Source organism: Bacillus sp. TH17 (assembly GCF_016651125.1).
Lineage (GTDB): Bacteria > Bacillota > Bacilli > Bacillales > Bacillaceae_G > Bacillus_A > Bacillus_A mycoides.
The window spans coordinates 2,422,198-2,537,540 of the sequence record NZ_JAEKEN010000001.1; the positions used below are offsets into that span (position 1 = coordinate 2,422,198).

Here is a 115,343-nt window from a genome sequence, read left to right on the forward strand (position 1 = left end):
AAAATGAATATAATTAATATTCAAAAATTTAATCATACATGCGGTCTACGTCTATATAACTTTCGTAATCGACTAATATGAGCTTGATGGTACCGATTATGATCGGCTATATGCCATATTCCCCACCTTATAGTCGCATTTTCTCCCTTTTCATAAAAAACTTCTCGTGTTAAATCATTTTCTGTTAGTTTCATACATTCCTCATAAAACATATGTTGCACAGCTTCATAATCTTGCATTAATTCTTGTAATTTGTACTTTCTTAAACTAGGCAATTCTCCCATTTCATTCAACATTGGTCCATATTTATTTTCAAGTGCAGGCGGAACTCCCTCTCCTTTTAAACGGTACACCCAGTGTAAATCGACTACTGCTAAATGCTGTAGTAGCTGTCCAATGTTATTTTCAGACCCTTTATAGGATAGTTCGTTCTTTTCAATACCTTCGACTAACCTTTGCAATCGTTTAAATGTATCAGTAACCATTGCATACAAAATTGCCACGTTGGGGTTCATATCTTTTTCTAAATGGAGATCTTTCATGATAATATCCTTCCTTTAAAGAAACAACACCATATTTTCATCATCACTATACACACCATTCACCTTTATAGCTCTTTTTTCAATTCCATACGTTTTAAAGCCCATTGATTCATACAATTTTTTTGCTGGTTCGTTTGTAGATACAACACCTAATGTCAATTGCTCTAGTTTTATATCTCGCGCTCTTTGAATGGCATTTGTTATTAACTCACGTGCCAATCCGTTCCGCCTGTTTTGTGCATCTACATACATCGCAACGATATGACCTTTATGTTTATACGCCTCTCTCTCTTCTGTTAGTAAAGTGACAACTCCAACTAAATGATTTTCTTCATTAAATGCACCAAATGTACAACTAGTAGTAGCTGTTAAATTACTTTCCACTCTCTTAATAGGATTTTCCTGGCGAATCGCCTCTTCATAAGTTGTTACAAATGCCTCTGGATTTACTTGTAAAGCTTGTAAACGTAAGTCCCAATATTTTTCCGCATCTTCTTTCGTAAGTAATCGAATCATATTTATCCTGCCCCTTTAAGTTAACATAATATTTTTATAAGCTACTATTTAAAGATTGGTATTCTTCTCTTAACATACTATAGCGATAACGATGAATGAACTTCCCTTTACGTAACCGATCATTTCTCATTATTCCTTCACAAACAAATCCTGCTTTTTCATAACTCTTTCTAGCTTGTAAATTATCTTCGTCTACTCGTAGCCAAATTTTTTCTAATTCGAATACAGAAAAGCCACTTTGTAACATACTGTATAGTGCTGCCATTCCATATCCTTTACCCCAATATTCTTTATTTCCAATGGCAATCCCTAGTTCAGCATTTTTATTTGTTTGATCAAAGTTTTTTAGGTCTATCCATCCAATGTGTATACCTTCCTTTGTAACGATAGCTCGTTGTTCATAACCATTCTTTCGACTTATGCATGCTTCAATCCATCTTCTCGTATCTTCACGAGTGAACGGTGGATATTGATCTGGTACAACTAAATGTTTTGTTACTTCTGTATCTAATGACCATTGATATCGATCTTCTACATCGTCTTGTGTCAATTCTCTTAATTGAACGAATGGTACATTCATTTTGCTATCCCCTTTTCATTTCCCTATAGAAAATCCTTCGAACATTCTTCCTCCATACTGCTCTAACGTATTTTCTATAAAACTAATTAATTCATTTTTCTTCTCTGTTTTATAAAAATGATCAAAAGCCGCTACAAAATGTTCTGCATATCGCTCGTCATACCTTCTTAACACTCTAATAAACCATTTTGAATTTCCAAGCCATTGACCATTTACCCTTAAAACATATTCATGTACTAAATCAGCTAATAAATTGGCGATGAACAATTCTTCTTCTCTCTTTGTTGCACCAATGAAGTCATCCAAAGTATCCGTAATAAAATAACGCTTCTGCTTCATCGTTTCTTCTGTCCATTTTTTTGGTCCTTTATTTAATAAATCATTCGCTTCTCTTTTAAGTATCTCTACAATTTCATCTTTTCCTTTTAGCACAATCCCTTCTGAAACTAATTGAGGTAATGAAGGTCTCCCGCGCTCACAATCACTTTTAAAAAAGGTTTTATACGTTTCAAAATTATGTACGAATACTTCAACAGGCCAGCCATTACTATAGAAAGATTCTCTATAACAAGATGACAAACTTTGGTCAAATATTACAATATCAAGGTCAGATGTTTTTGTAGCCTCTCCTCTAGCAACACTTCCCCCTAGTAAAGCAACATCACAATTCGAAAATTGTGATGTAATTATGCTTTGTGCCGCTTCCATTGGTTTCATAACCGTTCCCCTTTTCTTATTTCACTTTCTTTTTTTCAGCTCTTTCTCTCGCTTTTTTTATATACGGTTCTGCGTCTGGTGTTTTGCATGACGTTGCACCATGATCAACTTCTACTTTTCCAATTTCACGTGCAATTTCAATTGCTTGTTGCTCTAAAGCTTCATTTCGAATCCCTATCGCGATTAAAGCACTATTCATCGCTTCTTTTTTTCTATTTTTTTCATTATGTATATTTGCTTTAATTTCTTCTAGATACGGAGTGAAGAATTCATCATGTAACGTTTTATTTTTAATCGCTATATTTGCTAATAAAGACCAACCTGCTCTTCCAATCCATTCATCATCAGACTTCGTCCATTCTTCCATTCTTTCTATCGCGATTGGTGACGTACATATAGCTGTCATAAGAACGTCCATTAAACAATAGTAATCAACATCCTGAACCCATCTATTTAGTTGTTCTGACGTTAGTTTCTTCGGATCTAAAATCATCGTTGCTAAAGTCATCGCATCCATATTTTTTGTTTCCCATAATGAAATTGCTAAATCATGATCTTTTTTTATCTTCTTTTTTAACAATTTTAAATTTGCAAAACTAACTCCAAATAACGGCTCTTTCGCTCCGTGGTTTTTATACGTCTTACGAGTTTGTTCTGTCCCATACTCTTTTAGTTGCTGCATTACTTCTTCAAGTAACATATGCCCACCTCTTTTATGTTTTATGTTCACTTCATATATGTATGTACGATATATTCTACATTATTTTTTGGTTTTCCTATATTTATTTTTTAAATACGGTATGTGAAATTTTTATTGATTTTCTTTAAAACAACAAACATCCTCTTCCTTATTTTTCACACGGTTGTTCATTCACACTCTGTATACAATACTCCACAAGCGCATTCAACGGATTTATTATGTTCCTTCCTATTATATTTTCTACCCTTGTAGTAGCGTCTACCATAGATAATTGTGCAACTGAAAGCATTTCGCTTCTATCTTTCATAATTTCATATAAATATTTTTCTAATTTAACATCATGCTCTTCTTTACGCCCTTGCATAATTAACTCAAATATCCCTTCTATCACTTCTACTTTTACTTGTATGGATTTATTATTCTGCTGAGCGTATAGTCTTAAACGTTCCATCGTTCCTGAAACAGTACGGTTATTTGTAAATAGTATTGTCTGTGGCTCTTCAACCTGACAAATCATTTCAAAGAATGGCTCATCAATTTTCAATATAGGTATGTCTATTTTGAAATTCTCATCTAATAACGTGATATAATCTGTACAAGTTATTAAAAGTGTATCAACATCACTTTCAGCTATATACTTTATAATATCTTTTAAATTATTTCGTGCTTGTTCTCGTTCTATTTTTAGTCTGTGTGATAAGATTGGATCTACAAAATGGAGTATTTCTATTTCAAAAAATTGCAACGCTCGGTCAATGTATTCAATATTTGAATGATGAGCATGTAAACAAGCTAATTTTTTCATACTTATCCTCCCTTTCTAAAATAAAAAACGTGAATGAACCATTTTACATGCAGTTTCATACATTCAATTCTTGTTTCATTTTTTCAAACCTGCAAAACAGTGAAATCTTACATACTTTTTAACAAACTTTTTTGCGCTTGTAAAAAAGTTTTTTTGCATTTCCCCCTCTAAAATTGCTAATATAGTAGAGTAGAACTTTTATAGAGAGTAGGAAAATTATGCACAATGGAATTCGGATGACAACTTTAGTGAAAAGGGCTCTGTTGATTTGCGTCGGGGTATTATTTACATACGAAGCTGCTTACGGATCAACACATATCGCTCTAGCAAGTACAGAGGATGAAGCGAAATCTGTTCAACTTGTAAGTGAAATTCAAACGTCCCTTGCTCCGAAAGAAGCTCCAAAGCACTATAACGGGCAAGTTAGAAAAGTCGCTTACTTAACATTTGACGATGGTCCTGGAAAATACACAGCTGAGCTTTTAGATATGTTAAAAAGTGAAAATGCAAAAGCAACATTTTTCCTAATTGGTTCAAACGTGAAAGCTTTCCCTGATCTTGTAAAACGTGAAAATACTGAAGGCCACTACGTTGGGATGCACAGTATGACTCATAACTACAAGAAGCTTTACACAGAAGGTCATTACGTTGATGAAATGAAAGAAGACCAAGGCTTAATCGCTGGCGTTCTAGGAAAATCACCAGTATTAACTCGTCCAGCTTACGGCTCAATGCCAGGATTAAATGAAGCCCTTCGCAACAAAGTTGTAGAAAATGGTTTAAAAGTTTGGGACTGGACAATTGATTCATTAGACTGGAAATACAACAAAATGCCAGTAGACGCTGCATCTGCTAAAATCGTAGAAAACGTTCTACATGGTGCTACAAACCCAACAGAAGTTATTCTAATGCACGATATTCATCCACAATCAGTTAAAGCAGTACCTGGAATTATTAAAGGGCTGAAAGAAAGAGGATATGAATTAGAAGCCTATAATGAGAACGAACACTTCCCATTAAACTTCTGGCATGATAATCGTATGTAATAAAAAGACTTGATTCCCTCTTGTAGGTTATCAAGTCTTTTTTTATCGTTTTGGGAATTTCCTTTGTTGCTCTTCAATAGAACGAATAATATTCTCCCTATCCTCTTGAGTTATACCGATAGAAAATTCGTATTCTTCTTCCTTACACCATGTGGGGTTAAGTTCCAGCGATAAGCGAATAACAATGTTAAACTCGCCTGCTTTTCCCCCCATAAATTCAAACGCTAAATTTGGTTCTATGAAATCTAGTTCGTTATATGTAGGGTTTGGTAAAGATTCAAACCATTTTATCATGTACTGTAAATCGTATGTTTGTAAAAAAGGATCCATCGTTTCAAAAACTTTATTTTCTTCTGATAGTTTCGCTTTTACTCTTAACCAATTTCTATCACACTCGTCTTTTGCATCTGCATATTGGTAATTTACAACCTCTAAATGTAATGATATTTTTTCATTTTGAAAATTCATGCATATCCCCCTTCTATCTCTGGATCTTTTGTTTTATAAATTTTTATTAATCCCGATACTTTAAATTATACTAGGTTATTTTAATCTTTTTTTAATACGGATAAATTGTTTGCATTTATTACCCTTTATACATAAAATAAATTTGATTTGCGATATAATCTGAACTAAAGTGAAGTCCATTCCTTATCCACCACATGATAATACCTACCAATGAAGCTGTTTTAATATCAACCGCAACATAATCATCAGGCAAATCCTTTTTCGTATTCTCTCTTCTCGTTTCTATTAACTCTTTTAAAAATAAAAATAGTTGCTCCTCAAATTGATTCATTTTAAATAATATAAATAAATAATTTCGATGGATATATAAATAATCAAGTAATTGTGTTAGCTTTTGTTTTTCTGATAAATCTTTTGCATGTATTAAATCAGCTATTTTATTTGAAAGTTCATTTGAAATCTCATTCGTGATTTGGTCTAGTAAATCTTGAATATCTTGATAATGTAAGTAAAAGGTTGTTCGGTTTAATCCTGCTTTTGTTGCGACTTTCTGAACCGTTAAACTTGAAATACTAGGATTCTCACATAGGAGAGAAAAAACAGCATTTTTAAACATTTCTCTTGAACGAACTGTACGAGGATCTTCTTTTTTAGGTGTAGACATTTTGAAACTCCTTTATAGATTTTCTCTTTACTTACTCGACAGTGCATACCTTCTATGTCGAGTAGTGAACATTTTCAACAAAACTGTTCATGGTCAAAGAAAATTTATTTTGTTACCATTAATTTTATCGACACAATGTCGATAAATCAAGACAACAATGAAGGAGTTTACCAATGCAAAAGGAAATATCAGAAAGAAATAAAAAAATTATATTAATTGTGCTCATTTCCGGTTGTTTTTTATCAACATTAAATCAGACGCTATTAAATGTAGCGATGAGTAATTTAATGGAAGTATTTGATGTTACAGCTGCAACCGTACAATGGCTATCAACAGGCTTTATGCTCATAAATGGCGTTCTAGTGCCAATTACTGCATTTTTAATGAAACGATTTACAACAAGGCAGCTGTTTATTAGCTCGATGCTCTCTTTGTTTATCGGGACTGTTCTTTGTGCATGCGCCATGAATTTTGGTATTTTGTTAACAGGAAGAATGATTCAAGCAGTTGGAGCAGGAATTATTATGCCACTAATGATGACAGTTATTTTATATTTATACCCTAGTGAAAAACGTGGAAGTATTATGGGAACCCTCGGTTTCGCCATAATTTTTGCGCCAGCCATCGCTCCAACATTATCTGGCTTTATTATTGAATATGTATCATGGAGATGGTTATTTATTGGATTCGCTCCATTTGTATTAATCGTTATTATTCTCGCGCTAAAATATTTAATGAATGTTGCTGAGACAACAAAAGCAAAATTAGATATCGTAAGTGTCATTTTATCAACGATTGGCTTTGGTTGTATTATATTCGGATTTAGTAGTGCAGGAAGTAAAGGATGGGATCATCCAGTTGTTATTACTACAATTATCATCGGAATAATTGTTACAACTCTATTCTGTTTACGTCAAATAAAGTCTAGCGATCCACTATTAAATTTATCCGTATTTAAGTATAAAATTTTCACTCTTACATCAGTCATTAACGTACTCATTACGATGATTATGTATGCTGATTTAATTCTTTTACCGATTTACTTGCAAAACGGACGAGGTTTTACTGCTTTTGAATCAGGTTTACTTCTATTACCTGGAGCTGTAATTAATGCATTCTTATCACCTATCACGGGTAAAATGTTTGATAAATATGGGGCAAAACCACTCTTTATTATAGGTTTAATATGTATCATTATATCGATGTGGGGTGTAATTGATTTGACCGAATCCACCACTTATATGTATTTAATGGTTCGTACCATTATTCTACGCATTGGACTAAGTTTCATTTCGATGCCTTTAAATACAGCAGGTTTAAACGCTTTACCAAGAGAACTGGGTTCACATGGTTCCGCAGTGAATAATACCGTACGTCAATTAGCAGGTGCTATAGGAACAGCAGTCATTATCACTGTATATACAATTCAATCCACTTCACATACTTCACAGTTATCTAGTGAGAACGGAAGCATATCAACTATGCAAGTAACGAAATTAGCTTCTATCTTCAGCTCAAGTGATGCCTACGTATTTATGTTAGTCTTATCCTTTGTAGCTTTGATTATTGCATGTTTTATGCCTAAAAAAGTAGCACTCCAAAAATCCGAAAGTAAATCTTAAAACAAAAAATCCTACTCGTTTTCTATACGAGTAGGATTTTTTATTATTTATTTCGTTTCCCCGTCTTCAGTCGTCTTCACCTTCGTTTTATCTTTATCACGATTGTTATAGTTATATTTAGAAGGTTCTACCGGTGTAAATCCTTCTGGTGTGTAGAATCGCAATAAGTCACCGTTAACAACTTGGTCGGAGTATTTTAGTGATTTTTGAACCATTTGCTCATTTTGTTTTATTTCATCTGTAAATTCTACAGGTTTCCCAGTCGCTGTATCATAGTATTTGCCGTTAAGCGCAGTAACTGTTGGGCTTACGTAGTTACCGTTACGGAACGGAACGACTTGTTTATGCTCTGGTGATAATAAATCTGATCCGAATTGGACATAATTTTTCGTATCTGTACCTAGTAAGTGTAATAACGTTGGAAGAACGTCAATTTCTCCGCCGTATTGATGTTGTACGCCGCCTTCCATTCCTGGTACGCGAATGATTAATGGTACACGTTGTAATTGAGCATTTTCAAATGCGTTCATTTCTTTACCCATTATTTGAGACATTGCTGCACTATGATTATCTGAAATACCGTAATGATCACCGTACATAACGATAATTGAGTTATCGTATAGACCAGATTGTTTCAAGTAATCAATGAATCCTTTTACAGATTCATCTAAATAGCGTGCTGTTTGGAAGTACGTATCTACTGATGAATCACCTGTTTTAGCTGGTTCAATCGTTGCTTCCGCTTTATCAATCGGATAAGGGAAATGGTTCGATAACGTAATGAACTTCGTATAGAACGGTTGTTTCAACGTTTGTAATAACGGAATTGATTCATTAAAGAACGGTTTATCTTTTAAGCCATAGTTTACTACATCTTTTTCATTCATATCGTAGTATGACGCATCAAAGAATTTATTAAAACCAAATGATTTATAAACTTCATCACGGTTCCAGAATGTTTTGTAGTTACCGTGGAACACTGCTGATGTGTATCCTTGTTGTCCTAAAATAGCCGGTGCTGATTGATACGTGTTATGAGCTTTATTTGTAAAAACAGATCCTTGTGGTAATCCAAACATTGAGTTCTCTAACATGAACTCCGCATCAGATGTTTTCCCCTGTCCTGTTTGATGGAAGAAGTTATCAAAGTATAACGTATTCGCATCTTTTGTAAATGAGTTTAAGAATGGTGTAACCTCTTGACCATTTAGCTTGTAGTTTAGTAAAAAGTTTTGGAATGACTCTAAATGAATATAAATTACGTTCATTCCTTTTCCTTTACCGAAATACTCAGGGTTTGGACTTGCATAAGTTGATGAAAGATAGTTTCTAACTTCTGTCATATTATCTCCATCCGCTAATGCTCGTTCTGTTGATGCTTTCGCACTTTGAATACCATCATAAATCGTAAAGTTGTACGCCCCTAAATATTTCACGATATAATTGCGGTCAAATGTTCTTGTTAACAATTCAGGACGGTCAGATTCTGCCAGACCTAAGTTAACGCTAAATAATAAAATACCTGCTACAAATACTAGAGATAATTTATGCTTCGCAACACGGATTGGTTTAGGATTTACAAATTTCGTTGCGACTAAAACAATTAAAATGATTGTATCTAAGAAATATAGTGGATCATATAAGTGTAGCAATGCAAAAATACTACCACCTAAATCTCCAAAGTTATTCGATTGTGTTAATGTCGGGAACGTAATAAAGTCGCTGAAAAAGCGATAATATACTACGTTTGCGTATAAAAGTATAGACATTAGCAAATTAATAATAATTAACCAAATGTAAGCTCGTTTCCCTTTTGCGAATAATGCGAGCCCTAAAAATAGAACTGCTGAGCTTAACGGGTTGAAAAACAGTAAGAACTTTTGGATTGTGTTCGATATCCCTAAATTAAATTCTGTCACATATGCGGCATATGTTTTTAACCAAAGTAAAATAACAGCAAATACGAAAAATCCAAAATGATTACTTAATACTCGTTTACTCTTCAATAAAAATTGTTGCATCTCTCCACCTCTTTTGATCATCCAAGGCTTATTTTATATAAGTCTGTCTCTCTATTCAATTTTTCTTCTTCAAATAGATTTTATTTGTTTAACTATATGAAGAATATTAGTAATTATAATTTGTAGCTTTTATTTATTCAACTATTTCTTTTTAAACATTTTGACCTTGGTTTCTATTTAACAAAACACATTTGTAACATTTCCTGTTTTCTCCCAAGGCTCATCCACTAATTATGACTCCACAAACTATAATCCTTTATTTCCTCATTTGCAAACTAACCTATCTCCAATTTTGGTACATTCATGTAAACTACCCAATTTCATAAAATAAAAAATGTAGTTTGGGCAATTTGCTCAAACTACACTTTTTCGACTACCGTTTATCATCCTTTGTAGCTATCCCCTCTTCTTTTAACCAATTCTTTCAGTCCCATGAATATTACATTCCAACCATGATCAGAGCCATCCTGACACCCCTTTAAAGCTTTTTCAACATCATATTTTGTCCAATCTTCTTCATGAGCAACGATTATATTTTGTGAAAATATCATTTTAAATCCTTGTTGTTTCTCTTTTATTTCAACTGTGATTTTATCTAATAATTCACTAAACTGCGGCGTTTTTAATATAAATACTAATTTTTTTAGGACGATTCATTTCGATATATTCCCCAATTACTCCATAATCTTTTCCGCCACGATGATCAATAGTTTCCCAACTCCCTCCTACTTCAGGAGTATTTCCCGTTACTTTATCCGTCCCTTCCAATGTAAAAAACCATTTCTTCATCATTTCAGGGTTTATCCACGTTTCAAAAATTTCTTACCATCGCTAATGTTATTTTTGAATAATTATTCATTTTAATCCTCCCCCCCACTTTATATTAAAACGAATATTTGTTTACTTAAAAAACCCCCGCTCTCATAAAAGAAAGCGAGGGTTTTAATCATTTATTATTGACCTTTGTACATTGCATCAACTTGTTTTTGAAGTTCTTGACTTTCTAAGAACTCATCATACGTTGCTACCTTATCAACTACACCGTTTGGCGTTACTTCGATAATACGGTTTGCAATTGTTTGTACGAACTGATGGTCATGAGAAGTGAATAGTAATGTTCCTTTAAATGTGATTAAACCGTTGTTTAATGCTGTAATAGACTCAAGGTCTAAATGGTTCGTCGGATCATCAAGTGTTAATACGTTTGCACCGCTTAACATCATTTTAGATAACATACAACGAACTTTTTCTCCTCCAGATAAAACAGAAACATTTTTCTTAACTTCTTCACCAGAGAATAGCATACGGCCTAAGAAACCACGTAAGAAACTTTCTGACTCATCTTGTGGAGAGAACTGACGTAACCAATCAATTAAAGTGTAATCACTGTTCTCGAAGTACTCAGAGTTATCTCTTGGGAAATGAGCTTGAGATGTTGTTACACCCCATTTGAATGAACCGCTATCTGGCTCCATTTCACCCATAAGAATTTTAAATAATGTTGTCATCGCAATATCGTTACGTCCGATAAATGCAACTTTATCACCTTTATTTAAAGTGAAGTTCACATTATCTAATACTTTTTCTCCGTCGATTGTTTTAGAAATACCTTCAACCGTTAATAAGTCATTTCCTACTTCACGCTCTGGTGTGAAACCAACGAACGGATAACGACGTGATGACGGTCTAATATCATCTAATGTAATTTTATCTAATAATTTTTTACGAGAAGTTGCTTGCTTCGCTTTAGATGCGTTTGAGCTAAAGCGCGCAATAAAGTTTTGTAACTCTTTTACTTTCTCTTCTTTTTTCTTGTTAGAATCTTGCGTTAGTTTTAATGCTAATTGGCTTGACTCATACCAGAAGTCATAGTTACCAACGTATAATTGAATTTTACCGAAATCAAGATCAGCCATGTGCGTACATACTTTATTTAAGAAGTGACGGTCATGGGATACAACGATAACTGTATTATCAAAGTTCATTAAGAAGTTTTCTAACCATTGAATCGCTTTTAAGTCCAAATGGTTGGTAGGCTCATCTAGTAATAGAATGTCAGGTTGACCGAATAAAGCTTGAGCAAGTAATACTTTTACTTTCTCTGCCCCTGTTAATTCAGACATCTTTTTATCATGAATATCTTCGCCGATACCTAATCCTTTTAGAAGGATTGCAGCTTCTGACTCAGCTTCCCAACCGTTTAGCTCAGCGAACTCACCTTCAAGTTCTGCAGCACGCATGCCATCTTCATCACTAAAGTCTTCTTTCATGTAAATTGCATTTTTCTCTTGCATTACTTTATAAAGACGTGTGTGACCCATCATTACTGTTTCTAGTGCAGGGAACTCTTCATATTCGAAGTGATTCTGTTTTAATACTGCTAGACGCTCACCTGGCGTAATATGTATGTCACCTGTTGATTGGTCAATTTCTCCAGATAAAATCTTTAGAAATGTTGATTTACCAGCACCGTTTGCTCCAATTAAACCGTAGCAATTACCTGGCGTGAATTTTATGTTAACATCTTCAAATAATTTGCGATCTGCGAAACGCAAACTAACGTTACTTACTGTAATCATTTGTGTCCTCCTACTAATACCGCTTATTTCAGCGTTTTCTCACCGATTGTCTTAAAAAATCGCATATTACGACTCAATTATTGTAGACTATAGCTATTATATAGTAGAAGCTGGATGAATAGCAACGGTTGATTAGCTTTCTACAACGAAATCGAATAGTTTTTATCCATTCCCCTAGCTATTTTTTGTATATCATCGACCTCTTTCTAATATCCCTATTCGCTTCTCATTCTGTAATACATTGAATCATTTTTTCATTTCATATTTTATATACAAAAACCTGTAGAGAAAACATTCCCTACAGGTTTTTCTTATTTCGTATTTATTATTTTCTCTTTATAACTCTTCAATTTACTCGTCAATCCTATTAAAGCAGGTAACAATATCGGCATTACAATTAAAGCTAATAGTAAAAGAGCAACGCCAACAACGGATGCTACTTGTATAAGTGTCAATACTCCTGAAGGAATTAACGCTGCAAATGTCCCTCCTAAAATAAGTGCCGCTGATAATACGACTCCTCCTATGTGACGAGATGCATTTACAATTTTCGTTACTGAATTCCCTTCTAGCTCATTGTATCGCATCATAACGAAGATGCTATAATCCACTCCTAAAGCGACAATCATAATGAAGCTAAAGAATGGAACATTCCAGCTTAATGACTCTACGTTTAATACATGTGCACTAATTTGTTCACTTATACCAAGTGATGCAAAGTACGCTAAAATTAACGACCCAATAATAAAGATTGAGTTTAAGAATGAGCGTGTAATCACGATTAATACAAGCGAAATCCCTAATAACATAATCGTAGCAGTACGTAGGAAATCTTGCCCGGTTACTTCTTTTAAATCAACGTTTCTAGCTGTTGTCCCACCAATTGCTTTTTTCGCACCATTTAGTTCTGTTCCCTTTAACGTACCATCTATCGTTTTATTAATTTCTTGAATGATAGGCATCGCTTCTTTTGAATACGGGTTTACGTCTAAAATAATTGTCATTTTAGCAATCTTTCTATTATGTGACATGTACGTATTCAATGCTTTTTGGAAATCTTCTCCTTCTAAAACTTCTTTCGGAATATAAAATTTCTCAGAGCTTTTCGACTCATTTAGCTCTCCTAAATATTTTTGAGCGTCACCTAGACCGTTACTTACTTTTCCTAAACCCTCTGTACTTTTAGATAAACCTGATTGCAATTGCCCCATCTTTTCTTGTAAATCTTTCAGTCCAGTTAATAACTGTCCTTGCCCATCGTTTATTTTCGTTAATCCAGATTGTAAGTCAGCCGATTTGTTCGCAATTTGTTTTGAACCTGTAGCCCCTTCGCTCAATCCTTTGTTCAGCTCAGCAGCCCCTTTTTGTAACTTGGTAACTCCATTGTTCATTTCTTTTAAACCGTTATCTACTTTCAGTAACGATTGATTCGCTTCTTTAAATGAATTCATCGCTGCTTTATGCTGCACCGCCAATTGATTTAATTCTTTTGAAAGTCCAGTTAATTGTTTTTGAGCTTCTTTAGCAATTCCTAATGTTTGCTGCACATTAGGGTCATTTGCTAATTCTGGTTTTGTTTGAATGAAATTGGTCATTAATGTTTCAATTTGTTCGTATCCTTTCTTCGCACCATCAATCGCTTGCGAAATATTTCCGAAGTATTGCTCGTAAGAACTTAAACCTTTTTCTAGCTGTGCATAGCCAGCATGAAGCTGTGAAGTTGCATTGGATAGCACATTAACATTTTCGTTTAATGAAGCTAATCCACTCTCAATTTGTTGCGCGCCTTGCACTCCATCATTTATACCATTCGATAATTGATTTAAGGCCGTTCCTAATGCTGATACTCCATTTTTAGCCTCGTTCGTTCCATCAATTAACTTTTGAACATTTGCAAGACTATTTGAGTCATTACTACCCATTTTATCTTTCGCATCAGTTAATCCTTCATTAATTTCTTTTATGCCACCATTTGCATCGCCTAAGCCTGTATTCAATTCTCCGGCTTGTTTATTTATATATAATTCTTTAATCTTATCTCCAGTTGGACGCGTCGGTGAATATACTTCTGAGACTCCTTTAACTTTCGAGATTTTATCAGTAAGTTCATCTAAAGTTTGTAAAGAAGTCGCCTCATCTAACTTTTTATCCGATTGAATGACTAACGTACTTGGTGAAGAAAAACCAGGCGGAAAATGCTCTTCTATTACGTTAATCCCCATTTTTGATTCATATTTATTATCCACTTCAAATAAATCATTGTAATTAAGCGTGTTAGAATATTTTAATACGAATGGAATCGATATCACGAATACGATAATTAAAGCGATAAATGGTCTTGCTACTGAATTTTTTGCAAAGAATCCCCATAAGCGACTATCCTCATGACCTTTAAATGTTTTAACTGGATAAAACATTCCTTTTCCTAAAAGCACCATGAAAAATGGATTTAAAGTAGTTAATACGAGTAGTAGTACTGCGACACCAATTGCTACCGCTGAAGTAGATTGATATAATTTAAAACTCGCTAAAGCAAGAGATGCAAAGCCAATTAGTACTGCTATCCCGCTATATAAAACGGTTTTACCTGCCGATTTAAACGTTTCTTTCGTAGCCAAAAATGCATTTTCTTGTTTACTTAATTCTTCTTTAAATCTCGTATATAATAAAATGTTATAGTCTGTTCCTACTCCAAACAGGACGACAACTACAAACACTTGCGTAAAGTTTGAAAACGGAAAATTAAATTGATCAACAAGATGGGCAATAATCCCCATTGAAATTAAATACGAAACACCAACTGTAAGAAGAGAAATAATCGGAACAACTGGTGAACGGAATACAATGATTAATACTACAAGAATGAAAATGATCGAAATAACTTCTGTCTTTTTCACGCCCTCTTGAGAGGATGTAAGAAAATCACCCGCTATTAAATCACTTCCTGTTAAGTACGTTGTAACTCCTTTCGTTTGTACTTTTTCATGAAGATTATTTACAATTTTTGGTATTTTACCATGTTTTTTATCTACCGATATTTGCGTTAAAATAGTCGTATTATCTTTAGAAACTAATTGTTTCTCCAGTTCTTTATTATCTAAATGTGAAACGACTTCCTTAATTCCTAATTGCTCTTTTTCATTTTGCAGGGCATTGATCGTTTTCGTTATTTCCTCTTTTTGCTCATTTGTTAAAGCCTTCTTACTTCCACTATTAAAAACAGCTATAATTTCATACTTTTCAGCCCCTTCTTTATCCATCTCCTTTATCATCTTGTCAGCAATACTGCTTTGTTCTGTATTAGGAATCGTGATTTGCCCTTTTTCCTTCACTAACTGATCCATATTAGGCATCGTTACGATCATTGCAATAGTAATAACTATCCATAATAGAAAAGATAAACTTCTCCAACTTTTTAGCTTGCTCATTTGAATCATCTCCTGTTATTAGAGTTTCATGGTGCATAGAGAATGAATATTCATTCCCTGTTTTTGAAAACATCATTTCGGAATGAACGTTCATTCCCATTATCCTATTAAATTATTTTTCAATTCTATTAAATCACTCCCTGCGGAATGAATATTCATTCCTTTAATTGTACAGATATATCATCTCCTGTAATCGTTTTTTATATTTATTTAGGAATGAATGTTCATTCCTGTCCTTATAAAGCTATAGAATCAAATGATTCTAATAGCATTCCAAGAGCTCTCTTCCAATTCTTTTACTAATTCTTTTGAGTATTCTAACTGCCCTGTCGCCATTACTTTTATTAATTTTTCAAGCGGTTGATATACAATAATAATTAAAGCAATTATAGGCAATGGACGAAGAAAACCTTTTTCGATTCCATCTTCAATAATATTCATAAAGAAGCCTATAAAATCGTCAAATATTTTCTTACTCTGTTCATCAAGAAAATAACTATCACAGTGCGAATTTGTAAAAAGAAAAGCATCCACATTGTTTCTCGCAAATTCAAATAAACGGTTATACGTATGACTAAACTGTTCTCGAATATTTGCTTCAACAGGAAAATCAGTTTTTATTGTTTCAGATAGCTGTAGCATGCTTTTTGAAAATAATGAGTTAACGAGTGCCTCTTTATTTTCAAAATAGCGATAAATAGTACCAGCGCCGACATTTGCTTTTTCAGCGATCATCGGAATTGTCGTACCATCGTAACCACGCTCTGCGAAAAGTTTTATAGCAGCATCAAAAATATCCTCTTGCTTATTTTTAGCCATTTTTCTCACCTCAATTTTCAGGAATGAAAATTCATTCCGTTTATAATTATAAATTACATGGATTAAAAGTCAAGTGTGTAAATACGCTATTGAAACATTTATAAAATAACACACTCAATTAAGATATTAATACATTTTTTGCGTTATCCCATCAAAAAATTTCTTCGTATCATCATGACTTAAAACCCTCAATACATCTTGTATCTTAAAAAATTGAACTTGACTTATTTCATTATCTTTTGGATGTAAATCTATTCTGTCACCTATATATTCTACATAAAACATAGTAGTTTCTTGCTCTTCATATCCAATTTTCATTTTGAATTCTTCAGGAAAGCCAAAGCAAATTTTATCTTCAAATTGTTTTATAACTTTAAACTTTGTAGATCCAGTTTCTTCTTCCAGCTCTCTCAAAATAGCACTCTCTAAATCATTATCTGTATGTTTCACTCCACCTTTAGGAAAATCCCATTCCCCCTTTGACATAGCATATTCTCCATCTATGTCGCTAATTTTCACCTTATGTACCAATAAAAATTCACTGTGTTGGAATACGACCGCACCTACGGCTTGCCTAATCATTTTACTTTTCCTCCTAAAACAATGATTTCACTCTATTAAATAGAAAAGTACTATAATAAAAAGTTTATCATTATAGTACTTTGTTACTCATACATAGCACATGACATTAATTAAAAGAAATCATAAATAAACGGCTTACGCACCGGCACTACATTCTCAAATGCACGTATCTCCTCTTCGCTACCGCTTATTAAGTCTATTTCATTTAATTCTAGCGGTCGCTTGTAACCAAACATAATAGTAGATAACGCATTAATATCGATTTGAATTCCATTTTCTTTTGCTGTTTCTTCTTTAACGATTGTTATTTCATTATTTTTAAGTTGAACCGTTACGTTATTCCACGGTGCAAATGAATCTGTAATATGTAAAATTACTTCTTGCTCTTCGTTGTTCCAGTTCCATTCATATTGTTTGAAAAACTGTTCTACATCTACAATTCTTCCCATGAAATATGGAGTTACTTCTGCTTTTACTCGTGGTTCTTGTAATGTGTAAAGAAGTGGTTCTGTCTCACTTAGTATCATTTCTAGATCTTTAATCATAGAATCATGTTGGCAGATGAAGTTCCAAAGACCAATTCTTGCTTCATTATGTAATGGGACAAATTCTTCTACTTTCATTTTAGAATTCTCTATTTTGTATAAAATGTAACCAGCCGCCGTTTTATTTTCATCGTAGTAAACTGCCAATGTTAAATCATGATACACCGCTTGTAGCCACCATTTACGTCCGCGAACTAACATACCAGAAAATCGTTCTGCAAATGTTTCATATAGATTCTCTACTTCTTCTGGATGATTATCTTTACTAAAACGTTTCACTGTACCATTCACTTGTTTTTTAATTATTAAATCGCTCTTTGTCATCTGACATACGATTCGATTCGCACAAAGTTCCCAGCCGTATTTACGATAAAATGAAACGGCAAATGGATGTAACATCGATACACTATATCCATCTCTTTTCATAGTTTGCAGTGAATGCTGAAGTAACTCTTTTACATATCCACTTCTTCTATATTCCGGATACGTCGCTACCCCCGCAACGCCGCCCATTTTAAACTTTTCTTTTCCTATGTAAATATGAAAAGGAATTAAGTGCAACTTTGCAGCTAACTCTTCTCCTTCCATAATACCGTATATTTGATGGCTTTCCTTCATTCTTGCAATTTTCTGCTCTATCCATTCTTCATTTGCTTTATATTGAAAAGCATATTCTGATAAACGTAATGCTTCTCTAAACTTATCTTCTTTTAATTGTATAACGTTCATATATTTCTCCTCCATTCCTCGTTTGAATTATATCATAATTCAAACTATTATAGTTCGGTAAGTGAAATTACGAGGATGTTTCAACAAAAGATGTCGATTTAGAAACAATCTAACATAAAGGCTCTTTTCAACTGCTTTCTATTGGCGGCATAAGAATATTAAACGCCTTGCGTTCTCTTGGGTTTGCGAAACTAAGAGGTACCATTGTAAGTGATGAAACTTATGACAACGGCAACATTACGGGCATAAAAAAAACCAGTTGATTGAGAGAAACTGGTTCAATAAAGGTTTTATATTGGATATTCATTCAACCAAATTAATGCTTGTTCATAATCATCGAAAAATTTTACGGATTCTTTTGTATTGGATTGTTGTAAATAATTCATTATCTCCCCTTCTTCAAGGAGAAACGCAATTGCCTTACTGTGATTCAAAATGGTTTCATTGAAGAACTTATCTTTCCATGCTTTTTGAACAGAAAAATGATCTGGCGTGTATCCTTTTCTATCGACCAACAATTTGTATTTCCGACCCTCGGAAATGAATTGCTGACAAACCTGCTCGAAGCCATTAAACCATTCATAAACATCAGCTGTATTAATCTTGCCAATTAGATGGGTAACAATTAAATCCCCTGAAACTGTTGTGCTGATATTCTGTTTACTCAACTTGGAATCATCTCCCTTAATTACAATTATGCGTAAAAATCTCATAAAATCAATAAGGATAAAATTCTTACGCAATAAAGCAACATTATTTACGAAAAAAGCCAACATAAAAAAGCAGATACATTGCATATCTGCTTCTCATCACTTTATTTAGCTAACGTTTGCAGTTCTTCAAAAAATATAGGATACGATACACCTACTGCTTCTGCATCTTCAATCGTTGTTTCTCCTTCAGCTATACAGCCGGCAATCGCAAGCATCATTCCAATGCGGTGATCACCGTGACTATGTACTGTAGTTCCTTTTAGCTTACATTTACCGTAAATAATCATTCCGTCGTCGGTCGCTTCAATACGAGCTCCTAGTTTCGTTAGTTCAGCAACGACTGTATCAATACGGTTCGTTTCTTTTACTTTTAATTCGTGTGCATCTTTAATGACTGTAATTCCTTCTGCTTGTGTTGCTGCTAAAGCGATCACTGGAATTTCATCGATTAATCTTGGGATTATATCTCCGCCAATTTCGATTCCTTTTAGTGAAGACGTTTCGATTGTAATGTTTGCAGCTGGTTCAGATGCCCCTTCGTTAATTGACTCTACAGTAAATGTAGCACCCATTTTCTCTAAAACATCTATAATACCTGTACGTGTTGGGTTCATCCCCACATTTTGTAATAGTAGTTTACTATTTGGAATAATTGCACCTGCTACTAAGAAAAATGCCGCTGATGATACGTCACCTGGCACATGAACGTCTGTTGCTATTAACTTCTGTCCACCCGCTAGTTTTACAGTTTTCCCCACGCGAGTTACCTTTACACCGAACGCTTCAAGCATTCTTTCTGTATGATCGCGGGAAATATGAGGTTCTGTAACAGTTGTTACACCTTCTGCGCGAAGGCCTGCAAGTAAAATAGCTGATTTCACTTGCGCACTTGCTACCGGTGAAGTATATTCAATCGCCTTTAAATTCCCGCCTCGTATTGTGAGCGGCGTAAACGTTCCTTCTTTTCGGCCATCAATTTTTGCACCCATTTGCTTTAGTGGATTTGTTACACGTTGCATCGGTCTCTTCGCAATTGAAGCATCACCTTGCACGCAAGAAAAGAATGGTGTGTTTGCAAGTATTCCTGACATTAATCGAATCGTTGTACCAGAATTACCAACATCTAATACAGCTTTTGGCTCTTGTAAACCTTCTAATCCTGTTCCAATTACCGTAACTTCGTCTCTATTTTGTGTAATCTCTACTCCCATTTCTTTAAAACAAGAAATAGTACTTAAACAATCCGCACCAGGAAGAAATCCTTTAATTGTTGTTTTACCTTCCGCGATTGCGCCAAACATGACAGCGCGATGGGAAATTGATTTATCTCCAGGGATTGTAATTGTGCCATTCAATCCGTTATTTACAGTTTGTACTGTTTTTTCTTTCACGTTGTCACCCTCCTCATTAAATTGTTTCATACGTTTGGTATTCTTCTTTTCCGAGCGCAATTTTTGCCTGCGTTCGATCCTCTTCTCTTTGGAAACTAATTCGTAAAACTCCGAGCAATCCTTCTCGCGCTTCTAATATTTGCAAGTTCGTAATACTAATTTCTTCTTCTGCTAGAATGCTTGTGATATGGGCTAATGCCCCTACTTTATCTAAAACGTCGACGTATAAGTCGTGATAGGCAGGAATCGCCCCTCTTTTTCGAACTGGTAAAGAGTCACGATATTCTTTCGCATCTGCAAAATAACTTTGTATTTCTCCTGCATCTCCTTTAGAAACCGTCTTATATAGCTCTTCCATTTCTGAAATCCATTCTTCTAATAGTTCCAATAAATGCCCGCGATTTTGCTTTACGATATCACTCCACATTTTCGGACTACTTGATGCAATACGTGTTATATCTTTAAATCCGCCTGCCGCTAGTTGATGAATAAGCGGATTATCACCAGCATGTTTCTCAACTTGTTTTACTAATCCTGCTGCAATTAGGTGCGGAAAATGACTAACTATTCCTGTTATATAATCATGTTCTTTTGTATTTAATACAAGAAAATGAGAGCCTGTTCCTTTTAACCATTCTTTTAGCTCGTCTACTTGATCCGCCTGCACGTGATTCATTGGCGTTAAAATGTAAAATGCGTTTTCAAAAAGGTGTGCCTTTGCACTTTCAACTCCTGTTTTGTGAGAACCTGCCATCGGATGACCGCCGATAAATGAAACTTTCTTTGTTAATAAAGCTTCCGCTTCATTCATGATTGTCCCTTTCGTACTTCCTACATCGGTAACAATGACATCTTCTCGTAAATGAAATGATGCAAGTTTGTGTAACAACTTTTTCGTTTCTTCAACTGGAGAGGCAAATACAATTAAATTTGCCTCCTCACATGCACGCTGTAAATCTACTGCTACTTCATCAACTACATGTAATTCTTTTGCGCGCTCTACTTGCTCTTTAAATATGTCATAACCGATAATCGTTACATCGTGCTCTTTTTTAATCGCTAATGCAAGAGAGCCTCCTATTAATCCAGTACCGATTAATACTACCTTTTTACACATTTGCCTCATCTCGAGACTTACCTTTTTTATTTTCAAAGTGTTGTTTTAACACTGAAATCACTCCTTCATTTTGTTCCCTAGTTCCGATTGTAATACGGACACCATTTGGGAACGGACGAATAATAAATCCTGCGTGTGCACAAGCTTCATAAATCTCTCCCCCATTATCTACTGGTAAGAAGATGAAGTTTGTTTGCGACGGATAAAATGGAATTTCATTTTCCGTACAAAAACTCTCGTATTGTTGTAATCCCTCTGTATTAACACGTACAATTTCTTCAATAAATACTGCATCGTTAAAAGCAATCGTCGCTGCTTTTTGCGCTAATGAAGATACGTTAAATGGCAAACGTACGACATTTAATTTCTCGATTAACTCTTCCTGTCCAATCGCATAACCAACGCGGAAAGAAGCTAATCCGTACGCTTTAGAAAACGTTCTAAGTACAAGAATGTTGTTATGTTTTTCTAGAAGCGGTAATGTCTCAGGGAAATCTTTTGCTGTTACGTATTCATAGTACGCTTCATCAATGACAATTAACGTATTTTCACTAATGCTTTCAATGAATTGAGTCAATTTTCGCTCATTCACATATGTGCCTGTCGGGTTGTTCGGATTACAAATCCATACGATTTTTGTATGTTCATCAACTGCTGAAGAAATTTCATCTAGATCATATACACCGTTCTTTAAAGAAATTTCTTTCACTTCACAGCCTTCAATAATTGCATGATGACGGTACTGAGGGAATGTCGCGCCAGCAGTTACGATATTATCTCCTTTACAGAGCACTGCACGACTTATAATTTGAATGACTTCATCAAGTCCACTACCACAAAGCACTTGTTCCATTTGCACTTGTAATTTCTCTGCAATTGTTTGACGGAGTACTTCAGCACCTCCGTCAGGATATAAAGCATGTTCCTGCGACGATTTTTGTAATTCTCCTAAAACACGAGGTGAACAGCCAAATGGATTTTCATTTGATGCTAACTTAACAAATGAATGATTCCCGTATACTTCTTTCATTTGCTCTGGTGATTTACCTGGTTTATACGGTTGTAATGATGATAGTTGATCTTTTACTCGCATGTTAAATCCACCTTTTCATTAAAATTCTTTTGCGTATTTGTTATGTTGCGAAATATTTTGTTTTAGTAATTCCATGCGATCTTTTCCGAATTGCTCGACTAGTGCACCGGCAAGTTCCCATGCAACGACAGCTTCAGCTACAACACCTGCTGCTGGTACTGCACAGCTATCAGATCTCTCAATACTCGCTTGGAACGCTTCTTTCGTATCAATATCTACGCTTGCTAACGGTTTATATAATGTAGGAATTGGCTTCATTACGCCTCTTACGACAATTGGCATACCTGTTGTCATACCGCCTTCTAAACCGCCGGCATTATTCGTATTTCTCGTGTATCCTTTTTCTTCATCCCATAAAATTTCATCGTGCACTTTACTTCCCGGCTGTCTTGCCGCTTCAAAACCAATTCCGATTTCAGCACCTTTAAACGCATTCACGCTCATAATAGCACCGGCAAGTTTTGCATCTAATTTGCGGTCGTAATGAACGTAGCTACCAACTCCAATTGGCATTCCTTCTGCAATGACTTCGACAATACCGCCTATAGAATCTCCGCTACTTTTCGCATCATCAATCGCATTCATCATCTCTTGTTCTACTTCTTTATCTAAACATCGAACTGGTGAATTTTCAGTTATCGTTTGAATTTCTTCAATTGGTAAGTTTGAAATACGCTTCGCTTGTACCCCACCAATTTCAAGAACATGCCCTGCAATTTCCACGCCTAATTCTTTCAAAATTTGTTTCGCAACTGCACCAGCAGCAACACGAACTGTCGTTTCTCTTGCAGAAGAGCGCTCTAATACGTTTCTTATATCACGATGGCCGTATTTAATTGCCCCGTTTAAATCCGCATGTCCTGGACGTGGTTTTGTAATTGTACGTTTCATATCTTTACTTTCTTTTTCCGAAATTGGCTCTGCACCCATTACTTTCGTCCAATGTTTGAAATCATCATTTTTTACAATTAACGTGATCGGCGAGCCAAGTGTCATCCCATGACGAACACCACTTACAATTTCAACTGTATCAGTTTCAATTTGCATGCGTCTTCCGCGTCCGTGCCCTTTTTGTCTTCTTAATAATTCTTTATTAATATGTTCCGCTGTTAATGTTAAACCTGCTGGTACACCTTCTAAAATAACTGTTAACTGCGGCCCATGTGATTCTCCAGCTGTAATGTATCTCATTTCTCTTGCCCCTTTACTATTTTTTTGTACAAAAAAGTCCCTACTGAGCGCTCAGTAGGGACGATGTTTATCGCGGTACCACCCTAGTTGTAGACTTCTTTCGTCTACCTCTCTTCTTCTTTAACGATCGTTTGACCGTCTTTCTCTCCAAAAGTTGGCGGGAAAGATGCTCCAAGGCTGTAATTCATGCTTACCTTTGTACTGATTCACACCGGCCATCAGCTCTCTTTAACAGTGAGATAAGCACTACTGTTTCCTCTTCAGCGCATTTATGATATGGAATTAAGATAATTTATTTTTGAAACCTTTTAACTCATCCATGAATCTATGGAATTCTGGAATATCCATTTGTTGCGCAGAATCTGATAACGCAACTGCTGGGTCTGGATGAACTTCAGCCATTACTGCATCTGCTCCAATAGCAAGTGCTGCTTTCGCTGTTGGTAATAGTAAATCTCTACGTCCTGTTGAATGTGTTACGTCAACGATAACTGGTAAATGTGTTTCTTTCTTTAAAATCGGTACTGCTGAAATATCTAATGTGTTACGTGTCGCTCTCTCGTATGTGCGAATACCGCGCTCACAAAGAATAATTTGGTCATTACCTTGTGCAATGATGTATTCCGCTGCATTAATGAACTCATCAATCGTTGCTGCTAAACCACGTTTTAATAATACTGGCTTATTAACTTTACCTACAGCTCGTAGTAAATCGAAGTTTTGCATGTTACGTGCTCCAACTTGAATTACATCAACGTATTCTAGCGCCATTTCAACATCGTTCGGATTTAAAATTTCACTAATAATCGCTAAGTCGAACTCATCTGCTACTTGGCGTAAAATTTGTAAACCTTCTACTCCTAAACCTTGGAAATCGTATGGAGATGTTCTCGGTTTGAAAGCACCACCGCGCATTAATTTTAAGCCTTGGTCTTTCATAGCTTGCCCTACTTGGCGAACTTGCTCTAAACTTTCTACCGCACAAGGTCCCATGATGAACGTTTGTGTTCCGTTTCCAATCAATTCACCTTTAACATTAACAATTGTATTTTCTTTTTTCTTTTTACGTGAAACTAGTAATGCTTTACGGTTATCATCTTCTTGTAATTCTAAGCTTGCTTTGAAAATCGTTTTGAAAATATGTTGAATCGTTGACGTTTCGAATGGTCCTTCGTTATGCTCTGCAAGCATATCAAGTACTTCACGCTCACGTACTGGATCAAAGCGTTTCGTACCTTGTACTTGTTTTTGCTCCCCAATCTTTTGAACGATTTCACCGCGTTTGTTTAATAGGTGTAATAATTGTAAGTTAATTTCATCTACCTGTTTACGTAATTGATCTAATTCGTGATTTGCCATTTGGAAATCCTCCTCTAATGTTTTAAAAGTATAGTAAGAGAATAAAAAATTCTCTATTTTCTGAACTGGTTAATTATACAAATTTAAAGTGGAATCGATACCTCTTCTTATTTTAAACTAATAATTACCATAAAGACACTAACTACTAGTTAATAAGCCACTTTTTTGTACAAAAAAGCCCTACTGATTCAATCAGTAGGGACGATATTTATCGCGGTACCACCCTAGTTGTAGACTTATTTCGCCTACCTCTCTTCATTGTTAACGATCATCTGACCGTCTTTCCCTTCATAAAGACAATAACTATCTTTACTACGAAAAAGATGCTCCAGGACTGTAATTCGCTCTTGTTTTTGTACTGGTTCGCACCAACCACCAGCTCTCTGTTACAGGGAAACAACAACTACTTCTTTTCCTTTCAACGCGTGACTATTTTATTTTCAAGTTGGACCACTAAAATACAAAAAGTCCCTACTGAATAAATCAGTAGGGACGATATTTATCGCGGTACCACCCTAGTTGTAGACTAACTTTCCGTCTACCTCTCTTCACTGTTAACGATCAATTGACCGCTTTTCCTTCATAAAGACAATAGTATCTTTACTACGAAAAAGATGCTCCAAGACTGTAATTCATGATTATCCCTGTACTGGTTCACACCAACCACCAGCTCTCTGTTACAGTAAGACTAACCACTACTGTGATCTCTTCATTGCACTTTGTTTATTCAAATGTTTTTGAAATTGAATAAGTATGATTCGTATTATAGAACGCTTTTCAAAACACTGTCAATAACTTTTTATATATTTTTTAAAAATTCCACTTCCGCCCTATGATTCCTCTTGTAAATTCTCCGTTACGATTCCGATGCGAATTATTTCATTTTCTATTAAATTTAATACATGTCTTTCTACTTCATACCTGGTTAATAGTTCTTTTATTTGTATGATCTCACTTTCAAGTAAATCGGCTTCTTGACACGTCTGCAGTAAAGTGAAAAACACATTTGCATACAATTCTTTATACGCTTTCATACGCTCTTTCTTTTCAAGTATCTCTATAAACAACTGTTTCATTTCTTCTTGATTAGATTGTCCTTCCACACCTTGAAATTTACTAGAAATAATATTTAATCCTTTTTCTAAAACCTCATCCATGCATAAAACAATACGTAAAAGCATCATATATTCTCTCGTTGTTATTACGCCCATTTTCGGACGTTCTCTTAAAAACACACTAAGCCACGCTGTCCAAAATTTTTGTTGTTCCTTACCACTTAACGTTTTTACGTAGTAGCATAAATACTGCATAAATTTAATTTTATTCTCTTCGTTTTCTTGCATCAAAAGTGGATATAACCAATCTGTTTTTTGCTCCCAATATAATACGCATTTAATAAATACAAAGCTAAGCCATTTTAAAAATGCTTCTCTCGTATATGGATGTAGTGCATCTAAATGTTCTACTGCATACTTAATATATCGCCTTATTTCTGTAAACAAAGGTAGATTAATTTGCGTATAACATAATCCCGCCCACGCATATTTCGTAAGCTCACTTTCTTTCTTTAAATCTAAGTAAGGTAATACATTTTTCCGACACCATTGCTTCTCAATATGGTATAAAAACGTAATATCTGCTGTTAAACGAGCTAACATAAAGTTCGTTCGTTCCGAAGTAACCCTTACCTGTTCTTCAAATAAAAATAAATATTCATATACATTGCGATCATATAAGTGATCGTACGCTAACAGTTTTAGCAATACAGCTGTCATCTTCCCAACAGGATGCTGTATAGACTCATTGTAAAACTCTTGTTTTCCAATTTTAAAATCTGTTTCCCCTCTCATAACATGTGGAAATACTGAAAAAGCAAAGCGCTTTATAACCCGTATACTGTTTTCTTCTAGCTCTTCTAATCGATTGCTAATTTCATATAGAAAACTACTAATTAGCCAATGAAAAGTAGTATTTCGAGAAAACTTCTGCAATAACGGAATAATCCTTTGAATTTGCTCACTCGTTAAATTCCTATTATTTCGCCATTCTCTAATACACACAAACCATACTTCATTACTAATTTCGTGCACGCCTACTAGTTGATAAGCAAACGAAATACTCCACTCTACATTCAATTTACACGCTTTTGATAACATCTCTAAAAAATGGCGTTGTTCAAAAACACCGTCTCTTGAAAATTGCCGAACTTGCTCCATTATTTCATCGTTTTTCAGCTGTAGTAATCCATCAGCTGTTACATTGCATGTAATACGTTGTTCATTTGCCTCTTTCTTTGGAACACTGTATAGATCTGAAGAAAAATGGGGGTGTTTCTGTTTCATTAGCTCGTATCCTTCCGCCGTACACTTACTATTCGAATCACACGTGAATAGTAAGTCTATTACAAGACAAGCATCAAACGCCCTCTCTTCTGCAAGATACTCTAATACATGTTGAATTACTTCTTCTTTCGTTTCCTCTAAAGCATCTGCGTAATAATTCTTTAAAAGTTGAAACACTTCATGTTTACATGTGAAATCTAACAGAACATCTACATGTAACAACCACTTCAGTTTGTCATCCGCTATAACGAATACATTATTAATCATTGCTTCAATTGCAATTCGCTTTTGAAGTACACTATCAGTTTCTATCATTTCTGTAATATAATGATTTGCTTTTTTCTCATTGTTTTCACATAAATATGTAAGACACTCTTTTACAATTTGAATTAAAAATGTAAAATCATTTTGCTGTAACTCCTGCTCTGAAATTTCTCTATCTCTTCTTTTCAGTGCATTTTGTCTTAATGACAATAGTTGTATCTTTTCTAACCCTGTAACCATAATCGGATTTGCGTAGTAAGCGATATGAGGTCTCATTTTCTCTTTCCAAATTCGCTCCACATGAGAAAAAATAGGCATCGGTATACGACTCGATTCCTCGAGTTCAATCGACTCTTGCGTATCATTTCCCCATCTTCTTACACGCTTCAATTTAAGTTTCCCATCTAAAATAAACGTTAATAGCAACAAGCCAATTTCTTTATGCTGAGGGAAAGAACATTTTTGCAATAAATATGTGATTATTTCAATAGAGCTACTATCTTTCTCTGCTGTTTCTAATAAAAGCAATGTCCATCTTGCAAACAACAAAGGGTCCATCGTTTCTTTCGTTTCGTTTAAGTAAGTACAAATTGTTCGCCACCATAACGGGGATATTTTAGAATGATTTTTAAAAATCAATTGAAATAGTTCTTTTTGATGACTAAATAGAAATTGCTCCACTAACCATTCCGCAAGCAATTCATCTACTTCATCATAATTTGCTGTAAGTAGAAATAAATTTCTTAGTTTCCCTTCTGCTTCAAGCCATTCCACCCATTCATAATCACGAGCAAATTCAACGAAGTACCGAACGGTTTCAATTTTTTTTATTGACTGTTTTATATAGGATAATTGCTCCTGCTCTACTGATGGAGGAACGGTTACAATATCACGAATACGCATTCTTTTCGTAATATAATTATCCCCCATTAATTCCGCCCACCGCTTCACCGCTTTCACAAGCGCCTGATGATTATTTGCTTTATTCGGATACACAATCGGTCTTATCCCTAAATGCTCCCAATGATATGTATTATCACCTTGTGCGACGAAAGCATAACGCCTTGTACTCGGTGGTAAGCCTGTTGCTAAATATTTCATTACAGGATCATTATGACTATACCCAACGAATAAAACAGTGTAATTTGAGAATAAATCAACTAAAAATCGTCTCGCCCATCCTTCTGTTAAGTAAGCCCTTCCAAAATCACCATCCGTTAAAATTAAAGCTTCTTTCTCTTGTTCTACATTCCCATGTATGTAAGCCAACCCTTTAAACGCTCTCCCTGTCGGTAAAGCAGGTGCATAATAAATATTCAGCTCTCTATTCATTTCTGTAATTACAGACGTAAAATGTTGATCAAAGTTTGTCGTTACAATTCGAACATCCGTATCTAACGGAAACAGCCTTGGAATCGCATAGTGTAATGGATTTGGTTTTGATTTTTCTATATTAACGAGGTCTCTTGCAACTTGATGCACATCTTTCGTTTTCGCAATTTTACCGAGATAATAATCGTGGGGTTCTGTCATCTCACGCCTTTCGACATATAAAGCTTTCGAAATTTCATCAACTAAATCATCGAAATTCGGTAAGTTTGATTTCCCCTTCATAGAAACTCCTGCTCCAACGAATAATACTAACTTACCTTGTTCAAGGTGATCGATTAACTCATCTGGAATTTCTACTTCTGAAGTTATCCACATCCCGGATTCCCCCTTACCTAAAAATGTCATACGCTCTCATTTCACTATAACATTTTTTAATTGTTTTTTTAATATTTAGATAAAATTCCAGCATGATAAAGTTTTATATAAATTAAACCGTTCCAATGTATGAACTCCTGCATTTATTGTAAAACTATGTATAAATGGGAGGTGTAAATATTGAATGATATTACTGTAATACTTATCAAATTTATATCATGCATCATCGCTTTTAGTATCGGACTAGCTCTATTTTTCCCAGCAACGCTCGTCCAAATCATTTCTTTTAGTCTCTTCGTCACAATCGTTTCTTATATGTTTGTTGATAAAATTATTTTAAATCGAATTGGCAATTCCGCTGCCATTATGACGGATTTCTTACTTACGTACTTAAGTGTTTGGATTTTCGGTAATATTTTATTAGACAACTACATGCAAATTGCATGGGGCAGTATCCTTTCTGCCATCGTCTTTACATTATCAGAAGTAATCGTCCATCGCTTTTCTAATTCCCACACAAGGCACAGCAATGATAACATTCGAATTAATCGCCGGTTTGCATATGGTACGGAGTTTGCTGAAGAACAGAATGTGTTGGATAAAGATAAGAAGAAATAAAGCCATAATTACTGATGCAAAAAAGTAGCTGTCTCATCAGTCGAATTTTTGACGATGTGGCGCTCCTTTTTGTTTTTTGTACTATCAATACGGTGAATGAAATTATATCAACGATTTTGGAAATATATCCATCGTAACTCTAATTATATCAACGGTTCGACAAGAAATATCGATTTATCGACAACGTTTGATAGCCTATCTTCAAATAAAAAAGCTGCCCCATTAAGAGACAGCAACTTCTGTAATTACGCTTTTACTTTTAAATCTTTTAACGTAATAACATCTGCAAATGATCCAAATACAACATTATGATGTTTTACAATATCTTCAGCGCGTAATACATCTGTGTCAAATGTGCTATGTGCATCACTTACTAATGTTACTTTATACCCTTCACTAAACGCTCTTCGCGTTGTCGTATCAACACAGTACTCTGTTTGCATTCCTGAAATAATAACATGCTCAATCCCTTTTCCTTGTAACACTTCGTTTAAGTTTGTCTTATGGAATGAGTCTGGAGTCGTCTTTTCAACGACAAGCTCCCCTTCTCGCGGTGCAATCGCCGCATGTACTTTCCAACCATCTGTCCCTTTTTCTAATGGATGATCTTTTGGCCCGTTATGTTGGACATAAATAACCGGAATACCATTTGAACGACATTCCCCAATGAGCTCTTGCAACGTTTCTAAAAACTTTTCCCCATTATGTACTGGGATTCCTGCTGTATACATACCCGCTTGCACATCAATAACTATTAATGCCTTTTTCATTTCACACAGCTCCCTTTATTTTTATAAGCCCCTGCATATTTATTATAATTGTTTATATTCTACCATCCAACAATCTTCTAATTTCCCCTCATGCAGTTCATGTTTCTTTAATATCTTCACCTTTTTAAATCCGCATTTTTCATAACAGCTTATCGCACGTTCGTTATTTACTTTAGGGTCCATTGCAATTGCTTCTGCACCCACTTCTTTCATAATGTATGTAATTGCTGCTTGAACGAGTTTTGTTCCAATTCCCTTTCCCCAATAGAGTGGTTCACCGATAAATTGGTCCATTCCCCATACATTTTGTGATTCTTCATATCCATATAACGCTTTCCATTCAAAATCAACGGGATACATTTGAATGTAACCAATCGGCATTTCATCAAATTCTACTAAGCATCTTTTTTCATGACCGTTTGGATGATGTATAAAATGATCAAGCACCTTTTCTACAGATTGCGGATTATCTCGTCCTTCGTAATACTGCAGGACTTCTGGGTCTGTTAGCCATTTTGAAATGATAGGTGCATCGTTTTTTATTACGTATCTAACTAATAAATTTTCTTTTTGAAATAACATGTAGCACCTCTTTATTAGCATTTTATAAACTGTTAAACTTTATTTCAAATCAACATCATTCTTATTTAATAACCCCTACTCCCCCCATGTATGGACGCAATACTTCTGGAATTATAACTGAGCCGTCTTCTTGTTGGTAGTTCTCTAAAATAGCTGCTACTGTACGCCCTATAGCTAACCCAGAACCATTTAATGTGTGCACAAATTCTGGTTTTGCACCTGGTGTACGACGGAAACGTATGCTTGCACGACGCGCTTGGAAATCTTCACAGTTTGAGCAAGAAGATATTTCACGATATCCCCCATAACTTGGTAACCAAACTTCAATGTCATATGTTTTCGCAGCTGGAAATGCTATATCAGCTGTACATAATACGATAACTCGATAAGGTAATCGTAACAATTGTAGTACCCTTTCGGCATTCGCAGTTAATTTTTCTAACTCATCGTATGATTCTTCTGGCTTGGTATACTTAACCATTTCAACTTTGCTAAATTGGTGCTGGCGAATAAGCCCTCTCGTGTCACGTCCTGCACTACCAGCTTCAGAACGGAAACATGGCGTATGAGCAGTAAAATTAATAGGTAATTCTGCACCATTTAATATTTCGTCACGATAATAGTTCGCTAATGGTACTTCCGCTGTTGGAATTAAAGAGTAATCTGTGTCTTTTAATGTAAATACATCTTCTTTAAATTTTGGGAATTGTCCTGTTCCTATTAAACTATCGCTATTTACGATAAACGGTGGAATTACTTCCGTATATCCATGTTCTTCAACATGTAAATCTAGCATAAAGTTAGCTACCGCTCGCTCTAAACGTGCTCCCAAGCCATTGTAATATACGAAGCGGCTTCCTGTTACTTTTGCTGCTCGTTCAAAATCTAGTAACCCTAATTTTTCAGCAACTTCCCAATGTGGTTTTGCTTCAAATGAAAATTCGTTTATTTCTCCCCACTTACGTAATTCAACATTATCGTCTTCTGATGCTCCAATAGGCACTGTTTCATTAGGTATATTTGGTAATGCCAATAATATAGAATTCAATTTCTCTTCTACATTACGTAACTCATCATCTAACGTTTTAATACTTTCTCCTACTTCACGCATTTCACTAATAAGTTCATTTGCATCTTGTTTTTCACGCTTTAACTTCGCAATACGCTCAGATACTCCATTACGTTTACTTTTTAATTCTTCTACTTCTACTAACAGTTCACGACGATTCTGATCTAATTCTTCAAATGTATCCAATTCAAGAAACTCTCCACCGCGATTAATCAATTTTTTCTTTACTTCTTCAAAATTAGCACGTAATACTTTTACATCTAACATGTCTTATCTCTCCTTTAATAAGTGACTAATGTCATCTTCTTCGTTCACATTAAGCTCTTAAGATAGGGAATTTTACTAAAAAAACACAAAAAACTCCCGTCCCTATAAAAGGGACGAGAGTTAACCCGCGTTGCCACCCTAGTTGAAAGCATAGAATATAAAAGCTTTCCACTTAAAAAATTAACGGTTTTTAACCGGAAACGATTACTAACTTCACATTGAAGGGTTCCACATTTCGCTCAAGGACGGATTCACAAGCGCTTTCTATCGGTTTACACCACCCACCGACTCTCTAAAAGAAAAGATACTTGTTACTATTTCCTTTCATAGCTTTTAAACAATATAAATTTTAATTATCATTACTTTACAATAATTCTGTTTATTTTTCAAGAAAATATTGTATCTTTAAAATAAAGTGTTCCTATAATCAAACCACAAATAAACTGGAGGTTATTTACAATGTCCCATATCACTTTGAAAGCAATAACTTCTATAAACTGGCGAGAAGCGCTTACTAAAACAATTTGGAGATGAGAATTTGAAGTCAACATTAATTATTCTTCGAGGAAACTCCGCAAGTGGCAAAACAACAATCGCAAAAGAACTGCAAGAGCATTTTGGCAAAGGGACACTACTAGTCTCTCAGGATGTCGTACGTAGAGATATGTTAAAAGTGCACGACACAATGGGTAACTTATCTCATGATTTACTATTTGAAATTACGAAGTATGGAAAAGGAAAATGTGAATTTGTTATTTTAGAAGGTATACTAAACAGTCGTAGATACGGTGATATGTTAAAAGAATTAATACATTATTTTAAAGGAAACGCTTATACATATTATTTTGATTTATCACTTGAAGAAACAATTAGACGGCATAATACGAGAGAAAAAAGACTTGAATTTGGAGAAGATTTATTAAGTAAATGGTATAACCCACACGATACAATTGAGGTTAATAGAGAGACTGTTTTTACAGATGATTTCACGCAAAGAGATATATTCCATGCGATTATTACTGATGTTACGATACAAAAATAAGACTGACTCTTTTTGTCAGTCTTATTTTATTATGTTCCTTGTATTTCAGTTTTCATAACGGAACAATCTTTACATAAGTAATAATATATATTCATCTCACCGAACAGAAAATCAACTACTGAAATAAGTTCCCGTTCTTCAAGATCTTGTGTAATTGTAGCAACATATTTCATCTCTTTCGAACAAGTTGGACATCCTAAATCTTCTGGAACATCATCGTATAGAGGCGCTCCTAACAATCTACATACATATTCCGAACCGAATAAGTCAAAAGCTTCCCAGTAACTATCTTCATCAGTAGGTATATCTTCATTTTTCATATTCGTTAGCTTTACATTAGTTTTTGGTAGATCGACCGGTAGTTTATCCTCATCTTCCATTATCCAATCTTCCGTATTGTCTTGTTTTATTATTTGTACCGTTTTACCACCATTACTTAACTGAAAATATTGTGGCTCCCACACCATCGAACAATTCAAGCAAGAGATGAATGGTAATACAATCAATTCAGCATTTTTAAGTTCAGCAAGTTTCCCATCTTTCAAATCAAAACAAAAAATTTGATGCATTTTCTCACCGCATAACTTACACAATGGTAATTCACAATCTTGACCACCGAAATAATGATTATATGAATCTTTCCCTTCCATTACTCTATATCCTTTTATTCCATCCCAATGTTCGCCATATAATTCCATTGTCATATTCTATCCTCTTCTCACTTATAAAGGTAATCCTCGATACTAATCTTTTAATAACTTTCAGTACATAAAACATTTTTTATTGTTGCTAATCATCATTTTTCTCATTCTTATCAACGTTATCTTTTTGGTATGAATACGATAATAAAATAATAACAATTTACAAGAAGACTGAGTTCTGTATCCATTCTGACACTATAGGGATTTGGAACGTTATAAACCCTAGTATAAGACTAAATAAAACAATTACTATTTTATGAATATTTTTCTCCTATTTATCTAATTGTATTTTAATAGTGATAGAAGAACAATATGGTTGTCAGAAATACAAATAAGGATTATATAATTCAATAGGGTTACTTTTACTGCTCACGGTACTCAGTAGCAAAATTAAGGTTTTACCCTTTTACATATCCTTCAAATTTTTCCAATGAATCGCATTAAGGTAAAAAACAAAAGCCAGTCTCAATAAAGAGAACTGACTTCTATTTGGATAACCATTATTATAAAACTTTTACTTTAACAGTTTGTCTTCCCCAGTTCATAGCTTTACTTTTTGAACCCATTAAAACATCAATACGATTTCCTTTAATAGCACTACCAGTATCACCAGCAATAGCTTCTCCATAACCTTCTACCCATACTTTAGATCCTAATGGGATTACCTTCGGATCTACTGCGATAATTCTCATATTAGGATTTGCCGTTAAATCATGACCCATCGCAGTTAAAACGCGTCCACCATATGTACCATTTTCACTTGGATCAGCAGTATATGCTGTCGCTACTACCGTTAATTCACGTTTAGCAGACTGTGTGTTATTTTTAGATACTTCTTGTGTCTTTGTTGCTTCTTTTGCTTTCGCTTCTTCTTTCGCTTTTTCTATTTCTCGTGCTTGCGCTTCTTTCTTAGCCTTTGCTATTTCCTCCGCTTTTGCTTTTTCTATTTCTCGTGCTTGCGCTTCTTCCTTAGCTTTTGCTATTTCTTGCGCTCTTGCTTCTTCCTTAGCTTTTGCTATTTCTTGTGCTTTTGCTTCTTCCTTAGCCTTTGCTATTTCTTGTGCTTTTGCTTCTTCCTTAGCTTTTGCTATTTCTTGTGCTTTTGCTTCTTCCTTAGCCTTTGCTATTTCTTGTGCTTTTGCTTCTTCCTTAGCTTTTGCTATTTCTTGTGCTTTTGCTTCTTCCTTAGCCTTTGCTATTTCTTGCGCTTTCGCTTCTTCTTTTTCTATTTCTTTTACTTTTGCTTCTTCTTTAGGCTTTACTATTTCTTCTGCTTTCGTTTCTTCCTTAACTTTTACTCTCTCTGTTACTTTTGCTTCTTCTTTAGGCTTTACTATTTCTTCTGCTTTCGTTTCTTCCTTAACTTTTACTCTCTCTGTTACTTTCGCTTCTTCTTTAGGCTTTGCTATTTCTTCTACTTTCGTTTCTTCCTTAACTTTTACTCTCTCTGTTACTTTCGCTTCTTCTTTAGGCTTTACTATTTCTTCTGCTTTCGTTTCTTTCTGCTCTTTTGTTGTTTCTTTCGCTTTTGCTATTTCTTGTACTTTTGCTTCTTTCTGCGTTTTTACTTCTTCCTTTGCTTTAACTGCTTTTTGTACTTTCGCTACTCGCTTCGTTTTCTCTTCAGCTTTCTTTTCAATTGGTGCTGTACTTGATAGGAAAGAAACATTTGCATAAGCTGTTTTTCCTTTATACTCAAATTGCAGCCATCCATCTTTTACTTGATGTGTTGATTCAATTACATCATCTTGTTTCAGTCTGCCAAGAATTTCTGATTCTGTGTTTGCTTCAGTACGTACATTTAATAGGTTTGCTGTTACATGATAAATATCTTTTGTATACTCCGAACTTACAAACAATTCTTTACCATTTAAATCAATTTTTGACCATCCTTCTTCAGTATGTATGACCTTTAACTTTTGTCCTTCTTTTACTTTTTCGACAACTTTTGATTCCGTAGTTGGCTTTTCACGTACGTTGAGTACATCCGCTGTTACGATAGTTTCTGCGATAGCAGATGTGGTAAAAGCCCCCAATCCAAGAACTGTTGCTGTTGCTGCGCCAATTATTTTTTTCATAATAGCCTCCATTACATTTTTTTGAATTCTATGAAATCCTTCCATTAAATTAGGGAATTCCACAGAGTATCAAAACATTTGTAACAGTATATTAATACCACTTAATATACTGTTTTTAAAACTTCCTACTCCAATATTATCAAATTTTCATTTCTAATTCTATACATTATAAATCTATTTATCTTCTATAAACTCTTCATGACCTTCTACTTCACACTAGATCGTTGTCGCAATTCCTGCCAAGAATAAACTTACAATTGCTAAAAATGGCATTCCAGCTATTGCACCTCTTAAGTGAAACTTATAGTCTTTATATCCTTTCATTCCCTCAGTACTAGGAATAACAACAAATCTTGGAGTAATCCAGCAAAATATAAGCCAATCGATTATTAATAAATCTACTAAATTGAAAATCATTACAATCCCAAAAGTATGTAAATAGGCTTCAATATACAATAATTCCCCATGGTGATGTAGTATATATGTAGAAACTAAAGGCGTTCCGAAGAGAATAATATTGTAAATAATTCCGAAATAAAATGTTTGTTTTTTCTCATTTATCGATTTTGGCAAAACTACTTTTTGAATATCTTTCGGATAATCATTTAACCAAAGGCGAGGATTATAATATGCAGACCCTAATATCATAATAGACAGTATAAAAGACATGGAAATACCGACAATCACCATTTGTTCAAATTGCCCCACAAATGTCCCTCCTTATTTGAAATTTTGACGTACGTAATTCACTTAATTAGACATTGTATGCATGTTATGACTTAAAAATCATCTAATACCATTAATAAAATTTTTTCATTACAATCCGCTTTTTCCTAACGTCCATTCTTATTTCTTGCAATATGCATGCAAATTTAATAAAGTGAACATCTAATTAGTGTTGTTGAATTTCGCTAATTATTACAGAGTACATATTTTCAAATTTACATAAAGATAGGATTGGTGAAACGAATGAAAATCGAACATATAGCACTTTGGGTAAATGATTTAGAATTAATGCGTACTTTCTATACAAAGTACTTTAATGGTAAAGCAAACTCTTTATATCATAATGAAGCGAAACACTTTGAATCTTATTTTATTACGTTCGAATCTGGAGCGCGCCTTGAAATTATGCGTAAGAAAGGCATAGAAAACGAGCCTAACCTAAATATCACTGGCTATGCACACATGGCTTTCTCTGTTGGTAGTGAAGAACGTGTAAATGAACTAACAAAAACGTTAAAAGAAGCTGGTTCTCCTTTATTAAATGGACCACGTTTCACTGGAGATGGCTATTACGAAAGTGTAATTAGTGATCCGGAAGGCAATCAAATAGAGATCACTATTTAACTATCGTTTATCTTTTCTGAAGAACTAATAAAAATTCGTTTGGAGGAACCCTATGCATAAACTGCATTTCAAAAAATTTGAAGCAACAGATTTTAGTCCATATTTCCAGCTCGTATCAAATGAAAGAGTGATGGCACAAATTACAGAGCGTGCTATTCCGCTAGAAGAGGCACAAAACGACTATGAAAAATTGTTAAGGCGCAATGAAAAGCATAAACTGTTTGGGTCTTATAAAGTTTATGACAGTGCAACAAATGAATTTATCGGCCTTGGACATGTTACGGTAAATGAGGATAATGTAAAAGAAGCTGAAATTGGGTATATGATTTTGCCAGAGCACTGGGGAAAAAGATATGGTAGTTATATTGCAAGAGAATTAATTGAAATAGCGAAGCAGACAGATGTAAGCGTACTAAAGGCAATTATCGATCCAAACAATATCCCCTCTCGAAAAATTTTACTAAACGTTGGTTTTACATCTGAAAAAGTTTGCGAGATTGATGGATTACCTGGGGAAATTTTAAGTATATATATTTAACTTTATTAAGGCAATGCTGCATTTGAGATACATGTAGTGTTGCCTTTTATTTATTATCTCGATTCCCCGAAAATCCCATTCTAGGAATAATCCCCCTCACTCACTCATTCATCTACTTATAACGTATAGTCAGTTCTATTTTTCTATTTGATTTTACACCTGACGACTAACATTTTAGATATTTTATTATGTGACAAGGAGAGAAGACTTAAATGAGTAATCAAAATATTGAACTTACAGGACGTATCGTAACTCCCGGAAATCCAGAATATAATTCCGCTAGAGAGGAATTCAACACATTTTTCAACAAATTCCCATTAATCATTGTCTTTGCTCAAAATACACAGGATGTAGTAAATGCAGTTCGCTGGTCGAGACAGCATAACGTACCTATGCGCATGCGCTCTGGTCGTCATAATTACGAAGGGTTATCCGTTAACAATGCTGGAATTGTAATTGATGTAAGTGAAATGAAGCAATTAGAAATAGATCATAATGGTGGGACTGTTACAATCGGAACTGGATGGAGAAACCTTTCTTTAACTGAAACGCTCGCAGCTGAAGGGTTAGTTGTGCCAAGCGGCGTTTGTCCTACTCCTGGTATTGCAGGTGTGACATTAGGCGGCGGACATAGTATACTCTCCCGTCCATGGGGATTAACTCTTGATCATTTAATTGAGCTAGAGATGGTTGACGCGAACGGTTGTATTATACGAGCCAACGCTAATCATAATTCGGATCTCTACTGGGCATATCGAGGTGCAGGTGGTGGTAACTTTGGAATATGTACTTCCTTCAAGTTTCGAACACATAAAATTAATACAGTGGGATTTGCGGAAATAAGCTGGGACTTAAAAGATTTAAAATCTGTACTAAATTCTTGGCAAGAATACACTCTTCCTTGCGCTGATAAGCGATTTACAAGCACCCTCTTCATGTCTTCAGGGGTGGAACCATCGTTATTGATGCAAGGAGTATTCCTAGGTTCAGTTCAGGAATTGCAAGCACTTCTGCAGCCATTATTACAAGCTGGTTCACCGTTAACAGTAACTATAGAAGAAATACCTTGGGTAGAAGCTGCAACACGAATTGCTGCAACACAGCCTATAGCGCCTTTACCATTTAAAAGTGTAGGTCCATATTTGTATGCACTATTGCCAGAAGAAGCACTCACGATCGTCGATCACTTTATAAACAATTCCCCCCAGCATGCAACAACCTCTCTATTTTTCCATGGCTTAGGCGGAGCCGTAGCAGACGTATCGAACGATTCTACAGCATATTTTTACCGAAAAGCACTTTCGAACATGTCAATATTCGCCACTTGGGATCAAGAAGAAGGTGCTGCCGCAAGCATTCGATGGACCGAAGATTTCCGATTAGCAATGTTACCATACACAAAAGGCGTTTACGTTAATACACCCGACCTCTCCATTAAAGATTGGCCGGATGCTTACTACAGCTGTAACTTTGATAGGTTAATGGAAGTAAAGGCTAAATATGACCCAAAAAACATTTTCAACTTCCCGCAAAGTATTCCACCCTTTTAATAGTCGATACTGAAATTTATAGTTTATATTTCTAGCAAAAAAGGAACGATTCTTTCCATAAAAATTATGGGAAGAATCGTTCCTTTTTCTATGCTGGATGTATTTCATTTCTTTTTTCATCTGTTTTTAATGTTCTTTTCATCCTAATTTCATCTGAATCTCATTCTTATTAGTTACACTCAGTTTATACATAAATAACTAGTAAGGAGGAATCATATATGAAAAATTATGAGACGGACCAAAATAAGAATAGAGATACTATCCCTCTTCCTGATGAAGTCACTTCTGTTTCATCACGAGGTTGGCAGATGCTGAGCAAAGTTCCAGAAGTCACGATTTTCTTCTGGATTATCAAAATCATGGCAACTACAGTGGGCGAAACAGGCGCGGACTTCTTAAATACAAACTTGAACTTCGGCTTGACTAAAACGACCTTTGTTATGAGTGCTCTCTTGCTCATCACACTGTTCTTCCAGTTCAGGTTGAAGAAGTATATTCCATCGGTTTACTGGCTCACTGTTTTGCTAATTAGTGTTGTTGGCACGCTGGTCACCGACAATCTTACGGACAACTTCGGGATCGCTTTAGAGACTACAACTATCGTTTTCACTCTTTTGCTACTGGCAACTTTTGCTGCTTGGTATGTGAGTGAAAAAACACTGTCCATTCACTCTATTTACACAACAAAACGTGAAGTATTCTATTGGTTGGCTATCCTATTCACCTTCACATTAGGTACTGCAGCTGGTGATCTCGTAGCAGAAAGTCTCAACTTAGGTTACTGGATTTCAGCGCTCATATTTGCCTCATTAATTGGGGCTGTATCCATCGCTTACTACCGCTTCAAATTAAATGCAGTGTTGGTCTTTTGGATCGCTTATATTTTAACTCGTCCTTTCGGCGCCTCTTTTGGAGATTATTTATCACAGCCTCACAATTCCGGTGGTCTTGGTCTCGGTACCGTGGGAACTAGCGTAATTTTCCTCGCAATAATCTTGAGCTTAGTTATTTATTTGACCAAGACGAAAAAAGACGTGAACCCGAGCGTACATTAATATATATTTTATCTGAACCTTAAAATAGGTGACATGATTTCCTAATCGTTAGTACAAATTTCAAACAAAAGAAAATAAAAGATGAGATACTACTTTTAAACTACCAGTAGTATCTCATCTTTTATTTCTAATAAGCGTTGGGTTTCATTTTCTACATTTCTTTTTTCATTTAATGTTAATTGGATTGATTCTAACTCTCGAATGATTTTTGTAGCTTTTTCTTGTCTATTTAGTGTAACTAAAACATCTATTTGGACCACTTTTGCTTTAAAATATAGTTCATTAGAAACTGAATCGCTTCGTTTATTAAAAACTGATTCTAATAAGTTGCTTGCTGCTAGGAAATCTTCTTTTGAATAGGCATATTTATAAGCTAATTTATAAATTTTTTCAAACTTAGATGAAGTTTTTGTTTGTTTCTTTTCTTCGCTTATTAAAAGTGTTGAATCGCCTAACGGCTCTCCTATAATAAGTGTATTTCCACTTGGATCCGTAATATTACATCTCCGATCTTCTGCTGTAGCATTTAATCTAGAAATACGAGGTATTCCCTTCGTAGGAATTTTGCCATAATATTTTTTAAGATTCGTTTTCAATATGTTATATACATCATCAATGTTTGAAACGACAATGTAGCATCCACCATGTTTTTGTTCTATATCAAAATTCTTATCTCCGAAAAAACTAAGTTCTGTAAATTCATTTTTTACAGATGCAAAACGATACGGTGCTTTTTGATAGTACGTAATTTCAAATCCTAGTGCTGTGTAAAACTCTAGCTGCTCGTCGATTTCATAAAGGCAATCAAAGATCGGTATCGTTCGATTTCTTTTCAACTCGTTTAGCTCTTGATTATTCATACATAATCTCCTTTATTGAGTGGATTAGATTTCAAAGTATACCTACTTTCTAAAGTGATTTCCTATTATTTTTCATGACAATATTGTGAACAAGCTCTTTTGTATTTATTAAAATTTATATACAAATATACTCTTATATATTATTCATCCCTCTTTTTTCAAGATACATTTATAGCAATCTAATCAGTGGAGGTTTTGTTCATGTCCGCTATATAAATTACATTTAACAGAACGACTCATTCCCAAGCTTCCAACTAAACCACCCTCCATGCCCTTCCGTTTCCCCAACCGTTTCACAATATTCGTTTCCGTTAATATAATAATCAATATGAAGGTCCCGGTCCCACATGTTGTTATATAGGTGGAATACATCACGTTTTGCACCAATTTCTTTAATTTGTTTTTCTAGCGTATGTTTTACATTTTCAGGTATTTGATTTGCGACGTGTGTATGGAAAATGCAGATTACAGCATCTTCCCTTATTTGATTCGCAATGGCTGGAAGAAGTGCTACACCGTCCCCTTCAATTAATTGTACTGATTTTTCTTTTACAAGCGTTGCTGCTTGATCGAATAGTTCAAGTCTTTCTTTATGTTCTGGCCAAATAAGCGCGCGTAACCATAAATAATCTTCTTCATCATTTAAATTATTCACATGTAAATCTAGTCCGATTCTTTCCATAACAGGTGGACTTTGTTTTAAAAAGGAGGGCTTCTTCTCCCCTTTTATTTCTGATTGTAAATGAACATTTGATTGTCTATTTCCATACATTTCTTCCGTTCCATATGAATAACGATATTGATCCCAAAATAGTTGTAATCCCGCACTTGTACCAATTTCTATTAACGCCAATGGTTTGTTCACTTTATTAAATATGTAACAGAAACTTGGATATAAATAGGCACATCGTCTTACTTCATTCGTTTGAACAAGTTTCGTTTGTAATAAAGAGATAATTTCTTCTGGGTATACATGGCAAAAATCTTTAAATTGGTAAAAGGCATTTTCAAAATTTATATCAGCATTTTCAACTAAACTTTGATAATAGTTTTTTAAACTGTGCTCTTTTCCTTTTAACAATAAATAATGGACTGCACCTAATAATAAGTTTGGGACTGGTTGACCAGGTTGTGCGTAGGAAGCTAACGTAAGAACTTCCTCATCTTCAGAAATTTTTATTGATAAATATTCGTATAAGTCACTAGATCCTTTACATTCATTCACAGAAAAGTTTCGAAATAAGTTTGCGACTTGTTCTTTTGTAAGCATTGGTATCCCTCCTTAATTATTTTCAGAATAATCTTATCATTTATTTGTTATTTACTCTATTTTTTCAAATTAGATGTCACGAAAATAGAATTTTACTAGTTTCCAAAGATAAAACATAAAAATAGAAGTTTTTTTGACATAACATCAAAATGGAATTCTTCTCCAAATTCCGCTTTACTACTATGCTTTTTACCCTTATGACAGAAGAATTCTATGAAATAAAACGTTAAATAGTTTAAAATTATCAGATAACACTAGATATTTTAGTCTATTAATTATTATAATAGACTATGAGATGGTTATATAATTGAGACAAAAAAGGTAAATACCTAGGTGGGGCCTAGGCGGTGTTTTCTTTTTACGGCTTAGATATAAAAACACCTACTCTTTTTTGCCAATATAGGGGATGGAGAGATTATCATGAGCAACATGCAGCAAAAAACAGACGTTATCTTAATTGGCGCAGGAATTATGAGCGCAACGTTAGGATCATTACTTAAAGAATTGGCACCTGAATGGGAAATTAAAGTATTTGAAAAACTCGCTAATGCCGGAGAAGAAAGTTCTAACGAATGGAATAATGCTGGTACAGGACATTCTGCGCTATGTGAGCTTAACTATACATCCGAAAATTCTGACGGGTCTATAGATATTGGTAAAGCTGTAAAAGTAAATGAGCAATTTCAACTTTCAAGACAATTTTGGGCTTATCTTGTAAAAAGAAACTTAATTCGTAATCCACAAGATTTTATTATGCCACTACCTCATATGAGTTTGGTGCAAGGGGAAAAAAATGTAGAGTTTCTAAAAAAACGTTTTGAAGCGCTTTCAAAAAACGCTCTATTCCAAGGAATGGAATTTTCTGATGCACCTGACACATTAAAAAAATGGCTTCCACTCATTATGGAAGGTCGTAATTCTAATGAACCTATGGCTGCAACGAAGATTGACTCTGGAACAGATGTTAACTTCGGTGCGTTAACGCGCATGTTATTTGATTACTTAAAAACTAAAAATGTTGAGCTAAACTACAAACATAGTGTTGAAAATATTAAACGCACGAAGAATGGTTTGTGGGAAGTAAAAGTACATGATATGAATAGTGGCAAAATTGAACATCATACTGCGAAATTCGTCTTTATCGGCGGCGGTGGCGGTAGTCTACCTCTACTTCAAAAGACTGGTATTCCTGAGTCAAAACATATTGGAGGATTCCCAGTAAGTGGACTATTTATGGTATGTAAAAACCCAAAAGTTGTAGAGCAGCATCATGCAAAAGTATACGGAAAAGCTAAAGTTGGTGCTCCACCAATGTCTGTACCTCACCTTGATACGAGATATATAGACAATAAAAAAGCTTTACTGTTTGGACCATTTGCAGGCTTCTCACCTAAATTCTTAAAAACTGGCTCAAACCTTGATTTAATTGGTTCTGTAAAACCGAATAACGTCTTAACGATGTTAGCAGCCGGTGTAAAAGAAATGGGATTAACAAAATACTTAATCCAACAAGTTATGTTATCACACGAAAAGCGTATGGAAGAATTACGTGAGTTTATTCCGAACGCTAAAAGTGAAGACTGGGATACTGTCGTGGCTGGACAACGTGTGCAAGTAATTAAAGATACTGACGCAGGTGGTAAAGGAACACTTCAATTTGGTACAGAAGTTGTTAGTGCAAATGACGGATCAATCGCTGCGTTACTTGGTGCTTCTCCAGGTGCTTCTACTGCGGTTCACGTTATGCTTGAAGTATTAGAAAAATGCTTCCCAGAACGTATACTAGAATGGGAGCCAAAGATAAAAGAAATGGTCCCTTCTTACGGCGTGTCACTTACGGAAAATCCAAGACTGTTCCAAGAGCTTCACGCTTCAACAGGACGCACACTTGGGTTAAATGAAAAAGAAGCTGTTCACAATTAATGAATAGATTAAAAAAACGACATAATAAAAACGTCCGATATATTCGGACGTTTTTATTTTCTACTAGAAATTATACTTATCAATATTATCCTTCGTAAATACAACTCGTTCAGGTAATACGATAATACCATTTCCTTCTGCCTCATAGTCATACCCTTGAATAGAGTTCGGCTCTACTTTCACTTTTCCGATTCCTTTTACTTCAAAGCTATCTCCGACTTTTAACTTCTTCCCTTTTACAACAATTTCATTTGCAACATACGTTGCGAGGGCACCTTGTTGTTTTACATCCCATAATCCAAATTGTTGTACTGTTCCTCGTTTTACATAATCACGCATAACGTTCGGTGTCGAAAATCCCGTTACGACTACTTTCTTATCCATTTTCAAATTCTCAGCTGCTTGCGCCATTGCTGGTAGTGCTGTTGCATCTGGACATATTACTGCGTTAATATCTGGATACGTTTTTAAAATACTCTCCCCTACCGATAAAGATTTTTGAGCATTATTTTCACCAGACTATTTATCCCGCATTAACGGGCAATAAGACTCCCACCTCAAAATTCGGCTGGAGCAAAGAAGTTAGGTGGGAGATCAACTGCCCGTAAACGCCCGATTGGTGAGGGCTAATAATCAGTGGGGATTAATACCCCCCGCCCCACTGATTAAAGTTTCACTTTATCGCTTCAACTGGAATAAACAAAATAACGAGCACATATGTTTAAGCAGTGGTCAATTGTTGAAAGGGATGAAGAGCATGTCACAGCTGAACTTTGAAGACAATTTGTTAACAAAAGTAGCTTGGTACTATTATAAAGATCAATTAACCCAGCAAGAAATTGCTTCACTTCTTCACATTTCAAGAAATAAAGTCGTTCGGTTGTTAGATAAAGCACGGACGGAAGGTGTCGTCACATTTCACATAAAAGGTACTGGTTTACACTGTTTAAGTATCGAACGTGACCTTATAAAAAAATTCCATCTAAAAGATGCTTTCGTTATTCCAACGCCAACTGAGGATTATACATTTTCACTCGGAAAAGCTGCCGCACAATATTTAGAAACTCAATTGCAACAAGGTGATTTACTTGGGATTGGCTGGGGAGAGACGATAAGTAAAATGCTAGAAAACATTCATTTTGATAGCTCTATGAGTCTTTCAATCGTTACTCTTACAGGAGGCGTAAATCACTATATTCCAAGAAATCAAAGCTATTTAAACTACATGCAAGGCGATCTTCATATTATTCCTACCCCTTTTCTTACATCTACAAACGAAATGACACAAATTATTCTATCTGAACCGAGCGTGAAAGATATGCTTCACGTCGCTTCACTCGCTCATACAGCAGTAGTTGGCATTGGCAGCTTATCTCAAGACGCCACAATTGTGAAAGAAGAAAAATTAACACTACGTGAAATGACTTATATACGTAGTCAACACGGGGCTGGAGATATTTTAGGGCAATTTTATAATACTGACGGAAAACAATTAGAACTTCCCCATCATAACCGTCTTATCGGCACACCACTCTCTGTTCTTCAAAATATGAAACATGTCGTTGGTGTAGCTGGCGGTACGGAAAAGATAGCTGCAATTTACGGCGCCTTAAAAGGAAAGTTCATTCATACATTAATTACCGATGAAGAAACTGCCCTCTCCTTATTAAGAAAGGAAGGTGACTCTTAATGTCTACTCTATTAGCTTACGACGCTGGTACAGGGAGCATTCGAGCAGTTCTTTTTGATTTAAACGGTAATCAACTTGCTGTTAGTCAAAAAGAATGGATTCATAAATCAGATAGTCGTTACCCTGGTTCTATGAATTTTGATGTAACTGAAAACTGGCAGCTCGTTCAACAATGTACGAAAGAGGTTCTTCAAAAAAGTAATACGTCCTCCTCTTCTATTAAAGGTATTAGTGCAACGAGTATGCGTGAAGGCTTTGTTTTATACGATAAAAACGGGCAGGAAATATGGGCTTGTGCAAATGTTGATGGTCGCGCGTCAGCGGAAGTTAGTGAACTAAAACAAATTCGTTCCGAAATTGAAGAGGATTTATATAAAAAATCCGGTCAAACTTTTTCGTTAGGTGCTTTACCTCGCTTACTTTGGATAAAAAAGCATGAACCAGACGTGTACAGAAACATTCATTCTTTCACGATGTTAAACGATTGGATTTTATATAAATTGTGCGGCGTACTACAAATTGATCCTTCAAACGGATGTACGTCCGGTATATTCGATTTACAAAATAGAGCTTGGGATAACTGGGTTGCTGAGCAATGCGGTCTTACTCTAGCCTTTTCTCCAAAAGTAAATGAAGCTGGTACAGTTATCGGGAATATCACAAAACGAAGTGCTGAGTTAACAGGATTATATGAAGGAACACCGGTCGTTGCTGGCGGCGGAGATGCACAAATGGCATCGCTTGGAACTGGAGTTGTAAAACCTGAACAAACATTTATATGCGGGGGCAGTTTTTGGCAACAAGAAGTAAATATAACAAAACCAGAAACTGATCCAAATGCGGCACTTCGCGTAAATTGCCATGTCGTTCCTAACCTATGGCAATACGAAACAATCGCTTTCTTCCCTGGCCTTGTTATGAGGTGGTTTCGAGATGCCTTTTGCCATGAAGAAAAACGGCTCGCTGAAAAACTCGGTGTAGATGCTTATGAATTACTAGAAGAACAAGCGAAAGAAGTTCCTGTAGGCTCACATGGCATAATCCCCACTTTTTCAAATGTAATGAATTATATTTCTTGGCGACATGCTGCACCATCCTTTTTAAATTTGAGCTTAGATGCTGATAAATGCGGTAAAAAAGAAATGTTCCGGGCAATAGAAGAAAATGCCGCCTTCGTTACATTCGGCAACTTGAAATTAATAGAAGCTCTCACAGGTAAATTTCCTTCTGAAGTGATTTTTGCTGGCGGTGCTGCTAAAGGAAAACTTTGGCCGCAAATTCTTTCAGACGTTCTTGGAATCCCAGTGAAAGTACCAGTTGTAAAAGAAGCGGCAGCTTTAGGAACTGCAATTGCTGCTGGGGTTGGTGCTGGCATATATTCATCTATGGCAGAGACTGCCGAACAGTTTGTACAGTGGGAAAAAGCATTTGAGCCAGTCACTGAAAATCATGAACTATATAAGGAATTCTATGAAACATGGAAAACTGTGTATAACAGTCAGCTCGCTTTAGCCGATAAAGGGCTCACCTCACATATGTGGATTGCACCCGGTGCTCTGTAACACATTACATAAAGGAGTGAAATATATGTTAAAAGCGAATGAAAATGATTTCTCCTATCGCTTCGGTGATAACGGGCCTAAATATTTAATACAAGGTCCAAATATCGATCTTGGCCTAGTCGTGATTCAGCCTGGGCAAGAGTTTCAAAATCACTATCATACAACGTGCGAAGAAGTCTTCTATGCGTTAGAAGGCGAAATAGATTTCTATGTGAATAACGAGAGAGTTCCGATCAAACAAGGGGATGTCTTGCAAGTTCGACCTCATGAATCCCATTATCTTATTAACCATTCTGATAAGCCTTTTAAAGCTGTTTTTATAAAGTCACCACATTTACCAAATAAAGATACTGTACAAACTGAAAATCCAACCTTAACGAAGGAGTGATTCCTAATGACTTGGGGATTTAAAAATCGATTAAACACAATTTTACCTGACGGCAGAGCGGTTATGTTAGCGATAGATCACGGCTACTTTTTAGGGCCAATTCACGGACTTGAACAACCGTTAGAAACAGTTAAAAACTTGCTTCCTTATACAGACTCCCTCTTTTTAACTCGAGGTGTACTCAGCTCCTGTATACCTGAAAACTGCAGCACACCAATGGTTATGCGTGTATCAGGCGGGGCAACTGTAGTAGGCAAAGATTTAGCGAATGAAACAATTGTTACACCTGTGAAAGAAGCAGTAAAACAAAACGCGATTGGCGTCGGCGTTTCTGTCTTTGTTGGATCAGACTATGAAACACAAACTGTTTCAAATCTCGCAAACGTAGTCTCTGAAGCTCACGATTACGGCCTGCCAGTACTCGGTATTACCGCCGTTGCGAAAGAACTACAAAAACGTGAAGCTCGCTTTCTAGCACTCGCCTCCCGCGTATGTGTTGAAATGGGAGCTGATATTATTAAAACGTACTACTGCGAAGGATTCGAAAAAATTACGAGCACATGCCCTGTCCCAGTCGTAATCGCGGGAGGACCGAAACTAGATTCAATCGAAGACGCATTAAACATTACGTACAATGCGCTGCAAGAAGGCGCAATCGGAGTAGACATGGGCCGAAACATATGGCAATCCGAACATCCATCTGCGATGATTCAAGCAATTCATGGCATTGTAAAAAATAGATTGAATGTGAAAGAGGCGCTGGAACTATATAATGATGTGAAAAATTAATGTGAAAAGATGGACTATTTATTATAACGGGTTCAGTTAAGAAGAGTAAAACTTGTTTTGACACTCAAACTACACAAGGAAAAGGATGGCAAGTGCCATCCTTTTTGACATACATTGAACTTTTACTGTTTTCAAGTTTTTTTCTTCGACTAACGAGCCAAAAATTTTAATCAACCTTTAACTTTATAGCTTTTGTAGCAATAAAAGTTTTAATATGCTTATCTAATATCCTTGTTCCACCAAAATCATCCTCGTAAAAACCCGTTATAACAAAACCAGCTTCAACTTGACCTTGGATTTGATCTTCTAGAGTATGTGCGTATTCTATTGTTTGATTTAAATTAATATAATCTTGAACTTCATCCTCTGGTAAATAATCCAATGTTGATGAAGGTATTGAATGTTTAACATCCAAAATACCTTTTTGTTCTTGGTTGTCATCAAAAATCCATAGTAAAGGATTTGTAAATCCAGAAATAAGAATACCTTTATTCTTTAAAACCCTTGAAATCTCATTCCATACAAGATGAACATCTTTTACAAACAAATTAGAAACAGGATTTACGACAATATCAAAATATTCATCTTCAAAATCACTAAGGTCTGACATATCTCCTTGTACTGTTTTTAAAGTTAATCCATCCCGTTCCGCTACCATTTCATCTTGCTCCAATTGCTTCTTAGATATATCAGTAACTGTTACATCTGCTCCAGCAGCAGCCAGTACTGGTGCTTGTTGCCCTCCACCTGATGCTAAACAAAGTATCTTTAATCCCTCTAATGACTTTGGAAACCAATCTCTAGGAACTGATTTTTCTGTGGTGACTGTGATTTCCCATTCACCTGATTTACTTTTTTCAATAACCTCACTACTTACAGGCTCAGTGTATCTAGAACCTTCTTCAACCTTCTTATCCCATGCATTACTGTTTTGTTGTGTAGTATCCATTATAATCATTCCTCCTAACTATCTAGTTGCATTTTAATTGTGACATTATTAACTATTTACACCCTTTTTCTATTAACCTGCCGATAGTTAATAAATGGTTTTCTATATTTATTTTAACACATAAACATCCTATTTTTCTAAAAATTTAAATTAATTGATTATATTGTAAAAAATGAGAATTGTTTCAGTTATAATAAAATATGAAAACAAAATAAAGGAAAAGAGGAATGATTATGCAACGAATGCCTTTTGAACGCCCTACTGATCATTATGATGAACGCTTATCTTCTATTGATGAAAAAATTTGCTCTTTATTAAAAGAACGGAAAGAACTTTCGAATGGGAATCCGGGTTTCCCACCAGATGAAGCCATTTCTAATTGGGCAAAGCAGAACGGGTTATATCCCGATTATTTAAATTCATTATTCTCATCTATGATGGACGAAGATGAGTTTAAACCTCGCGTCGAACCGACTAAGTTTAAAAAACATATACCCGTTTTAAAAACTTATGAACATAAAGAAACTGTGTATACTGTAACCTTTATTCGTCAATATTCTAACGCTAGTGTAATTAATTTATATAAGGAATGGGATCCAAAAAACAATACACTTGATTCACTAAAACCCACTCAATCACGATAATTGCCGAATGAATACGTTCCTTCGTATCTCCTAAGAACACTTTATTAAGCAAATCATCAAAATTAGTCGGTCTACTAAGTAATGCTTGAATATACCTTAAAGCAGATCCAGCTGGAGGTGTTGGTCTGTTATTAATAGCCCATATTCCCTCTAGCAATGTCCACATTGATGTGTGAACTATGTATGAAGCTTTTAACTCATCTTTTGCTTTCAAAGCAGCCTGAATTTTAATAAGCGAACTATGTAACCAATGAGAAATGCCTTTTACTTTATCACTAGAAACAGCATAATTTTCATAATTATGTTGAGCTATTTCCTTTAACCTTCTCAACTCACCGTTACTATCAAATAAAATTTCTCCTTCTAAAAAAGAGTATAATTCCATTGGATTATTTTTAAGGTTTAATTGAATTCTATTAAAATCTGCATACTTATATTCAATTAAACTACCTTCTCTCATTTCTGAATGAAAATCTTTCTTTTGTCCATTCTCTAAAAGAACATATACGTCTATATCGGATTCGGGGTATGCGTCACCTCTTGCGATAGATCCGATGAGCATTAACCCACTCACTTCATTCCTAGCGATATATTCATTTAGAATTTTATGTACTAACTCTTTATGGCTTTCATATGTAATAAATGAAAGATTTTCTAACATTTCTATCCTCCAAGTTATCGATCTATTCTTATAAGAATAGATCGATATTTCTCAGTTTCTAAAATAAGAAAACACCTTTTAAACGATATTGAATTATATTTTTTCTCATACATTTCCATTATACACACTGCTAATTTTACATACCGAGCTCTATTTTATTTTCACATACTTGTGAAATGCTTAGTCGCATTGCTTTCTATTAATTCTTTGTGCAATTGGGTGATCATCCTTTAGTTGCAGTAGATCCCATAAATTCCCGTATAAGTCCTTAAATACTGCAACAATTCCGTATGATTGCTCTTTCGGCTCTCTCACAAATTCTATTCCTCTTGAAATCATTTCATTATAATCTCTCCAAAAATCGTCAGTATTTAAGAAAAGAAATACTCTACCGCCTGATTGGTTACCAATAAAGGGCTCTTGCTCAGGTTTAGATGCCCTCGCTAGTAATATTGTTGTGCCGACTGAACCTGGAGGAGATACCACTACCCACCGTTTGTTTTCTTCTGGCTGATAAATATCTTCAACTAATGTGAAATTTAGTTTCTTTGTATAAAATTCTATTGCCTCATCATAGTCTTTTACTACTAATGCGATATGAACTATCGATTGAACCATTATTGTTCCTCCTAATCTTACTCACTGATCGAGTTTATATTATAACATTTCTAGTTTTAACCTGTCCGTTAATTCTTCTTACATCACAGGCGAATCATTCTCTTTATTCAATATAAATAACCATCTATCAGTAAGCAGATAGATGGTTATTTATTCGAAAGAATATAATTAAACAAATGTATTTTTACGACTGTTGATAAGCCGATTTCGATGATTTTACATAATAAACTCCGTGCTCAACCTTAATGATATGATCTGGTTTTGGCTTACCGCGGCCCGCTCTATGTCCAGCTAAGTGCTCTTCACTCGTTTCCCAGTTCTTCCATGCTTCTTCCGATTCCCAGCGAATCATAACTACAACTTCTTCGTCTCCGCGTCTTACTTTTTTAACGAGAACACTTAAGTCGATGAATCCTTCAAATTTTTCAATAATGCCTTCTCCTGTGAAACGCTCTACAACTATATTAGATGTACCTTCTTTTACTGTAAATGTCTTCGTTTCGATAAACATATATTCCACTCCCTCTTTGTAATACGAATACTAGTATTCTTCTATTATAATTGATTATGATAATTGTTTTCAATTATAAAGTTTCAAATCTTTAGAATTATGCTGACTTCTCCTCAATCGCCTCATCTAAAAATTTGAAATACGGAAGCAATATTCCTATTAAAGAAGTGACACATATAATCGAGCCAATGATAAAGTATAGTACTCTCACTCCCAACATTTCACTCAGTATTCCCCCTAATAACACACCTAATGGCATTGCCGATCGTATGAAAAATAATCGCACTGAAAATACTTTTCCTATCATATTACTTGGGACAGTTTGTTGGCATATCGTCGTGTTATGAACATTGAAAAATGCAATACATATACCAGCAATTACCTCGATTACAATCGCAATAATAATACTATTATTTAAACCTAGTGAAATGTAAGTAAGGCCCCCTACGAATAATCCTCCAAGCATAAGCAATCTACGGCTTCTATACTTCACTTTCCCAACTAATATGGAACCAACTACATAGCCAAGTGGGAATCCTGCCATAAAATAACCGTATTCAGCATACCCTGCCGATAGTTCATCTTTAATATAAGGAAGATTCGTAACCATCGTTACTCCTACTCCAAATTGAACGAATGTTAGAAAGATACCAAGCCAAACGATAACTGGTTTTGTGAAAAAGTATGTAAAGCCGTGAAGAAACTCTTCTAGCCACGTTTTTCGAAGTTCTTGCTTTATCCTCTTTTCTGTAATGAAAAGTAATAATCCTCCACTTATAAATAGACAAACGCACACAAAAAATAATGTAAGCTTCATTCCAATAAAATGAATGACGATACCACCTAATACTGGCGCTAGAAACATCATAAGACGAGTCATTCCATCTATATATGCATTTGCATCTTGAAGCTGCTCTTTACTTACAATGCTCGGTGTAATCGCTTGACTGGCGGGTGTATACAGCGGCGTAATGAGCCCTACTATAATTTGAACAACGTAAATGTGCCATACTTCTACACTGTTAGTAACTAGCATTACTAAAGGCAGTAAGAAAACAGAGGCCCGCATCCATTGCGAAAAAATCATAATCCACTTTCTGCTCCATTTATCAATATATGGCCCGCTTATAAGTTGCAGTATGAGTGACGGGATAAAATATAGTAACCACATGCTACTTAATGCTGTTTTTGATCCTGTTAATTCATAAACGAGAATTGAATTACATAACGTCCCGAAAGCCCCGCCTAATTCTGAAATTGCACTGCCAATCCACATAAAAAAGAATGAACGATTTTTCAATACACTATTCACTATAGCTCACCAACTTTTCTATTAAATTCCTCCCTTTATGTACATTCTCGTTGTATATTATCTATTCAAAAATGCATCTAATTCTTTCGCTAAAGACTGCACTGCTTTCTTTCTCAATACATATTTCCCGTCTTGAATATCAACTAACTTTGCTGAACGTAACAATTTCAAATGATGATGTACTGTCGATTTTCCTAGTTGTAATCTTTCCGTTATTTCTTGCAGCGTACGCTCTTGTTCAAATAGTAGTTTTACAATACGAAGCCTTGCCTCGTCCCCGAGCGCCTTATGTTTATGAACTAAAAAATAACTCGGCTCATACGGATCTTCCGGATGTATACTTTCATTTGCGACCGGATAATGAAACACTTTCGTATCTTCAATATCAGCTTCTATGTTCCACGGTCTGTATGTAATTTGCGGGATAAGAAGTACGTGATGCACACTTGGCTCTGGCATATATGTAACGCCACCTGTAGTCCACTCGACAAACTCTTCCGGTTTCATCTTTTTATTCATTTCATTTTTCGCTTCATAATCTCGCTTTAATATAGAGAGCAGTTGCTCCTCTTCTTTCTTAATAACACCCTCATACCATCCTGTCATAACCGCGATTAAATGACCCTTTAGTTCTTGTACATCTGCATCACATATAAAGCCAATATAAGTAGAGAAAAACTGGTGATCATGTGCCAGTTCCTTTAATTCATGTATTGCAGTTACGTCTCCATTTGCTGCTAAACGTCTTTTTCCTTGATGCATTTCTCCTAAAAACGGTAAGCACACATATTTAAAATCTACTTCCGATAACGAATTGATATTGTGAACAAACTGAGATAAATCCGTAAAATCTCCATCATACAGTAACTGTAGCAACGCTTTCCACGTATTATGCTTCTCAACAAATTGTAAATGTTCTATCATTTCATGTGATAAAGATTGTCTTATTTCTTCCCATTCGCTTTGAGATTTTTCAAGCGTGTCGATTAACCTCTTATGAGTAATTGCCGCAATGCCAAGTGCGCATTCGAAAAGTATCGAATACTTCATTTGAACGTTGTATGTTTCCCTTTTTCTACTCGTCACGTGAAAGACTTCCATTTTATCCCCTCCTTATTTGCTATGTATTAAATTCTATATTTATCGAATTATACCTTCTAATTTTTTAGAATTTTAAAACTCTCTGAAACTTTATATTGCTACAAGCTTTTAAATTTAAGCTGCAGTTAATTTTCTTGTTCAACTATGAGGCAGGTTTATTGAAGAGAAAGGAGAATTTATTACGTTTATAAAAATGATTTGGAAAGCATAAGTTTATTTCTGCAATTACTACAACGGCGCCGTATTGTTCTTTTAAAAACTTCCAAACATCAATCAGATGATAAGTAGGTACGTTTCTAATTTCTCTAACACTTGTTGTTGGTCTATCTCATAGTTAAGGAGGCTATACGAATGAGTAAAAAAGAAATATTACAAAATGGAGTCAAGCAAGTTTTTTACGAAGAAGAATGGTACCCACCGATATCAGAAGCGTTAAAGAATCTTACTGCTGCACAAGCATGTTGGCACCCAGAAGGAACGGCCAGTAATACGATTTGGGAAAATGCAAACCATTTACTAATCTTTAAAGAGCGCTTACTTTCCCGCTTACATCAGGATGACACATTTGTTGCTCCACAAAATAATGATGACACTTTTGTCCAAGGTGGACCTAATGATGATGGTGCTTGGCAACAAACAGTGAAGCGAACGCTCCAAGTACATGATGCCTTACAATCTTCATTAACATCCCTTCAAGAAGCAGAACTGGATCAACCAAGTCCGTCTCTACCAGTTTGGCAACAATATATGAATATCCTATTGCACGATGCATATCATACAGGTCAAATTATACAACTTCGTAAACTCCAAGGTTCATGGCCATCTCATCGTTCATATTTATAAGCAACGATTAAAGATGATAGATAAGCATATGATTCTTCATTTAGCAAAATAAGCACGCAAAAAAGCAAATGAGATTCTAACTCTCATTTGCCTTTTTGCGTGCTGGAGAAACATCCTGCAATGAATTATTAAGCTTAATTAATATTCAACAAAGAATGTTCAATGGATAAAGTAAAACTTTAATTAGGCATTTCCGGGCCATTATCTCCCGCCTAACTTCCTCGCATTCGCCGCTTATCAATTCATCTGCGCATCGTTCAATATCCCAATTATTTCACTTAACATTTCTTCTGTAAAAGCACCTGCGCTAAAGTTCACTAATGCTCGTAATGGCATATAGTTCAGCATAGCGTCCATCATTTCAGATGCATCACTATCCCCTTCAGTCATACTACCAAACGGACTGTCTTTTAATGCTTTTTCCATAAGCCCTTTTGCGATTGGTGCTAAGATTGGGTCCGTAAATATGTCCCCAAGTAACGTATTACGATGCACTGGTTTTTGAATTATAGTCGTTGATTGAACATACATGCTATCATGTAAAACGATCTCTTTTGAAGACTTTCCTACTAAAATCTCAAATTCACCTGTTTCAACATGCCAGTCCTTTAATTCAACATTATAATAAGCAAATGATCTTTTATTTAAAGTAAAGCTAACCGTTTTTTCTTCTCCCGGTTGCAATTCTACTTTTTCAAATCCTTTTAGCTCTTTTTCAGGACGAGTCATACTGCTTTCAACATCTTTTATATAAAGCTGAACAATTTCTTTCCCTGCTCTACTACCAGTATTTTTCACGTTCATACTGATAGAAACAGTGTCCGTATCCGTTATCTCTTTCTTATTTATTGAAAGTTTACTATACTCAAAATTTGTATAGCTTAATCCAAAACCAAATGGGAACAACGGTTCAATATTTTTCGCATCGTAGTAACGGTATCCGACGAACACACCTTCTTTGTATTCCACTTTGTCCCCTTCACCAGGGAAGTTTAAGTAAGAAGGATTATCGCTTAACACTTTCGGGAATGTTTCCGCTAATTTCCCGCTTGGATTCGCATCACCAAATAATATATCGGCAATCGCCCCGCCTAATGCTTGGCCACCTAAATAGCCTTCAAGTATTCCTTTTACTTTACCTATCCACGGCATTTCAATTGGAGCACCGTTACTTAAAACTACAACGATATTACTTTGAACTTCAGCGATAGCCTCAATTAATTGCACATGATTTTCTGGCATTTGTAAATGTTTTCGATCAAAGCCTTCAGATTCATAACGATCTGGAAGTCCAACGAAAAGGACCGCTGTATCTGCTCGCTCTGCTATTTTTTTTGCTTCATTAACCATGCTTTCATTTACATCATCACTTGCAATGTCATAGCCTTGGGCAAATAATATGTTCGTTTTTTCACCTGATACAGTTTCAATTTCTTCAAGAATACTTTCAAGCTTTGTTGGATTAATATGAGAACTTCCGCCGCCTTGAAAACGTGGTTGCTTTGCAAATCCTCCAATTACTGCTACCGTTCCCTCTTTTTTCAGCGGAAGAATGGAAGCTTCATTTTGTAACATAACCATACTTTCACTTGCAACTTCTCTTGCAAGCTGATGATGTGCGTCCTTACTATACACAGCGTTTTCTAATTGGTTATCATAAGCTTTAAAAATAATGTAAAGAAGACGCTCTGCCGCTTGATCAAGCTTTTCTACAGATAGCTTACCACAGTTAACTGCGTCGACAATTTTCTTCTCACCAATTCCAAAGCTTGAAGGCATTTCTAACTCCAAACCGTTAGCTAAACTTGCAACACGCTCATTTACTGCACCCCAATCAGAAACGACAAAACCTTCAAATCCCCATTCATCTTTTAAAATATCATTTAATAAATAGTTATTTTCCGAAGCGTATTCACCATTCACTTTGTTGTAAGCGCTCATTACTGTCCAAGGCTGTGCGGCCTTAATAACATCTTCAAAGCTAGCAAGATAGATTTCACGCAATGTTCTTTCATCAACAATTGCATCTACTGACATTCTGCGATGCTCCTGATTATTAGCAGCGAAATGTTTTAATGACGTTCCAACCCCTTGACTTTGTACGCCTTTAACATGGTTTGCAGCCATTTGTGATGATAAATACGGGTCCTCTGAAAAATATTCAAAGTTTCTTCCGCATAGTGGCGAACGTTTTATATTTGCACCTGGTCCAAGGAGAACTCCTACATTTTCAGCCTGACATTCTTCTCCTAATGCAACTCCTACTTGTTTTATTAATTCTTTATTCCATGTACTTGCTAATCCTACTGCTGATGGGAAACAAGTCGCTGGAATACTGTTATAAATCCCTAAGTGATCTGCTCCCTCTGCCTGTTTTCTAAGGCCGTGTGGTCCATCAGTTACCATAATTGAAGGAATTCCTAATCGCTCAATCCCTTTTGTATTCCAAAAGTCTAATCCAGAACATAGACTTGCCTTTTCTTCTAATGTCATTTGTGAAATGATTTTCTTAATATCCCTTTTCATGATAGCCCTCCTAAAAAATAATTAAGTAAACGCTTTCTTAATGTCATTATAGTTATTATTTTTTAGAATACTGGTAAAAAATTTAGCTGATTTTTAAAGAATAGAGGTTAAAATAATGAGTTTCTCCAAACTAGAAGATTTATATTATATTTGTAAACTAGTCTTTGACGTACATAAAACACCTGTCTATTTTCTTAATAACAATGGAGATTTAGTATTTGAAATCTCGTCCAATATTCAGCATAACCCTATGTATTCTTCAAAAGAGGCGATACTTAATGAAATATTTAAAGAACAGCCTCCCTTTACTTTTCCGTCATTAGAAGAGACAGCCTTTCTTGAAAATTTTTTCGCAATTAATCTGCGTTTGAACGACCAAATTAGTGGGAACATCATTGTTGGACCCGTCCTTTATTCCAGGCTATCAGAAACATCAATTAAAGGTATCGTTAATGATCTTCAACTAAAAATAGACAAAGAAGAAATGATTCGATATTATCGTTCTCTACCCGTATTAAATAATTTGAGTTTTTTAAATATAAGTTTAGTGCTTTATTACATGCTGTATCAGAAACAATTGAACATAGCAGATGTTCTGCAAAAAAACATGCTTGTAAAAAAGGTGGAATTTAAAATTGAACAGCCCGAAATACATATATCGGAGCAACGACAAAGTACATTAACTCATATCGATCCACTAGCTGAGAGGAAAATATTTGAGTGTATTAAGCAAGGGAAAAAGGATGATTTAATTAAAAATCTAAGGAGATTACCTGAATCAGGAGAGCTTGGGGTGTTATCAAAGACGAGTCACCTGCGAAGCCAAAAAAATTCTGCCATTGCAGCTATTACTCTTGCAACTAGATCTGCGATAGAAGGAGGACTTTCCCCTGAAATCGCATATACTCTTAGCGATTTATTTATACAAAAACTCGAAGAAATACATAAAAATGAAGCCATTGCCCCTTTTTTGGAGAATGCTTTACTTGAGTTTGCAGAACGTGTCAAAAATGGTACAATGCAGCAACATTCCAAACCTATAAACGAATGCCAAAATTATATATTTACTCATCTTTATGGTGATATTACACTAACTATCCTTGCAGAAATAGTCACATTAAACCCTAGTTATCTATCTTCCCTTTTCAAAAAAGAAGTTGGAATTTCACTAAATGAATATATTCAGCGTGTCAAAGTAGATGAGTCAAAGAAGTTAATGACTTATACGAGACATTCTATATCCGAAATTTCTACATTATTAAATTTTCACGACCAAAGTCATTTTACAAAGATCTTTAAAAAATATACTGGTATTTCACCTAAACAATTTAAAAATGGATGCAGCTATTAATTGTCCTTCGTTCTACCAATAGATTTATTTTGTTGCTTTACATTATTAATACATATCCTTTATAAAAGCGAAAAAACATTAATTTTTAGTACATAAATTGAAATAGATTAATCCCAAACATAATTTACATTCTTCATAACTTCTGATCATAATCCAAATTTGGAAGAATAGGGGCTTTTTTATATACAAATAATAAGCCTCAAGGAGTTGTTGACATGCATTTCATATTAAATATGTTAGGGATTTTCGTTGTAATATTAATCGTTTTCCTATGTTCGCCTAATAAAAGAAAAATAAAATGGAGACCCATCGTTATTCTAATAATATTGGAGCTTTTTATTACGTGGTTTATGTTAGGCACGAAATTGGGCAGTATTATCATTAATAAAATTGCGTCATTTTTCAGTTGGCTACTATCATGTGCGAATGAAGGAATTCGATTTGTATTTCCTTCAGCTATGGAAAATCAAACAGTTGATTTCTTCTTTAGCGCCTTACTTCCTATCATTTTTGTTATCACTTTCTTTGATATTCTTTCGTATTTTGGAATCTTAACTTGGATTATTGATAAAGTTGGTGCAATCATTTCAAAGATTTCTCGTTTACCAAAGTTAGAAAGCTTCTTTTCCATTCAAATGATGTTTTTAGGAAATACGGAAGCACTTGCAGTTGTTCGTGATCAATTATCTGTGTTAAAAGAAAATCGTTTGTTGACTTTTGGAATTATGAGTATGAGTAGCGTCAGCGGATCCATTCTTGGTGCTTATCTATCAATGGTTCCAGCAACATATATTTTCAGCGCTATTCCTTTAAACTGTATTAACGCATTAATCTTGGCTAATGTTTTAAATCCTGTAGAAGTTACTAAAGAAGAGGATGTTATTTATTCACCTTCAAAAAATGAAAAAAAGATTTCTTTTCTACTATTTCAAACAGTATGTTAGTTGGGATGAATATGGTTATTGTTATTTTAGCGATGGTAATTGGGTATGTAGCATTAACAGCATGTTTAAATGGTATTTTGAGCTTTTTGTAACAGGTTTAACAATTCAAAAAATCTTCTCTATTATCTTTAGCCCCTTTGCTTTTTTACTCGGTTTATCAGGAAAAGATGCTATGTATGTAGCTGAATTAATGGGGATAAAAATAACAACGAATGAATTTGTTGCAATGATGGATTTAAAATCAAATCTAAAATCTTTACAGCCACATACAATTGCAGTTGCAACTACATTTCTAGCTTCTTTTGCAAACTTTAGTACAGTAGGTATGATTTATGGAACTTACAATTCATTATTTGGCGGGGAAAAATCATCAATAATCGGTAAAAATGTTTGGAAGCTTCTTGTTAGCGGCATGGCTGTTTCCTTATTAAGCGCTATGCTCGTTGGGCTATTTGTATGGTAAATAATCTTTAAAATAAAAGACACTCACTATATGTTAAAGATATATAACTACAATTAAGTATTATAATTAAAAGCCTCTATCAAAAATTACTAAGTAACTTTTGATAGAGGCTCCTTTTATTTAGGTCGCTCTATATTCATCCAAAAAATTGAATACTACTTTACAGGGTTCCTTTTTTTCCTCTCTACCGATAATGATGCGTTAACTGAATATGTATGAAACATACATGATTCCTCGTTAAACAAAAGAGACAGGTTATTTAATAAAAAATAATAGTTTGGAAATACTACCTGTCAGAAAATCAAATTAGAATCGAGGTAATAAATTGATAGCTCCATTTCGTTTATTCATTACCTTAATACTTTTAATTAGTTACCCAATGACAATCATTGCTAAAGAAATTAAGTATAATCACAACAGCACTACTATTCCAGAAATACAGAAAAAAGTTAATTTCACTATTTTATCTCCAAAAAAGATTCCAGATGATTGGACATTAGATACAAAAACATCTCCTTGGATAAGCCTACATTATATGGATAGCAAGGATACAAAGCTAATGGTTGCTATTCACTTGAGTAGGAGAATTCCATTATCTGATAAAGACTTCACCCATGCTGAACAAATTGTGATTAACGGAAATAAAGGTTATTTTTCAGCATGGGGAAATAGTGGAACACTGGACAAGAATGGAGAACTCATTACAGGTGGTTTACTCTGTTGGACACAAGCTGGAACATATGTAAAAATGCAAAGTACAAGATTACCAAAGGAAAAAATGCTAGAAATCGCAAGGTCAATGAATTAACGTTATTTACTTGTAGAGCAATAATAAGTATTGAATAAATTAAATACAATAACTTCCTATATCGAAAATTATGTAAATAAGCTGTCCATATGGGCAGCTTATTGTATTTTTGTCTTAGCTTGTTTTTTCAAAATGCGCCGATCCTCCTTTACTACGTCTACAATTTTGACAATTTACCAAGTAAAATGGCATTGTCTTTTTTAGTTTTTTGTTTTCTTCATCCACGACCTTTTACTAAGCTAAGCATTCATTTTTTAGGTAAGTTCCTTAAACTACCTTTTATTACCAATCTAAAATTATGCATAAAAAAAGGACATTAGGAACATCGTCCCTTACTGTCCTTACTCATATATAAAACTAATTGCGTGTCTTTTATCTTCGAATCTGACCATTTCCACGAATCACATATTTTGTAGAAGTTAATGCAGGTAGCCCCATTGGTCCCCTTACGTGTAGCTTTTGTGTACTAATGCCAATTTCTGCACCGAATCCGAATTCAGATCCATCTGTAAAACGAGTCGATGCATTATGGTAGAGTGCTGCGGCATCAACAGATGTGAAAAACTTACTGACGTTTTCCTCGTTCTCTGTAATAATCGCTTCGGAATGCATGGATCCATACGTATTTATATGATGAATCGCTTCTTCTGTAGTGGAAACCACTTTAACTGCCAGTGTGAGAGATAAAAACTCTGTTTCCCAATCTTCTTCTGAAGCTAATGCAATAGAAGAATCAATTGCCAATGCTTTACTATCTCCACGTAGCTCCACGCCTCTTTCCTTCAAAGAAGAAAACAGCTCGCTACCAAATTGCTGCGCCCACTTCTCATGAAGTACAATCGTTTCTATTGCATTACATACAGATGGACGCTGCGTTTTTGCGTTTATAATAATATCAAATGCCATTTGTTTATCCGCTGTTTCATCAATGAAAATATGACAATTTCCCGCACCTGTTTCAAGTACTGGAACAGATGCTTCTCTCACTACAGTATCTATTAACTGCTTGCCGCCTCTTGGGATAAGAACATCTAAGTACTCATTCAATGTAAACAACTGCTTTGCACTATCTCGCGTTGTATCTTCTATGAGCTGTACACTTTCTGGAGGCAAGCTTGTTTGTTTGAGCGCTCGGTGAATAACGCTAACGATGGCTTTGTTAGAATTGATAGCAGAAGAACTACCACGTAATATGACTGCGTTTCCTGTTTTCAAACAAATTGTAGCAGCATCTACCGTTACATTCGGTCTTGCCTCGTAAATCATTCCGACAACACCAAGTGGTACACGCATTTCCTGAATAGATAATCCATTTGGTCGCTCCCATGCACTTACACATTCTCCAACAGGATCGCGTAATTCAATTAACTGCTTAATCCCCTCTGCCATATCAATAATACGCTGTTCATTGAGCATAAGACGATCAAGAAGAGAATCGGAAAATCCTTTCGCCTTACCTTCTTCAATATCTCGTTTGTTTTCCTTTAAAATATAAGCTGTTTCTACTATTAGCCTTTCAGCAATTGCAGCAAGTGCTTCGTTTTTTTGACTCGTAGATTTAAGAACAAGTTCTCGAGCAACCTCTTTTGCTCTTTTTCCCTTTGCCAATACTTCATTCATTTTATTTCCTCCTTTTTAAAGGTTACAGTTTGAGAGCCCTTTAACACCAGTATCTAAATCTTTCTTGTACTAGAATTAAAGCTTACAATGAAACCCAGTGATCCCTATGGATGACTTCATAATTATGCCTTTCGCCTCTTGCTTGAATATCTTGGCTTTGCATACCTTTTAAATTCCTTAGTTCCTCTGCGCTATATGTGCATTGTCCTTTTCCTATTACGCGCCCTTGTTGCGTAATTACTTCCACGACTTCATCCACTTGGAAAAATCCAGACACACTAGTAACACCAGCAGGAAGTAAACTCTTTCCATGTTGAATGATGGCAGTGGCTGCCCCCGCATCTACTTCAATTTGTCCGCTAACAAGCGAATGCAAGGCGATCCATTGCTTGTTCATCTTAATCACTTTTTGAGGAGCATTCCCGATATATGTTCCATCACCTTTGCCCTTCATAACATCTAAAAACTTCTCCTGTCCACATCCCGTTCCGATAAATACACTCACTCCAAGAGATAGTGCCGTCTTTGCAGCATCGATTTTTGATTTCATACCGCCAGTCCCAAGTTTTGAGCCAGCATCTCCTGCAAGAGAAGCAATTTCTTCCGTTACCTCAGGAAGGAAATGATATTTTTTCGCATCCGCATTTTTCTGAGGATTTTGGTCATATAAACCGTTCACATCTGTAAAAATCATGAGCATATCTGCCGAAACAAGTCCGCTTACTAAAGCTGACAGCATATCATTATCACCGAACGTTAGCTCTTCTAAAGAAATGGAATCATTTTCATTGATTATAGGAAGAGCAGAACGGTTTAGTAGCTCTCCTAAAGTAGCGTAAGCGTTACTGTATTGTTCTTTTCTAGAAAAATCACTTCTCGTTAGTAAAAGTTGTGCAGTAACGATACCATATTTACGGAATTCCTCCGTGTATGCCTGCATTAATAAACTTTGCCCGACAGCCGCAGCAGCCTGTTTCCCTTTAATTGTCACAGGTCTGCTAGGATACCCTAGAGCAGAAAAACCTGCAGCGACTGCCCCGGATGTAATTAGTAAAACTTCATGCCCTTCCTCTTTCAATCGTGCCAATGCAGCAACGTGATCTGAAAGTTGTTCTTTAGAGATGCCTCCGTGACTATCTGCCAAGGAACTACTCCCAATCTTTACAACAATTCGTTGTTTTTTCACTTTTGTATCCCCCAAGTCTAAAATCAAAGTTTTTTATTAATTTCACTTCTATTCATACAGCTTACAGCGGCTTCTATTCTTATCAGTGCTGCACCTAGCCTATTAAAGAGCAAAATAAAAATGACCGCTTCGCCCTTAATAAAATAAAAAGGACGAAACGGTCATTGTTCCGCGGTACCACCTTAATTGATATACATAGATATCCACTTGGCGCCTATAACGCAGGCGTACGCCTAAACTTTCATTTAAGACTCGGGGATAGGTTCGATACATTCTATACGAGGAATCTTTCAGCCGGTGAATTCCACTCTCTTTCGTAAGAAGACATATGTACTATTTCCCTTCAACGATTTTCCATTTGATTTTTTATATTATGCTATATATTTCGTTTTTGTGTCAAGAGGTATTTTGCAAAATGAATAGAGCGACAAGCTTTAAGTATGAAATTATGTACACACTTATGAATATCACCATATCTAGAAAAAGTTGATATAACTATACCTATTCTCCAACATGCTTTTAAACGTTACCAAATAGTAAATAACATAAAATATTAAATAATTGAGAATGCACTTGTTTAGTACAGAATAAAATTGATTTCTTTATTTTTTGTATTGCAAAAAAGAACGTATTCTCTTAGAATGTTTCTTTATATTGCACTTGGATGTTATTGTTATTTTAGAATAATAATTTGAAACCGATATAATTTATGATAAAAGGAGCCAGATTGAGTTATTATGGACAAACAAATTGGATTCATCGGATGCGGAAATATGGGAATGGCTATGATTGGCGGGATGATAAACAAAAATATAGTGTCTTCAAATAAAATCATTTGTTCAGATTTAAACACTACGAATTTAAAAAATGCTAGTGAAAAATATGGACTAACTACAACAACTGACAACAATGAAGTAGCTAAAAATGCTGATATTTTAATTTTATCAATTAAACCAGACCTATACGCATCAATAATTAACGAAATAAAAGAAGTGATAAAAAACGATGTTATCATCGTAACGATCGCTGCAGGAAAAAGCATTAAAAGTACTGAAGATGCTTTTGATAAAAAGTTGAAGGTTGTACGAGTAATGCCTAATACACCTGCTCTTGTTGGAGAAGGAATGTCTGCGCTATGTCCAAATGAAATGGTGACAGAAAAAGATTTAGAAGATGTATTAATCCTTTTCAATAGTTTTGGTCAAACGGAGATCGTAAGTGAAAAATTAATGGATGTTGTAACATCTGTAAGTGGTTCTTCGCCAGCATATGTATATATGATTATAGAAGCAATGGCAGATGCAGCTGTATTAGATGGTATGCCAAGAAATCAAGCATATAAATTCGCAGCTCAAGCTGTGTTAGGCTCTGCAAAAATGGTACTAGAAACAGGCATACATCCAGGTGAATTGAAAGATATGGTTTGTTCCCCTGGCGGAACAACTATAGAAGCTGTAGCAACATTAGAGGAAAAAGGCTTACGAACAGCCATCATTTCAGCTATGCAGCGTTGTACGCAAAAGTCTGTTGAACTATCCGGTCAAACTAAAAAGTAACAACTGCAAAAAAGACCAGATTAGCTGAATACACAAATCTTTAAACAGCTTTACACTTTATGCACATGTGGTTTACATACTCCCCTGTTTCCACTAAAAGATAAACGGACAAATTCATGAATAATTGAGTTTGTCCGTTTTGCATTTTATTATCTCAAAATAACTTCATAACTCTTATTGTTATTTGTTTTGCAGATTAAGATACTTTGGTATTACGTTTACATCATTTCCTGTCTATTGAAATATTCTCAGAGACGAAGCATGATATTCATTAAAAAAGTTGTGGTATCAAACGCTTCACATTGTTAACATAACATATTTACTGTCTCCTTTATTAATGCCTGTTTCCTAATCCACCTCCATTACAATTTAAATCATTTAAGTTTTCTCCATATCGTACATCTACTAGTTAAACAAAAACTCCCCTTAAGTCAAAAATGATTAAGGGGAGTCAGTTATATGTGGTGAAGTTATAGTTCTGATTTTACTGGAACAGAAACATTGTTTTTTACTAATTTTTTGACGTCTTTAAAGGTAACAAAATTGTTGTTTTGCTCATCCCAAAGACGGAAACGAATTGACCGCAAGCTTGTAGCAAGAGTAATCGTTGGTACATTTTTTAAAGGAAGCGTATTATTGTGTGCCTCTTCTAGTTTATAGTTAGGTACTCTTGGACTTAAATGGTGAACATGATGAAATCCAATATTACCAGTTAAAAATTGCAGGATTTTGGGAAGTTTATAAAACGAACTTCCTTCCACTGCCGCTTTCACATATTCCCAATCTTTATCTTCTTCAAAATAAGAATCCTCGAATGTGTGCTGTACGTAAAACAGCCAAATACCTATTGAACCTGCTATTAAGAATATGGAACCGTGTACTAAAAGAAACGATTGCCATCCGAGTGCCCAGCAAAGTAACCCTACTAAAGCAACGATTAACACATTCGTCAAATAGGTGTTCATGCGTTCCTTCTTTCTAGCACCTTTTCTGTTAAATCTATTTTTAAGTAGGAAAACATAAATCGGGCCTAATCCAAACATAACGAATGGGTTGCGATATAAACGATATGCTAAACGGAGTCTAAATGGCGCTGCCAAATATTCATTCACTGTAAGTGTCCAAATATCTCCTGTACCTCGCTTATCCAAATTACCACTTGTAGCGTGATGAACGGAATGCTCATGCCCCCATTGATCAAACGGGAATAAAGTTAAAACACCCATACATGTCCCTACTATTCTATTTACACGACGGCTTTTAAAGAAAGAATGATGGGTACAATCATGAAAAATAATGAAAACCCGTGTCATAAATCCAGCGGCTAACACAGCTGGAACTAATGCTAACCAATAAGAAACGGACAAACTTTTATAAGCAAGGTACCATAAGATAATAAATGGCACTACCGTATTGATGATTTGCCAAACACTTTTTTTGCCGTTGATTTTTCAAAAGGAGCAACTTGTTTTTTTAAATTTTTAGTATTTTGTAATGTCATTTTTTCTAATTCCTTTCCTTTATGTTGCTAATTCGTATTATAACACATTATTAGTAGCAGGTGTTATACGCAGGTATAATAAATATTTTATACTATGAAAATCTCTTTTTTCTTACTCATTCCTTACAAATTGCTTACGTCCAGAATAGCTTCTATTATAGGATAGAAGGAGCATTTGTGCCTGAAATTCCGAAGTTTTTCCCAATAAATATATTAATTAAAAAGAAACACAGAGTTTTTTTCACTTCTGTACTGCCCCGTTTCCACAATAAGAAGTGAGCTGTCCTGCTTTTTTCGTCTCAGCTTTTACCTCGTTATCGTTCATTATGCTTCCTGTACCTAGTACAATCGTTCCCACTAATGCTAGCCTCATTATCTTTTTACGAAGATTCATCATTGTTGCTCCTCCATAAGCTGTTTTCGACATCCTCAATGTAAACAAGGATTTGATTTTCCATAACATTTACGCAAGCTTATATTTATTCTTTTTTATTATTAATTCCCCACTGTCAGGAAACTAACAATAACCAGTTTTCTAGAACGATAAAAAACGAATAACATACACAATGAACGTAATGTTCACTTGTTACAACTGATTTTACCGGAACCAGATCTATTTCATGAAACAAATCAAATTACATTTAAAATAAAAAACTAGTCTATTTTGAAAACTTCCCTCACTTTTATTTAACTGTTATTCTATATAAAATATAAAAATTCAACGTCCGTTTATTTAATTTCAAATCTATGATATATTCAAAATATTAATCACACAAAGTTAATAAAATGAAAACAAGGGAAATTTATGAAAAAATATATTTTATATTCATACTAAAATCACATAGTTTTTAGTATAGAAAGGAGATTCAAAATTTGAATAAGAATTTAACCAAAATTACATTAATAAGCGGTCTCGCTCTCATACTTTATCATTTTTTCAAATGGTATTTAGTTGAATTCCTTACCCCATTTGTTATGCCATTTCTTTCAATAATAGTTCATGGATTGTTTTTCTTAATATTAATTTTCACAATCATACATCTTATCAAATACAAAAATTGGAAACCGTTAATTATTCAATTAGTCATAATAATTACTTGGATATGTATACCATTTAATGAGATTTATATAAATTTAGATTTTATTATCTATAAAGAAGACCGTGAAAAAGTTATAACACTTATAGAACATAAAGAGTTAACTCCTAATGTTCATTATGATAGTAGACAAATTCATTTACCTAAACAGTTTGCATCCACTTCCAAAAACGGTGGGGATGTAATTATTCAACAAAATAAAAATGGTATTTCTGTTTTCTTTTTTACTTATCGTGGTATATTAGATAATTTTTCAGGATTTATTTATACACCAAATGATACTAGACCAAACAAATACGACTTTAATAATGAATATAAAGAAATCACAAAAATAGAAAAAACTGGTATTATGTGACATCATATTAAAGAACACAAAAATTTTCTTTTAATTATATTAAAAACATACCGTATTTATAGAAAGGGAATGCTTGTATACTATATACTGATCTGTACTGCATTCCCTAATTAAGCCCGAAACGGATTCTTGTCGTATTAGCTCATTCAAGGTGATGCATTTTTTTTACAAGCGATACATCTTTTTTATCATATACGTCGCTTTAACACCACTCAATATAGAGGGTGCTATTTCAAATGACTCGAACCTTAACATAGGAGTAGCATTACACATCCATCAACTTAAGAATTTTCTCGTTTTGGATTATTTGTTTTTCTCAGCTTGATTGTGACAGGGCACTGCCAACAAAAAGCGATTTTCGTACGCTAAGCGATCTTTTGTATAAAAAAGCCGATTTCTTGTAATCTAAAGGATAATCGGCTTTTTACTATTCATTTATTTGTAGTAGTTGAAGAAATTCTAAAGGTATAATCATATTAATTATTATCTATAAAGTGAAACTTTAATCAGAGGGTTTTTTTCCATCCCCACTGATTATTAGCCTTCACCAATCGGGCTTTTACGGGCAGCCCGACTCCCACAAATAGCGGGATAAGAACGACTTAATCGTTACTTTTAACATAACATCATTTACAAAAAGAAGGAATGATTATCTTCATTAAAATACAAAATTGGTTTAACAATAAAAACAAGATTATAATAAATAAAAATTTATTGTTAAACGATAAATTTCATGTTAGATTAAATAGATAATATTTAAATGAGGTGCTTTATATGAAACAAGGATCAACACTCTTTTTAAAGACAGCTATTATTCTGATTGGAATCCCTGTTCTTGCTTTATGTATATTTTTAGTTCCTAACATAGGGAAATATGCAGCGGAATTGTTCCCGGATATTGCATTTATAAAATATCTTGTTTTAATCAATCTATATGCAACCGTGATACCTTTTTATTTTGCTCTATATCAAGCCTTTAAACTTGTAAGCTTTATTGACAAGGGTAACGCTTTCTCGAAATTATCTGTTAGAGCTTTAAAAAAGATAAAAAACTGTGCAGTAACAATCAGTATTTTATATGTGGTAGGTATGCCACTCTTCTATCTTGTAGCGGAAAGAGATGATGCACCTGGTATTATTATACTTGGCATGCTCCTAATCTTTGCTTCAATGGTTATCGCAGTCTTTGCTGCCGTTCTCCAAAGACTTTTAAAAGATGCGATAGATATAAAATCAGAAAATGATTTAACGGTCTGAGGTGAATAACATGGCAATAATAATTAATATTGATGTAATGTTAGCTAAAAGAAAAATGAGTGTAACAGAGCTTTCGGAGAAGGTTGGAATTACAATGGCTAACCTTTCTATATTAAAAAATGGAAAAGCAAAAGCAATTAGAATTACAACTTTAGATGCTATTTGTAAAGCATTAGAATGCCAACCTGGGGATATTTTAGAATATCAACCTGAAGATACCGAATAAAAAGAGTCCTTCTATTAATGAAGGACTCTTTTTATTGCTCATTACGGCGCGAAGCTAACTTGACCCGTCAAAACTAAAATAATTGCGATGATCCAAAATATAAAAAATGATGAGGACAGTACTAATGAAATAATAGCTATCCCCTTTTTCTCCGTTTTTTTCGTCATTGTGATTATTGAAAGTATAATACCTACACCTGTAAGAGCAATCGTTACATAATCTCCAACTATATTTCCCGCATTCGCTATTCTCGTCGGAGTTATAAAAACGAATAAAAAACACATAATTCCGATGAGTAAAGATATATAGCTTATTATACTGTACTTCTTTTTGGGAACTATTTCGGTTTTCATAATACCCACCCCTTTTATATAGCTATGTGTTCATATTAGCGCGAATAACCATAATTTGGTTAAAACAAAAAAACAGATACAGTGGAAACTTCCACTGTATCTGTTTTTATTTAATATATAAACCTGCTATTTCCTCTTTATCATTATAAGTTATGATAAAGGTACGTTGTTCTTTACTATATTTTGCTACAAGAACAACAGTATATAAACCATTTTTTCTTCAATCGACTTTTTTTCAATCTTTTCGAATATACCAGCTTTTTCAATTACATGTAAAGTGATAATAATGTTATTTAATTCTGATTTAAAAATATAAGAGCCTCGCTACAAATCATATTGTAGTAAGGCTCTTTAAAGTTGTTTAATTTCTAACCTTTTAAATGAGTTTGTAGACAAATATAAATAATAAATTTGTTTAAATCTTGTTCAACTAAAGCTCCCATTAGTTGAAGTGTAATTCTTCACAAATTATTGAGATTCTTCTTCTAGAAAATTAAAATCACCATCAATAAGATCCTGTAAATACTCATCAAAGCTGTTTGCAATCACTTCATATTCATCAGGGTCGTGCAAAAAACGAATTATTTGACCACATACACCTTCATCAGAAGGGTTAAAATCAATATAGAGTCTTGATGTTCCACCATTGTTCATACAGTCTGAAAAATGAATATAAGTGCCAGGGAGAAGTCCTTTTGGATTTATCTTAGAATCAACAGTATCCTCGTCATCTTGGTATTCTAAAAGATAAGAGACGTCTTCTTCTTCTTTTGAACTTTCGAGCATCTGCTGTGTAGAAAGCAAATAATATGGATACTCTTCAACATCTGAGCCTAAAATACATACCGCAACTTTGTTTTCTCCATATTTCCGCCAATATGTACCATCAATATTTTCAAGTAAAGAGATTAGTGATTCTGGACAATTTGGATATTCTGACCTTAATGTATCAATATCATCTTTTGTAGCACTGTACGCTTTATTTAGTGCCTCGAGATCATCTGTTGATAATGCTGCTCTCAAGCCGTTTAAAAATTTGTTTACCAAATCCATTATTTCGTCCTCCCAATAATAAAATATAAAATTTTTTTATTAGTCTATATACCTAACATAAATAAGATTATTCACTTTTATCGAAAGCCTCATTTCATCTTTTTGTTCAAGCAAATGTAAGCAGATAATCCCATTGTAATTATTGATAGGGTGAGTTGAGCATATTTTCCCACTTGAAATATGTCCGTAAATATCAAAATTAGGTCATTTTCACTCTACTATGATAAAACCTTCTAACTCGAATGCCATTGATGGTTCACTATTTACTTGTGTATGTAAGTTACCTTCTTCGTCTATTACTACAACTGTGTCTATTAACCCATCTGCACTTAATATATCACCTAATTTTAAGTCTTGACCCTTTACCGTTTTGATACCTAGTTCTATATTTGGAATCATGTTCCTACCATCCTATTAGAAATTAGAAATTATAATTTAAAAATGGTAACTTTACACTAGTGTCTACTTCTCCTGTATACAACTCTACAAATACATTTGAAGTTTCATGCGGTATATAAATTGTTGTGACTTTCTCGTCAATATGTACGTAAGCAATTACTTCCATGTATTCATCACAGTCTTTCATAGGTACAAAGGTTAGACAAGGAGATACCCCTAAAGGTACTTCTTTCTTATCTATAAATTCCTTACACATGACAGTCTTCTCTACTTGATATGTAGTTATATGTACATTGTCTACTTCTGTTATTTTTACATTAGTCGGTATCTCTATCCCTAATAGATTACACCAACTGTTTAAAATGGACCTTTTCTCTGTACTTAATATAATGTCACCTTCACCATTTAAAACAAAAAGAGACTCCTTTTGGTCTCTTCCTACTTTTACCTGTTTCATCTCAATCATATTGCATACTCCTTTGTGAAATATTAGTTGAAGTATTGTTTCAGTAACTCACTACCTGTTTTAAGTCTTGTATAATATTGTCCATCTTTCTTCTCGAATTCACCGTTGTTAGCAAATTCTTTCTTTACACTTTCTAAGTTCGATGAATCAATAATACCAAACACATCGCCTATTTCAAAGTTACCTTCTTCATTTATACACTCTTCTAATAAGTAGTATTTGTCTTCTTCTAAAGGAACTATCTTACCTTTTGTAATCGAATTCAGATGTTTTGTTTCCTCTACCTGTACCGTAATAAAAATCCAACCAACTCTTACAATGGTACATGGCGTTAACCCCTCAAATGTAAGTGCAACTACTTTTTGGTCTTTCTTGAATTTCCCCATCCTTGGTACCCCTTTAAATAGATTTATTTCTCCTAAAGTCTACTATTTTATAGTGTAACCATAGTCTCTCAAACATCTATCTGCCCTAAGTAATACATCTCTAAGAGTTTCCTTTTCTGTATATCCTAGTTCACTAATCTTTTTTTTTGCATATTCTAGTTCACTATCAATCGTATTTCGTTACAGTTTCTACATGAATATCCTCAACATAAGCTTCGTGTCATTCCATTACATCTTTACCGTTTTCTCTATATCCTAAATACTTATAGAATGCACCTACCCCTAGTACCACTTACCTTAGTAAAACCTGCTCTTGCACTACCTATATGGAATGGCATGTTCTACCCCTCTTTTATTTTAATATGATATTATAGCGTTCTCTTTGTTGTGAACTCATAAACTGCCCTACAAATTGTAGTTCATGCCATTTAAACTCTTTCATGGCAACATAGATGACAGTTAACTTATTGTCTACCATTCCATAATATACCCATTCTTGCTTTGCCTTTGAAAAATTATGCTTTTCTACACTTTGTAATAAATTAAAATTTTTTTATAGAGCTAACCTGCATGGTTAGTTCTATAAGAATTAAAGAACTTTATTATCGCTTAACATTACAGGCGTAAGGTCTTTCATTTTCCCCTCTGATAATGCGGTTTTCATCTTGCTATCAAATTTTTCATGCATTTCTTGATACTTAGCTTCATTTTGTAATTACTAAATCCGCTCTCTCCCTCGGCAATTCCACTTCCAAATAATACTCCTCAGCCTTCCAATACCTACTTTGAAACTTTGAAAGGTTCTTCTGCGTTTCTGGACTTTCACGTAGAAACCTTGTCTCTCTTGAACAATCCAAATACACCATATAATGAAAAAAATCTCTCCATTCTTTTCGCTGCAGAAAAACTCCTTCTACAATTATTACACCTACTAAAGGAAGCTGTATTTCTTTCATTTCACATGAGTCTGTTTCATCATGATAGTATGGCAACTCTAATTGCATGTCACTTTGTAACTTTTGAAATAAGTTTTGCTGCAAGCAATCGATATCCCATTGAAAGTTGTAATACTCATACCACTCTGCAAATCCAGTATTATATCGCTTGTTACGCTCGGTTATGTGATCATCAATATGAAAAATATGAAACGGGATTCCATTTCGTTTCATATTTTCTTCTAATTTTTTAACCAACGTTGTTTTACCCGAACGACTTAGTCCGTCTATACCTAATATAAATCGCTCATCTTTATGGTCCTTAATAACCTTCATTATCTCATTTGTGCTCATTACTTTTGCCAATCTTCTTTTAATAATGAATAAACGACCGTGTCATGAGCAACATCATTTTGAATCATATATTTTCGAAGTAATCCTTCTTCTTGAAATCCGGATTTTTTTAATAAATTACGGGAAGCTTCATTTTCTATATATACGACAGCTGCAATTCTTATAAAATGCAACGTTTCAAATCCGTAAGCTAGCATTGCTTGCAGTGCTTCGGTTGCGTATCCTTGTCCCCAATATGTATCATCTAGCTCATAACCAATTTCAGCTCGTTTATGATGCTTGTTAATTAAATGAAACCCACACGTACCAATTAATTGATCCGTGCCTTTCTTCTCTATTCCCCAGCGAAATACGCTTCCCTCTTCATTACGCTTTCTAAACGTTTGAATAGTCGTTTTCGCTTGCTCAATATTTTCGAAAGAGTCCATTCCGAAATAACGAATAACGGATTCTTTTGAAAAATAATGGAACATCGCTTCTGCATCTAATAGTGTAAGTTCTCTTAATAGTAAACGTTCTGTTTCTAATTTTGGAAACCCCATCCTCTTTTTCTCCTTCTATTCTAATGAACTACAAATTTCAATATAATTACCGTCTGGATCGGCAATGTAAGCAATTGTTTGTCCCCACGGTTTTACGATTGGCTCAACTAGAACTTTAACCCCTTGTTCTTTTAATTTCTCAATCGTTCCCTTTACATCCTCTACAACAAACCCTAACTCAAAATGAGAAGATTGTAGTACACCTTCTGTAAGAGGTAGTCCCGTTAACTCCTTAACATCCTCTCGCGTATTCATCGCTAAAATTGTTGCTCCTGTTTCAAATTCGATATATGTACCGTGCTCTGCTCTTATTGGTAATCTTAAAATTTCTTTATAAAACTGAAGACATTGTTCAAACTTTTCAACATATAAAATAATGTATTTCATTTTTAAGTTCATACTTATTCCCCCTTTACCTTCACCTCTAAAAATTCGACAAATGTTTTTAAAAACCTTGTACCTTATTGAGATGAGCACAAAAAAATGAGGCCGATTTCTCGGCCCCCAGCTTATTGGCATAAAACAGGAGATTTGGTTTGGACATAACCAGTTCTTACATTTATTATATTTTATTTTTTCTGAATTTTAAATATAATAAACACCTATTTATATTGAGAAAGTTTTTTTACTTGCATAAAATCATACAGCTTAAGAAATGCTACAAATGGAGGTGTATACATATGGAACCAATGCTATGTCCAAGCTGTAAAACGAACCGAACGCGCTTTAATATTCTTGAGCAACAAGTAAAACCAGTAAAATTAAATCCGCAAACTGGTCAAGTAGAAGAAGAATACACAAATGAAACGATGAACGCTTTTCATATGGCTTATCAAGGACCTACTTACCGCGTCCAATGTGCTGTATGTGGGCTTGTTGAAAACCCAGAACAATTTATAAAACCTGCGCAAAATCAGTCTTTCTCATAAAATCATTACTATCCCTTATAGAAATAGATTTTTCTTTAAGGGATTTTTCCTTTTAATGAGGTAGTACAAAACGTATTTCTTCCTTATTATATTTTAAACTCCATACTCTTCTGGTAATATTTACATAAGAGAGGTGAAATAAATGATATTTAATAACAGATTAATGATTCCATCCGCATTACTACTATTAGTTTGCCACATGATCATACTCTACTTTTGGATTTTCGATTGGAAGAAGATAACAACTCCTTACGGTCTAGCTATATGGATTGTTTCTACTGTTTGCGGCTTTTTACTTTATTACCACTTTAAACATCAAAACTCTAATAAAATAGTATTAATCAGTAGTTCATTATTAATCGTTTCTTCATCATTTATGACTTTTTTAGGTATTATTACTAGTATTATCTTTGTAACTGTTAGTTCTATGCCTTAAATATACAGTCTTTTATTATGTAAAAAAGAGTGAACAAAATAAAATTACATAGAAATGAAAGAAGATGATTCCCGTATATAATATCTACGAAATCATCTTCTTTTAAAATCCAATCTTTATTATAATATTTCGCTTTTCAATTTCTTAATTTTCCAAGAGAGCCTTATAAAGAGATACATCCACATACAACTAACAACCCCCACCATAACTTTCGCCCAAATAGGCACTCTTGATTCTATCGGACTTAAAAATACGTTATACATTGATGGTAATATAGTTACTAACATAATAACAAAGAATAGTGATAACTCCTTTAGTTTTTGTATCCTCGTCTCCTTTTCTGAATATATATCTGGCAACTCATTTTCCTCTTCTACTTCCTTACAAAAATAATTCCATTTTGTAAAACTCGTTACATGTTTCCAGCCACACATTTCATATAGCTCAATATATTCTTTTTGTTTTTCTTTTGAATCTTTATAATCCAATCTAAAATCCGCTTTATATATTACATCTTTCGGCTCCGTTTTCTTAAACGTATACATCACATTGTATTTTTGTAGTGCCCAGCCTTGTTGATGCATTTTTCTTAAAAAAGCTTCCTCTTTCTCTAAACTCCATGCCGCGAAAAATTTGAGTACCTTCTTTGTCTCCATCTTCCATTCACTCCCCTAATATACTGTTTCCATTCCTTACAGATCTCTGCAGTCTGTTATACTCTAGCTCTAACACTTCTCTCCCAAACGGTGTTAACTCATAGCACTTCTTTCTGTCTGTAGAGGCAACTTCAACAATTAACTTTTCTTTTAGTAACTTCGTCGTATTCCCGTATAAAGTACCAGGACCGAGCTTTACTTCCCCATTTGTCATCTCTTCTACCATTTGCATAATTCCATAACCATGCATTGGCTTTACAAGTGACAACAATATGTAATATGTCGCCTCAGTTAATGGAATGTATTTTTGCGCTTTCCCATTCATTATAACTACCTCCGATACATCGCTTCGTGATATATCGACTTTCGATATATCGTATACCGATATTGTATAATCATATTCCAAAATATGCAAGTGGAATTTTAAAATTAAATATCCATTTCTTCAAATTAAAAAATCATATCAATTTTCTGAATAATTTGTTAAAATATAGAAATATCCGCTTTTATTTTGAAAGGAATGATACATATGATAACTAAATTGAAAGAAAACATAGGATCTGTTTTTGTCGGTAAGGAAAATGTAATTGATTTACTCCTCGTTTCATTACTTGCTGATGGACATGTACTGCTTGAAGACGTTCCTGGCACCGGGAAAACATTACTAGCAAAAACAATTTCTAAAAGCATTGGTGGTAATTTTTCTCGCGTTCAATTTACCCCTGATGTACTTCCGAGTGATGTAACAGGTATTGAATATTTCAATCCAAAAACTAGTGAATTCGAGTTAAGACTTGGACCAGTCGTGACAAACATATTACTTGCGGATGAAATTAACCGCGCGATGCCGAGAACACAATCTAGTTTGTTAGAAGCGATGGAAGAACGACAAGTAACGCTTGAAAAGCAGTCTACTCCTCTTCCGAAACCTTTCTTTGTTATTGCGACGCAAAACCCGATTGAATCACAAGGAACTTTCCCTCTTCCAGATGCACAACTTGATCGCTTTTTAATGACGATTTCAATTGGTTATCCGTCTCCTGAAGATGAATTAAAAATGATGCGCCGTTTTCGTAACAATGCACCGTTAGAAAGCGTCACATCTGTCATTTCTTTAGAAGACATTTTAGAAGCACAGAAACAAGTGAAAGAAATTTTCGTATCAGAACCATTAGAACATTACATTATTAAGCTTGCTCACGCTACAAGAAATCATGATTACATTGCTAACGGTGTAAGCCCGCGTGCTACATTAGCTTTAGTACGTGCCGTTCAAGCATTAGCCTTTTTACGCGGGAGAGAATATTGCACGCCTGAAGATATACAATTTTTAATTCCTTCTGTTTGGAATCACCGTATCGTCTTGTCAATGGAAGGAGCTTTACGTACGACAAAAAATGAATTAATGCAAAGGATTTTAAAAGAAGTAGACGTACCTGTGGAGATTGAACAAGCATGAATGGACAGCGCGTTGTAACTGTACCTTTATTTTTTCAGCTCCATATTATTCAATTAACTGTGCCAGGCGCTATACTATTTACGTTTTTTCTGCCGCAACGAATTATTATGTTTCTCTTTTTCTTCTACTATTTATTTGCGATTTTTATTTATAAATATGTCGCTTACATAGAGAAAAAGTTTCAAGTAATAAACGAGAAACAAACAACTCGGCTTTTCCCTGATGAATCTGGACAGTTTTTTATTCATTTAAAAAATGGGGCAAATATACCACTCGTTAATGGTGTTTGTTATTTTCATTTAGATTCTTCCCTTATACCGCATAAAGATCAAGGGATTGAACAAATATCGAAAACGTTATTTTCTTTCCCATTTTCACAACCTGCTTATTCGGCACAAAAATGGGATTTAACATTAACCGCAACGAAGCGTGGTGTCTTTCAAATTGAACAATTTGAATGTGTTTTAAAAGACCCTTTTCATTTATTAACTGTACATTTACCTGTTTTTGATAAATTAAAGACTGAAATTATTGTATACCCTACTCCTAAAGAAGTAGCCGGTTTACAAGAACTCCAGCAACTATTAACAGGTTCGTATCGAACAAATTTCTCTTTTTACAATGATGAAACATCCATTATCGGTGTTAAACGATATGAACGCGAATCTTTCCGCTCTATCCATTGGAAAGCATCCGCTAAAATGCAGGCGTTACAAGCGAAGCAATATGAACCTGTAAAAAATTATAGTTGGACAATTTGTCTTTCTTTAGCTGCTGATCGTGGGTTTTGTTGGAAAGAGAATGTAGAAGACCTTATTTCTTTTACAACATACATTTGCCAATACGCAACGAAGCATCAAATTCCGTTTGAGTTATTTATTAGTGTTTTAGCAGAAACTGGTGCATTACATTTACCATTAAACGAAGGACAAACACATTACGGGAAGGCTTTAGAGGAATTAGCACGTATTTCAGATGATAGTACGTTACTTCCGAAACAAGGATTTCTTCATTATGTAACGAGAAAAAGGGAACGCTCATCTACAATGATATACATTGGTTTGCAGAAAAAGGAGCTCCCTCTTCTATCTCAGCCTACGTTCCTCATTAATAATGAAGGGATGGTGGAAAAGCTTGAAAACTTGGCTCTATCACGTTAATGACTTTATTCTGCTCCTCCTTCTTTCGTTATTAACAGAAAGGGACGAACTAGTTGGTATTGCTATATTTTTAGTGACCGGTTATGTAGGAGTATTTTTTATTCATAAATTTATGAATAAAAAAACAACAGGTTTTGTACTACTGTTAGTTATTCAAATAATCGGTTGTTCTTTATTTCTACCTTTCTCTATTTTAGGCACAATATTATTACCACTGTTTTTCTTTATCGTACACTCTGTTGGACCGGGATATCCAGTACAAAAATCGTTAGGCGGTATTGTATGGTTTGTCGTTTCAGCTATATTTTATGCCCCCTTTCCACCATTGTGGAAATTGTTACTATTAACTTTACACATTATGATTACATTTTGGTTAACAGGTTCCAATCGTAATCAACAGCTATTACGTTTCACTTCTATTATTACGATTGGAATAATTAGCGCTTTACTTATTCCGGTATTTCCTTATATTCGGCTTCTTTTTTCTTATATCATACAAGTAGTTGCCTTAGGATTTGGTTATGCTTTAAATCCATTGTTCTCGGCAGCTGCATTAAAAGATACAGACGACTTTTGGTCGAATAAAGGAAATTTAAAAGATCCTCAAATTAAGGAGGAATTGGGGCAGCGTCCTTTTGATCCAACTCTCATAAATAGCATTACAATAATAGCCTGTACAGCCATCGCTATTTACGTCGTTTGGAAAATAGTAAAAAAACGAAAACATTTAAGTTTACCAAATATGCCTGTCTTTGAATCTACAATCATTACTGATAAAGAAGGCATTAGCCAAAAACGCTTCAAACGAAATAAACCACCAAATAACGAAATTCGGAAAGAAATTTTCAAACTCGAGAGCAAGCTATCTCCTCCTTTAAACCGAGAACGAGGAGAAACTGTTGAAGCTTGGCTAGAAAGAATTAATGATGAAGAAGAGGTAAATATTCAGAGTCATATTATTATAGACGCGTATAATGCAGTGCGTTATTCAAATGGTGAAAACACTGTACTTCTGCATGAATTTAAGGAAGAGGTTCATAAGCTTTATGCGTATCAGAAGAGTTTGAAGAAGAAGAGAAAATGATGTATACAAAAAGACTCCTATTAAACTAGGAGTCTTTTTGTGTAAAAGTCCACGTTGCTTTTCACAAATTATGCTTTTTTTCCTGCTTCAATTTCTAAAGATTCTTCATGCCACCAAAGTGTTTCTTCAGGATCCTCTTTAGCAATTTGATGTGCTTCTTTTTTCGATTCTACAGTAGGGTAAGAACCTTTTAGTGCACGTCCTGATGTTGTGACAAACAGTACACTAAACACAATTAATCCAATTACACTTACACCTGTTAAATAAAATGCTGGTGCCAGTGGATTACCAGTAGCATGAACTAAGTATGAACATACGAGCGGTGTTGTACCACCGAATATAGATACAGAAATATTAAAGGAGATAGAAAGCGCACGATAACGTACATCGGTGAAAAAGAGTGCTGGTAATAACGAAGGCAATGTTCCTTCATATACACTAAGGAAGAAACCTAAAATGAAAATACCCGCAAACATGGCTACAATATGTCCGTTACCAATTAATAAAAATGCTGGAATTGAACATAATGCTAAACCAAGTAAGCCAATTTGTACTACTCGTTTATTACCTACTTTATCACTTAATTTACCGAAATAAAGTGCCAGTGGAATCATAAGTGCCATCGTAATTGAAATAATTAATAAGCCCGTTGTTTCTTTGACTTTTAGTACTTGTGTTAAATAAGAAGGAATATACGAAAGGATCATATAGTTTGTAATGTTAAAGAAGGCAACAATTACTGTGCTTAATAAGAAGTCTTTTTTGTGATATTTTAATATATCCATAAATGAAAATTGTTCGTTGTCTTCAGATTCCTCTTGTGCTTTTTCCATCTCTTGAAAGATTGGAGATTCATCTAAATGACGTCGTAAATATAAACCGACCAAACCAATTGGTGCAGCAATTAAGAAAGGAATACGCCATCCCCAGCTGAGCATTTGCTCATCTGTTAATAATAACGTCAAAATGGTAACAATTACCGAGGCAGCAATGTAACCTGAGAGTGTTCCAATTTCAAGACCACTACCGAGTATACCACGCTTTTTATCTGGAGAAGATTCTGCGATATAAACCATTGCTCCTGAATATTCGCCGCCTGTAGAGAAGCCTTGAATCATTCGAGCAATTAAAAGTAGTATTGGTGCCCATACACCAATTTGTTCATAGGTTGGTAGTAATGCGATGAATAATGTAGAAAGTGCCATTAAAATAATAGTTGTACTTAAAACAATCTTTCGGCCGTATTTATCTCCTATTCTACCAAAGAAAATACCTCCGATTGGTCGAACGAGAAAGGCCGCCGCAAATGTACCAAATGTTAGTACAAGTTGCAAACCACTATTATCCACACCTGAGAAGAATAATTGACTTAATATTACCGCTAAATACGCGTATAATCCAAAGTCAAACCACTCCATTGCATTCCCAATGCCAGTAGCAATAACTGCTTTTTTCGCTTGTTTAGAATTGACAATATTAACGTCTTGAGGTTCAAAATTTAAATCATTATTTTGTTGCATATAGTAAAACAGCCCCTTATTTAATTTAACTTCTTTAAGCACACCTTCTCTTACTAGAATAAATTCAATACGAAGCACTTAAGGAAAAGCAACGTCTCCTTATCTGTTATTATTGTTTCACATAATTAATTATTTGTCCAACGAGATGCTTCCTAGATTAAGTAATTTACTATTTTAAAAAGCTGAAGAAGGCGCTATACGAGTACCTTTTTCAGCTTTTTATTTTAATATATAAATTTATTTTTTTCACCCCTATTTTCTTCCTATTTGAATTAAAAATAAGGTGCTTTTTTATAAAGTTTTTTAAACACTCGCTATAGCTGATAAGCTATGAATACAGGAGATAAACTCATAAATAAATGCATCAATTTCTTCTTTAGTAATTATATATGGAGGAAGTAAACGGATGATGTTCCCTTGTGTAACATCAACTAACATTCCTTTCTCCATTAGCTCCACCTGTAATTTCTTAACATTTTCATTCTTATCATTCAAACTAATTCCAAACATCATTCCAGCATGACGTACTTCCTGAATATAATAAGAATTTTCTTTCTGAATTTCTTGCAATTTATCATTTAGATAGTGTGATGTTTCATACGCTTCTTGCATTAAACCATCGTCAATCAATGTATTTAAAACCGTTAACCCTAAAGCCGTTCCCATTGAAGAATGAGCAAACGTTGTGCCGTGATCTCCTGGTGCAAATACATCACATAACTTTTCACCTACAATAATTCCGCCAAGCGGTATCCCGCCTCCTGCTCCCTTACCAATTTGAATAATATCCGGTGTAATATTGAAATTTTGATAAGCAAATAGTTTACCAGTTCTCCCCATACCACTTTGAACTTCATCAACGATAAGAATGACATTATATTTATCACATAAGTTTTGAACACCATGTAAATATTCACCCGATAAAGGGTATATCCCCCCGCTACCTAATACTGGCTCTAGCATAATCGCAATTGGATTTTCTTTAACAATTGTTTCTTCTAATTGCTCTATATTCTCGCGCTCTACTTCATATACTGGAATCGATGTTTTAGGGAAATTTTGATATACACTTTCTTGTCTCGTAAAATGAAGTGCCCCTAACGTACGCCCGTGGAAGCTATTCTTCAGCACTACGATTCCTTCACGTTCCTCATGCGTATTCGCTCTATATTTATCAATTAATTTCAACGTTGTTTCTGTCGCTTCCGTACCAGAGTTTGTAAAAAAGACTTTTCCATTTTTTAAAGAGCAATCAACTAATTTCTTTGCATACTCAATCGCAACTGGGTTTAAAAAATGAAACGGAAGATGCAGAGATTTCGTAACTTGTTCCATTGTCTTTTGCACGATTTTCGGGTGATTATACCCTAATACGTTCACTCCGACACCAGAAAATAAATCTACATACTCTTTACCATCCACATCATAAAGCTTGCACCCTTCTCCTCTTTCTATTGCAACCTTCGTACGACAATACGTAGGCATCATATATTCTTTATCTAATTGAAACCAATCCGACATTTTAAATTCCTCCTAGTTATTTTCCCTGTTTATTTATGTTCATTCTCTATAAAGTCATGTATAAATTCATTTTTAAGATTGTAATTTTAATAGTAATTTTCTTCCCGATATTCATTTTTCCATAATTTCTTCTATTTCAACAGGTCCACTACATACACGTTTTTTTCATCTAGCGGTCTGTTACTATTTTGAACTTTGCGTGTCATACATAATCAAGGCTATAAAATCATATTTAGTAACAATGGAAAAAAAGATTTGGAGGCTATATCGATGGATGAAAACTATGATAAACAGAGACAATCTTTACTAGGAAAAGGCTTTAATGAAAATGGAGAACGTAATGAACAAGCTATACTTCACTCTCAAACAGTTGGTTCACGTGGACCTATTTTAAAACAAGATAATGTACTGCACGAGGCGTTACAAGAATTTATTCACGAAAAAATTTTAGAAAGACCTGTTCATGCAAAAGGATTTGGTGCATTCGGTTATTTTCAAACGATATATCCGATGTCTGAACATACAAAACTAAGCTTTTTACAAAATTCAAATGAGAAAGTTCCTGTTATGGTTCGATTTTCATTAGCTGTTAGTACGAAAGGAACACCTGATACTTCTAGAAATGTACGGGGTTTTGCTACAAAATTTCATACAAAAGAAGGCGTATTTGATCTTTTATGTAATCACCTTCCTGTCTTTTCTGTTCGTGATCCGATGCGTTTCCCTGAAACTATTAATGCGTTATTGCCTTCACCTAAAAATAACTTAATAGACCCTGATAGATTTTGGGATTTTGTTGCTAGAGCACCCGAATCCATTCACTTTGTTGTCCGTTTATACTCTGATGCTGGTACGGCAAAAAGTCTTCGCCACATCCCAGGACATAGTGTAAATACATATGTTTGGAGAAATGCTCAAGGTTATCGAAAGTATGTAAAGTATCATTGGTATCCATTTGAAGGTGTACAATTCATTACTAGTGAGGAAGCAAATAAACTGGCCGCCGAAAATCCTGATTATAGCGGGAAAGATTTATACGATACAATTGAGGCTGGTAAAGCAGTGGAATATGGTTTATATGTCCAGCTCATGGATCCTAAAGATGAAACACACCTTTCTTATGACCCTTTAGATGATACAAAAGTATGGGATGAAAAGGAGTATCCTCTTATACCAGTAGGCAAAATGGTATTAAATAAAAATCCTGAAAACTATAAAGAACAAGTAGAAAAAGTCGCTTTCTCCCCTTCTAATTTACTAGACGGTGCAGAACTATCAGATGATAAAATGCTACAAGGTCGTGCTAACATTTATAGTGATTCTCAAAGAAGAAGAATTGGACCTGAATTTCGTAAAATAGCGATCAACCAACAGCAAGATTGGACACCTGCTAATCAAGCAACTAGCGGTGACGGAAGGTACGTTGAAGGAAAGCTTGAAAGAACTTCCATAACTAAGCAAGACGATTTTGTGCAGCCTGGTGAATTTTATGCGAAGTTATCAAACATTGAAAAAGAACATCTTGCCGAAAACTTAGCTAGTGATTTGAAAGTTATATCCGAGGATATTAAAAAGGTAGTTTTGGAATATTTCCATGAAGTGTCAGCTGATTTAGCAAAGAGGATTGAGAGTGCGATGCAAAGGTTTTAAGAATATAAAAAAACGTCATTTTTAATGATTAAAATGACGTTTTTTATGGCGAACTTACTAGTGATTTCTACCGATTAATTTACATTTATTTACGAAAACTTTCCCATTCAAGATTTTCGTTACATCATTTTATATTATGGTATTCATTTCTCTTTTTCAGATAATCTTTTTCACATTGTAATGGTCTGTATTCCACGATTTCCCCTTGCTTCTTTTTCGTTTCGGTAACAATCCATTCCCCTTTTTCAAGGTTTAGGCGTTTCATTACATTAGTATCGTCTATTTCTTTATAAAGTAAAAATGCTTCTTGCGCCTTCACAAATAATCTAGGCTCTCCCCTATATCCACCACTATCATAAACTTTAGTTAGCGAATTATAATAAGAATCATTTTCCCTTCCGCCATACATCAAATGCGCAGCCTCTAGGTCTCTTTTACTAACTTCCAAAAAACTATTTTCATCAATCTTTAAATCAAATGTAGATATAATGTCATTCATAATGTTTTTCACATACTTTTCATCACGAATTTTACTTTCTTCCAGACAATCTGAAGATAACCTTGGTGCATTTGACTGAGAATGTACCACATGCTGGATAGATACGCACAAAATAAATACACTTAAAACATACAATAGTTTTTTCATATTTAAGTATCACCTCAAATGATTTAGATACTATATTATTTGAGGTTTAGGATATTCTTATGCTAAGAATGAGTAAGGTCCTATAAAATAGATTTTTTATAGGACCTTTCCTTTTAATATTGATTTATCAGTTTCATCGGCGAAGCAAGTACCTTACTACTTTTCACATCATATAATCCTATAGGTGTTACCCGTATAAAAGGCAAGTGCGTCGCAGAAAAGAATAAAATCGTAAATGCTGGATCATTATAGGTGTATCCTCGCTCTTGTAGTAATTCCACCATTTTTTTCTCTTTCTGTATTAATTCACTCATTTTCAAATTAGACATAATCCCGAGCAATGGTAATGCAATTTCGTGTAACACTTCATTTCTTTCCGCTATTACTATACCGCCACCTAGCTCTTTTACTCTATGAAAAGCTGTGAGCATATCTTCTTTCCTTTTTCCAATAAGAATGATGTCACCTGTACCGGAATAAGAGCTAGCAAGACCTCCTAATCCATTCGCAAAACCTTTCACAACTGTATTCACTCGCCAAGTGCCATCACGAGCAATCATCATAAGGAAACATTCATCATGCTCAATAGAAAGTTCTTCACCGTTTAAGTCGATTTCAGTTACATATGGTTTTGAAATAACATCATTTAATAATTTTATACCTGTTGTTTCAGAAAAAATCATATCTTCTTTCTTTAAAGACCAGTCTAATGATAATGGAGTTACTTTGAATTTACTCCAGTCTATATGTAATGATGCATTTTTGTTTATTCCGTCACGCTTCATCCATTTCCCCTTTGCAATTACACTTATTGGAATCGGATTTTCTTTACTTTCCAAAATATTAATATTTGCAATTCTTCCTGTCGCGATCGCGCCGTGTAAATGCTCCATATTATAATAACGAGCAATGTTATAGCTTGCCATATTATAGGCATCAATTACTGGTATTCCTTGCTTTATCGCGATTTCTATCATCCTATTCGTCATTCCGTTTTCATAAAATGACGGATGTGAACCATCTGTTGTGAACATGAATCTATCAAATTGCTTGACACCTAATTCCAGCAATTCTTTCAGTAAAACTTCTAAATCTGGACGGATAGAAGAGTTTCTAAGAGTAACGATGTAACCTTGCATAAGACGTGTTAATGCTTCCTGCCCCGTCATCGCTTCATGATCGCAATCAGTACCTAGTAACTTTAACTTCGCTAACGTTGATTCAGACGCACCGGGAAAATGACCTTCTACTTTTTTCTGTAACCGCTTTGTTTCCTGTACCCAATTTAACATCTCATCATCGCCATTTAATAGTTTTGGCCATGCTGTTAACTCGCCGCCCTGAAGAACATCTTCATGCTTCAGCCACTCCATTATTTCTTCACTATTAAATAAAGATTCCCCATTTTGTAGTTCAGTCTGTCCATCAAAACGACACCACCAATACATACTTGCCGGAATCTTTTCAAATTCATCTAATAAACGAAATGCTTCTTCACGTTGTAACGTGAAAAATAAAGTTAAATTATCATTAATAAAAGTTGTTGTCCCAAACTGCATCGCATAATTTGCTAAAGTCTCTGGATTATATAATTGATATGGATGTGCATGCGGTTCTATGTAACTAGGGACTACATACTTTCCATTACAATCAACGACTTCACATTCATGTATTTGCTCTGGTAATTTTTCTCCTACATATATAATTCGGTCATCATAGATCCAAATATTTGCTTGCACCCACTCGCGCATATAGGAATTTAAATATGTTGCATTCTTGAATAAAATGTGCGGGCTTCTTGTGCCATCTATTACTTCAACTTGTTCTCGTAATTGTGTGTTACTCCATCTAAACTGATTTTGTCCCAATGTATTTCACTCCACATCAATTTACTTTTATTTATTAAAACAAAAAATAATTAACTAACTAAAGTATTATCCATTCATAACTCCCCTGTATATACCCTATACCCTTCATTATATGTAATAATTACAAAAATAACAATTTTCAAAATTCGCAATATATCTCTTTGATCCAAAATAAAAAAGATGTCATGCAACTGACATCTTTTTATACTAGACTATAAGATTGAATTACACTTGTATCCGTATTTATGTTCTACATATACTTGATTGCTGCCATACCATGAATGCTAATACTGTCCTTTAAAGCAGTATTCCATTCGCTTTCTTTTCATCTATTTATTAAATTCAATTTGCATCATTTTATTAAACTGTGTAACAACATCCATCGCACCTAAAGAGTTAATATTGACAGCTAATGTATGTTTGCCTCCCATTACTCCGCCAACAAAAGTTGTAAATCCAGGAATTGCCCCTCCGTGACCCCAAACTGAAATACCATTTGGAAGTTTAGTCTCATAGATCCCAAGGCCATATCCATCACCAACACCTTTTCCTTCTATAGGAACTGTAGTAAGCATTTCTTTTAGCTCACGTTCTTTCAGTAACTTACCACCAAGTAAAAATGAAAAGAATTTATTTAGATCGTCCGCATTAGAAATCATATCTCCAGCTGAATTAGCTAAACTCGGATTATAATACGTCATGTCTTTCAATTCACTTGTTTCGTCTATTTTCATATACCCACGAGCATGATCCTTTCCTGGAATAACGGGTGAATTCCCTGGTAAAAACGTATTTGACAGATCCAAAGGTTCAATAATTCGCTTTTCAATTTCTTCCGCATAACTATTTCCAGTTATTTTTTCAATAAGCATTCCCAATATTACGTATCCTGTGTTTGAATACAGCCATCCCTTACCTGGTGAAAAATCTGGAGGTAGAGAAAGTCCTACTTTCACTATTTCTTCTGCTGTATACGTTTTTCTCGAATTCATTATGTCAGCGTCTTTTGACTTTAAGTATTCAGCTATACCACTCGTATGATTCAAAAGTTGACGTATCGTAATTTGATTGCCATCATACCCATTTCCTTGAATGAGACCGGGTAGCCACTTTTCAATTGGATCGTCAAGTTGCACGCGATTTTCTCCTACTAATTGAAGAACAGTCGTAGCGGTAAAAGTCTTCGTCACACTCCCAATCCGAAAACGATAATCCGATTTCATTGTTTTCTTTGTATTTAAATCCGCGACGCCAGCAGTATAACTACTAATCTTTCCATTGTTAGACGTCTTCGCTAATATTCCTGGGGTTCCAAGCTGTACTGTTTCCTGCATTAATTGTTTCCAACCATTCCGATTCTTTTGATCATGTGATTGTGACGGACTAGATAAATTTTGAACAGACTCTGCTTTCACAGTAAAACCTGGTGTGAATAGAGTAGTACCCGCTAATAAAACTGCCAAACTTGCTAACTTAATTGAATTACATTTTTTCATAAGGCTCCCTCTCCTCTATTAATATAAGATTAATTCAAGTTATACTTTAATCCTATATGATAAAACTCTCTTTTTTCTTATCCATTCCTTACGAAATACTTACGTTCAAATTTTGATACGATAAACTGAGAAAGAGCCATGCATGAAAATAAAAAGGGCATATAAAATAAGGACAGCCACTTAACTGCCCTTATTTTCATTTCACCTCGTCTTTATTATTTTTAAGATGATTCATTAATTGTGTTCGTTTCAAAGGTACATATATGTTTGTTCCAGTAACATATCTTTTTCCCAATCGAATTATCTTATAAATTTAAGGAGTTTATATTAAGATTAACAATAAAAAAGAACGTGTTTTCAATTTATCAAAACACGTTCTCTTACATACTTAAAACCCTATATCAACTTTTCATTTCATTCACTTTTACCACCCTGCACTAGCATTCATACCATTTCCAATAATAGTAAGAAATAGTGGCCACAATACTGGTCCTAACGTAAGAAGTAAATTTAGAAGTATAAGTAATCTATATACCCCGGGGAAATTTTGATCTTTACGATTTACAAATATTAAAATAACTAATAATATTATGGTCGTTAAAAATAAAAGTAGAGTTAGCAACCAATACCAAACCATTAAACTGAGACTCCATGGTGTTAATAGCTCGTGTATTATACCAAATATGATTCCTAATACTCCAAAACTAAAGGTAGTAACTGTTGATTTTATAAGCACTATATTTAATGTTTTTTCGTATGTATTTTTACAATATAAATCTATTAAAGTGTATAAAGATAAATATGCCATTAATACACCTACCCAAGACAATAACCAGTCTCCGCCTCCTCTAAATAACATGAACAGCAACCAGCACATCCCTACTGCAGAAAAAGTAAAGGAAATAAGTATGCTTTTCAATACCGGCTTCATTATATTTTCACACCCTTAAAAATAAATTATAAGTTTTTACTAAACTCATGTAATTTTTTATTAACATGCTACCCATTAATCGTTTAGCTCTAACGTATCCTTTTTTCATTCTATATTAATAAAACAAAGATATACTCATGAACAATTAAAGAAGCAATACTCTACAAAGAGTTCCATATAGCTTGTATATTCTTTTTCCATTGGTAGAGATATTAAAAAATTAAGTATACATTAACATGCAATTAAATATAAGTAAATAAAATTAATTTACAGCTAATTTTATTTACTTATATAACTTTCATATTCAGATTAACTCAGCCACCATTTTATTTTCATATAATACATTCTACTATTCATATCGCCCTTTTCCATCCCGCTCTATCCACCGCATAGTCTTCTTAACATCTAACTCCGTATACGTCTTTTCACCATAACGAACAGACTCATATATTGGAATAATGTCTATCGTTCTACAAATTCTTTTCAGCCATTGTTGCATCGTTTCATAGGGCCTTCGCTGTTCGTGAAATGGTAAAGTTCTTTCCCATTCAACTAATGTTTTCCTTATCGTGTCTTTAGGTAACGGCTGTTCAAACTGATGCTTCACTTTCTTGTTCTTTTCGGTTCTATCCGTATTTTCTTTTGTTATCGATTGTTTATCCTGTTCTATTTCTGATTTCGTTACCTTTTTCCTCATTAATTTATAAAAAGCATATAGAATGACCACTGCAATAATTACATAAAAAACGACACTAATCCATGAATTTGAAAGAACAGAAAACACATCAGTCCATGAATTTTTTCGTACAAAAAGTGGAATTTTCCTATCTATTTTTGTTCTTGTATCTACAACTCCTGTTTCTTCATCTATAATTCTTTCAGGTTCATCAAACTGTTCGTCTAAACTAGTAAAATCATAATTTCTTTCTGATATTGTCTCCGTCTTACTAAAAAAACGCTCTTTTACTATGTCCTGTACATGCACAACACCTTGTGATAACGTTATCGCACTAACCGCAAAGAAAAGTATGATTAAAGCTTTTACACTCCACAACTTCACCTTCATATGCCGCTTTTTATTCACCATGACATAAGCCCTTTCTTATTCTTTAATTACAATCCATTTATTCGTTCTACTATATTCCCTAGGTGAAGTACCAAGAATTAAAGGAACTGCATCCAATTCCTTACGACGAAATCCTGCTGTGTAAAAATAAGTAGAAGATACAGGCGTATCTTGATCCGATATTGAGGCAAGTATCTTTAATACATTTTGCAAATGTTTCCGATTATCCCCGTTCTTTACATGTAACAATCCGTTACCTTTCACACTGTTAATCCATAACTCAAATGAACAATCTTGCATGAGCAGTTGTTTGCATATGCCTGCGGTTAATTCAATAAGCTCTTCAATATCATTTCGTAAAGAAACGCCACTTTTATTTTGTAAATTGAGATAAATCGCGTATTTATCAGATTGTGTTCGTTCATATTTTTTCGCAGTTATCGTCCCTGTTTTTGCTGTTGCACCCCAATGGATAGAACGAAAATCTTCATTTTCATAAGACTTCACTCCCATTACTTTCGTTTCATCATATAGCGGAGAAGACATCGCTTTTCGAAATCCGCGTGACCATTCTTGTAATTCAGGAACTTGTATTTTCGGAACGGCTGGTAAAACTAAATAGGACGGCGTATCAACTTGTTTATATGTTATATGTTTCGTTATGAATCCAAAGGGATCAGTAATAACAATTTCAACTTCTTCCCATTTCGCGATTCCTCTTTTTAAAGCTACAGCTTGCAAATCAAATGAAACTGCCTCTCCTCCTTTTATATTGAAATTCAAATAATAATTTGAACCTGTACTATGATTTTTGTTTAGTTCATCATGATTCCAAGTTAGCTTGTTTTCACATTTAAATCGAAATACGATATTAAGAATAGGAAATAACGACTTATTTGAAATTTTTATTTTGCACATATTTATTTCACCTATAAAAACGTTCGAATTACCTTGATTGTATTTCCAGTTAACGCGAGATACTTTCCGAATATATATATGCGTAGCGCCTATTAAAATTAAATACAAAAATACGAGAGATAATATGAGTAGATTACTTGAAAATACACATAAAATAACGGCTACAACTGACATAACTCCTATTACGAAAGGCTCCGCTAAAGGTGTATACACAAGCTGTTGATTCATCGTACATTCTCCACTGGCACACTAATCGTATGAAGAAGTTCTTTCATAATTTGTTCTTTCGTCGTTTTCATCTCCCCTTCAATCGTTAACGTTAACCGATGAGCACAAACGGATGCAGCTAGTAGTTTTATATCATCTGGCGTACAATAATCTCTTTCATTTAATATCGCCCGTGCTTGAATCGCTCTCATAAATGCCAATGTGCCCCGAGGACTTACACCAATTTCAATTAGCTCATGCTTACGAGTTGCTTCAATAATTTCAAGAAGATAATCTTGCACATCACTCCCTACTAACACTTCCCTTGCACGTTTTTGTATATTTATTATTTCTTCACTCGAAATAATAGAATGCAGCGTTTCTAATGGATCATTCGTTTGGAACCGATTCATCATTTCCTTTTCCGCTTCTCTCGTAGGGTAACCTTGGCGTATAGTAAGTAAAAATCGGTCTAATTGAGCATCAGGTAAAGGAAATGTACCAGCCGATTCAAGAGGATTTTGCGTTGCAATTACTAAAAAAGGTTCTGGTAGTGAATGTGTCTGCTTCGCAATTGTAACAGTACGTTCTTCCATAACTTCAAGTAACGAAGATTGTGTTCTCGGTACAGCCCGATTAATTTCATCAACTAATACTATATTTGCAAAAATAGGCCCTAACCTCGTTTTAAATTCCGATTCCTTCACATCAAAATATTCGAGTCCAATAACATCTCCAGGCAAAGTATCAGCTGTAAATTGAATTCTTTGGAACTTAGCGTCCACACTTTTAGCCAAACTTTTCGCTAATGTTGTTTTCCCCGTCCCAGGTACATCTTCTAATAAAATATGTCCTCTTGCTATAAGAGCTATAGCTGCTAGTTCAATCGATTCATCTTTTCCTATAATGACCTTTGAAATATTGTTTGTGATTTTCTTTAATATGTTCATATATTTCACTACCACCTTTAAATGTTTTTAAAATTAAGAATATTTATTTTCCAAATTATAACACATTACGTTAGAAGTAAATATATTCCTATCTAAATAAAAAAGATGACCTCAGCCATACGCTAAAGTCATCTTTTTCTACCTAATTATTTTACTAGTTCACCGCTATAAACCTTTATATCAAGCGGAGCAGTTAAAAACTGTGATGCTTTACTAACGAAAGATGTGAAGTGTTCACTCGTATTATGACTCGCAACTGCTGCTTCATCTTTCCATACTTCTACCATCGTATAAACACTTTCTTTTTCAGTATCTTTATATAAATCGTAAGATACATTTCCACTTTCTTCTCTTGAACCATGAAGTAGTGGCTGAATTTCTTCTAAAAATGATTGTTGTTTTGCTGGATCTACTTGAAATATTGCGTGAATAATAATCATGGTGTTTCCCCTCTCATATCTCACTTATTTCTGTTTTGTTATAAAATTACTTCCACTCAGCAACTTTTTCAATTGGAAGACGTACTGATGGATAACCACTGTCAGCAGCTTTTCCGATTGAAATTAACATAACTGGTACGTGACGCTCTTTATCTAATCCGAAAGCTTCTGCGATTTGGTCTTTTTCAAATCCACCAATTGGGCAAGTATCATAGCCGTGAGCACGTGCTGCTAACATAAATTGCATCGCTACAAGACCACCGTCAATTAGTACAGTATCTTTCATTACTTCTGGTGTAACCATTGAGAAGTAACCTGAAAGTTTTTTCATTTGATCTTCTTTTACTTCAGCTGGCATAAGTCCGCGCTCTACTGCTGTACCGTAAATTTCTTCTGCGTTATCAAAGTTGTTTAAGTCACCAAATACAGCAATCATCGCTGAAGATGTTTCTACTTGAGATTGATTGAATTTCGCTAGTGGCGCAAGTGTTGCTTTTGCTTCGTCACTTTCAATAACAAGGAATCTCCATGGTTGCATGTTTACTGAAGATGGTGCAAGTGTTGCTTCTGTAAGAATTTCAGTCATTTCTTCTTTGCTAATTTTCACTGAAGAATCGTACTTACGGATTGAACGGCGTCCTGTTAAAATTTCGTTAAAATCATTTGTTTTTACTGAGTTAGTCATAGTTGTATTCTCCCTTTTTTAAAGTTCTTTTATATTTTCTTGAATGCGGTCTAACATCGTTAAAAGATTGTCGCGTTCTTCTTCACTTAATCCTTTAAATGCTGAAGTAGCGAAACGCTCCTTTTCCTCTTGATACACTTGAATTTTATTTCGTCCCTCTTCTGTAAGAGAAACTAACGTAATTCTGTTATCATCTGGATTTTTACGTCTTGTAATCATTCCGTTTGCTTCCAGCTGTTTTAAATGCCTCGTAATCGCGGCATTATCAATATTCACTTCTTGCTGAAGTGCTTTTTGACTAATTTCATCTACTTCATATAACTGAAGTATGAGCTCTAATCTAGACTGACTCATACCCGTACACCCTTCAAATTTTGAACTTACTTCTTTGTTTAGAAAGTGTAATTTATATAAAATTATTGCTTCTTTTGAGCATGAACTTGTCAAATTACCCCTCCTTTACATGCAAAATAAAAATATTTGATGTATCAATAGTTGATATGTCAATTAATATAATCTATATCGATTTATAATGCAAGCATTTTGTTTTCACTATTTATTTTTTTGAAATTCGTCTATTAATATTTTTCCAAAATAAGACGTTTTATGACGTTACAAAAAATGTAAATTACATTATAATAGTAATAATTCAAATGACTGGAGAGTGATTGTAATGCGGCAATACACAAATAGAAACGAGGAAATGAAAATGGAAAATGAAATGAGGATATTTATATATGACAACAATAAATATAGGGATTGTCGCGCACGTAGATGCTGGCAAGACGAGTTTGACTGAGCGTATTCTTTATGAAACGAATGTGATTAAAGAAGTTGGCCGAGTAGATAGTGGCAATACGCAAACTGACTCAATGGAATTAGAAAGACAACGCGGAATTACGATTAAAGCATCTGTCGTTTCTTTCTTTATTGATGATTTAAAAGTAAATGTTATTGATACACCTGGACATGCTGATTTTATCGCTGAAGTGGAGCGATCATTCCGTGTTTTAGACGGTGCCATTTTAGTTATATCTGCCGTTGAAGGTGTGCAAGCACAAACGAAGATTTTAATGCGGACATTACAGAAATTAAACATACCTACTATATTATTTGTTAATAAAATAGACCGTAGTGGCGCAAATACTGAAAAAGTTGTGAAACAAATAAAAGAGCTTCTTTCAAATGAAGCATACCCCTTCTACTCTGTAGAAAACGAAGGTACAAAGGAAGTACGGATTATTGAATATAAATCCTATGACGATTGTATGGAACGATTAGCACCATTTAACGAATCATTGCTTGAGTCATATGTAAATAACGAAATAATACCGGATGCACTATTAAGAAAAGAACTCGAAAAGCAAATACTGCAAGCAAATGTGTTTCCTATCTTTTTTGGTTCAGCAATGACAGGTATAGGAGTAACTGAATTACTTAAAAATATTTCATCCTTAATTCCAGCTACTAAATCGGCACAAGATGAAACATTATCCGGTGTTGTTTTTAAAATTGAACGTGAATCTTCTGGCGAAAAGATTGCTTACGTAAGACTATTTTCTGGTTGTTTACACGTTAGAAAATATGTTGATATTCAGCGTAGTGAGTCTCTACCACATAAGGAAAAGATTAAAAAAATGTGCATATTTCATAATGGAAATGCAGTTCAAGCCTCTACTGTTCATAGTGGAGAGTTTTGCAAAGTATGGGGACTTACGAATATCAAAATTGGTGATATTATCGGTGAGTGGACGGATTATATAAAAGATATTCACTTTGCCGAACCGCAAATGGAAGCTGCTATTGAAGCAGTACCAAAAGAAGGAATTCATGATCTATACGCTGCACTTATGGAGCTATGCGAAGAAGATCCTCTCATTAAAGTTCGGAAAGACAATGTTCATAATGAACTATACATTCGCCTTTTCGGTGAAGTGCAAAAAGAAGTTATTGAAACAACACTTTATGAAAAATACCGTCTACAAGTTACCTTTTCAAACACGCGAGTTGTATGTATTGAAAAACCAATTGACTTAGGGAATAGCGTTGAAGTAATGGGTGAAAAAGAAAATCCTTTTTACGCAACAATTGGGTTCAAAGTTGAACGTGGCACGCTTAACTCTGGCATAACGTATAACTTAGGTGTTGAACTTGGATCACTGCCTTTAGCATTTCATAAAGCGATTGAAGATACTGTATTTCAAACGTTAAAACAAGGTTTGTACGGATGGGAAGTTACGGACATTATCGTCACGTTAACACATACTGGTTATGCAAGCCCTGTTACAACAGCAAGTGACTTTAGAAATTTAACACCACTCGTTTTAATGGATGCTTTAAAGCACGCTGAAACATGTGCATTTGAACCAGTAAACGAGTTCGAATTAACTGTACCAGAGCACGCAATTAGTACCGCAATGTATAAGCTTGCTGCTATCCCAGCAACTTTTGCAGAGCCTACGTTGCATAATGATTCTTACCATTTAACAGGATCATTACCTGTTGCAAAAACAGAGGATTTTAAACGAATGCTCCATTCATTTACTGAAGGAGAAGGTATCTTTATAACAAAGCCAACTGGTTTCACAAAACTTACGGCTCCCTTTCCTACTCGAAAACGTGTTGACTTTAATCCGCTAAATCGGAAAGATTATTTACTTCATGTGTTGAAGGCTTATTAAATAAAAAAGAGGTGCAAATTGCACCTCTTTTTGCATGTATTGAAACTTAAATTAATTTGTCCTAACAACTTCTTTAAGTTTTTCTATTACTTTCGCTATAGCTTCAATTGAATTTTCTGTTTCAAATTCCCCAATATTTACAGAATGATTTGCGTTCTTCACAACCTCGATTTTTAAATTCGATTGATCTAATTGCTCAATTTGAACTGCATTGTATTGATGATCTTTATCCCCAATTACTAAAAGCCCTTCGTGATCACTATGTAAGATGGAATCAAAAATCGTATCAAACGTCAGTAAAGGTGTAAGCAATATCATTTTTGACCGTAAGTATTCTTCTCTCTTCAATAAATCATTCGCAATCGGGATTGTTCCGAGTGATTTTCCTAAAAACATCGAATCGTTGTATTGTCCATTTCTTAGCACTTCATTAATGACAGGATTAATATCATCCATCATTACTTTCGTTACTTCTTCCATTGGTTTTTCCATTAATTGTCCATCGTAGGAATAATGAATATGTACTACATCTATTTTATTTTCAAGCATAAGCATCGTTGCATAATAAAATAACGGCTTGTCATAATTGTAGCCTGAACCTGAGAACATAAAACAAATTGTATTAGAACCTTTTTCGATATGTGTGTAACGAATGACTTTATCATCTATATGTATCTCTTTTTTAGTCCCCTTCACCGTTTTCCCCTCCAAGCACGCTTACTTTTGTAAAACGATATGTTCTGTATGAACTGATACATTCTTTACTTTATCTTTTATAAACGCTGGCTGTAAGTTATATGCATGTAACTCTTCTACCGGCACCCACTTAAATAAATATTTTCTACCTTCTTCTTCAAGAATATATTGATCGGCCCCATTTGCAGGTAATTCATGCAGCTCTACTTCATAATAAAAACTAATCTCATGGAACTTTCGCTCAGAAAGGGTGAAGAAATTTTCTACTGACCATATTAATCTCTTCACTTTAATAGGAACACCCACTTCTTCTGCAAGCTCTCGTTTTAATGCATCTTCACTATTTTCTAGCATTTTCACTCGTCCGCCTGGTACGTACCAATACTCTTCACCTTCATCTTGCAGGATGAGTATTTTATTATCCTGTTTGCAAATTGCTCCTACTCGGTAATTAAAACATGTTTCCTCTACTTTAAACGTAAGATTCACAACAAACCCCTCCAATGTATCATTACAAAACTATTATTTATGTGCTGTACAAATAAGATTACTAAATTTTTCTATTTCATTCAATGGTTTTCGAACTTTCCGAAAACTACACTTACCTTTTCGTCATTACAGGTATTTATACATATGTTACAATCACAATGCATACTAGAAAAGCAATATGGGGGTACGAATGGAAACGTTATTAATCCAGCAAACTGAGAAATCAAATAAGTTTTGGAAAATCGTTGTGAAAGATAGAGACTACGTTGTGTTTTACGGAAAAATTGGCACAGCTGGTAGTGTGAAAGCGAAAGAGTTTGAAACAGAAGAAGAGTGTATAAAAGAAGCTAATAAACTAATCACTTCTAAACGAAAAAAAGGATATACAGACCCGTGTCTTGGGGAAGATTACATAAAAGAAAAAACGATAACAGAAGAAGAATTTTGGGAACTACTCGCTCGTGCGAAAACGAAAGGTGAAGATCAAGAAGAACAAATAGAATGGCTCACTTCTCACCTCGCTAAACGTACAGTACATGAAATTGTAGCTTTTGACACGCATATGCACCATATTTTAAAAGCCTCCTATACGTCTCACTTATGGGCAGCTGCATATATAATTATGGGCGGTTGTTCGGATGATAGTTTTGATTACTTCCGCGGGTGGTTATTGTTCCAAGGAAAAGAAGTTTACGAAGCATGTATTGAAGATCCAGAACGGTTAATTCCTGTATTAGAAAATTTGAGTGAGTATGATGTTCCAGAAATTGAAGAACTTACGCTATATTTCGGACAAGAAGTATATATGGAGAAGACTGGGGATGAAGATGATACATACTTTACACTTTATCATGTCTTATCTAATGAAAAATTCGACGATATAGATATCGAGTTTGACTGGAATGAAGATGACGAAGACGGTTTGAAAAAGATGTTTCCTAAGTTATGGGAAATATATGGGGAAGAACCAATTGAATGGTAGATAAATATTAGGACTCTGTTTAACCAATAGACAGAGTCCTGTTTTCATAGAATCCTTATTTACACTCTCTTTGTTTCATTCCACTTATCTAACAGCTCCTTTTCTCTTTCAATTGAAATACCTGCTTTTAATTCCCATTCGTCCACACTCTTCATCCACTCATATACATCTGTAACTGTATGTTCTAATTTCCTAAAAGTAAGCCCTTCTTTCACAGTATTATCAATACTTATAGAAAACCCACCTTTCCACGGCTTCGTTTCACCTTCCAATGAAAAAGTTTCTGGAAGCCATAAAGGTATCTCTGTCCAAGGCTGTACTTTATTTTCATGCATAAACGATTCATCAACCCAAACGAATTCAGCATCGCTATTCGTAACTTCTTTACACGTATTTAATAACTCTTCCATCGTCAATTCATCTTTCGGACCCGTTACATTAAATGTACCTGCTTTATTGTTTTCTGCCATGTTTAGTCCCCCGTTTGCGACGTCTTTTATATCAACTATCTGCACTGGACGGTCCTTTCTTCCTGGAACTAACACTTCTCCTCCCTTTGCTACACGCCCAATCCAGTATGGAAGCCGATCTGTATAATCAAACATCCCTGAAAGAAGTCCTGCTCTTACGTGTAAAACACGCCCCGGCCAATACTTCTCTGCTTCTTTTTCACACAATACTTTCAGCGCACCGTAATACTCATAAGGAGATATTTCACCATTCTCTACAGCTTTTACCTTATCACTTGGTGGTTCAGGTAGTAATTTATAATCTTCTTTTATGTGATACGGAATCCAATCTTTATATACGGAAAGGCTTGAGATGAATGTATAATGCTTTATATTATCTTTAAGTACTTCTCCTACATTCCTAATGTGATGAGGAGAAAATCCACACGTATCTATGACCAAATCCCATTTTCGATTTTCTAAACTTGAAACATCATCATTTCTGTCACCGATTAACTGCTCTACTTCAGGAAAAACTTCTTTATTCGTTCCGCGATTAAATAATGTAACTTCATGCCCTCTTTTTAATGCCTCTTCTACGAAAGCTCTTCCTAAAAAACGTGTACCGCCCAGTATTAGAATCTTCATTCTTTTTCCCCCATTCAATCAAGCGCATGATTAAAAACCTTTTCTTTTGTTTAACGATTTTCCCTTGTAAAAAGTTACGGGTATTTTTCATTTTTCTCTATAGTTAATATAACGTCATCCAAATTTGCAACTTGTGACATAACTTTTTATCGAATTCGACAGTAATGAAGACGATAAAGGGGGTTGAAAAATATTTCAACTAAGTCATAGTGATAAGTACACATCTATGAAAATACTTATTTATACGAGCAATGCTCCTGTCAATTTGGCAGGAGCATTGTTTTTTCAACCTCTATTTACTTTTATATACTTGAATTGAAATGATCGAAATTAAACTGAGCAACCCCATAAATAAACAAGTCGCGCCTAGAATTGTATAAGAATTTCCGTATCCTTGTAATAAAGCTAAATACGTACTTGTATCCATATGACCGCCCTGCTCTGCAACAGATTCACTTGTTGCCTTACTCCCCATTTCTGGTGCATTTATTAGTACATACACACCGATAATAGCTACTAAAGCTGAAATGATTTCTACAACATTAGACTTTGTCATCATACCCTCACCTTTCAAACAACGTCTTTTATCCATCTAGTGAAATCTCTTTCTATCTCTTACTTATATATAATAGCAAAAAAAATGGTATGAAATTCCAATTCATAACATCTTTTAAACTAAATTTAATTCTTTGACTGTACACTAGAAAGAATATATTTTGAAATTAGCTCCCCCCATATATGCTTCGCTTCCGGTATAATCTCAGATGCAATCACCACCACCAATTCCTTCTCCGGAATACAACAAATCATATTCCCACCATCACCCATGGCACAGTATGAAAAGACCCCATCTTCTTCTCGTAACCACCATAAGTAACCGTATTGATTTGAATTCATCGCTATTGATTCTTGTACCCACGATTTTGAAAGGATTTCCTTTCCATTATGAATACCTTCATTCAAATACATCTGTCCAAACTTAGCCATATCTCTAGCTGCTAACGTAAGTCCCCATCCGCCAGTTGAAATACCATTTGGATCGTGAACCCATCCCTTTACATCTTTTCCGAATAAGTCATCAAATCCAAATGCTTTCATATTGTAGTTTGGAATTTCTCTTATGCCGATAGGCTGGAATAGATATTCGTTCGCAAACTCACGAGCACTTTTCCCTGTTACACTCGTAATAATTGCTGATAGTACATGTGCGCCTGCCGATGAATATTTAAAAGGTCCAATTTCTCCACCTTTTCCTGCCCTATTTAACGTATACTTCACCCAGTCCATTTGTGTACATAGTTCTTCTAACGGTTCCTGCCAGTCTATATAAGGATATGGAGCTGTCATTGTAAGAAGGTGTCGTACTGTTATTTCAGATGAATTACAATTATATTCTGGGAAAAATTCTATTACTTTTTGATCAACGCTCTTTATATACCCTTTATCTACACATATCCCAATTAACGCGGAGATTATCGTCTTTGTGACAGATGCTACATGACGTGCATCATCTGGACCGTAACCATTATAATAATTTTCAAAAGTAACATTACCTTTTTGTACAACTAATACACCATTTATATTTTTATAGTTTTCTTTTATAGTCCAATCTAACTGTTCAGCAGTTTTCATCGTTCTTCCCCCTTAATCTATGATTAAAAAGGTTCGATAGGTACATATATATCAACTATATGTTTATGTTCGGGATGCTGCCTTGGATCATTTCTATATACTTCGAAAGGATACGAATCTTTCGGTTTATATCCGCTATTTGGCAACCATTCACCGTACAAGAAATTCCATGCTCCTTTATATTCATCTTGGAATATTTCAAAATGACCTACCGCATACTTGCCTGAAGGTATTACCATTATTCCAATGTCGCTCGTTTCTACTGCGGACTCATCTGGAGTTGTTATACATAGACTTGTTCTTAAATGATAGTCCTCAGTAAATTCATGATGATCGTGGTAAATGGTTAATACTTTCGTATCCTCAAATACATGATAGTTTTGCTCCGATGCGTAATGAAATAGTTTTTCGATCATTTTCGGAAAATCTATAGCTAAATCTTTATATGTACCTACATGTCTTATGTATGCGACGTTTACTTTGTCCGCTGCTACAATTTCGACCTCTCCTCGAACCTTCTTACACTCATTGTATTGAGAATCTTCGCTAACGTCTTTGCACTTCTTGCTATTGTGATTTCTATAGTGAGACGGACTTACTCCGTAATAACTTTTAAATGTACGGGAGAAAACTGCTGAATCTGTGAACCCGAAGTAATACGCAATGTCTGTAATCGTCATATCTGTACGATAAGTAAGAAGGTGTGTTGCCCTCTCTAATTTCAAACGATTCACATACCGAGATAACGGCTCATCCATCATCCCTTTAAAAATTCTATGAAAATGAAATTTTGAAAAGCCTGCCACATTAGCTAAATCTTCAATTGAAAGTGAATCATTTATATGTGATTCTATATAGTCTTGCACTTTATAAACACGTCGTAAATACTCGTTTCTACTTTGAGAACTCTCCATATTTATCACTCCTCACAACAAAAAAGGCTAACGTTAAGCTAGCCTACTTTTATACATTTTTTAAAAATAATACTCTACTACCGCCGTTCCCATCATAATTTGTATGTACCGATACACCCTCTATCTCATCATCCCCAGCCTCGATTCGAAAACCGATTTCTTGATGAAACTGTATCGAATTTTTATTAATTGGTGACGTAATTGCTTTTACAACTTTACGGTTATTTGCACGAGCGGCATCAAAGAAATAAGAATACAATGTCGATGCGATTCCTCTTCTTCTATACTTTGGATTTACACCGATAAAATGAACATATGCTTCATCTTTATATGTTTGTGAAAAGAATCCACATAAGAAACCTAACGTTTCGCCATCTTCTTCAATGATAAAACTCGTTTCTTGAAAGTGAACGAAAAACAATTTTGGCAACAAGGAAGCCATGTCTCTCCCGCCCCACCAATCATTTAAAACAGAATGAACCTTAACATAATCTTCCCCTTGAATGTTCCTTACTCGCATGTATTTCTCCCTCTCACTCACTTCATTTTTTCATAAATTTTAATGACTGTTTCTACTAAAAGGATGAATACCCATATCCCGCAAAATACAAGAACAGACTGGAATATCGATCCAATTATCATAACACCAACTGCACCTGTTATTGAAAATGATATTCCACCAAGCCCTGGATCCTGTATAAGTGCTCCCGCAGAAAAAGCAGTTATAATAGATACTATTAAATAAATAACACTCATTATTTTTAATATTTTTATAGAAAGATACGAAGTTTGTTCTTCTTCCACTTGTGATAATTCGATTTCCCCGCTCGCAATTCCTTTTTGTAGACAATCTTCACACAAAAATTCTTCATTTATTTTTTTACCACCATGTATTGTACCTGTTATTCCTTTACACCTTGAACATTTTCGATTTATCATGTTGTTATCACTCCACTCCTATAAGATTATACTTATATAATTCTATATTTGTATTAATATTCCTTTTATGTATTTTATAGAGAAAGGTCGTGTTTTATGATTTCAAAACTTACGTTTGGCTCGAAAAAACGTACCGTTCATTATGTATTAAGGCCTAGTTGTTATTCGATTATTTTTCATTCATCTTCTTCAAAGATTGCTGTTATCCAAAAAGGAGACCGTTACTTTTTACCTGGTGGCGGTATGGAAGGTAATGAAACAAAAGAAGAATGTTTACATCGTGAACTACTAGAGGAATTAGGATGGGCAATTGAAATTGATCAATTTATCGGTAATGCAGCAAGATATTTTTATGCAGAAAAGGAAGATACATATTATTTAAACGATGGGTTCTTTTATAGCGCAAACATGGTACATCAGCAAAGTAATAACTGTGAAGATGATCATGTTTTAAAGTGGATGTCTCCTTTACTTGCTGTAGAGCTTCTCATTCACGATCATCAAAAATGGGCCGTTGAACAAGCGCTTTTATTACGAAATAAAAAATGATCTCCTTCTATATGAAAGAGATCATTTTTACTACTAACTTACTTTTTTCAAATTGAGAGCTGGCTTTTTGATTCCACCTTTTTTTACAACATATAAGCCGATAAAGATAATAAGTCCGCCAACGAGTTGCATCATATTGATTTGCTCTCCAATTGTTACAGCTGCAAAGATAACTGCGAACAATGGTACTAGATACATATAAACCATTACTTTCGTTGAACCTATTTTACTAATACCGACATACCACATTGCAAGTCCGAAGATTGTCGCAAAGACGATTGAATATGCTAGTGATCCCCAGCTTGGCGTATCTACTGGCCACGTTAATGTATTTACGTTGAATAAACAGTATATAACGAGAGGTACAATTCCAATTAAAGTAGACCATGATGTGACTCTCATTGCGGAGTATTTTGTGATAAGTGGTTGCGCTAAAATGGGATACCATCCCCACGCAATTGCTGCGACTAATCCAATTACATTTCCGAGCCACGCATACTCGTATGTAGCTCCTCCCGTATGACCTGTTAATAAAACGAATGCTGCACCAATAAATGCTACTATTGAACCAATTTGTACTTTCATCGAAAAACGTTCTTGTTTGTGCAATACTGCTAATATCCCTGTAAATATAGGTGACATCGCAATTAATAATGAGGCGTTCGTTGCTGAAGTATATTTCACAGATAGCATAAACATCGTTTGGTACATTGTCGTTCCAACGATACCAACTGCTAGTAATCGTAACCAATCTTTTCTTTCAATACGTAATGAGCGTTCCATTAAAAATGTAATAAGTAATAATACCGGTGATGCTACTAAAAATCGTAAACTATTAAATTGAATGGATGACATATATGCCACGCCATACTTTCCAATTGTATAATTTGCTCCCCATACTAATGCTACTGATACTAGGAGCCATTCCATTTGCCATCTTTTCATCCGAATCTCCCCTTCCCTATTTAGCATAGTAAAATTGGCTGGATATAACACCGTCCAATTGGCTGTTTTTTTACCCAGCCAATTTGTTATACTTAATGTATATAAGATTTGCGGAGGCGTTTGTATGGAATGGAAGCTAGATAACGACAGTAAAATCCCAATTTATCAGCAAGTTGTTGACTTTATTGAAAAACGTATTAAATACGGAGAACTTCCCCCAGGTAGCTTCCTCCCTTCAGAACGGAAATTAGCTACGCAGTTAAATGTAAACCGAAGTACGGTAACAACTGCTTATAATGAACTACGTGCTATGGGAATTGTAGAAAGTACGACTGGTAAAGGTACACGTGTGAGTACACATATGTGGGGTGTTTCTCCAACATTAACGCCGAACTGGAGAGGTTTCGTAGAAGGTGGTACTTTTTTACCAAACTTACCGTTACTTCGCCATATTCGGGCAGAAGTACAACAAAATGAGAACATTATAGATTTCGCAAACGGAGAGCTCGGTTGTAATCTCTATCCTCACGATCAACTACAAACAATTTTGCGAGAACAACCGTTAACGCAGTCATTAAGTTACGATCATCCCCAGGGGTATCTCCCGCTAAGACAAGCGGTCGTAAAATATATGAAGGAATATTTAAAAGTTGAAGCGACCGAACAATCGATTATGATTACATCCGGTGCCCAACAAGCACTCCACCTTATCGTTCAATGTTTATTAAACCCAGGAGATGCAGTCGCTTTCGAAAGTCCTTCACACTGTTACTCATTACCACTATTCCAATCAGCAGGTATTCGTATTTTCCCATTACCTGTCGATGAACACGGTATTAATCCAGACGATGTGCAAGAGTTATATAGAAAGCATCGTATTAAAATGATCTTTTTAAATCCAAATTTCCAAAACCCTACGGGAACGATGCTGCATCCAAACCGTAGAAAGAAACTGCTATCACTTTGCGCAGACTTACGAATCGCGATCGTTGAAGATGACCCGTCCAGTTTACTTACGTTAGAAAATAAACAACCTTGCCCTACTTTAAAATCGATTGATGAAAACGGAACAGTCATTTATGTTCATTCCTTATCAAAAATGATTGCGCCAGGGTTACGAGTTGGCTGGCTTGTCGCTCCGCAGTCTGTCGTAGAGCGATTATCAGATGCACGGCACCAAATGGAATTAGGAATGAGTATATTCCCGCAGTGGCTTATGCAACAATTTTTCGAAACTGTACCATTTCAGTCGCATATCGTACCGTTACGAAAACAACTTGCAGAAAAAAGAGACATTATCGTTCGTGCCCTAAACGAGCAACTTCACGATAAAATCTCTTTCTCAAGCCCGACCGGTGGTATATACATATGGGGAAAATTAAACGAACCTATAAACGAAAAACAACTTATTATGCAAAGTTTAAAACAAGAAATTGCTTTTATGCCAGGTAGTATTTTCGGCGCGAAAGATGGTTATATTCGTTTATCTTATGGAAAAGTGAATATTGATCAAATTGAGGAAGGTATTTCTCGTTTGCGTGAGGCTATTTTGGTTTGTGGAAAATAACTTTAAATAAAGCTTTCTCGTTTGACAAAAGAAAAATCTACCATTATCATCAACTCGAACCTAGTTTTAGGAGTGATAAAATGAAAATTTACGTTGATGCAGATGCTTGTCCTGTAAAAGATGTGATTATTTATGAAGCTACGAATGCTGAAATTCCTGTTACCCTCGTTACTAGCTTTTCTCATTATTCTAATGCGGAACAGCCATCAGGAGTAGAAACAATTTATGTTGATTCCGGAGCGGATGCTGCGGATTACCGGATTATGCAGTTAGCAAAAAAAGAAGATTTAATCGTAACGCAAGATTATGGTCTTGCTTCGCTTGCTTTAGCAAAAGGCTGTATCGTTCTACACCATAAAGGCTATAAGTATACGAATGAAAACATTGAACAATTGTTACAAACACGGTATTTAAGTGCAATGGTTCGAAAAAGCGGTAAGCGTACAAAGGGACCGAAACCATTTACAGCAGAAGATAAAGAGAAGTTTAGAGTGCTCTTTAAAAGTATAATCGAACTTAAAAAATGAACCGTCTATTTGCAAGGAAAACTTCGCAAAACAAAGAAGAGAATATCCAAATGAACATTCTCTTCTTGAGGTTTACCTGTTTAAAATGAAGGTAAATTATCTAAGTTATTTTCCTTTATTCCATCAGGTTCACTACGTATAATATCTCTACCATACTTATGAAATACGTCCACATGAGCTAACTTCCCTGATTTCGCTTCACTAAGAGCAGTAATATAATCTAACTCTCTCCCGCTACTTGTCTTAAAAGCAATTAAATCCCCATCATCATTTTTACGAACGGCAACAATTTGTTCTGCTCCTGAATTGACTTCATTGTCTACTTCAAATTGAGCTTGCTCTTCTCCTTGATGTAAGTAATCATTATAAACTTTTTCAAAGTCTTTTTTGTCCATAAATTTCACCTCCAACACATTTTATTAGTATGTTTGGAAGGCATTAGTTTTATGTACTTCTTCCATCAAGTTCACAAAAATACACTCCCTCAAAAAGATAACCCGAATCATAATTTTTTCAATCTAATACAAATTCATTTTAGAATCCTATAGAGTATCTCTTAATTTAAGTGTTAATATTTTCCTGATAATATTATAATTTATTTATATCGAAAAGAAATATGAAATGGAGAATGATTATGTTGAATATAGATATTAATCGTTTAACTGATATTTGTTTAGAGTATCAGCAGTCTAGATTTTATGTTACTAAAATCCCTAAAGATTTCTTATCAATTGCCAAAAAACGTTTTTCTATACCAACGGATGACCAAATTTTTGCTTTTTTAAGTTGTAACTTGTTTGGATCAGGAAAATATGGTGTTTACTTTACAAATTCAGGTTTATACTGGAAAAATTGGCTGTTAGGTAAAGGAAATATAAAATGGGATCAATTAAATAAAGTGCAAAAAATTGAAATTGATAAAGATAGCTTTTTATCTTTTGATGCACAAAAAAGCTTTAATATTAACGGAAGTGATTATCCTCCACTGTTATTTAAAGAATTACTTATAACTCTTACAAATTCATTCCAAAATTCAAAGCAAAATGATATACATCCAGTTATAAAAGTTGATGAGATAAAATCAACCTGTTCTTTGTTTGAGACGTACAATGAATTATTAGAACCTGATAATGGGTTATTTGTAGACACTCATATTTCACACAAAAAATTAAAAGAAATTGGGGCACGATACATTGTTTCAAAAGAAGAAGAAATCATTGCTTTTTTAGATACATCTGTCCTTGGTAATTTGAGTAAAGGATCCGATGGAGCATTAATTTGTCAATCAGGTATATATTTTAGAGAAACTTTTGTACACTTGTATTTTCCATGGCATGTCTTTAGGAATATCCCTATTACTTTGACTTCAAATGAATTGGAAATCGGAAAAGGAAACATATTTCATCTTCAACATGCTAGAATGCCTAGTCAAGAGATTCTATTATTCATCAAGAATTTAAAACAGTATGTTAATAGTTTATATGAGAAAAATCCACAACTACATATTTAATACATTCGTTATTACATATAAGCTCGTGTATATTTAAGTCTAAAATTTCAATTCAACTAAAAAAACCGATTATTTTTGTAGGGAACCTACAGGTATAATCGGTTTTTTAATCTTATTCTTTGCTTACATGCTCATTTATAATGGAATCTAGTGATAGACTAGATATTCTGCTTTTTTAATATCTACGCAATTTCTCCAAAGTCTCCAATATATCATCTGTAAAGGCAGTAGCGCCCTCTTTCTCTAAAGCTCTGAAATATAAACTTCTTAAGAAAGCTCTAATATTTTGTACTAAAATATCATGTTGAGGATGTGGGATATCTTCAACAATTGCTATACTATGTAGCCAATTGCTCCACTCTTCTTCAGTTAAAATATTTTGGTTACGCAACGACATAATTGGCGTTACTAATCTCTCATCCTCAAAGTGTATGTATACGTAGTCATTCAATCGAACCTTCTGACGAACAGCAGCTAGTATTGCATATGAAAACTCACGATTTTGTATTGTACGTGCTAAAGCATCTAGTGCATCTGCCGCATGTGCAGTAGAATGTGCCCAGCCTTTTCCTTCTACGTAACCTCTTACATCTTCTTCTAAATAGACATATTCCAGAACTTGTTCTGCCACACTATACAGTTGTTCTTCAGATAACAGTGGTTCTCTTTCATGAACAGATAAAATAAGCGGCGGAATTAATACGGAGAACGCACGTTTAAATACAGAATCTGTGCCCTTTTCACCAATTTTATAAAATAAATAATCAGGACTAATCGCTTGTAACATTAATCCTCGTAATTCTTTTTGTCTAAATACATCATTTGTAATCCATTTGTGAAGCGTACTATAAATCAAATCATCACGTAATTCAGCATCAGGTGATCCGATATAATCTAGCATCCACTGTGCATATGGATATGCATCTACATCTTCTGGCACAGCATAATTATTATTTTGAATTTGTTGTAATTCTTCTTTTAGTTCTAGTACTTCTGTCATTATATTTCCTGTCCCCTTTTTACGTTTTTTAACTTCTTTTCGCCTTATCCCCTGTAATTTCCCTCATAAAATTAAGTCGACTTTTAATATAGTTTTAGTCCCTATCTTTCTATGAACTTGATTCAATTATATAAATTTCTCCCGAGAAATAAAAGGAAATACATTGGAACACCAAAGCTTCTCACTTTGTTTGCATGCATTTCATGTAAGTTTAAGTTATAAAATAAAGTATTTTTTTCATTTGTATTCAAACGTATTTACAATCAAAAATTAAATCATTTTAGAACTTGTTTAATAAACTCTGTTTTAGCTTTTGTGTATGCTTCTCTATCTTGGTTATATCTTTTAGCTAAATCTTGTTTCAGATTTGAATAATCATAAACTAATTGTGGATTTTCTCGTAAGCGGTTACGAAATAAAAGTTGTTGCTCCCATCGCTCAGTTCCTTTAACCATTAAATGCAGGTGAGCTACACGCCTATTATTCTTCACTTTCACAAAGAACCTTCTCCAAGGTCTTTCATCTAATTCCGGGCCTACATAATGCCAATCATATATAGACAATTTTGCTGAAATATCGAGCACTCTATCAAATGAGTCTGTTTCAGCCATTAGATCAATGATAGGTTTTGCAGGTAAACCAGGTATGGATGTACTTCCTATATGTATTACTTTGCTAATACCGAGAGGAGTAAGCAGTTCATAAAGTTGCTGTTCTTCACATCGTCCTTTATCTTGCCAATCAGGATTTGCATTAACTATCTCTACTGACTCATTCGCCCATACAGGCCAATCGTTCGGATTATCTTTTTTATCCACCCGACGCATCCCCTTTCACGAACTTTTTGCTATATAAACGATTTTAAATTCATTTAAATACAACTACCGGATCATCAAAATTACTATTCTGAAATATAACATTCGCACATTCTTTCGGATTATGCTCATCTATATACCTCTTACAAGCTGCATGATATCTGTTTATAAACATTTTCTCTGCTTCTTCATAACTTCCAAAAGCCTCAGTCTCGCGCTCTGCACCACGGTTTCTCGCAATCTCAAAATCTGTATCTACGAAAATTTTATAGTCAAATAGATACTCAATTTCTTTTTTCAATAAAAATGTTCCATCTACTATTAGCACCATAGTTGGCGAGGCCACTAGCGGCGTATTATGTACAGGCATGTCCGTTATTAAGTTATGAGAAATCGTTTCATACTGTAAATTCCCGTTAGGTCCTAAAGGTTTTAATAGCCTTTCTTTGAAAGCTGTATAATCGTGTGCATCTTCATAATACCCTCTTGCAGACTCTTTTCCTTGTGCATAACGAATCACTCTCGGGTTATGAAAATCGTCAATGCTGGTGCGTATTACTTGTACTCCCCGATTTTTCATTTCCTCTGCCAGTTCGTTTGCAAATGTTGTCTTTCCTGAAGCTGTAATACCATTTACTCCAACTCTTATTGGATGGGTTAATTTTAACGTTAAAATATGATCAGCAATTTCTTTCATGTATTGTTTTCGGAGCATGACATTCCCTCCTGTATATTGTTTACATAATATAATTGCAGTAAATTAAATTCATCGCTATTTGTTGGTAAATCGATATATTTAAAAAAATCGTTGATATATTTTAAGTTATGATAGATATATTTTTATTGATTTATATTTTCCTTATTTCCCCTTAAACCCTCGATATAAAGCCGTCCGTAACTCTTGTTTGTATTCTTCAATTTCTGGCATATCGAGTTCTTCTGCTAGTCTGATGGCTAGTTCAATATCATATGGTACACGTACGAGTTGAATGGAAAAGCTTGCTGCTTCTTTTTCATTGTATGTTCCTTCAAAAATTAAATAGGAAGCTTGTGTAATTTCAAGTGGATTACCTACACTACCAGCATTACATAACGTTTTCCCTCTAAAATTTTGCACATACGCCTGATGAACGTCACCGTAACAAACGACATCTGGTTTTCTTTCCCCTTCTATATTCTCTGTGAGCTCACTATTTTCGAACATACTAATACGCTCTTCTCTTGTTGCATGTGGTTGAATTCTTTCATACAAACTTCTCGGTGAAGCGTGGAACATACGAATCAGTTTCCCACTCATATAAAACTCGATTGAAAATGGTAAGCTTCTTAAATACTCATTTTGTTCTTCTGACAATTGTTTTTGATGCCATTTTAACGCTTCAAATTCAGTCGGTTTTGTAATGAAATCATCCCAGTTTCCCATTACGGTTCCTTCGCATTCTTTACGAACGATTTCAATTGCTTCGCTAGAATGCGGACCTTTTCCTACTAAATCTCCAAGACAAATAATACGTTCAATTCCTCTTAATTTAATATCTTTCAGTACTGATTCTAATGCCGGAATATTACCATGTATATCTGAAATTACCGCAATTTTATCCAAATGAATCCCTCCGTTATTTATTGTTTATTATATCCTCATGTTGTGATTGATACCATTTTGGAATATAAGATGAAAAATGATTATGATCTTCTATAATTCGGTTCAATCTTTCTTTCATATCCTCTACTAAATGTGGTGTAGTTCGGTTTGTCCATACGATATCCGCTGGGAATGTCATCGCTGCATATAATGAATACAGTTTCCAAAAGTGGATTGACGGATCGCCTCCGCAATAACCGTGAACTTGTCCAACCGCAAATGGTTTGCTTATTCTTGTAGTAAAAATCGCTACATTATAAAAATCGTGTATTGGATCGCCAAAATCATATCCACAAAAATCAATAACGATAAACTCTTTATTGTGAATCATACTATTTGCTGGGTGGTAATCATCGTGTAAAAATGTGATAGGCCGATTTTTCAATAAGTCTTTATGATTTTCTACAAAGGTTAATACTGGCTTCAAATCCAGAAAATTCACCTCATAATCTGCTAATGCCTCTATGTACCTTTCATACTTATTCCACCTAAATATTTCCCATTTATTACTTGCACTTTCTCTTTCTATCGAGTGAATTCTCTTTAATATTTCCCCTGCTTTTCTTCCTGCATTATACTGTTCTTCCACCGATAGCTTGCTTAAGCTCTCTTCACCATTTACACCTTGGATCCATTCAAATACTTGAACACATTTATTTAATCCCTCAAGTTTTATGAAATGAATTAACTTCGGCGTTGGAATATGTAATAACTCCAATTGTTTCATATACATATATTCTTCTTGTTTTCGTTCATAATTAGCAGAATCACACACTTTTACAAAATAAGTTTCTCGATTCTCTAGGTCAATTTTATACTTCTCTTCGTGTGAAAAACCTTTTGTAATAGCTGTACATTTTACAATACGTGACCACTCTAGTTTTCTTTCTATCTCTCTTAACATTTCTTCCACAAAACTCACCTCTATTAATATACGAACAAACTACCTAACACTTCATACTCTCGTTTATTTTCCCCTTTAAACTCCACTGCAAATGGATATTCGCCATGATGCTTCAAACGTTCTAGTACTAGCCCTTCTCCAACTGGTTCACAAAACTGCACATGAACATCACCAAACGATACACTTTGACACTCAGCATTCCATTCTTCATTTTGTATGATTGAATTTGCAGTTAGCTCCATTACTTCTTTCCATTTCCGCACTGTTTCTCGAACATTTTTCACCGTATAATGAATCGTTTCAATTTCTTGTACTTTATTTTTATGTTCAGTGATCGTCCCTATTTTACGTAAATCGTTTCTTCTTTCTTCATCCGTTTCATTCCACTGTATAAAGAATGGTAATTTCGGTCCATTCTCTTCTTGCTTTACAAATAACATTTTCCATTCTAAAAGCCGGCCATCTTTTCTCATCCGTTTCCCTTCAAATGGTCCTATCGTATGTAAGCCGTGCTTACTAAATTTAACTGCTAGTTCTTCAATTGCATCTGTTCGAATTGCGATTTGTAGCATCCCTTCTCCATTTTTTAATTTCACCACTGTTTCTTGTACTAATGGATTTTCTGCTTCTTTCGCTTTTTCTTCATGCTGAACTGCTAAAAATTCTATATATGATAAATCAAAATAACATAAACTATTCCAAGTACCCCAAGTCGTATGCTCACCGCCTAATGCAGTATGAAATCCATGCTCCTGCATTTGTTTTGCCGCTTCCTCCGGTGTACAATGCACTGCGTGAACGAGATGATCAAATGCTAACATAGTCTTTCTCCCCTTTCTCTCCATCCTTTTATTGTATATTTTATTTTTCTTTCGTTCAATTCAAAAAACTTTAAAACCCAGTTGATTTATACGATTAATGTGTATTATAATAAAACAAATTTAATTATTGCTGATTGGAAAAACCAAAGGCACTTTTCTCATACGGGAAAAGTGTCTTTTTCATTTATTATTACAGGGGGATTATTTATGCAGAAATTAATTGTCTTTGCTATTATTGGATTTTTCGCTCAATTGATTGATGGCGCACTTGGTATGGCGTACGGGGTAACGTCTACCTCACTATTATTAATGTTTGGTATCGCACCAGCTGTAGCTTCCGCATCAGTTCATT

111 protein-coding genes, 7 pseudogenes and 5 other annotated features (1 of these 123 running past the window's edge) are annotated in these 115,343 nt (G+C 34.7%); of the genes and pseudogenes, 35 read left to right on the top strand and 83 right to left on the bottom strand.

Going from position 1 to position 115,343, the window contains the following annotated elements; genetic code table 11:
• Positions 1 to 32: 32 nt before the first annotated feature.
• The 6 genes from JFT95_RS12345 to JFT95_RS12370 all read right to left on the bottom strand — a co-directional run bounded on the left by JFT95_RS12345 (position 33) and on the right by JFT95_RS12370 (position 3,860).
• Positions 33 to 542, bottom strand: coding sequence for a DinB family protein (locus JFT95_RS12345; RefSeq protein WP_201052355.1), 510 nt, complete (start codon positions 540 to 542; stop codon positions 33 to 35).
• A gap of 15 nt (positions 543 to 557) precedes the next feature.
• Positions 558 to 1,058 (bottom strand): GNAT family N-acetyltransferase, encoded by a 501-nt coding sequence (locus tag JFT95_RS12350; RefSeq protein WP_002032747.1) that lies wholly within the window; start codon positions 1,056 to 1,058, stop codon positions 558 to 560.
• Between the two features lie 34 nt (positions 1,059 to 1,092).
• Entirely contained in the window at positions 1,093 to 1,638 is a 546-nt protein-coding gene (locus JFT95_RS12355; protein WP_201052357.1) for a GNAT family N-acetyltransferase, read from the bottom strand.
• Between the two features lie 15 nt (positions 1,639 to 1,653).
• A complete protein-coding gene (locus JFT95_RS12360) occupies positions 1,654 to 2,355 on the bottom strand; it encodes a nucleotidyltransferase domain-containing protein (RefSeq protein WP_201052359.1) in 702 nt (233 codons plus the stop codon).
• A gap of 16 nt (positions 2,356 to 2,371) precedes the next feature.
• A complete protein-coding gene (locus tag JFT95_RS12365; RefSeq protein ID WP_201052362.1) occupies positions 2,372 to 3,055 on the bottom strand; it encodes a DNA alkylation repair protein in 684 nt (227 codons plus the stop codon).
• A gap of 148 nt (positions 3,056 to 3,203) precedes the next feature.
• Entirely contained in the window at positions 3,204 to 3,860 is a 657-nt protein-coding gene (locus tag JFT95_RS12370) for a hypothetical protein (RefSeq protein ID WP_063218665.1), read from the bottom strand.
• Positions 3,861 to 4,078: 218 nt separating this feature from the next.
• On the opposite strand from JFT95_RS12370, the gene JFT95_RS12375 reads away from it, so the two are divergent.
• Positions 4,079 to 4,906 carry a peptidoglycan-N-acetylglucosamine deacetylase gene (locus JFT95_RS12375; RefSeq protein WP_012261145.1) on the top strand — a complete coding sequence of 276 codons (828 nt, stop codon included), beginning with the start codon at positions 4,079 to 4,081 and terminating at the stop codon, positions 4,904 to 4,906.
• A 42-nt stretch (positions 4,907 to 4,948) separates the two neighbouring features.
• Here the strand turns inward: JFT95_RS12375 and JFT95_RS12380 are convergent, their stop codons facing one another.
• Both JFT95_RS12380 and JFT95_RS12385 read right to left on the bottom strand, forming a co-directional pair.
• Positions 4,949 to 5,374: a WapI family immunity protein gene (locus tag JFT95_RS12380; RefSeq protein ID WP_002032758.1), complete on the bottom strand. Its 426-nt coding sequence runs from the start codon at positions 5,372 to 5,374 to the stop codon at positions 4,949 to 4,951.
• Between the two features lie 118 nt (positions 5,375 to 5,492).
• The gene (locus JFT95_RS12385) at positions 5,493 to 6,038 is read right to left on the bottom strand and encodes a TetR/AcrR family transcriptional regulator (protein ID WP_002013396.1); all 546 of its coding nucleotides are present in this window, start codon (positions 6,036 to 6,038) and stop codon (positions 5,493 to 5,495) included.
• Positions 6,039 to 6,211: 173 nt separating this feature from the next.
• Between JFT95_RS12385 and JFT95_RS12390 the strand changes: the two genes are divergently transcribed.
• Positions 6,212 to 7,660: a DHA2 family efflux MFS transporter permease subunit gene (locus tag JFT95_RS12390; protein WP_201052363.1), complete on the top strand. Its 1,449-nt coding sequence runs from the start codon at positions 6,212 to 6,214 to the stop codon at positions 7,658 to 7,660.
• Positions 7,661 to 7,707: 47 nt separating this feature from the next.
• Here JFT95_RS12390 and ltaS read toward each other — a convergent pair whose 3' ends face one another.
• The 15 genes from ltaS to JFT95_RS12465 all read right to left on the bottom strand — a co-directional run bounded on the left by ltaS (position 7,708) and on the right by JFT95_RS12465 (position 29,570).
• Positions 7,708 to 9,681, bottom strand: coding sequence for a lipoteichoic acid synthase (gene ltaS, locus JFT95_RS12395; RefSeq protein ID WP_012261147.1), 1,974 nt, complete (start codon positions 9,679 to 9,681; stop codon positions 7,708 to 7,710).
• A 383-nt stretch (positions 9,682 to 10,064) separates the two neighbouring features.
• On the bottom strand, positions 10,065 to 10,232 hold the full coding sequence (locus JFT95_RS12400; protein WP_002032782.1) for a hypothetical protein: 168 nt from the start codon (positions 10,230 to 10,232) through the stop codon (positions 10,065 to 10,067).
• A gap of 55 nt (positions 10,233 to 10,287) precedes the next feature.
• On the bottom strand, positions 10,288 to 10,473 hold the full coding sequence (locus tag JFT95_RS12405; RefSeq protein ID WP_063218667.1) for an SRPBCC family protein: 186 nt from the start codon (positions 10,471 to 10,473) through the stop codon (positions 10,288 to 10,290).
• Between the two features lie 161 nt (positions 10,474 to 10,634).
• Entirely contained in the window at positions 10,635 to 12,260 is a 1,626-nt protein-coding gene (locus tag JFT95_RS12410; RefSeq protein ID WP_201052365.1) for an ABC-F family ATP-binding cassette domain-containing protein, read from the bottom strand.
• 311 nt (positions 12,261 to 12,571) lie between these two features.
• Positions 12,572 to 15,688, bottom strand: coding sequence for an MMPL family transporter (locus JFT95_RS12415; protein WP_201052367.1), 3,117 nt, complete (start codon positions 15,686 to 15,688; stop codon positions 12,572 to 12,574).
• A gap of 252 nt (positions 15,689 to 15,940) precedes the next feature.
• Positions 15,941 to 16,507 (bottom strand): TetR/AcrR family transcriptional regulator, encoded by a 567-nt coding sequence (locus JFT95_RS12420; protein WP_002013443.1) that lies wholly within the window; start codon positions 16,505 to 16,507, stop codon positions 15,941 to 15,943.
• 126 nt (positions 16,508 to 16,633) lie between these two features.
• Complete coding sequence (locus JFT95_RS12425; RefSeq protein ID WP_016101189.1) at positions 16,634 to 17,089, bottom strand: NUDIX domain-containing protein; 456 nt, start codon at positions 17,087 to 17,089, stop codon at positions 16,634 to 16,636.
• 110 nt (positions 17,090 to 17,199) lie between these two features.
• Positions 17,200 to 18,363 (bottom strand): GNAT family N-acetyltransferase, encoded by a 1,164-nt coding sequence (locus JFT95_RS12430; RefSeq protein ID WP_002142242.1) that lies wholly within the window; start codon positions 18,361 to 18,363, stop codon positions 17,200 to 17,202.
• A gap of 290 nt (positions 18,364 to 18,653) precedes the next feature.
• Positions 18,654 to 19,160 carry a SpoIIAA family protein gene (locus tag JFT95_RS12435; protein WP_061674135.1) on the bottom strand — a complete coding sequence of 169 codons (507 nt, stop codon included), beginning with the start codon at positions 19,158 to 19,160 and terminating at the stop codon, positions 18,654 to 18,656.
• A 17-nt stretch (positions 19,161 to 19,177) separates the two neighbouring features.
• On the bottom strand, positions 19,178 to 20,467 hold the full coding sequence (aroA, locus tag JFT95_RS12440; RefSeq protein ID WP_201052369.1) for a 3-phosphoshikimate 1-carboxyvinyltransferase: 1,290 nt from the start codon (positions 20,465 to 20,467) through the stop codon (positions 19,178 to 19,180).
• A gap of 16 nt (positions 20,468 to 20,483) precedes the next feature.
• Entirely contained in the window at positions 20,484 to 21,584 is a 1,101-nt protein-coding gene (gene tyrA, locus JFT95_RS12445) for a prephenate dehydrogenase (protein WP_002084896.1), read from the bottom strand.
• A complete protein-coding gene (hisC, locus tag JFT95_RS12450; RefSeq protein ID WP_061690229.1) occupies positions 21,577 to 22,677 on the bottom strand; it encodes a histidinol-phosphate transaminase in 1,101 nt (366 codons plus the stop codon). Before hisC ends, tyrA begins: the two co-directional genes overlap by 8 nt.
• Positions 22,678 to 22,695: 18 nt before the next feature.
• A complete protein-coding gene (gene aroC, locus JFT95_RS12455; protein WP_061690228.1) occupies positions 22,696 to 23,868 on the bottom strand; it encodes a chorismate synthase in 1,173 nt (390 codons plus the stop codon).
• 53 nt (positions 23,869 to 23,921) lie between these two features.
• Positions 23,922 to 24,141 (bottom strand) — a binding site (T-box leader).
• Positions 24,142 to 24,150: 9 nt separating this feature from the next.
• Positions 24,151 to 25,227, bottom strand: coding sequence for a bifunctional 3-deoxy-7-phosphoheptulonate synthase/chorismate mutase (locus JFT95_RS12460; protein WP_002013433.1), 1,077 nt, complete (start codon positions 25,225 to 25,227; stop codon positions 24,151 to 24,153).
• 194 nt (positions 25,228 to 25,421) lie between these two features.
• Positions 25,422 to 25,658, bottom strand: a binding site (T-box leader).
• A gap of 54 nt (positions 25,659 to 25,712) precedes the next feature.
• Positions 25,713 to 25,949, bottom strand: a binding site (T-box leader).
• Between the two features lie 108 nt (positions 25,950 to 26,057).
• Positions 26,058 to 29,570 carry a DUF4020 domain-containing protein gene (locus JFT95_RS12465; protein ID WP_201052371.1) on the bottom strand — a complete coding sequence of 1,171 codons (3,513 nt, stop codon included), beginning with the start codon at positions 29,568 to 29,570 and terminating at the stop codon, positions 26,058 to 26,060.
• Positions 29,571 to 29,720: 150 nt separating this feature from the next.
• Here JFT95_RS12465 and JFT95_RS12470 point away from each other — a divergent pair, with 150 nt between their 5' ends.
• Positions 29,721 to 30,158, top strand: a complete 438-nt coding sequence (locus tag JFT95_RS12470; protein WP_002168161.1) for a YndM family protein — start codon at positions 29,721 to 29,723, stop codon at positions 30,156 to 30,158.
• Positions 30,159 to 30,403: 245 nt separating this feature from the next.
• On the opposite strand, the gene JFT95_RS12475 is transcribed toward JFT95_RS12470, so the two are convergent.
• From JFT95_RS12475 to serS, 3 genes are all read right to left on the bottom strand, one after another.
• The gene (locus tag JFT95_RS12475; protein ID WP_149190627.1) at positions 30,404 to 30,928 is read right to left on the bottom strand and encodes a cysteine hydrolase family protein; all 525 of its coding nucleotides are present in this window, start codon (positions 30,926 to 30,928) and stop codon (positions 30,404 to 30,406) included.
• Between the two features lie 42 nt (positions 30,929 to 30,970).
• Positions 30,971 to 31,510 carry a GNAT family N-acetyltransferase gene (locus tag JFT95_RS12480; RefSeq protein ID WP_201052373.1) on the bottom strand — a complete coding sequence of 180 codons (540 nt, stop codon included), beginning with the start codon at positions 31,508 to 31,510 and terminating at the stop codon, positions 30,971 to 30,973.
• A 61-nt stretch (positions 31,511 to 31,571) separates the two neighbouring features.
• Positions 31,572 to 32,846: a serine--tRNA ligase gene (gene serS, locus JFT95_RS12485; protein ID WP_201052376.1), complete on the bottom strand. Its 1,275-nt coding sequence runs from the start codon at positions 32,844 to 32,846 to the stop codon at positions 31,572 to 31,574.
• 106 nt (positions 32,847 to 32,952) lie between these two features.
• Positions 32,953 to 33,183 (bottom strand) — a binding site (T-box leader).
• Positions 33,184 to 33,384: 201 nt separating this feature from the next.
• Here serS and JFT95_RS12490 point away from each other — a divergent pair.
• Positions 33,385 to 33,888 carry a kinase gene (locus tag JFT95_RS12490; RefSeq protein ID WP_201052378.1) on the top strand — a complete coding sequence of 168 codons (504 nt, stop codon included), beginning with the start codon at positions 33,385 to 33,387 and terminating at the stop codon, positions 33,886 to 33,888.
• 29 nt (positions 33,889 to 33,917) lie between these two features.
• Here the strand turns inward: JFT95_RS12490 and JFT95_RS12495 are convergent, their stop codons facing one another.
• From JFT95_RS12495 to JFT95_RS12505, 3 genes are all read right to left on the bottom strand, one after another.
• Positions 33,918 to 34,592, bottom strand: a complete 675-nt coding sequence (locus JFT95_RS12495) for a hypothetical protein (RefSeq protein ID WP_088039605.1) — start codon at positions 34,590 to 34,592, stop codon at positions 33,918 to 33,920.
• Between the two features lie 500 nt (positions 34,593 to 35,092).
• Positions 35,093 to 36,667: a cell wall-binding protein EntB gene (entB, locus tag JFT95_RS12500; RefSeq protein WP_242487610.1), complete on the bottom strand. Its 1,575-nt coding sequence runs from the start codon at positions 36,665 to 36,667 to the stop codon at positions 35,093 to 35,095.
• Between the two features lie 216 nt (positions 36,668 to 36,883).
• Entirely contained in the window at positions 36,884 to 37,375 is a 492-nt protein-coding gene (locus tag JFT95_RS12505; protein ID WP_201052382.1) for a nitroreductase, read from the bottom strand.
• A 261-nt stretch (positions 37,376 to 37,636) separates the two neighbouring features.
• Between JFT95_RS12505 and JFT95_RS12510 the strand changes: the two genes are divergently transcribed.
• From JFT95_RS12510 to JFT95_RS12525, 4 genes are all read left to right on the top strand, one after another.
• Positions 37,637 to 38,017: a VOC family protein gene (locus JFT95_RS12510; protein ID WP_201052383.1), complete on the top strand. Its 381-nt coding sequence runs from the start codon at positions 37,637 to 37,639 to the stop codon at positions 38,015 to 38,017.
• A 52-nt stretch (positions 38,018 to 38,069) separates the two neighbouring features.
• Positions 38,070 to 38,555 (top strand): GNAT family N-acetyltransferase, encoded by a 486-nt coding sequence (locus JFT95_RS12515; protein WP_201052384.1) that lies wholly within the window; start codon positions 38,070 to 38,072, stop codon positions 38,553 to 38,555.
• Positions 38,556 to 38,767: 212 nt separating this feature from the next.
• Entirely contained in the window at positions 38,768 to 40,105 is a 1,338-nt protein-coding gene (locus tag JFT95_RS12520) for an FAD-binding oxidoreductase (RefSeq protein WP_201052385.1), read from the top strand.
• 218 nt (positions 40,106 to 40,323) lie between these two features.
• On the top strand, positions 40,324 to 41,160 hold the full coding sequence (locus tag JFT95_RS12525) for a COG4705 family protein (RefSeq protein ID WP_201052386.1): 837 nt from the start codon (positions 40,324 to 40,326) through the stop codon (positions 41,158 to 41,160).
• 95 nt (positions 41,161 to 41,255) lie between these two features.
• Here JFT95_RS12525 and JFT95_RS12530 read toward each other — a convergent pair whose 3' ends face one another.
• Together JFT95_RS12530 and JFT95_RS12535 are read right to left on the bottom strand one after the other, a co-directional pair.
• Complete coding sequence (locus JFT95_RS12530; protein WP_201052387.1) at positions 41,256 to 42,020, bottom strand: VOC family protein; 765 nt, start codon at positions 42,018 to 42,020, stop codon at positions 41,256 to 41,258.
• Between the two features lie 223 nt (positions 42,021 to 42,243).
• Positions 42,244 to 43,290: a DUF2332 domain-containing protein gene (locus JFT95_RS12535; RefSeq protein WP_201052388.1), complete on the bottom strand. Its 1,047-nt coding sequence runs from the start codon at positions 43,288 to 43,290 to the stop codon at positions 42,244 to 42,246.
• Positions 43,291 to 43,710: 420 nt separating this feature from the next.
• Here JFT95_RS12535 and JFT95_RS12540 point away from each other — a divergent pair, with 420 nt between their 5' ends.
• On the top strand, positions 43,711 to 45,213 hold the full coding sequence (locus JFT95_RS12540) for a malate:quinone oxidoreductase (RefSeq protein ID WP_201052390.1): 1,503 nt from the start codon (positions 43,711 to 43,713) through the stop codon (positions 45,211 to 45,213).
• 63 nt (positions 45,214 to 45,276) lie between these two features.
• Here the strand turns inward: JFT95_RS12540 and JFT95_RS12545 are convergent.
• Positions 45,277 to 45,729, bottom strand: a pseudogene (locus JFT95_RS12545) (substrate-binding domain-containing protein); the annotation flags it as partial.
• A gap of 241 nt (positions 45,730 to 45,970) precedes the next feature.
• Between JFT95_RS12545 and JFT95_RS12550 the strand changes: the two are divergent.
• Genes JFT95_RS12550 through lsrF form a run of 4 tightly spaced genes read left to right on the top strand, consistent with a single transcriptional unit; the run spans position 45,971 to position 49,642 of the window.
• Complete coding sequence (locus JFT95_RS12550; RefSeq protein WP_201052393.1) at positions 45,971 to 46,903, top strand: sugar-binding transcriptional regulator; 933 nt, start codon at positions 45,971 to 45,973, stop codon at positions 46,901 to 46,903.
• Positions 46,903 to 48,465, top strand: coding sequence for an autoinducer-2 kinase (gene lsrK, locus JFT95_RS12555; protein WP_201052395.1), 1,563 nt, complete (start codon positions 46,903 to 46,905; stop codon positions 48,463 to 48,465). Before JFT95_RS12550 ends, lsrK begins: the two co-directional genes overlap by 1 nt.
• Positions 48,466 to 48,490: 25 nt before the next feature.
• A complete protein-coding gene (locus JFT95_RS12560; RefSeq protein ID WP_000909986.1) occupies positions 48,491 to 48,853 on the top strand; it encodes a cupin domain-containing protein in 363 nt (120 codons plus the stop codon).
• Between the two features lie 6 nt (positions 48,854 to 48,859).
• On the top strand, positions 48,860 to 49,642 hold the full coding sequence (gene lsrF, locus JFT95_RS12565; RefSeq protein ID WP_193653300.1) for a 3-hydroxy-5-phosphonooxypentane-2,4-dione thiolase: 783 nt from the start codon (positions 48,860 to 48,862) through the stop codon (positions 49,640 to 49,642).
• Positions 49,643 to 49,808: 166 nt separating this feature from the next.
• On the opposite strand, the gene JFT95_RS12570 is transcribed toward lsrF, so the two are convergent.
• Positions 49,809 to 50,591 (bottom strand): class I SAM-dependent methyltransferase, encoded by a 783-nt coding sequence (locus JFT95_RS12570; RefSeq protein ID WP_016101165.1) that lies wholly within the window; start codon positions 50,589 to 50,591, stop codon positions 49,809 to 49,811.
• A gap of 233 nt (positions 50,592 to 50,824) precedes the next feature.
• Here JFT95_RS12570 and JFT95_RS12575 point away from each other — a divergent pair.
• Positions 50,825 to 51,208: pseudogene (locus JFT95_RS12575) on the top strand (hypothetical protein); the annotation flags it as partial.
• Here JFT95_RS12575 and JFT95_RS12580 read toward each other — a convergent pair.
• The 5 genes from JFT95_RS12580 to JFT95_RS12600 form a co-directional block, all read right to left on the bottom strand.
• On the bottom strand, positions 51,165 to 51,896 hold the full coding sequence (locus JFT95_RS12580) for a nucleotidyltransferase family protein (protein ID WP_201052397.1): 732 nt from the start codon (positions 51,894 to 51,896) through the stop codon (positions 51,165 to 51,167). The pseudogene JFT95_RS12575 and the gene JFT95_RS12580 sit on opposite strands and share 44 nt — an antisense overlap.
• A 180-nt stretch (positions 51,897 to 52,076) precedes the next feature.
• Positions 52,077 to 52,514, bottom strand: coding sequence for a VOC family protein (locus JFT95_RS12585; protein ID WP_000250787.1), 438 nt, complete (start codon positions 52,512 to 52,514; stop codon positions 52,077 to 52,079).
• 184 nt (positions 52,515 to 52,698) lie between these two features.
• Complete coding sequence (gene hmoA / locus JFT95_RS12590) at positions 52,699 to 53,025, bottom strand: heme-degrading monooxygenase HmoA (RefSeq protein WP_000469495.1); 327 nt, start codon at positions 53,023 to 53,025, stop codon at positions 52,699 to 52,701.
• A gap of 97 nt (positions 53,026 to 53,122) precedes the next feature.
• Positions 53,123 to 54,337: an MFS transporter gene (locus JFT95_RS12595; RefSeq protein WP_201052399.1), complete on the bottom strand. Its 1,215-nt coding sequence runs from the start codon at positions 54,335 to 54,337 to the stop codon at positions 53,123 to 53,125.
• A gap of 57 nt (positions 54,338 to 54,394) precedes the next feature.
• Positions 54,395 to 55,438 carry an ArsR/SmtB family transcription factor gene (locus JFT95_RS12600; protein WP_201052401.1) on the bottom strand — a complete coding sequence of 348 codons (1,044 nt, stop codon included), beginning with the start codon at positions 55,436 to 55,438 and terminating at the stop codon, positions 54,395 to 54,397.
• A 351-nt stretch (positions 55,439 to 55,789) separates the two neighbouring features.
• Between JFT95_RS12600 and JFT95_RS12605 the strand changes: the two genes are divergently transcribed.
• On the top strand, positions 55,790 to 56,281 hold the full coding sequence (locus tag JFT95_RS12605) for a DinB family protein (RefSeq protein WP_113709971.1): 492 nt from the start codon (positions 55,790 to 55,792) through the stop codon (positions 56,279 to 56,281).
• Between the two features lie 237 nt (positions 56,282 to 56,518).
• Here JFT95_RS12605 and JFT95_RS12610 read toward each other — a convergent pair whose 3' ends face one another.
• Entirely contained in the window at positions 56,519 to 58,807 is a 2,289-nt protein-coding gene (locus JFT95_RS12610; protein WP_201052403.1) for a glycoside hydrolase family 3 C-terminal domain-containing protein, read from the bottom strand.
• Positions 58,808 to 58,922: 115 nt separating this feature from the next.
• Here JFT95_RS12610 and JFT95_RS12615 point away from each other — a divergent pair, with 115 nt between their 5' ends.
• The 3 genes and pseudogenes from JFT95_RS12615 to JFT95_RS12625 all read left to right on the top strand — a co-directional run bounded on the left by JFT95_RS12615 (position 58,923) and on the right by JFT95_RS12625 (position 62,373).
• Entirely contained in the window at positions 58,923 to 60,158 is a 1,236-nt protein-coding gene (locus tag JFT95_RS12615; protein WP_201052405.1) for a helix-turn-helix domain-containing protein, read from the top strand.
• Positions 60,159 to 60,373: 215 nt separating this feature from the next.
• A pseudogene (locus JFT95_RS12620) lies at positions 60,374 to 61,565 on the top strand (NupC/NupG family nucleoside CNT transporter).
• 325 nt (positions 61,566 to 61,890) lie between these two features.
• Positions 61,891 to 62,373 (top strand): DUF4367 domain-containing protein, encoded by a 483-nt coding sequence (locus JFT95_RS12625; RefSeq protein WP_088039634.1) that lies wholly within the window; start codon positions 61,891 to 61,893, stop codon positions 62,371 to 62,373.
• Between the two features lie 372 nt (positions 62,374 to 62,745).
• Here JFT95_RS12625 and JFT95_RS12630 read toward each other — a convergent pair whose 3' ends face one another.
• Positions 62,746 to 63,993: a glutamate-5-semialdehyde dehydrogenase gene (locus tag JFT95_RS12630; protein ID WP_088039635.1), complete on the bottom strand. Its 1,248-nt coding sequence runs from the start codon at positions 63,991 to 63,993 to the stop codon at positions 62,746 to 62,748.
• A gap of 82 nt (positions 63,994 to 64,075) precedes the next feature.
• On the bottom strand, positions 64,076 to 65,179 hold the full coding sequence (proB, locus tag JFT95_RS12635) for a glutamate 5-kinase (RefSeq protein WP_088039636.1): 1,104 nt from the start codon (positions 65,177 to 65,179) through the stop codon (positions 64,076 to 64,078).
• A 145-nt stretch (positions 65,180 to 65,324) separates the two neighbouring features.
• Positions 65,325 to 65,535 (bottom strand) — a binding site (T-box leader).
• A 381-nt stretch (positions 65,536 to 65,916) separates the two neighbouring features.
• On the opposite strand from proB, the gene proC reads away from it, so the two are divergent.
• Positions 65,917 to 66,735 carry a pyrroline-5-carboxylate reductase gene (proC, locus tag JFT95_RS12640; protein ID WP_088039637.1) on the top strand — a complete coding sequence of 273 codons (819 nt, stop codon included), beginning with the start codon at positions 65,917 to 65,919 and terminating at the stop codon, positions 66,733 to 66,735.
• A 470-nt stretch (positions 66,736 to 67,205) separates the two neighbouring features.
• Here the strand turns inward: proC and desA are convergent.
• Both desA and JFT95_RS12650 read right to left on the bottom strand, forming a co-directional pair.
• Positions 67,206 to 68,236 (bottom strand): annotated as a pseudogene (gene desA / locus JFT95_RS12645) (Delta(5) desaturase DesA).
• Positions 68,237 to 68,477: 241 nt separating this feature from the next.
• A complete protein-coding gene (locus tag JFT95_RS12650) occupies positions 68,478 to 68,633 on the bottom strand; it encodes a hypothetical protein (protein ID WP_002168135.1) in 156 nt (51 codons plus the stop codon).
• Positions 68,634 to 69,109: 476 nt separating this feature from the next.
• On the opposite strand from JFT95_RS12650, the pseudogene JFT95_RS12655 reads away from it, so the two are divergent.
• From JFT95_RS12655 to JFT95_RS12665, 3 genes and pseudogenes are all read left to right on the top strand, one after another.
• A pseudogene (locus JFT95_RS12655) lies at positions 69,110 to 69,699 on the top strand (hypothetical protein).
• Positions 69,700 to 70,462: 763 nt separating this feature from the next.
• Entirely contained in the window at positions 70,463 to 70,945 is a 483-nt protein-coding gene (locus tag JFT95_RS12660; protein ID WP_002032872.1) for a DUF2975 domain-containing protein, read from the top strand.
• Between the two features lie 10 nt (positions 70,946 to 70,955).
• On the top strand, positions 70,956 to 71,171 hold the full coding sequence (locus JFT95_RS12665) for a helix-turn-helix domain-containing protein (RefSeq protein WP_000974615.1): 216 nt from the start codon (positions 70,956 to 70,958) through the stop codon (positions 71,169 to 71,171).
• A 41-nt stretch (positions 71,172 to 71,212) separates the two neighbouring features.
• Here the strand turns inward: JFT95_RS12665 and JFT95_RS12670 are convergent, their stop codons facing one another.
• The 10 genes and pseudogenes from JFT95_RS12670 to JFT95_RS12710 all read right to left on the bottom strand — a co-directional run bounded on the left by JFT95_RS12670 (position 71,213) and on the right by JFT95_RS12710 (position 76,058).
• On the bottom strand, positions 71,213 to 71,524 hold the full coding sequence (locus tag JFT95_RS12670; protein ID WP_002190010.1) for a hypothetical protein: 312 nt from the start codon (positions 71,522 to 71,524) through the stop codon (positions 71,213 to 71,215).
• A gap of 106 nt (positions 71,525 to 71,630) precedes the next feature.
• Positions 71,631 to 71,794 (bottom strand): annotated as a pseudogene (locus JFT95_RS12675) (DUF3887 domain-containing protein); the annotation flags it as partial.
• A 198-nt stretch (positions 71,795 to 71,992) separates the two neighbouring features.
• On the bottom strand, positions 71,993 to 72,577 hold the full coding sequence (locus tag JFT95_RS12680; RefSeq protein WP_201052408.1) for an SMI1/KNR4 family protein: 585 nt from the start codon (positions 72,575 to 72,577) through the stop codon (positions 71,993 to 71,995).
• Positions 72,578 to 72,787: 210 nt separating this feature from the next.
• A complete protein-coding gene (locus JFT95_RS12685; protein ID WP_016101154.1) occupies positions 72,788 to 72,976 on the bottom strand; it encodes a hypothetical protein in 189 nt (62 codons plus the stop codon).
• Positions 72,977 to 72,998: 22 nt separating this feature from the next.
• On the bottom strand, positions 72,999 to 73,442 hold the full coding sequence (locus JFT95_RS12690; protein WP_002032882.1) for a hypothetical protein: 444 nt from the start codon (positions 73,440 to 73,442) through the stop codon (positions 72,999 to 73,001).
• A 23-nt stretch (positions 73,443 to 73,465) separates the two neighbouring features.
• The gene (locus JFT95_RS12695) at positions 73,466 to 73,828 is read right to left on the bottom strand and encodes a hypothetical protein (protein WP_201052410.1); all 363 of its coding nucleotides are present in this window, start codon (positions 73,826 to 73,828) and stop codon (positions 73,466 to 73,468) included.
• A gap of 613 nt (positions 73,829 to 74,441) precedes the next feature.
• Positions 74,442 to 74,543, bottom strand: a pseudogene (locus tag JFT95_RS30235) (DUF3887 domain-containing protein); the annotation flags it as partial.
• The gene (locus tag JFT95_RS12700) at positions 74,533 to 75,117 is read right to left on the bottom strand and encodes a kinase (RefSeq protein ID WP_201052412.1); all 585 of its coding nucleotides are present in this window, start codon (positions 75,115 to 75,117) and stop codon (positions 74,533 to 74,535) included. The gene JFT95_RS12700 and the pseudogene JFT95_RS30235, both read right to left, overlap by 11 nt.
• Positions 75,117 to 75,659 (bottom strand): GNAT family N-acetyltransferase, encoded by a 543-nt coding sequence (locus tag JFT95_RS12705; protein ID WP_002032891.1) that lies wholly within the window; start codon positions 75,657 to 75,659, stop codon positions 75,117 to 75,119. Before JFT95_RS12705 ends, JFT95_RS12700 begins: the two co-directional genes overlap by 1 nt.
• 15 nt (positions 75,660 to 75,674) lie before the next feature.
• A complete protein-coding gene (locus JFT95_RS12710; RefSeq protein ID WP_002013534.1) occupies positions 75,675 to 76,058 on the bottom strand; it encodes a VOC family protein in 384 nt (127 codons plus the stop codon).
• 281 nt (positions 76,059 to 76,339) lie between these two features.
• On the opposite strand from JFT95_RS12710, the gene JFT95_RS12715 reads away from it, so the two are divergent.
• On the top strand, positions 76,340 to 76,588 hold the full coding sequence (locus JFT95_RS12715) for a hypothetical protein (RefSeq protein WP_000433610.1): 249 nt from the start codon (positions 76,340 to 76,342) through the stop codon (positions 76,586 to 76,588).
• A gap of 142 nt (positions 76,589 to 76,730) precedes the next feature.
• On the top strand, positions 76,731 to 77,024 hold the full coding sequence (locus JFT95_RS12720; protein ID WP_201052415.1) for a hypothetical protein: 294 nt from the start codon (positions 76,731 to 76,733) through the stop codon (positions 77,022 to 77,024).
• 119 nt (positions 77,025 to 77,143) lie between these two features.
• Here the strand turns inward: JFT95_RS12720 and JFT95_RS12725 are convergent, their stop codons facing one another.
• Entirely contained in the window at positions 77,144 to 77,680 is a 537-nt protein-coding gene (locus tag JFT95_RS12725) for a DUF2812 domain-containing protein (protein WP_201052417.1), read from the bottom strand.
• Positions 77,681 to 77,687: 7 nt separating this feature from the next.
• Positions 77,688 to 78,005, bottom strand: coding sequence for a PadR family transcriptional regulator (locus JFT95_RS12730; RefSeq protein WP_001013435.1), 318 nt, complete (start codon positions 78,003 to 78,005; stop codon positions 77,688 to 77,690).
• Between the two features lie 204 nt (positions 78,006 to 78,209).
• On the opposite strand from JFT95_RS12730, the gene JFT95_RS12735 reads away from it, so the two are divergent.
• Genes JFT95_RS12735 through JFT95_RS12745 form a run of 3 tightly spaced genes read left to right on the top strand, consistent with a single transcriptional unit; the run spans position 78,210 to position 81,383 of the window.
• Complete coding sequence (locus JFT95_RS12735) at positions 78,210 to 79,139, top strand: AAA family ATPase (RefSeq protein ID WP_201052419.1); 930 nt, start codon at positions 78,210 to 78,212, stop codon at positions 79,137 to 79,139.
• Positions 79,136 to 80,299, top strand: a complete 1,164-nt coding sequence (locus JFT95_RS12740) for a DUF58 domain-containing protein (protein WP_201052421.1) — start codon at positions 79,136 to 79,138, stop codon at positions 80,297 to 80,299. The genes JFT95_RS12735 and JFT95_RS12740 overlap by 4 nt, the downstream gene beginning before the upstream one ends.
• Complete coding sequence (locus tag JFT95_RS12745) at positions 80,274 to 81,383, top strand: DUF4018 domain-containing protein (RefSeq protein WP_063218325.1); 1,110 nt, start codon at positions 80,274 to 80,276, stop codon at positions 81,381 to 81,383. The genes JFT95_RS12740 and JFT95_RS12745 overlap by 26 nt, the downstream gene beginning before the upstream one ends.
• 68 nt (positions 81,384 to 81,451) lie before the next feature.
• Here the strand turns inward: JFT95_RS12745 and JFT95_RS12750 are convergent, their stop codons facing one another.
• Both JFT95_RS12750 and JFT95_RS12755 read right to left on the bottom strand, forming a co-directional pair.
• Entirely contained in the window at positions 81,452 to 82,903 is a 1,452-nt protein-coding gene (locus JFT95_RS12750; protein WP_012261183.1) for an MFS transporter, read from the bottom strand.
• Positions 82,904 to 83,206: 303 nt separating this feature from the next.
• Entirely contained in the window at positions 83,207 to 84,424 is a 1,218-nt protein-coding gene (locus JFT95_RS12755) for an aspartate aminotransferase family protein (RefSeq protein WP_201052423.1), read from the bottom strand.
• A 270-nt stretch (positions 84,425 to 84,694) separates the two neighbouring features.
• Between JFT95_RS12755 and JFT95_RS12760 the strand changes: the two genes are divergently transcribed.
• Positions 84,695 to 86,074 (top strand): catalase, encoded by a 1,380-nt coding sequence (locus tag JFT95_RS12760; protein ID WP_201052425.1) that lies wholly within the window; start codon positions 84,695 to 84,697, stop codon positions 86,072 to 86,074.
• Between the two features lie 124 nt (positions 86,075 to 86,198).
• On the opposite strand, the gene JFT95_RS12765 is transcribed toward JFT95_RS12760, so the two are convergent.
• From JFT95_RS12765 to JFT95_RS12810, 10 genes are all read right to left on the bottom strand, one after another.
• Entirely contained in the window at positions 86,199 to 86,720 is a 522-nt protein-coding gene (locus JFT95_RS12765; RefSeq protein ID WP_201052427.1) for a hypothetical protein, read from the bottom strand.
• A gap of 113 nt (positions 86,721 to 86,833) precedes the next feature.
• Positions 86,834 to 88,588 carry an adenine deaminase C-terminal domain-containing protein gene (locus JFT95_RS12770; protein WP_201052429.1) on the bottom strand — a complete coding sequence of 585 codons (1,755 nt, stop codon included), beginning with the start codon at positions 88,586 to 88,588 and terminating at the stop codon, positions 86,834 to 86,836.
• 329 nt (positions 88,589 to 88,917) lie between these two features.
• A complete protein-coding gene (locus JFT95_RS12775) occupies positions 88,918 to 90,084 on the bottom strand; it encodes a serine hydrolase domain-containing protein (RefSeq protein WP_201052431.1) in 1,167 nt (388 codons plus the stop codon).
• A gap of 424 nt (positions 90,085 to 90,508) precedes the next feature.
• A complete protein-coding gene (locus JFT95_RS12780; protein WP_088039655.1) occupies positions 90,509 to 91,015 on the bottom strand; it encodes a DUF3902 family protein in 507 nt (168 codons plus the stop codon).
• Positions 91,016 to 91,364: 349 nt separating this feature from the next.
• Positions 91,365 to 92,102, bottom strand: coding sequence for a hypothetical protein (locus tag JFT95_RS12785; RefSeq protein WP_002192817.1), 738 nt, complete (start codon positions 92,100 to 92,102; stop codon positions 91,365 to 91,367).
• A gap of 15 nt (positions 92,103 to 92,117) precedes the next feature.
• A complete protein-coding gene (locus JFT95_RS12790) occupies positions 92,118 to 93,227 on the bottom strand; it encodes a DUF58 domain-containing protein (protein WP_201052433.1) in 1,110 nt (369 codons plus the stop codon).
• Positions 93,224 to 94,156, bottom strand: coding sequence for an AAA family ATPase (locus tag JFT95_RS12795; protein ID WP_201052435.1), 933 nt, complete (start codon positions 94,154 to 94,156; stop codon positions 93,224 to 93,226). Before JFT95_RS12795 ends, JFT95_RS12790 begins: the two co-directional genes overlap by 4 nt.
• Before the next feature lie 146 nt (positions 94,157 to 94,302).
• Positions 94,303 to 94,596 carry a putative quinol monooxygenase gene (locus tag JFT95_RS12800; RefSeq protein WP_000583822.1) on the bottom strand — a complete coding sequence of 98 codons (294 nt, stop codon included), beginning with the start codon at positions 94,594 to 94,596 and terminating at the stop codon, positions 94,303 to 94,305.
• Positions 94,597 to 94,642: 46 nt separating this feature from the next.
• Complete coding sequence (locus JFT95_RS12805) at positions 94,643 to 95,281, bottom strand: nitroreductase family protein (protein WP_088292137.1); 639 nt, start codon at positions 95,279 to 95,281, stop codon at positions 94,643 to 94,645.
• 18 nt (positions 95,282 to 95,299) lie between these two features.
• A complete protein-coding gene (locus JFT95_RS12810) occupies positions 95,300 to 95,728 on the bottom strand; it encodes a MarR family winged helix-turn-helix transcriptional regulator (protein ID WP_000204168.1) in 429 nt (142 codons plus the stop codon).
• A 290-nt stretch (positions 95,729 to 96,018) separates the two neighbouring features.
• Here JFT95_RS12810 and JFT95_RS12815 point away from each other — a divergent pair, with 290 nt between their 5' ends.
• On the top strand, positions 96,019 to 97,962 hold the full coding sequence (locus JFT95_RS12815; protein ID WP_201052436.1) for an elongation factor G: 1,944 nt from the start codon (positions 96,019 to 96,021) through the stop codon (positions 97,960 to 97,962).
• Positions 97,963 to 98,013: 51 nt separating this feature from the next.
• Here JFT95_RS12815 and JFT95_RS12820 read toward each other — a convergent pair whose 3' ends face one another.
• Both JFT95_RS12820 and JFT95_RS12825 read right to left on the bottom strand, forming a co-directional pair.
• Positions 98,014 to 98,658 carry an alpha/beta hydrolase gene (locus JFT95_RS12820; protein WP_201052438.1) on the bottom strand — a complete coding sequence of 215 codons (645 nt, stop codon included), beginning with the start codon at positions 98,656 to 98,658 and terminating at the stop codon, positions 98,014 to 98,016.
• A gap of 21 nt (positions 98,659 to 98,679) precedes the next feature.
• A complete protein-coding gene (locus tag JFT95_RS12825) occupies positions 98,680 to 99,147 on the bottom strand; it encodes an NUDIX hydrolase (protein WP_201052440.1) in 468 nt (155 codons plus the stop codon).
• Positions 99,148 to 99,337: 190 nt separating this feature from the next.
• Here JFT95_RS12825 and JFT95_RS12830 point away from each other — a divergent pair, with 190 nt between their 5' ends.
• Positions 99,338 to 100,129, top strand: a complete 792-nt coding sequence (locus JFT95_RS12830) for a DUF4240 domain-containing protein (RefSeq protein ID WP_201052442.1) — start codon at positions 99,338 to 99,340, stop codon at positions 100,127 to 100,129.
• A 59-nt stretch (positions 100,130 to 100,188) separates the two neighbouring features.
• On the opposite strand, the gene JFT95_RS12835 is transcribed toward JFT95_RS12830, so the two are convergent.
• From JFT95_RS12835 to JFT95_RS12860, 6 genes are all read right to left on the bottom strand, one after another.
• Positions 100,189 to 101,226 (bottom strand): SDR family oxidoreductase, encoded by a 1,038-nt coding sequence (locus JFT95_RS12835; RefSeq protein ID WP_201052443.1) that lies wholly within the window; start codon positions 101,224 to 101,226, stop codon positions 100,189 to 100,191.
• A 292-nt stretch (positions 101,227 to 101,518) separates the two neighbouring features.
• Complete coding sequence (locus JFT95_RS12840) at positions 101,519 to 101,818, bottom strand: hypothetical protein (RefSeq protein ID WP_000361375.1); 300 nt, start codon at positions 101,816 to 101,818, stop codon at positions 101,519 to 101,521.
• Positions 101,819 to 101,907: 89 nt separating this feature from the next.
• The gene (locus tag JFT95_RS12845; protein WP_201052444.1) at positions 101,908 to 102,858 is read right to left on the bottom strand and encodes a serine hydrolase domain-containing protein; all 951 of its coding nucleotides are present in this window, start codon (positions 102,856 to 102,858) and stop codon (positions 101,908 to 101,910) included.
• Between the two features lie 23 nt (positions 102,859 to 102,881).
• Positions 102,882 to 103,772 carry an AraC family transcriptional regulator gene (locus tag JFT95_RS12850; protein ID WP_201052445.1) on the bottom strand — a complete coding sequence of 297 codons (891 nt, stop codon included), beginning with the start codon at positions 103,770 to 103,772 and terminating at the stop codon, positions 102,882 to 102,884.
• A 49-nt stretch (positions 103,773 to 103,821) separates the two neighbouring features.
• A complete protein-coding gene (locus tag JFT95_RS12855; RefSeq protein ID WP_201052446.1) occupies positions 103,822 to 104,292 on the bottom strand; it encodes a GNAT family N-acetyltransferase in 471 nt (156 codons plus the stop codon).
• Positions 104,293 to 104,309: 17 nt separating this feature from the next.
• Positions 104,310 to 104,711 carry a DUF3980 domain-containing protein gene (locus JFT95_RS12860; RefSeq protein WP_201052447.1) on the bottom strand — a complete coding sequence of 134 codons (402 nt, stop codon included), beginning with the start codon at positions 104,709 to 104,711 and terminating at the stop codon, positions 104,310 to 104,312.
• Positions 104,712 to 104,807: 96 nt separating this feature from the next.
• On the opposite strand from JFT95_RS12860, the gene JFT95_RS12865 reads away from it, so the two are divergent.
• Positions 104,808 to 105,260, top strand: a complete 453-nt coding sequence (locus JFT95_RS12865; protein ID WP_201052448.1) for an NUDIX hydrolase — start codon at positions 104,808 to 104,810, stop codon at positions 105,258 to 105,260.
• A gap of 33 nt (positions 105,261 to 105,293) precedes the next feature.
• On the opposite strand, the gene JFT95_RS12870 is transcribed toward JFT95_RS12865, so the two are convergent.
• The gene (locus tag JFT95_RS12870) at positions 105,294 to 106,205 is read right to left on the bottom strand and encodes a DMT family transporter (protein WP_002168110.1); all 912 of its coding nucleotides are present in this window, start codon (positions 106,203 to 106,205) and stop codon (positions 105,294 to 105,296) included.
• A 124-nt stretch (positions 106,206 to 106,329) separates the two neighbouring features.
• On the opposite strand from JFT95_RS12870, the gene pdxR reads away from it, so the two are divergent.
• A complete protein-coding gene (pdxR, locus tag JFT95_RS12875; protein WP_201052449.1) occupies positions 106,330 to 107,772 on the top strand; it encodes a MocR-like pyridoxine biosynthesis transcription factor PdxR in 1,443 nt (480 codons plus the stop codon).
• 80 nt (positions 107,773 to 107,852) lie between these two features.
• Entirely contained in the window at positions 107,853 to 108,299 is a 447-nt protein-coding gene (locus JFT95_RS12880; RefSeq protein ID WP_088039668.1) for a YaiI/YqxD family protein, read from the top strand.
• Positions 108,300 to 108,379: 80 nt separating this feature from the next.
• Here the strand turns inward: JFT95_RS12880 and JFT95_RS12885 are convergent, their stop codons facing one another.
• On the bottom strand, positions 108,380 to 108,694 hold the full coding sequence (locus JFT95_RS12885) for a DUF3892 domain-containing protein (protein WP_033715815.1): 315 nt from the start codon (positions 108,692 to 108,694) through the stop codon (positions 108,380 to 108,382).
• Between the two features lie 239 nt (positions 108,695 to 108,933).
• On the opposite strand from JFT95_RS12885, the gene JFT95_RS12890 reads away from it, so the two are divergent.
• Positions 108,934 to 109,809 (top strand): hypothetical protein, encoded by an 876-nt coding sequence (locus tag JFT95_RS12890; protein WP_201052451.1) that lies wholly within the window; start codon positions 108,934 to 108,936, stop codon positions 109,807 to 109,809.
• Between the two features lie 175 nt (positions 109,810 to 109,984).
• Here the strand turns inward: JFT95_RS12890 and JFT95_RS12895 are convergent, their stop codons facing one another.
• The 6 genes from JFT95_RS12895 to JFT95_RS12920 form a co-directional block, all read right to left on the bottom strand.
• Positions 109,985 to 110,809 carry a DUF2785 domain-containing protein gene (locus JFT95_RS12895; protein ID WP_002013583.1) on the bottom strand — a complete coding sequence of 275 codons (825 nt, stop codon included), beginning with the start codon at positions 110,807 to 110,809 and terminating at the stop codon, positions 109,985 to 109,987.
• Positions 110,810 to 111,084: 275 nt separating this feature from the next.
• Positions 111,085 to 111,627 carry a GrpB family protein gene (locus JFT95_RS12900; protein ID WP_016101128.1) on the bottom strand — a complete coding sequence of 181 codons (543 nt, stop codon included), beginning with the start codon at positions 111,625 to 111,627 and terminating at the stop codon, positions 111,085 to 111,087.
• Positions 111,628 to 111,676: 49 nt separating this feature from the next.
• A complete protein-coding gene (locus JFT95_RS12905) occupies positions 111,677 to 112,339 on the bottom strand; it encodes an AAA family ATPase (RefSeq protein WP_201052452.1) in 663 nt (220 codons plus the stop codon).
• A 144-nt stretch (positions 112,340 to 112,483) separates the two neighbouring features.
• A complete protein-coding gene (locus JFT95_RS12910) occupies positions 112,484 to 113,227 on the bottom strand; it encodes a metallophosphoesterase family protein (protein ID WP_098635631.1) in 744 nt (247 codons plus the stop codon).
• Between the two features lie 13 nt (positions 113,228 to 113,240).
• On the bottom strand, positions 113,241 to 114,179 hold the full coding sequence (locus tag JFT95_RS12915; protein WP_201052453.1) for an aminoglycoside phosphotransferase family protein: 939 nt from the start codon (positions 114,177 to 114,179) through the stop codon (positions 113,241 to 113,243).
• 14 nt (positions 114,180 to 114,193) lie between these two features.
• A complete protein-coding gene (locus tag JFT95_RS12920; protein ID WP_002032964.1) occupies positions 114,194 to 114,991 on the bottom strand; it encodes a VOC family protein in 798 nt (265 codons plus the stop codon).
• A gap of 207 nt (positions 114,992 to 115,198) precedes the next feature.
• Between JFT95_RS12920 and JFT95_RS12925 the strand changes: the two genes are divergently transcribed.
• Positions 115,199 to 115,343, top strand: the 5' portion of a protein-coding gene (locus tag JFT95_RS12925) for a sulfite exporter TauE/SafE family protein (RefSeq protein WP_002127976.1). It continues 758 nt past the right edge of the window; the window shows 145 of its 903 coding nt (coding positions 1-145); its start codon is at positions 115,199 to 115,201; its stop codon lies beyond the right edge, outside the window.

Excerpts from the sequence above, each read along its gene's own strand:
- JFT95_RS12345 (WP_201052355.1), bottom strand. The coding sequence starts at position 542 with ATGAAAGATCTCCATTTAGAAAAAGATATGAACCCCAACGTGGCAATT.
- JFT95_RS12350 (WP_002032747.1), bottom strand. The coding sequence starts at position 1,058 with ATGATTCGATTACTTACGAAAGAAGATGCGGAAAAATATTGGGACTTA.
- JFT95_RS12355 (WP_201052357.1), bottom strand. The coding sequence starts at position 1,638 with ATGAATGTACCATTCGTTCAATTAAGAGAATTGACACAAGACGATGTA.
- JFT95_RS12360 (WP_201052359.1), bottom strand. The coding sequence starts at position 2,355 with ATGAAACCAATGGAAGCGGCACAAAGCATAATTACATCACAATTTTCG.
- JFT95_RS12365 (WP_201052362.1), bottom strand. The coding sequence starts at position 3,055 with ATGTTACTTGAAGAAGTAATGCAGCAACTAAAAGAGTATGGGACAGAA.
- JFT95_RS12370 (WP_063218665.1), bottom strand. The coding sequence starts at position 3,860 with ATGAAAAAATTAGCTTGTTTACATGCTCATCATTCAAATATTGAATAC.
- JFT95_RS12375 (WP_012261145.1), top strand. The coding sequence starts at position 4,079 with ATGCACAATGGAATTCGGATGACAACTTTAGTGAAAAGGGCTCTGTTG.
- JFT95_RS12380 (WP_002032758.1), bottom strand. The coding sequence starts at position 5,374 with ATGAATTTTCAAAATGAAAAAATATCATTACATTTAGAGGTTGTAAAT.
- JFT95_RS12385 (WP_002013396.1), bottom strand. The coding sequence starts at position 6,038 with ATGTCTACACCTAAAAAAGAAGATCCTCGTACAGTTCGTTCAAGAGAA.
- JFT95_RS12390 (WP_201052363.1), top strand. The coding sequence starts at position 6,212 with ATGCAAAAGGAAATATCAGAAAGAAATAAAAAAATTATATTAATTGTG.
- ltaS (WP_012261147.1), bottom strand. The coding sequence starts at position 9,681 with ATGCAACAATTTTTATTGAAGAGTAAACGAGTATTAAGTAATCATTTT.
- JFT95_RS12400 (WP_002032782.1), bottom strand. The coding sequence starts at position 10,232 with ATGATATTTTCACAAAATATAATCGTTGCTCATGAAGAAGATTGGACA.
- JFT95_RS12405 (WP_063218667.1), bottom strand. The coding sequence starts at position 10,473 with ATGATGAAGAAATGGTTTTTTACATTGGAAGGGACGGATAAAGTAACG.
- JFT95_RS12410 (WP_201052365.1), bottom strand. The coding sequence starts at position 12,260 with ATGATTACAGTAAGTAACGTTAGTTTGCGTTTCGCAGATCGCAAATTA.
- JFT95_RS12415 (WP_201052367.1), bottom strand. The coding sequence starts at position 15,688 with ATGAGCAAGCTAAAAAGTTGGAGAAGTTTATCTTTTCTATTATGGATA.
- JFT95_RS12420 (WP_002013443.1), bottom strand. The coding sequence starts at position 16,507 with ATGGCTAAAAATAAGCAAGAGGATATTTTTGATGCTGCTATAAAACTT.
- JFT95_RS12425 (WP_016101189.1), bottom strand. The coding sequence starts at position 17,089 with ATGATTAGGCAAGCCGTAGGTGCGGTCGTATTCCAACACAGTGAATTT.
- JFT95_RS12430 (WP_002142242.1), bottom strand. The coding sequence starts at position 18,363 with ATGAACGTTATACAATTAAAAGAAGATAAGTTTAGAGAAGCATTACGT.
- JFT95_RS12435 (WP_061674135.1), bottom strand. The coding sequence starts at position 19,160 with ATGCAATGTATCTGCTTTTTTATGTTGGCTTTTTTCGTAAATAATGTT.
- tyrA (WP_002084896.1), bottom strand. The coding sequence starts at position 21,584 with ATGTGTAAAAAGGTAGTATTAATCGGTACTGGATTAATAGGAGGCTCT.
- hisC (WP_061690229.1), bottom strand. The coding sequence starts at position 22,677 with ATGCGAGTAAAAGATCAACTATCATCATTACAACCGTATAAACCAGGT.
- aroC (WP_061690228.1), bottom strand. The coding sequence starts at position 23,868 with ATGAGATACATTACAGCTGGAGAATCACATGGGCCGCAGTTAACAGTT.
- JFT95_RS12460 (WP_002013433.1), bottom strand. The coding sequence starts at position 25,227 with ATGGCAAATCACGAATTAGATCAATTACGTAAACAGGTAGATGAAATT.
- JFT95_RS12465 (WP_201052371.1), bottom strand. The coding sequence starts at position 29,570 with ATGACATTTTTAGGTAAGGGGGAATCCGGGATGTGGATAACTTCAGAA.
- JFT95_RS12475 (WP_149190627.1), bottom strand. The coding sequence starts at position 30,928 with ATGAAAAAGGCATTAATAGTTATTGATGTGCAAGCGGGTATGTATACA.
- JFT95_RS12480 (WP_201052373.1), bottom strand. The coding sequence starts at position 31,510 with ATGTTATTTCAAAAAGAAAATTTATTAGTTAGATACGTAATAAAAAAC.
- serS (WP_201052376.1), bottom strand. The coding sequence starts at position 32,846 with ATGTTAGATGTAAAAGTATTACGTGCTAATTTTGAAGAAGTAAAGAAA.
- JFT95_RS12495 (WP_088039605.1), bottom strand. The coding sequence starts at position 34,592 with ATGACAATGGAATTATATGGCGAACATTGGGATGGAATAAAAGGATAT.
- entB (WP_242487610.1), bottom strand. The coding sequence starts at position 36,667 with ATGAAAAAAATAATTGGCGCAGCAACAGCAACAGTTCTTGGATTGGGG.
- JFT95_RS12510 (WP_201052383.1), top strand. The coding sequence starts at position 37,637 with ATGAAAATCGAACATATAGCACTTTGGGTAAATGATTTAGAATTAATG.
- JFT95_RS12515 (WP_201052384.1), top strand. The coding sequence starts at position 38,070 with ATGCATAAACTGCATTTCAAAAAATTTGAAGCAACAGATTTTAGTCCA.
- JFT95_RS12520 (WP_201052385.1), top strand. The coding sequence starts at position 38,768 with ATGAGTAATCAAAATATTGAACTTACAGGACGTATCGTAACTCCCGGA.
- JFT95_RS12525 (WP_201052386.1), top strand. The coding sequence starts at position 40,324 with ATGAAAAATTATGAGACGGACCAAAATAAGAATAGAGATACTATCCCT.
- JFT95_RS12530 (WP_201052387.1), bottom strand. The coding sequence starts at position 42,020 with ATGAATAATCAAGAGCTAAACGAGTTGAAAAGAAATCGAACGATACCG.
- JFT95_RS12535 (WP_201052388.1), bottom strand. The coding sequence starts at position 43,290 with ATGCTTACAAAAGAACAAGTCGCAAACTTATTTCGAAACTTTTCTGTG.
- JFT95_RS12540 (WP_201052390.1), top strand. The coding sequence starts at position 43,711 with ATGAGCAACATGCAGCAAAAAACAGACGTTATCTTAATTGGCGCAGGA.
- JFT95_RS12550 (WP_201052393.1), top strand. The coding sequence starts at position 45,971 with ATGTCACAGCTGAACTTTGAAGACAATTTGTTAACAAAAGTAGCTTGG.
- lsrK (WP_201052395.1), top strand. The coding sequence starts at position 46,903 with ATGTCTACTCTATTAGCTTACGACGCTGGTACAGGGAGCATTCGAGCA.
- JFT95_RS12560 (WP_000909986.1), top strand. The coding sequence starts at position 48,491 with ATGTTAAAAGCGAATGAAAATGATTTCTCCTATCGCTTCGGTGATAAC.
- lsrF (WP_193653300.1), top strand. The coding sequence starts at position 48,860 with ATGACTTGGGGATTTAAAAATCGATTAAACACAATTTTACCTGACGGC.
- JFT95_RS12570 (WP_016101165.1), bottom strand. The coding sequence starts at position 50,591 with ATGGATACTACACAACAAAACAGTAATGCATGGGATAAGAAGGTTGAA.
- JFT95_RS12580 (WP_201052397.1), bottom strand. The coding sequence starts at position 51,896 with ATGTTAGAAAATCTTTCATTTATTACATATGAAAGCCATAAAGAGTTA.
- JFT95_RS12585 (WP_000250787.1), bottom strand. The coding sequence starts at position 52,514 with ATGGTTCAATCGATAGTTCATATCGCATTAGTAGTAAAAGACTATGAT.
- hmoA (WP_000469495.1), bottom strand. The coding sequence starts at position 53,025 with ATGTTTATCGAAACGAAGACATTTACAGTAAAAGAAGGTACATCTAAT.
- JFT95_RS12600 (WP_201052401.1), bottom strand. The coding sequence starts at position 55,438 with ATGGAAGTCTTTCACGTGACGAGTAGAAAAAGGGAAACATACAACGTT.
- JFT95_RS12605 (WP_113709971.1), top strand. The coding sequence starts at position 55,790 with ATGAGTAAAAAAGAAATATTACAAAATGGAGTCAAGCAAGTTTTTTAC.
- JFT95_RS12610 (WP_201052403.1), bottom strand. The coding sequence starts at position 58,807 with ATGAAAAGGGATATTAAGAAAATCATTTCACAAATGACATTAGAAGAA.
- JFT95_RS12615 (WP_201052405.1), top strand. The coding sequence starts at position 58,923 with ATGAGTTTCTCCAAACTAGAAGATTTATATTATATTTGTAAACTAGTC.
- JFT95_RS12630 (WP_088039635.1), bottom strand. The coding sequence starts at position 63,993 with ATGAATGAAGTATTGGCAAAGGGAAAAAGAGCAAAAGAGGTTGCTCGA.
- proC (WP_088039637.1), top strand. The coding sequence starts at position 65,917 with ATGGACAAACAAATTGGATTCATCGGATGCGGAAATATGGGAATGGCT.
- JFT95_RS12650 (WP_002168135.1), bottom strand. The coding sequence starts at position 68,633 with ATGATGAATCTTCGTAAAAAGATAATGAGGCTAGCATTAGTGGGAACG.
- JFT95_RS12660 (WP_002032872.1), top strand. The coding sequence starts at position 70,463 with ATGAAACAAGGATCAACACTCTTTTTAAAGACAGCTATTATTCTGATT.
- JFT95_RS12665 (WP_000974615.1), top strand. The coding sequence starts at position 70,956 with ATGGCAATAATAATTAATATTGATGTAATGTTAGCTAAAAGAAAAATG.
- JFT95_RS12670 (WP_002190010.1), bottom strand. The coding sequence starts at position 71,524 with ATGAAAACCGAAATAGTTCCCAAAAAGAAGTACAGTATAATAAGCTAT.
- JFT95_RS12680 (WP_201052408.1), bottom strand. The coding sequence starts at position 72,577 with ATGGATTTGGTAAACAAATTTTTAAACGGCTTGAGAGCAGCATTATCA.
- JFT95_RS12685 (WP_016101154.1), bottom strand. The coding sequence starts at position 72,976 with ATGATTCCAAATATAGAACTAGGTATCAAAACGGTAAAGGGTCAAGAC.
- JFT95_RS12690 (WP_002032882.1), bottom strand. The coding sequence starts at position 73,442 with ATGATTGAGATGAAACAGGTAAAAGTAGGAAGAGACCAAAAGGAGTCT.
- JFT95_RS12695 (WP_201052410.1), bottom strand. The coding sequence starts at position 73,828 with ATGGGGAAATTCAAGAAAGACCAAAAAGTAGTTGCACTTACATTTGAG.
- JFT95_RS12700 (WP_201052412.1), bottom strand. The coding sequence starts at position 75,117 with ATGAGCACAAATGAGATAATGAAGGTTATTAAGGACCATAAAGATGAG.
- JFT95_RS12705 (WP_002032891.1), bottom strand. The coding sequence starts at position 75,659 with ATGGGGTTTCCAAAATTAGAAACAGAACGTTTACTATTAAGAGAACTT.
- JFT95_RS12710 (WP_002013534.1), bottom strand. The coding sequence starts at position 76,058 with ATGAACTTAAAAATGAAATACATTATTTTATATGTTGAAAAGTTTGAA.
- JFT95_RS12715 (WP_000433610.1), top strand. The coding sequence starts at position 76,340 with ATGGAACCAATGCTATGTCCAAGCTGTAAAACGAACCGAACGCGCTTT.
- JFT95_RS12720 (WP_201052415.1), top strand. The coding sequence starts at position 76,731 with ATGATATTTAATAACAGATTAATGATTCCATCCGCATTACTACTATTA.
- JFT95_RS12725 (WP_201052417.1), bottom strand. The coding sequence starts at position 77,680 with ATGGAGACAAAGAAGGTACTCAAATTTTTCGCGGCATGGAGTTTAGAG.
- JFT95_RS12730 (WP_001013435.1), bottom strand. The coding sequence starts at position 78,005 with ATGAATGGGAAAGCGCAAAAATACATTCCATTAACTGAGGCGACATAT.
- JFT95_RS12735 (WP_201052419.1), top strand. The coding sequence starts at position 78,210 with ATGATAACTAAATTGAAAGAAAACATAGGATCTGTTTTTGTCGGTAAG.
- JFT95_RS12740 (WP_201052421.1), top strand. The coding sequence starts at position 79,136 with ATGAATGGACAGCGCGTTGTAACTGTACCTTTATTTTTTCAGCTCCAT.
- JFT95_RS12750 (WP_012261183.1), bottom strand. The coding sequence starts at position 82,903 with ATGCAACAAAATAATGATTTAAATTTTGAACCTCAAGACGTTAATATT.
- JFT95_RS12755 (WP_201052423.1), bottom strand. The coding sequence starts at position 84,424 with ATGTCGGATTGGTTTCAATTAGATAAAGAATATATGATGCCTACGTAT.
- JFT95_RS12760 (WP_201052425.1), top strand. The coding sequence starts at position 84,695 with ATGGATGAAAACTATGATAAACAGAGACAATCTTTACTAGGAAAAGGC.
- JFT95_RS12765 (WP_201052427.1), bottom strand. The coding sequence starts at position 86,720 with ATGAAAAAACTATTGTATGTTTTAAGTGTATTTATTTTGTGCGTATCT.
- JFT95_RS12775 (WP_201052431.1), bottom strand. The coding sequence starts at position 90,084 with ATGAAAAAATGTAATTCAATTAAGTTAGCAAGTTTGGCAGTTTTATTA.
- JFT95_RS12780 (WP_088039655.1), bottom strand. The coding sequence starts at position 91,015 with ATGAAGCCGGTATTGAAAAGCATACTTATTTCCTTTACTTTTTCTGCA.
- JFT95_RS12785 (WP_002192817.1), bottom strand. The coding sequence starts at position 92,102 with ATGGTGAATAAAAAGCGGCATATGAAGGTGAAGTTGTGGAGTGTAAAA.
- JFT95_RS12790 (WP_201052433.1), bottom strand. The coding sequence starts at position 93,227 with ATGAATCAACAGCTTGTGTATACACCTTTAGCGGAGCCTTTCGTAATA.
- JFT95_RS12795 (WP_201052435.1), bottom strand. The coding sequence starts at position 94,156 with ATGAACATATTAAAGAAAATCACAAACAATATTTCAAAGGTCATTATA.
- JFT95_RS12800 (WP_000583822.1), bottom strand. The coding sequence starts at position 94,596 with ATGATTATTATTCACGCAATATTTCAAGTAGATCCAGCAAAACAACAA.
- JFT95_RS12805 (WP_088292137.1), bottom strand. The coding sequence starts at position 95,281 with ATGACTAACTCAGTAAAAACAAATGATTTTAACGAAATTTTAACAGGA.
- JFT95_RS12815 (WP_201052436.1), top strand. The coding sequence starts at position 96,019 with ATGACAACAATAAATATAGGGATTGTCGCGCACGTAGATGCTGGCAAG.
- JFT95_RS12830 (WP_201052442.1), top strand. The coding sequence starts at position 99,338 with ATGGAAACGTTATTAATCCAGCAAACTGAGAAATCAAATAAGTTTTGG.
- JFT95_RS12835 (WP_201052443.1), bottom strand. The coding sequence starts at position 101,226 with ATGAAGATTCTAATACTGGGCGGTACACGTTTTTTAGGAAGAGCTTTC.
- JFT95_RS12840 (WP_000361375.1), bottom strand. The coding sequence starts at position 101,818 with ATGGATAAAAGACGTTGTTTGAAAGGTGAGGGTATGATGACAAAGTCT.
- JFT95_RS12845 (WP_201052444.1), bottom strand. The coding sequence starts at position 102,858 with ATGAAAACTGCTGAACAGTTAGATTGGACTATAAAAGAAAACTATAAA.
- JFT95_RS12850 (WP_201052445.1), bottom strand. The coding sequence starts at position 103,772 with ATGGAGAGTTCTCAAAGTAGAAACGAGTATTTACGACGTGTTTATAAA.
- JFT95_RS12855 (WP_201052446.1), bottom strand. The coding sequence starts at position 104,292 with ATGCGAGTAAGGAACATTCAAGGGGAAGATTATGTTAAGGTTCATTCT.
- JFT95_RS12860 (WP_201052447.1), bottom strand. The coding sequence starts at position 104,711 with ATGATAAATCGAAAATGTTCAAGGTGTAAAGGAATAACAGGTACAATA.
- JFT95_RS12865 (WP_201052448.1), top strand. The coding sequence starts at position 104,808 with ATGATTTCAAAACTTACGTTTGGCTCGAAAAAACGTACCGTTCATTAT.
- JFT95_RS12870 (WP_002168110.1), bottom strand. The coding sequence starts at position 106,205 with ATGAAAAGATGGCAAATGGAATGGCTCCTAGTATCAGTAGCATTAGTA.
- pdxR (WP_201052449.1), top strand. The coding sequence starts at position 106,330 with ATGGAATGGAAGCTAGATAACGACAGTAAAATCCCAATTTATCAGCAA.
- JFT95_RS12880 (WP_088039668.1), top strand. The coding sequence starts at position 107,853 with ATGAAAATTTACGTTGATGCAGATGCTTGTCCTGTAAAAGATGTGATT.
- JFT95_RS12885 (WP_033715815.1), bottom strand. The coding sequence starts at position 108,694 with ATGGACAAAAAAGACTTTGAAAAAGTTTATAATGATTACTTACATCAA.
- JFT95_RS12890 (WP_201052451.1), top strand. The coding sequence starts at position 108,934 with ATGTTGAATATAGATATTAATCGTTTAACTGATATTTGTTTAGAGTAT.
- JFT95_RS12895 (WP_002013583.1), bottom strand. The coding sequence starts at position 110,809 with ATGACAGAAGTACTAGAACTAAAAGAAGAATTACAACAAATTCAAAAT.
- JFT95_RS12905 (WP_201052452.1), bottom strand. The coding sequence starts at position 112,339 with ATGCTCCGAAAACAATACATGAAAGAAATTGCTGATCATATTTTAACG.
- JFT95_RS12920 (WP_002032964.1), bottom strand. The coding sequence starts at position 114,991 with ATGTTAGCATTTGATCATCTCGTTCACGCAGTGCATTGTACACCGGAG.